Annotated in this window: 103 protein-coding genes and 2 pseudogenes (2 of these 105 running past the window's edge); 31 read left to right on the plus strand and 74 right to left on the minus strand. The window is 41.6% G+C overall.

What is annotated here, in order from left to right:
• Positions 1–250, minus strand: partial view of an MFS transporter gene (locus ACKTT2_RS50580; RefSeq protein ID WP_407900693.1) — the 5' end (the start) only. The gene continues 1,067 nt to the left of window position 1, outside the view; the window shows 250 of its 1,317 coding nt (coding positions 1–250); the start codon lies at positions 248–250; its stop codon lies beyond the left edge, outside the window.
• Between the two features lie 62 nt (positions 251–312).
• Positions 313–975, minus strand: coding sequence for an HAD family hydrolase (locus ACKTT2_RS50585; RefSeq protein ID WP_407900694.1), 663 nt, complete (start codon positions 973–975; stop codon positions 313–315).
• A 179-nt stretch (positions 976–1,154) separates the two neighbouring features.
• On the opposite strand from ACKTT2_RS50585, the gene ACKTT2_RS50590 reads away from it, so the two are divergent.
• The 5 genes from ACKTT2_RS50590 to ACKTT2_RS50610 all read left to right on the plus strand — a co-directional run bounded on the left by ACKTT2_RS50590 (position 1,155) and on the right by ACKTT2_RS50610 (position 7,503).
• Positions 1,155–1,646 (plus strand): GNAT family N-acetyltransferase, encoded by a 492-nt coding sequence (locus tag ACKTT2_RS50590; protein WP_407900695.1) that lies wholly within the window; start codon positions 1,155–1,157, stop codon positions 1,644–1,646.
• 23 nt (positions 1,647–1,669) lie between these two features.
• Positions 1,670–2,914, plus strand: a complete 1,245-nt coding sequence (locus ACKTT2_RS50595; protein ID WP_407900696.1) for an MFS transporter — start codon at positions 1,670–1,672, stop codon at positions 2,912–2,914.
• A gap of 278 nt (positions 2,915–3,192) precedes the next feature.
• Positions 3,193–4,674, plus strand: a complete 1,482-nt coding sequence (locus ACKTT2_RS50600; protein ID WP_407900697.1) for an amidohydrolase family protein — start codon at positions 3,193–3,195, stop codon at positions 4,672–4,674.
• Positions 4,675–4,772: 98 nt separating this feature from the next.
• Positions 4,773–6,251, plus strand: a complete 1,479-nt coding sequence (locus ACKTT2_RS50605) for an amidohydrolase family protein (RefSeq protein WP_407900698.1) — start codon at positions 4,773–4,775, stop codon at positions 6,249–6,251.
• A 154-nt stretch (positions 6,252–6,405) separates the two neighbouring features.
• Positions 6,406–7,503, plus strand: coding sequence for an aliphatic sulfonate ABC transporter substrate-binding protein (locus ACKTT2_RS50610; protein WP_407900699.1), 1,098 nt, complete (start codon positions 6,406–6,408; stop codon positions 7,501–7,503).
• Positions 7,504–7,658: 155 nt separating this feature from the next.
• Here the strand turns inward: ACKTT2_RS50610 and ACKTT2_RS50615 are convergent, their stop codons facing one another.
• From ACKTT2_RS50615 to ACKTT2_RS50630, 4 genes are all read right to left on the minus strand, one after another.
• Positions 7,659–7,820 carry a hypothetical protein gene (locus ACKTT2_RS50615; RefSeq protein WP_407900700.1) on the minus strand — a complete coding sequence of 54 codons (162 nt, stop codon included), beginning with the start codon at positions 7,818–7,820 and terminating at the stop codon, positions 7,659–7,661.
• 22 nt (positions 7,821–7,842) lie between these two features.
• Positions 7,843–8,790 (minus strand): zinc-binding dehydrogenase, encoded by a 948-nt coding sequence (locus tag ACKTT2_RS50620; protein ID WP_407900701.1) that lies wholly within the window; start codon positions 8,788–8,790, stop codon positions 7,843–7,845.
• A gap of 166 nt (positions 8,791–8,956) precedes the next feature.
• Positions 8,957–9,229, minus strand: a complete 273-nt coding sequence (locus tag ACKTT2_RS50625) for an MFS transporter (protein ID WP_407900702.1) — start codon at positions 9,227–9,229, stop codon at positions 8,957–8,959.
• Between the two features lie 256 nt (positions 9,230–9,485).
• Positions 9,486–10,169 (minus strand): glutathione S-transferase family protein, encoded by a 684-nt coding sequence (locus ACKTT2_RS50630; protein WP_407900703.1) that lies wholly within the window; start codon positions 10,167–10,169, stop codon positions 9,486–9,488.
• 280 nt (positions 10,170–10,449) lie between these two features.
• Between ACKTT2_RS50630 and ACKTT2_RS50635 the strand changes: the two are divergent.
• The 3 genes and pseudogenes from ACKTT2_RS50635 to ACKTT2_RS50645 form a co-directional block, all read left to right on the plus strand.
• Positions 10,450–10,725, plus strand: a pseudogene (locus ACKTT2_RS50635) (RNA-guided endonuclease IscB); the annotation flags it as partial.
• 88 nt (positions 10,726–10,813) lie between these two features.
• Entirely contained in the window at positions 10,814–12,076 is a 1,263-nt protein-coding gene (locus tag ACKTT2_RS50640) for an MFS transporter (protein ID WP_407900704.1), read from the plus strand.
• Positions 12,077–12,121: 45 nt separating this feature from the next.
• On the plus strand, positions 12,122–13,090 hold the full coding sequence (locus ACKTT2_RS50645) for a TauD/TfdA dioxygenase family protein (RefSeq protein ID WP_407900705.1): 969 nt from the start codon (positions 12,122–12,124) through the stop codon (positions 13,088–13,090).
• Between the two features lie 150 nt (positions 13,091–13,240).
• On the opposite strand, the gene ACKTT2_RS50650 is transcribed toward ACKTT2_RS50645, so the two are convergent.
• On the minus strand, positions 13,241–13,663 hold the full coding sequence (locus ACKTT2_RS50650; RefSeq protein WP_407900706.1) for a GNAT family acetyltransferase: 423 nt from the start codon (positions 13,661–13,663) through the stop codon (positions 13,241–13,243).
• Positions 13,664–14,159: 496 nt separating this feature from the next.
• Here ACKTT2_RS50650 and ACKTT2_RS50655 point away from each other — a divergent pair, with 496 nt between their 5' ends.
• The gene (locus ACKTT2_RS50655) at positions 14,160–14,522 is read left to right on the plus strand and encodes a hypothetical protein (RefSeq protein ID WP_407900707.1); all 363 of its coding nucleotides are present in this window, start codon (positions 14,160–14,162) and stop codon (positions 14,520–14,522) included.
• Positions 14,523–14,561: 39 nt separating this feature from the next.
• On the opposite strand, the gene ACKTT2_RS50660 is transcribed toward ACKTT2_RS50655, so the two are convergent.
• From ACKTT2_RS50660 to ACKTT2_RS50685, 6 genes are all read right to left on the minus strand, one after another.
• Entirely contained in the window at positions 14,562–15,251 is a 690-nt protein-coding gene (locus ACKTT2_RS50660) for an SAM-dependent methyltransferase (RefSeq protein WP_407900708.1), read from the minus strand.
• 17 nt (positions 15,252–15,268) lie between these two features.
• Entirely contained in the window at positions 15,269–15,940 is a 672-nt protein-coding gene (locus tag ACKTT2_RS50665) for a class I SAM-dependent methyltransferase (RefSeq protein WP_407900709.1), read from the minus strand.
• 486 nt (positions 15,941–16,426) lie between these two features.
• The gene (locus ACKTT2_RS50670; protein WP_407900710.1) at positions 16,427–17,341 is read right to left on the minus strand and encodes an aliphatic sulfonate ABC transporter substrate-binding protein; all 915 of its coding nucleotides are present in this window, start codon (positions 17,339–17,341) and stop codon (positions 16,427–16,429) included.
• Between the two features lie 13 nt (positions 17,342–17,354).
• Positions 17,355–18,392 carry an aliphatic sulfonate ABC transporter substrate-binding protein gene (locus ACKTT2_RS50675; protein ID WP_407900711.1) on the minus strand — a complete coding sequence of 346 codons (1,038 nt, stop codon included), beginning with the start codon at positions 18,390–18,392 and terminating at the stop codon, positions 17,355–17,357.
• 19 nt (positions 18,393–18,411) lie between these two features.
• Positions 18,412–19,581 (minus strand): LLM class flavin-dependent oxidoreductase, encoded by a 1,170-nt coding sequence (locus ACKTT2_RS50680; protein ID WP_407900712.1) that lies wholly within the window; start codon positions 19,579–19,581, stop codon positions 18,412–18,414.
• Between the two features lie 33 nt (positions 19,582–19,614).
• Positions 19,615–20,679, minus strand: coding sequence for an ABC transporter substrate-binding protein (locus ACKTT2_RS50685; RefSeq protein WP_407900713.1), 1,065 nt, complete (start codon positions 20,677–20,679; stop codon positions 19,615–19,617).
• A gap of 674 nt (positions 20,680–21,353) precedes the next feature.
• Here ACKTT2_RS50685 and ACKTT2_RS50690 point away from each other — a divergent pair.
• Positions 21,354–22,025, plus strand: coding sequence for a glutathione S-transferase family protein (locus ACKTT2_RS50690; protein ID WP_407900714.1), 672 nt, complete (start codon positions 21,354–21,356; stop codon positions 22,023–22,025).
• 357 nt (positions 22,026–22,382) lie between these two features.
• On the opposite strand, the gene ACKTT2_RS50695 is transcribed toward ACKTT2_RS50690, so the two are convergent.
• The 12 genes from ACKTT2_RS50695 to ACKTT2_RS50750 all read right to left on the minus strand — a co-directional run bounded on the left by ACKTT2_RS50695 (position 22,383) and on the right by ACKTT2_RS50750 (position 35,728).
• Positions 22,383–22,793 (minus strand): hypothetical protein, encoded by a 411-nt coding sequence (locus tag ACKTT2_RS50695; RefSeq protein WP_407900715.1) that lies wholly within the window; start codon positions 22,791–22,793, stop codon positions 22,383–22,385.
• A complete protein-coding gene (locus ACKTT2_RS50700; RefSeq protein WP_407900816.1) occupies positions 22,765–23,322 on the minus strand; it encodes an LLM class flavin-dependent oxidoreductase in 558 nt (185 codons plus the stop codon). The genes ACKTT2_RS50695 and ACKTT2_RS50700 overlap by 29 nt, the downstream gene beginning before the upstream one ends.
• A 487-nt stretch (positions 23,323–23,809) precedes the next feature.
• The gene (gene ssuD, locus ACKTT2_RS50705; RefSeq protein WP_407900716.1) at positions 23,810–24,979 is read right to left on the minus strand and encodes an FMNH2-dependent alkanesulfonate monooxygenase; all 1,170 of its coding nucleotides are present in this window, start codon (positions 24,977–24,979) and stop codon (positions 23,810–23,812) included.
• 31 nt (positions 24,980–25,010) lie between these two features.
• A complete protein-coding gene (gene ssuC / locus ACKTT2_RS50710; RefSeq protein WP_407900817.1) occupies positions 25,011–25,814 on the minus strand; it encodes an aliphatic sulfonate ABC transporter permease SsuC in 804 nt (267 codons plus the stop codon).
• 210 nt (positions 25,815–26,024) lie between these two features.
• Positions 26,025–27,074: a sulfonate ABC transporter substrate-binding protein gene (locus ACKTT2_RS50715; protein WP_407900717.1), complete on the minus strand. Its 1,050-nt coding sequence runs from the start codon at positions 27,072–27,074 to the stop codon at positions 26,025–26,027.
• Between the two features lie 48 nt (positions 27,075–27,122).
• Positions 27,123–27,938, minus strand: a complete 816-nt coding sequence (locus ACKTT2_RS50720) for a class I SAM-dependent methyltransferase (protein ID WP_407900718.1) — start codon at positions 27,936–27,938, stop codon at positions 27,123–27,125.
• Positions 27,939–27,962: 24 nt separating this feature from the next.
• On the minus strand, positions 27,963–29,006 hold the full coding sequence (locus ACKTT2_RS50725) for a sulfonate ABC transporter substrate-binding protein (RefSeq protein ID WP_407900719.1): 1,044 nt from the start codon (positions 29,004–29,006) through the stop codon (positions 27,963–27,965).
• Positions 29,007–29,076: 70 nt separating this feature from the next.
• Positions 29,077–30,156, minus strand: coding sequence for an aliphatic sulfonate ABC transporter substrate-binding protein (locus tag ACKTT2_RS50730; RefSeq protein ID WP_407900720.1), 1,080 nt, complete (start codon positions 30,154–30,156; stop codon positions 29,077–29,079).
• Between the two features lie 100 nt (positions 30,157–30,256).
• Entirely contained in the window at positions 30,257–31,441 is a 1,185-nt protein-coding gene (locus ACKTT2_RS50735; protein WP_407900721.1) for an acyl-CoA dehydrogenase family protein, read from the minus strand.
• 151 nt (positions 31,442–31,592) lie between these two features.
• A complete protein-coding gene (locus ACKTT2_RS50740) occupies positions 31,593–32,384 on the minus strand; it encodes an ATP-binding cassette domain-containing protein (RefSeq protein WP_407900722.1) in 792 nt (263 codons plus the stop codon).
• Between the two features lie 504 nt (positions 32,385–32,888).
• The gene (locus ACKTT2_RS50745) at positions 32,889–33,968 is read right to left on the minus strand and encodes a sulfonate ABC transporter substrate-binding protein (RefSeq protein WP_407900723.1); all 1,080 of its coding nucleotides are present in this window, start codon (positions 33,966–33,968) and stop codon (positions 32,889–32,891) included.
• A gap of 29 nt (positions 33,969–33,997) precedes the next feature.
• Positions 33,998–35,728: an iron uptake porin gene (locus tag ACKTT2_RS50750; protein WP_407900724.1), complete on the minus strand. Its 1,731-nt coding sequence runs from the start codon at positions 35,726–35,728 to the stop codon at positions 33,998–34,000.
• Positions 35,729–36,591: 863 nt separating this feature from the next.
• Between ACKTT2_RS50750 and ACKTT2_RS50755 the strand changes: the two genes are divergently transcribed.
• From ACKTT2_RS50755 to ACKTT2_RS50770, 4 genes are all read left to right on the plus strand, one after another.
• Positions 36,592–38,184 (plus strand): FAD-dependent oxidoreductase, encoded by a 1,593-nt coding sequence (locus ACKTT2_RS50755; protein ID WP_407900725.1) that lies wholly within the window; start codon positions 36,592–36,594, stop codon positions 38,182–38,184.
• 139 nt (positions 38,185–38,323) lie between these two features.
• Positions 38,324–38,656 (plus strand): 4Fe-4S binding protein, encoded by a 333-nt coding sequence (locus ACKTT2_RS50760; protein WP_407900726.1) that lies wholly within the window; start codon positions 38,324–38,326, stop codon positions 38,654–38,656.
• The gene (locus ACKTT2_RS50765; RefSeq protein ID WP_407900727.1) at positions 38,653–39,663 is read left to right on the plus strand and encodes an ABC transporter substrate-binding protein; all 1,011 of its coding nucleotides are present in this window, start codon (positions 38,653–38,655) and stop codon (positions 39,661–39,663) included. Before ACKTT2_RS50760 ends, ACKTT2_RS50765 begins: the two co-directional genes overlap by 4 nt.
• Positions 39,664–39,684: 21 nt before the next feature.
• Entirely contained in the window at positions 39,685–40,632 is a 948-nt protein-coding gene (locus ACKTT2_RS50770) for a D-2-hydroxyacid dehydrogenase (RefSeq protein ID WP_407900728.1), read from the plus strand.
• Positions 40,633–40,861: 229 nt separating this feature from the next.
• On the opposite strand, the gene ACKTT2_RS50775 is transcribed toward ACKTT2_RS50770, so the two are convergent.
• Entirely contained in the window at positions 40,862–41,224 is a 363-nt protein-coding gene (locus tag ACKTT2_RS50775; RefSeq protein ID WP_407900729.1) for a hypothetical protein, read from the minus strand.
• Between the two features lie 144 nt (positions 41,225–41,368).
• On the opposite strand from ACKTT2_RS50775, the gene ACKTT2_RS50780 reads away from it, so the two are divergent.
• Positions 41,369–41,992 carry a TetR/AcrR family transcriptional regulator gene (locus ACKTT2_RS50780; protein WP_407900730.1) on the plus strand — a complete coding sequence of 208 codons (624 nt, stop codon included), beginning with the start codon at positions 41,369–41,371 and terminating at the stop codon, positions 41,990–41,992.
• 31 nt (positions 41,993–42,023) lie between these two features.
• Here the strand turns inward: ACKTT2_RS50780 and ACKTT2_RS50785 are convergent, their stop codons facing one another.
• Positions 42,024–42,698, minus strand: coding sequence for a cadmium resistance transporter (locus ACKTT2_RS50785; protein ID WP_407900731.1), 675 nt, complete (start codon positions 42,696–42,698; stop codon positions 42,024–42,026).
• A 991-nt stretch (positions 42,699–43,689) separates the two neighbouring features.
• Between ACKTT2_RS50785 and ACKTT2_RS50790 the strand changes: the two genes are divergently transcribed.
• Entirely contained in the window at positions 43,690–45,456 is a 1,767-nt protein-coding gene (locus ACKTT2_RS50790; RefSeq protein WP_407900818.1) for a vanadium-dependent haloperoxidase, read from the plus strand.
• A 530-nt stretch (positions 45,457–45,986) separates the two neighbouring features.
• Complete coding sequence (locus ACKTT2_RS50795) at positions 45,987–47,009, plus strand: spore photoproduct lyase family protein (RefSeq protein WP_407900819.1); 1,023 nt, start codon at positions 45,987–45,989, stop codon at positions 47,007–47,009.
• A 59-nt stretch (positions 47,010–47,068) separates the two neighbouring features.
• On the opposite strand, the gene ACKTT2_RS50800 is transcribed toward ACKTT2_RS50795, so the two are convergent.
• From ACKTT2_RS50800 to ACKTT2_RS50830, 7 genes are all read right to left on the minus strand, one after another.
• Positions 47,069–49,246: a cation:proton antiporter gene (locus ACKTT2_RS50800; RefSeq protein WP_407900732.1), complete on the minus strand. Its 2,178-nt coding sequence runs from the start codon at positions 49,244–49,246 to the stop codon at positions 47,069–47,071.
• A gap of 275 nt (positions 49,247–49,521) precedes the next feature.
• Complete coding sequence (locus ACKTT2_RS50805) at positions 49,522–50,814, minus strand: cation:proton antiporter domain-containing protein (RefSeq protein WP_407900733.1); 1,293 nt, start codon at positions 50,812–50,814, stop codon at positions 49,522–49,524.
• A gap of 370 nt (positions 50,815–51,184) precedes the next feature.
• Positions 51,185–51,832 carry a Uma2 family endonuclease gene (locus tag ACKTT2_RS50810; protein WP_407900734.1) on the minus strand — a complete coding sequence of 216 codons (648 nt, stop codon included), beginning with the start codon at positions 51,830–51,832 and terminating at the stop codon, positions 51,185–51,187.
• An 88-nt stretch (positions 51,833–51,920) separates the two neighbouring features.
• The gene (locus tag ACKTT2_RS50815; RefSeq protein WP_407900735.1) at positions 51,921–52,346 is read right to left on the minus strand and encodes a hypothetical protein; all 426 of its coding nucleotides are present in this window, start codon (positions 52,344–52,346) and stop codon (positions 51,921–51,923) included.
• A gap of 338 nt (positions 52,347–52,684) precedes the next feature.
• Positions 52,685–53,407, minus strand: coding sequence for a GDSL-type esterase/lipase family protein (locus tag ACKTT2_RS50820; protein ID WP_407900736.1), 723 nt, complete (start codon positions 53,405–53,407; stop codon positions 52,685–52,687).
• A 184-nt stretch (positions 53,408–53,591) separates the two neighbouring features.
• Entirely contained in the window at positions 53,592–55,553 is a 1,962-nt protein-coding gene (locus tag ACKTT2_RS50825) for an FHA domain-containing protein (protein ID WP_407900737.1), read from the minus strand.
• A 68-nt stretch (positions 55,554–55,621) separates the two neighbouring features.
• Positions 55,622–56,257 (minus strand): FHA domain-containing protein, encoded by a 636-nt coding sequence (locus ACKTT2_RS50830; protein ID WP_407900738.1) that lies wholly within the window; start codon positions 56,255–56,257, stop codon positions 55,622–55,624.
• Positions 56,258–56,467: 210 nt separating this feature from the next.
• On the opposite strand from ACKTT2_RS50830, the gene ACKTT2_RS50835 reads away from it, so the two are divergent.
• Positions 56,468–60,706, plus strand: coding sequence for an ATP-binding protein (locus tag ACKTT2_RS50835; protein WP_407900739.1), 4,239 nt, complete (start codon positions 56,468–56,470; stop codon positions 60,704–60,706).
• Between the two features lie 259 nt (positions 60,707–60,965).
• Here ACKTT2_RS50835 and nfi read toward each other — a convergent pair whose 3' ends face one another.
• Complete coding sequence (gene nfi, locus ACKTT2_RS50840) at positions 60,966–61,628, minus strand: deoxyribonuclease V (protein ID WP_407900740.1); 663 nt, start codon at positions 61,626–61,628, stop codon at positions 60,966–60,968.
• Between the two features lie 166 nt (positions 61,629–61,794).
• Between nfi and ACKTT2_RS50845 the strand changes: the two genes are divergently transcribed.
• Positions 61,795–62,637, plus strand: coding sequence for a prohibitin family protein (locus tag ACKTT2_RS50845; protein ID WP_407900741.1), 843 nt, complete (start codon positions 61,795–61,797; stop codon positions 62,635–62,637).
• A gap of 15 nt (positions 62,638–62,652) precedes the next feature.
• Here the strand turns inward: ACKTT2_RS50845 and mnmH are convergent, their stop codons facing one another.
• Positions 62,653–63,735, minus strand: a complete 1,083-nt coding sequence (gene mnmH, locus ACKTT2_RS50850) for a tRNA 2-selenouridine(34) synthase MnmH (RefSeq protein WP_407900742.1) — start codon at positions 63,733–63,735, stop codon at positions 62,653–62,655.
• Positions 63,736–64,144: 409 nt separating this feature from the next.
• Here mnmH and ACKTT2_RS50855 point away from each other — a divergent pair, with 409 nt between their 5' ends.
• From ACKTT2_RS50855 to ACKTT2_RS50865, 3 genes are all read left to right on the plus strand, one after another.
• Complete coding sequence (locus ACKTT2_RS50855; RefSeq protein ID WP_407900743.1) at positions 64,145–65,302, plus strand: alpha-hydroxy acid oxidase; 1,158 nt, start codon at positions 64,145–64,147, stop codon at positions 65,300–65,302.
• Positions 65,303–65,417: 115 nt separating this feature from the next.
• Positions 65,418–66,449, plus strand: a complete 1,032-nt coding sequence (locus tag ACKTT2_RS50860; RefSeq protein WP_407900744.1) for a YihY/virulence factor BrkB family protein — start codon at positions 65,418–65,420, stop codon at positions 66,447–66,449.
• Between the two features lie 197 nt (positions 66,450–66,646).
• A complete protein-coding gene (locus tag ACKTT2_RS50865) occupies positions 66,647–69,388 on the plus strand; it encodes an ATP-binding protein (RefSeq protein WP_407900745.1) in 2,742 nt (913 codons plus the stop codon).
• On the opposite strand, the gene ACKTT2_RS50870 is transcribed toward ACKTT2_RS50865, so the two are convergent.
• Positions 69,370–70,563, minus strand: coding sequence for a DNA topoisomerase IB (locus tag ACKTT2_RS50870; RefSeq protein WP_407900746.1), 1,194 nt, complete (start codon positions 70,561–70,563; stop codon positions 69,370–69,372). The genes ACKTT2_RS50865 and ACKTT2_RS50870 overlap by 19 nt on opposite strands.
• A 45-nt stretch (positions 70,564–70,608) precedes the next feature.
• Between ACKTT2_RS50870 and ACKTT2_RS50875 the strand changes: the two genes are divergently transcribed.
• Both ACKTT2_RS50875 and ACKTT2_RS50880 read left to right on the plus strand, forming a co-directional pair.
• Positions 70,609–70,749, plus strand: coding sequence for a hypothetical protein (locus ACKTT2_RS50875; RefSeq protein WP_407900747.1), 141 nt, complete (start codon positions 70,609–70,611; stop codon positions 70,747–70,749).
• Between the two features lie 159 nt (positions 70,750–70,908).
• The gene (locus ACKTT2_RS50880) at positions 70,909–72,120 is read left to right on the plus strand and encodes a fasciclin domain-containing protein (RefSeq protein WP_407900748.1); all 1,212 of its coding nucleotides are present in this window, start codon (positions 70,909–70,911) and stop codon (positions 72,118–72,120) included.
• A 239-nt stretch (positions 72,121–72,359) separates the two neighbouring features.
• Here ACKTT2_RS50880 and ACKTT2_RS50885 read toward each other — a convergent pair whose 3' ends face one another.
• The 7 genes from ACKTT2_RS50885 to ACKTT2_RS50915 form a co-directional block, all read right to left on the minus strand.
• Complete coding sequence (locus tag ACKTT2_RS50885; RefSeq protein ID WP_407900749.1) at positions 72,360–72,602, minus strand: type II toxin-antitoxin system HicB family antitoxin; 243 nt, start codon at positions 72,600–72,602, stop codon at positions 72,360–72,362.
• Positions 72,603–72,705: 103 nt separating this feature from the next.
• On the minus strand, positions 72,706–73,488 hold the full coding sequence (locus ACKTT2_RS50890; protein ID WP_407900820.1) for an ABC transporter permease: 783 nt from the start codon (positions 73,486–73,488) through the stop codon (positions 72,706–72,708).
• A gap of 125 nt (positions 73,489–73,613) precedes the next feature.
• The gene (locus ACKTT2_RS50895) at positions 73,614–74,132 is read right to left on the minus strand and encodes a MarR family winged helix-turn-helix transcriptional regulator (protein ID WP_407900750.1); all 519 of its coding nucleotides are present in this window, start codon (positions 74,130–74,132) and stop codon (positions 73,614–73,616) included.
• 86 nt (positions 74,133–74,218) lie between these two features.
• Positions 74,219–75,481: a zinc ribbon domain-containing protein gene (locus ACKTT2_RS50900; RefSeq protein WP_407900751.1), complete on the minus strand. Its 1,263-nt coding sequence runs from the start codon at positions 75,479–75,481 to the stop codon at positions 74,219–74,221.
• On the minus strand, positions 75,474–76,115 hold the full coding sequence (locus ACKTT2_RS50905; RefSeq protein WP_407900752.1) for an IS607 family transposase: 642 nt from the start codon (positions 76,113–76,115) through the stop codon (positions 75,474–75,476). Before ACKTT2_RS50905 ends, ACKTT2_RS50900 begins: the two co-directional genes overlap by 8 nt.
• Positions 76,116–76,268: 153 nt before the next feature.
• Positions 76,269–77,123: an ABC transporter permease gene (locus ACKTT2_RS50910; protein WP_407900753.1), complete on the minus strand. Its 855-nt coding sequence runs from the start codon at positions 77,121–77,123 to the stop codon at positions 76,269–76,271.
• Positions 77,080–77,931, minus strand: coding sequence for an ATP-binding cassette domain-containing protein (locus ACKTT2_RS50915; protein ID WP_407900754.1), 852 nt, complete (start codon positions 77,929–77,931; stop codon positions 77,080–77,082). Before ACKTT2_RS50915 ends, ACKTT2_RS50910 begins: the two co-directional genes overlap by 44 nt.
• A gap of 339 nt (positions 77,932–78,270) precedes the next feature.
• Between ACKTT2_RS50915 and ACKTT2_RS50920 the strand changes: the two genes are divergently transcribed.
• Positions 78,271–78,774 carry a GNAT family N-acetyltransferase gene (locus ACKTT2_RS50920; protein ID WP_407900755.1) on the plus strand — a complete coding sequence of 168 codons (504 nt, stop codon included), beginning with the start codon at positions 78,271–78,273 and terminating at the stop codon, positions 78,772–78,774.
• 189 nt (positions 78,775–78,963) lie between these two features.
• Here the strand turns inward: ACKTT2_RS50920 and ACKTT2_RS50925 are convergent, their stop codons facing one another.
• The 14 genes from ACKTT2_RS50925 to ACKTT2_RS50990 all read right to left on the minus strand — a co-directional run bounded on the left by ACKTT2_RS50925 (position 78,964) and on the right by ACKTT2_RS50990 (position 94,539).
• On the minus strand, positions 78,964–79,617 hold the full coding sequence (locus tag ACKTT2_RS50925; protein ID WP_407900756.1) for a class I SAM-dependent methyltransferase: 654 nt from the start codon (positions 79,615–79,617) through the stop codon (positions 78,964–78,966).
• A 308-nt stretch (positions 79,618–79,925) separates the two neighbouring features.
• Positions 79,926–81,134: a glycosyltransferase gene (locus tag ACKTT2_RS50930; RefSeq protein ID WP_407900757.1), complete on the minus strand. Its 1,209-nt coding sequence runs from the start codon at positions 81,132–81,134 to the stop codon at positions 79,926–79,928.
• 87 nt (positions 81,135–81,221) lie between these two features.
• A complete protein-coding gene (locus ACKTT2_RS50935; protein ID WP_407900758.1) occupies positions 81,222–82,406 on the minus strand; it encodes a glycosyltransferase family 9 protein in 1,185 nt (394 codons plus the stop codon).
• Between the two features lie 3 nt (positions 82,407–82,409).
• Positions 82,410–83,393 carry a glycosyltransferase family 9 protein gene (locus ACKTT2_RS50940; RefSeq protein ID WP_407900759.1) on the minus strand — a complete coding sequence of 328 codons (984 nt, stop codon included), beginning with the start codon at positions 83,391–83,393 and terminating at the stop codon, positions 82,410–82,412.
• Positions 83,394–83,406: 13 nt separating this feature from the next.
• Positions 83,407–84,261 carry a glycosyltransferase family 2 protein gene (locus ACKTT2_RS50945; protein WP_407900760.1) on the minus strand — a complete coding sequence of 285 codons (855 nt, stop codon included), beginning with the start codon at positions 84,259–84,261 and terminating at the stop codon, positions 83,407–83,409.
• 189 nt (positions 84,262–84,450) lie between these two features.
• Positions 84,451–85,587, minus strand: a complete 1,137-nt coding sequence (gene waaF, locus ACKTT2_RS50950) for a lipopolysaccharide heptosyltransferase II (protein ID WP_407900761.1) — start codon at positions 85,585–85,587, stop codon at positions 84,451–84,453.
• Positions 85,588–85,778: 191 nt separating this feature from the next.
• On the minus strand, positions 85,779–87,293 hold the full coding sequence (rfaE2, locus tag ACKTT2_RS50955; protein WP_407900762.1) for a D-glycero-beta-D-manno-heptose 1-phosphate adenylyltransferase: 1,515 nt from the start codon (positions 87,291–87,293) through the stop codon (positions 85,779–85,781).
• On the minus strand, positions 87,283–87,918 hold the full coding sequence (locus ACKTT2_RS50960) for a D-glycero-alpha-D-manno-heptose-1,7-bisphosphate 7-phosphatase (protein WP_407900763.1): 636 nt from the start codon (positions 87,916–87,918) through the stop codon (positions 87,283–87,285). Before ACKTT2_RS50960 ends, rfaE2 begins: the two co-directional genes overlap by 11 nt.
• A gap of 30 nt (positions 87,919–87,948) precedes the next feature.
• The gene (locus tag ACKTT2_RS50965) at positions 87,949–88,674 is read right to left on the minus strand and encodes an SDR family oxidoreductase (protein ID WP_407900764.1); all 726 of its coding nucleotides are present in this window, start codon (positions 88,672–88,674) and stop codon (positions 87,949–87,951) included.
• Positions 88,675–88,686: 12 nt separating this feature from the next.
• The gene (locus ACKTT2_RS50970) at positions 88,687–90,621 is read right to left on the minus strand and encodes a glycosyltransferase (protein WP_407900765.1); all 1,935 of its coding nucleotides are present in this window, start codon (positions 90,619–90,621) and stop codon (positions 88,687–88,689) included.
• A gap of 96 nt (positions 90,622–90,717) precedes the next feature.
• Positions 90,718–91,677 (minus strand): glycosyltransferase, encoded by a 960-nt coding sequence (locus tag ACKTT2_RS50975; RefSeq protein ID WP_407900766.1) that lies wholly within the window; start codon positions 91,675–91,677, stop codon positions 90,718–90,720.
• A gap of 45 nt (positions 91,678–91,722) precedes the next feature.
• On the minus strand, positions 91,723–92,118 hold the full coding sequence (locus ACKTT2_RS50980) for a glycosyltransferase family 9 protein (RefSeq protein WP_407900767.1): 396 nt from the start codon (positions 92,116–92,118) through the stop codon (positions 91,723–91,725).
• Positions 92,105–93,181 carry a glycosyltransferase family 9 protein gene (locus ACKTT2_RS50985; protein WP_407900768.1) on the minus strand — a complete coding sequence of 359 codons (1,077 nt, stop codon included), beginning with the start codon at positions 93,179–93,181 and terminating at the stop codon, positions 92,105–92,107. Before ACKTT2_RS50985 ends, ACKTT2_RS50980 begins: the two co-directional genes overlap by 14 nt.
• 44 nt (positions 93,182–93,225) lie before the next feature.
• Positions 93,226–94,539: an RNA-guided endonuclease InsQ/TnpB family protein gene (locus ACKTT2_RS50990; RefSeq protein ID WP_407900769.1), complete on the minus strand. Its 1,314-nt coding sequence runs from the start codon at positions 94,537–94,539 to the stop codon at positions 93,226–93,228.
• Between the two features lie 34 nt (positions 94,540–94,573).
• Here ACKTT2_RS50990 and ACKTT2_RS50995 point away from each other — a divergent pair, with 34 nt between their 5' ends.
• On the plus strand, positions 94,574–94,759 hold the full coding sequence (locus tag ACKTT2_RS50995; RefSeq protein WP_407900770.1) for a hypothetical protein: 186 nt from the start codon (positions 94,574–94,576) through the stop codon (positions 94,757–94,759).
• Between the two features lie 181 nt (positions 94,760–94,940).
• Here ACKTT2_RS50995 and ACKTT2_RS51000 read toward each other — a convergent pair whose 3' ends face one another.
• From ACKTT2_RS51000 to ACKTT2_RS51010, 3 genes are all read right to left on the minus strand, one after another.
• On the minus strand, positions 94,941–95,450 hold the full coding sequence (locus tag ACKTT2_RS51000; protein WP_407900771.1) for a hypothetical protein: 510 nt from the start codon (positions 95,448–95,450) through the stop codon (positions 94,941–94,943).
• 104 nt (positions 95,451–95,554) lie between these two features.
• Entirely contained in the window at positions 95,555–96,058 is a 504-nt protein-coding gene (locus ACKTT2_RS51005; RefSeq protein ID WP_407900772.1) for a hypothetical protein, read from the minus strand.
• 94 nt (positions 96,059–96,152) lie between these two features.
• The gene (locus ACKTT2_RS51010) at positions 96,153–96,764 is read right to left on the minus strand and encodes a hypothetical protein (protein WP_407900773.1); all 612 of its coding nucleotides are present in this window, start codon (positions 96,762–96,764) and stop codon (positions 96,153–96,155) included.
• A gap of 238 nt (positions 96,765–97,002) precedes the next feature.
• Here ACKTT2_RS51010 and ACKTT2_RS51015 point away from each other — a divergent pair, with 238 nt between their 5' ends.
• From ACKTT2_RS51015 to ACKTT2_RS51025, 3 genes are all read left to right on the plus strand, one after another.
• Positions 97,003–100,206, plus strand: coding sequence for a DEAD/DEAH box helicase (locus ACKTT2_RS51015; RefSeq protein ID WP_407900821.1), 3,204 nt, complete (start codon positions 97,003–97,005; stop codon positions 100,204–100,206).
• 4 nt (positions 100,207–100,210) lie between these two features.
• Entirely contained in the window at positions 100,211–101,050 is an 840-nt protein-coding gene (locus ACKTT2_RS51020; protein ID WP_407900774.1) for an SWIM zinc finger family protein, read from the plus strand.
• Positions 101,051–101,420: 370 nt separating this feature from the next.
• The gene (locus ACKTT2_RS51025) at positions 101,421–102,386 is read left to right on the plus strand and encodes an orange carotenoid protein N-terminal domain-containing protein (RefSeq protein ID WP_407900775.1); all 966 of its coding nucleotides are present in this window, start codon (positions 101,421–101,423) and stop codon (positions 102,384–102,386) included.
• Positions 102,387–102,535: 149 nt separating this feature from the next.
• Here the strand turns inward: ACKTT2_RS51025 and ACKTT2_RS51030 are convergent, their stop codons facing one another.
• On the minus strand, positions 102,536–102,664 hold the full coding sequence (locus tag ACKTT2_RS51030; protein ID WP_407900824.1) for a hypothetical protein: 129 nt from the start codon (positions 102,662–102,664) through the stop codon (positions 102,536–102,538).
• On the opposite strand from ACKTT2_RS51030, the pseudogene ACKTT2_RS51035 reads away from it, so the two are divergent.
• A pseudogene (locus ACKTT2_RS51035) lies at positions 102,651–102,866 on the plus strand (element excision factor XisI family protein); the annotation flags it as partial. The gene ACKTT2_RS51030 and the pseudogene ACKTT2_RS51035 overlap by 14 nt on opposite strands.
• Positions 102,867–103,044: 178 nt before the next feature.
• Here ACKTT2_RS51035 and ACKTT2_RS51040 read toward each other — a convergent pair.
• The 6 genes from ACKTT2_RS51040 to ACKTT2_RS51065 all read right to left on the minus strand — a co-directional run bounded on the left by ACKTT2_RS51040 (position 103,045) and on the right by ACKTT2_RS51065 (position 109,778).
• Positions 103,045–103,698: a PEP-CTERM sorting domain-containing protein gene (locus ACKTT2_RS51040; RefSeq protein WP_407900776.1), complete on the minus strand. Its 654-nt coding sequence runs from the start codon at positions 103,696–103,698 to the stop codon at positions 103,045–103,047.
• A 123-nt stretch (positions 103,699–103,821) separates the two neighbouring features.
• Complete coding sequence (locus tag ACKTT2_RS51045; protein WP_407900777.1) at positions 103,822–105,276, minus strand: beta-barrel domain-containing protein; 1,455 nt, start codon at positions 105,274–105,276, stop codon at positions 103,822–103,824.
• 54 nt (positions 105,277–105,330) lie between these two features.
• Complete coding sequence (locus ACKTT2_RS51050; protein WP_407900778.1) at positions 105,331–108,282, minus strand: peptidase domain-containing ABC transporter; 2,952 nt, start codon at positions 108,280–108,282, stop codon at positions 105,331–105,333.
• Positions 108,283–108,311: 29 nt separating this feature from the next.
• Positions 108,312–109,091, minus strand: coding sequence for a peptidylprolyl isomerase (locus ACKTT2_RS51055; protein WP_407900779.1), 780 nt, complete (start codon positions 109,089–109,091; stop codon positions 108,312–108,314).
• 358 nt (positions 109,092–109,449) lie between these two features.
• Positions 109,450–109,638, minus strand: coding sequence for a hypothetical protein (locus ACKTT2_RS51060; protein WP_407900780.1), 189 nt, complete (start codon positions 109,636–109,638; stop codon positions 109,450–109,452).
• The gene (locus ACKTT2_RS51065) at positions 109,635–109,778 is read right to left on the minus strand and encodes a hypothetical protein (protein ID WP_407900781.1); all 144 of its coding nucleotides are present in this window, start codon (positions 109,776–109,778) and stop codon (positions 109,635–109,637) included. Before ACKTT2_RS51065 ends, ACKTT2_RS51060 begins: the two co-directional genes overlap by 4 nt.
• Before the next feature lie 370 nt (positions 109,779–110,148).
• On the opposite strand from ACKTT2_RS51065, the gene ACKTT2_RS51070 reads away from it, so the two are divergent.
• Positions 110,149–110,736, plus strand: coding sequence for a Uma2 family endonuclease (locus ACKTT2_RS51070; protein WP_407900782.1), 588 nt, complete (start codon positions 110,149–110,151; stop codon positions 110,734–110,736).
• A gap of 232 nt (positions 110,737–110,968) precedes the next feature.
• Here the strand turns inward: ACKTT2_RS51070 and ACKTT2_RS51075 are convergent, their stop codons facing one another.
• The 6 genes from ACKTT2_RS51075 to ACKTT2_RS51100 form a co-directional block, all read right to left on the minus strand.
• Complete coding sequence (locus ACKTT2_RS51075; protein WP_407900783.1) at positions 110,969–112,048, minus strand: ATP-dependent 6-phosphofructokinase; 1,080 nt, start codon at positions 112,046–112,048, stop codon at positions 110,969–110,971.
• A 128-nt stretch (positions 112,049–112,176) separates the two neighbouring features.
• On the minus strand, positions 112,177–112,824 hold the full coding sequence (locus ACKTT2_RS51080) for a class I SAM-dependent methyltransferase (RefSeq protein WP_407900784.1): 648 nt from the start codon (positions 112,822–112,824) through the stop codon (positions 112,177–112,179).
• Between the two features lie 82 nt (positions 112,825–112,906).
• The gene (locus ACKTT2_RS51085) at positions 112,907–113,458 is read right to left on the minus strand and encodes a Uma2 family endonuclease (RefSeq protein ID WP_407900785.1); all 552 of its coding nucleotides are present in this window, start codon (positions 113,456–113,458) and stop codon (positions 112,907–112,909) included.
• A 129-nt stretch (positions 113,459–113,587) separates the two neighbouring features.
• Positions 113,588–114,352, minus strand: a complete 765-nt coding sequence (locus ACKTT2_RS51090) for a hypothetical protein (protein ID WP_407900786.1) — start codon at positions 114,350–114,352, stop codon at positions 113,588–113,590.
• 19 nt (positions 114,353–114,371) lie between these two features.
• Positions 114,372–115,226, minus strand: a complete 855-nt coding sequence (locus ACKTT2_RS51095; protein WP_407900787.1) for a ParA family protein — start codon at positions 115,224–115,226, stop codon at positions 114,372–114,374.
• A 103-nt stretch (positions 115,227–115,329) separates the two neighbouring features.
• Positions 115,330–115,343: the end of a pentapeptide repeat-containing protein gene (locus ACKTT2_RS51100; RefSeq protein ID WP_407900788.1), read on the minus strand. It continues 1,366 nt past the right edge of the window; 14 of the gene's 1,380 nt are visible here — the last part of the coding sequence; its start codon lies off the right edge, out of view — the gene reads right to left on this strand; its stop codon occupies positions 115,330–115,332.

Consider the following 115,343-nt stretch of genomic DNA (forward strand, 5'->3'; position numbering starts at 1 on the left):
TGCGTCGAATCCCTAATTGCTCATATACCGTTGCTGCAAATGGTCCAATTAATCCATATAGGACTAAGTTCATCGAAATTGCGAACGAAATCGTTGCTCTAGACCAACCAAATTCTTTCTCTAACGGAACCATGAAAACACTAGGCGTTGCCCGAATTCCAGCAGCAATCAGCAGAGAAAGAAAAGTTAATCCTGCAACGATCCAACCATAGTGGAGCGATCGACGAGCTAAGTAGGAGGGTAGAGACATAATTAAGACTACAAGTTTTCAATGACTATTTATGATTGACATAACTGCTTCTTCTAGTATTTTTATTTTATTTCAAACAATCTTTGTAGTACTCGATAATTCAAATTTGAATAAGCAGTTATAATTAAATCAGCATTTGATAAATTTTGCTTGTTATGCCCTAAACCTGAAAAAGCTACACATTTCATCCCAGCTTTTTTAGCAGCTTTTACACCATTTTCCGAATCTTCGATAACAATACAACGGCTTGGATGAACATTGAGTTGTTCAGACACTAATAAAAAAATATCAGGTTCGGGTTTACCTCGTTCAACGTCCTCACCAGAAATTGTTACACGAAACTTGGTTTCCATCCTGAATCGTCCTACAATTGTATTGATACGTACTCTTGAAGCTGAAGATGCGATGGCTAGAGGAACTTCAAATTTTAAAAGTTCCTCAATCAAAGCTTCCACTCCTTCAATAAGAGCAAGAGTTGGATTATTTTTAAGTTCTTCTGAAAAAGCGTATTTTTCTTTGAATACATATTCCTCTACTGGCTGAGTTAAGTTAAATTCACGGACAAGATAAGTCCAGAATGCGAGACTAGTACAACCTCTAAACTGTTCTAAGATACTTTCCGTTAACTCAAAACCAAGAGAACGACAAGACTTTATCAAAAAAACATCCATTAGTGGCTCAGTGTCCAATAAAGTACCATCCATATCAAAAATTACAGCATCCATGCTTCTAAAATACCTACAAAACCGTATTTTTTAGTAATATTTTTAACTTTTTGCAAGTCAAAATTATCTATATTTTATCCGCGTTCATCCAAAATTACAGTATCTTTACCAAGATACCGCATTTTGTCTGTATTTAGTCATAATAATTTAAATAAATACTCCTTACTCATTTATCAGATATGGCAATTACCGTTCGCTCGATCGCACGTGACGAACTTCCACAACTTCTCTCCTTGTACAGGCACTTGAATCCTGTCGATGCGCCTTTGCCATCAGACGATGTGTTGCAGTCCCTGTGGGATACAATTCTGTCCGATCCGCGTCTTTGTTACATAGTTGCCGAGCTTTCCAACCAGTTAGTAGCAACGTGCAACTTAACTATTGTTCCCAACTTGACACGTGGCGCACGTCCATACGGCATTATCGAAAATGTTGTCACCCATTCCAATTATCGACAGCAGGGAATTGGTACGCAAATGCTGCATTATGCTTTAAATCTTGCATGGAAGCAACAATGTTACAAAGTTATGCTTCTGAGTGGCTCAAAACGTGAAGAGACATTACGCTTTTACGAGCAAGCAGGATTCCAACGAGGTGTGAAAACAGGATTTATTGCTTTCCCACCAGAAGAATTCAAATCTAGTTCGGTTGATATAAATCTCAATAACTAAACTACCACAAAAAATTACAAGTCATGCTTAATACTTTCCGTTTCAGGAATTTTTCGTTGTACTACATAGGTCAAGCAATTTCTTTGGTTGGAACCTCAATGACTCAAGTAGCAACTGCTTGGCTTGTGTATCACCTCACAAGTTCTGCTTGGTTGCTCGGTCTCGTGGGTTTTGCTACCCAAATTCCTACCTTTGTTTTGATTCCTCTAGGTGGAATTGTAGCCGATCGCTGGAATCGTCACCGCATCCTAACAGTTGCCCAGAGTCTAGGAATGCTTAAGTCTTTGACCCTTACATGGTTGGCTCTAACTGATACGATAAGCATTTGGCACATTATAGTTCTCTCTTCAGTGCAAGGGATAATCAATGCTTTTGAAACTCTAACCCGACAAGCATTTTTACCAGAAACAGTAGGAAGGGAAAATCTTGGTAATGCGATCGCCTTGTATTCGTCCTTGGTTAGTGTTACGACCATGGTTGGACCAGCAGTTGCAGGCGTGTTGAATGCAGCATTTGGAGCAGGGATTTGTTTTGCGATCGACAGTATCAGTTACATTGCTGTAATCATTGCCCTCCTCGCAATGCGGCTTGCTCCTAAAAAAGTCGTCATTTTTACACGAAAACCTCTTGAAGAATTGAGCGCAAGCTATATCTACGCCTTCAGTTTTTTGCCTATTCGATGGGTTGCGATCGGAGCGGCTTTAGTTTGTTGTGTCTGGGGATTTTACCTAGCACTTGGACCTATTTTTGCTGCTGAGGTTTTGCACGGGGGATCTAATACATTTGGTTTTCTCATGGCAGCTTCAGGTATAGGAACTTTAATTGGTGGAGTTTACTTGAGTATCCGCTCAAGTGTATTTGGGTTTGAGAAAGCCCTGGCATTTGGACCAGTTATTATGGGAGTGAGCTTAATTGTTTTCGCTGTATCTCACATATTATGGTTGTCACTGCTTTCGCTTGCGATCGCTGGTTTCGGCTTTATTTTACAAATTATTTCCGGTCGCACGGTACTCCAGTTATTAGTTACAGATGAGATGCGCGGTCAAATCACAGGTTTTTATGTGATGGCATCTACTGGAGCAGTTCCTGTAGGTAACTTAATTGCTGGCATTTTGGCAAGCTACATTGGTGCTACTAATACTGTCATTTTTGGTGCTGGTGCCTGTATTGTAGGTTCGCTCCTCTTTATGCAGCAGCTTTCGGTCTTTCGGGAGCTAGTTCATCAGAACCTCAATTATGCTAATAAATCCTATATTAAAGAGAGGTAGCTAAAAAATCATCAAAATTACAGAGTGACATATTGTTACTTGGGCTTGTATTTCAATTGATGTTGTGTAACTATACTATAAATTAACAACGGTAAATTGATCAAGTAACCGTATTATGTGTCGTAAATACCCTACAAATAAACTATTCAAAGTTGTGAAGGTCGAGAACAGGTATTTTGAGCCATCCGTGCTCGGTGTAAAACAGCTTGGTCTTGCTTGATGTTTATGAGGGATTGACGACAACTAAAAGTCAACGAGTGACACCAGGAGAAATCGCCATGACAATTGCACTTGAGCGTCCTAAAAAGAAGACTCGTTCAGCACAGATTCGGGAGCAGCTAGGCTATCCCATTATTGATACTGATGTACATACTCAAGAATTTGAACCAGCTTTCCTTGACTATCTAGCTCAAGTAGGTGGTTCTAAAATTGTCGATCGCTTTCAAGAACATTTACCTGGAGCAGGTCGCTACCGTTGGTTTCAGCAAACTTGGGAAGAACGCCATAACTACCGCACAGCTCGTCCTCCTTTCTGGGGGCGTCCTACAAAGGATACCTTAAACTTGGCGACTATCAGTTTGCCAAAGCTATTACACGAACGCTTGCAAGAAGCAGGAACAGACTTTGCTATTCTCTATCCAAATTTAGCAACTCTTGCACCTCAAATCAAAAACGACGAAATGCGACGAGCGGTTTGTCGGGCTGCAAACCTCTATCATGCAGATATATTCCGTCCCTACGCCGATCGCGTGACTCCTATTGCCACCATTCCAATGAATACCCCAGAAGAAGGGATTGAAGAATTGGAGTATGCTATAAAAGAACTGGGACTAAAAGCAATTCAAATTCCTGCTTACGTAACTCGTGTCATCCCGTCTTTTGAGAAGTATTCTGAAGAGGTACAAAAAGAAGCCATCTGGATTGATACCTTTGCATTGGATAGCGCCTACGATTACGACCCCTTCTGGGCAAAATGCGTAGAACTCAAAGTAGTCCCTACAACTCACGCTTCTGGTATGGGTTGGACGGCTCGCCGCTCCATTTCTAATTATCAATACAATCACATTGGACACTTTGCTTCAGCTGGTGAAGCTTTTTGTAAAGCACTTTTCTTTGGTGGTGTTACCCGTCGTTTCCCCAGTCTGAAATTTGCTTTTCTAGAAGGTGGTTCGGCTTGGGGTGCTAGCCTCTATACAGATATCATCTGGCACTGGGAAACTCGCAATCCGGAAATTTTGCAGAACAATAATCCGGCAAATTTAGACCATGAAGGATTGGTAGAGTACTTCCTGCGTTATGGTGGTTTAGAAATCCAAGGTCGTGCCGATCGACTTGGTAGCGGTTTGGGCTTCCACGGTCAATATATATCACCTGAAGACCCTGGCGATCTTAATGAGTTTGCTGAGGCTGGAATTACAAAAGCAGAAGATGTGCGCGATCGCTTTTTGAATCACTTCTACTTTGGTACAGAATCAGACGATACTCGTGTTGCTTACGCTTTCCATCAAAAGGCGAATCCATTTGGCGATCGCGTCAAGGCATTTTTAGGTTCTGATTCCGGTCATTGGGATGTGCCTGATATTACAGCTGTAACCTCCAACGCTTACAGCATGGTAGAACGGGAAATTCTCAGCGAAGAAGACTTGCGTTACTTCTTATCGATTCATCCCTTGGAGTTGTACACCAGTCTCAATCAAGACTTCTTCAAGGGTACGGCAATTGAGAAAGAAACCGAAGAATACCTGAGAACTAGGGGCTAGGGGTTAGGGGTTAGGGGTTAGGGGCTAGGGGTAAGAGACTAGCAATGAGGAGTTGCTCCAATGCCCAATGCCTATTTACAAAACAAGGAGACATTTTTATGACCATTGCACTGGAGCGTCCTAAAAAGAAGACTCGCTCAGCACAAATTCGGGAACAACTAGGCTACGCTGTTATCGATACAGATGTACATACCCAAGAATTTGAACCTGCTTTCCTTGACTATTTAGAACACGTTGGCGGTTCTAAGATTGTCGATCGCTTCCGGGAAAAGCTACCAGGAACGGGTTTATTTCGCGGACACCAGCAAACTTTAGAAGAACGCCGCCTTCACCGGACTATCCGCGCTCCTTTTTGGGGTCGTCCTACTAAAGATACCTTAAGTTTAGCGACTGTCAGCTTACCGAAACTGCTGCACGAACGCTTGCATGAATCGGGGACAGATTTTGCTGTGGTGTACCCCAACATAGCAACTTTAGGACCTCAAATCAAGAATGAAGAAATGCGTCGGGCGGTTTGCCGTGCAGCAAATCTTTACCATGCCGAAATTTTCCGTTCCTACTTCGATCGCCTCGCCCCTGTTGCAACTGTTCCCCTAAATACACCAGAGGAAGGCATTGAGGAGTTAGAGTATGCAGTGAAAGAACTGGGACTCAAAGCCCTTCAAATCCCCGCTTACGTAACTCGCGTCATTCCTGCTTTTGAAAACCATCCTGAAGAAGTGAAGCGGGAAGCCACTTGGATTGATACGTTTGCACTAGATAGTGCTTACGATTACGACCCCTTCTGGGCGAAGTGCGTAGAACTCAAAGTGGTTCCTACAACTCACGCTGTTAGCATGGGTTGGACGCAACGCCGTTCGATTTCTAATTACCAATACAATCATATTGGTCACTTTGCTTCAGCCGCCGCAGCATTTTGCAAAGCATTATTCTTTGGTGGTGTTACCCGCCGTTTCCCCACTCTGAGATTTGCTTTCTTAGAAGGAGGTTCGGCTTGGGGTGCTAGCCTCTATACCGATCTTATCTGGCACTGGGAAACTCGCAATCCTGATATTTTGCAGAACAATAATCCCAAAAACCTGAACCGTGAGGAATTGAGTGAACTGTTCGCTCGTTATGGAGGACCGGAAGTTAAAGGTCGCCTCGAGCAAGTTGGAGGTTTGGGTTTCCACGGGAAACACTTTGCACCTGAAGATCCAGGTGAACTCAATGAATTTGCTGCGGCTGGAATTACAAAAGCAGAAGATGTGCGCGATCGCTTTTTGAATCACTTTTACTTTGGCACGGAATCAGACGATACTCGTGTTGCTTACGCTTTCCATCAAAAGGCAAATCCATTTGGCGATCGCGTCAAGGCATTTTTGGGTTCCGATTCCGGTCACTGGGATGTACCTGATATTACAGCTGTGGTCTCTAACGCTTTTAGTATGGTAGAACGGGGCATTCTTAGTGAAGAAGATTTGCGTTACTTCTTATCAATCCATCCTTTGGAGTTGTACACCAGCCTCAATCGAGACTTCTTCAAAGGTACGGCAATTGAGAAAGAAGCAGAAGAATACCTGAGAACTAAGGGCTAGGGGTTAGGGGCTAGGGGTAAGAAACTAGCAATGAGGAGTTGCTCCAATGCCCAATGTTCTCACGGTCGAGCGGGTACAAGGGCTAATTGTGTTTCAGGTAAGTAGTGCCTACCTGAAACTTTCTTAAGACTTCATACAGAAACGGTATATATTTATGGTTGCTACAGTCAAAACTCGGTCTTTCAATATCTTTCACAGCTTTAAAGTGCTTATAATACCGGGACTATTAACCATTACAACTTCGTTAACTTTAATTGGTTGCAGTGGAGAAAACCTGAAAACAGAGACAGAAACGCAATCTTCTGCTCGTCAAGTATTAGATAATACTAAAACATCTGGTATTAAGACAAAAGTACTCCACATGGGGTATCAACAAGCAGGTGATTTAATTAGAGTTACAAAAGTCTTGGAAAAGCGTTTAGAACCTTTGGGAGTTAAGGTGGAATGGGCGCAATTTGCCCAAGGTCCTCAACTCATGGAAGCTATGAATGTGGGTAAAGTAGATCTAGGTTCTGTGGGAGAAACTCCCCCTATTTTTGCTCAAGCGGCTGGTGCTCAAATTGTTTATGTTGTAGGTCGGCGGCGAACTGAAAAGACTGGTCGAGGGAGTGCAATTGCTGTTCCACCAGATTCTCCTATCAAAACTCTGAAAGACATTAAGGGGCAAAAAGTTGTTTTCCAAAAAGCTTCTGCATCGCACTATTTTATTCTAAGAGCTTTAGAAGATGTGGGTTTGAAATACAGTGATATTCAAGTTCTAAGTATACCCAACGTGGAAGCCCGTGCAACATTTATAGAAGGAAAAATTCCTGTTTGGGTGACAGGAGATCCTCACCTAGCTATAGCTGAAAAAATGGGTAAAGTTCGCGTTCTTAGAAATTCTCAAGGACTTGATTCCCCTGGGGGTTACTATATAGCAGGAAAACAATTTGCTATAGATAATCCTGAATTATTGCGGATAGTCATTGAAGAAATAGACAAAATCGAGCGATGGGCTGAAGCACATCCTAAAGAGACAGCAAAGTTAATTGCACCAGAACAGAAACTACCCCCAGCCGTCATGGACTTAGTAATTAGCCGTCGTACCTATGGCTTGAGAGTAATCTCTCCAGACTTAGTGCAAGAACAACAGCGCGTAGCAGATTATTTTTATAAAAATGGCTTACTTCCTAAACCTCTTAATATTCAAGAAGCTTTACTAACACCCGAACAATATGCAGCAATTACTCCTCCAACAATTAGTCAGAAGTAGCTCTTCGGGATTAGGGATTGGCGATTGGCGATTATACCAAAAACGGTTTAGAATCTAATCCAAAAATTGTTAAAAACTCGTAGGGGCGCAAGGCATTGCGCCCCTACAAATGCTATCAAACCATTCCAAACAACTAAAAGTTTTGCTGTTAGTTACTATTTTCTTATACTACTAGTCTTCTCAGATATAATGATTACTTCAGTGACTTGTTCGGAAATACCAGGAGGTAGTCCTCGTGTTGAGTCATAAATATCAACGACGCGATCGAATGAGACACTGACCGATCGAACAGACGACTGAGGTGATGGCGGGGTCATATTTTCCTTTTTATGATTGACATTAATTTGAGAGATGTAATACCGCTTTACCAAGGTAGCTTCTATCCAACAACTTCTGTGCTACATCAGCTATTCGTGTCCACTCAGCTTCAATCTCAATCGGAGGATGCAATTTATCTGCTTCTACTAAACTTAACAACCGTCGCAGTCCCACTGCTGCTGATTCTTTTTTAAGTTCGTGGAACAAAATCAAACCATACAAACTGGCACCGCCAGTTCCATAAAAGCGTTGAGCGTTGAATGTTACCTCCTGACCTCCTGAAGTGCCAAACACAACGACTGTCCCATCTTCTGCCAATAAACCGAGGGCTGTTCCAAGGATGTTTCCACCTACTGACTCAACAATCAAGTGATAAGGATCATACTGGCTCGCTGATGAAAGTTCCTCTCCAACAACTACAAAGTGAGCGCCAGCATCTTTAACAAAAGTTTCGTGTTCTGCACGACGAATATGTGCCACTACCCGCGCACCACTCAGTCGTGCTAGTTGAATAGCGAAGTGACCTACACCACCAGATGCGCCTGTAATTAATACTGAGCGACCTAGAAGTGAACCTCCCTTAAGTAGAACATGATACGCGGTTAAGCCTGCTACGGGTAGTGTGGCAGCTTGAGCAAAGGAGACTGACGATGGCAACTCTGCTAGAGAGTGAGTTGGTACTGAAACTAATTCACCCCAAGCACCAGAACGAAGTAAACCGACAACTCGCGTTCCTGCGATAGGTCCCGAACCATCAGTAGCAGGGGTTTCTACAACACCAGCCAAGTCCCAACCAGGTCGCCAACCTGCTTCGGCTGTGGTAGAACGTCTGACTTCACCTCGGTTGAGAGAAATTGCAGCAACCCGAATCACTGCTTCGTTTGCAGCTGGGGTAGGTGCTTCTACATCACGCAGTGCCAAACGTCCTGGCACATTAGGGTCAACAATTACAGCACGCACTTTGCTCATAATCTAAAAATTTCTTCCTGTGAAAATAGGTTCGTTCAGGGTAGCAATAATCTTGAATCTATGTTGATGGAGTACAGCAGACATTACTTACCTTATATTATCTAAACTTAAAGTATCAATAGTATAAATGTATAACCAATTAAAATTGCATTAGAGCAAATCGCTCTTACTGTTTCCAATAAGTAATCGCTAAATAAGTAGTCAAAATTTGAACTCCTAGAATCAGAATTATGCAGGCAAACCATTGACCTAAACTCCAAAAAAAACCAGGCAACACCGCCCCAAAACTACCACCAATGTAGTAAACAGAAACATAAAGCCCAGTGGCTGAAGACCGAGCTTCAGTAGCTGTTGTGCCAACATAACTAGTTGCGATCGACTGGCAAAACGAAATTCCTGAAGTACTGATCGCCAATCCCACAACCACGATCCAGAGCATTGGAATTAGCGTCAGAAGCACACCAAGACAATCAGAAACGCACAAAAACCAACTAGAGCAGTAGCGATCGCAGTTCTAGGGGATTGCATCAAAACAATGCTGTTGGGTGAATTTTTCAGATTCATAAAGCTAATGAAGAAAAGATATGGGTGGCTCCATCTTTCACACTTTATCCTTGCTTGTTTAAACTCATTTGCATCCCCATCTGTGATTTTTCGGTGACTAATTAAACTGTAAAGAAACAACGAACATTTCCTTACTTTTGAGTACCACCCACAACAGCAGGTTCACCAAGAATCTTGGCAAATCTTTCTAGATAGAAGCTCTCTGGATTGGCAACTGCTCGAACTGACTCGCGATCGCGCACGACATTCCACCATTTCTGCAAGCGGGGTGTTTCTGTTGGCAATGTAAATTTGCGGAAGTGTTGTAACAGAGGTAAGCGCTCAAACCAGGGATAGAAACTAATATCGATGAGACTAAACTTGTCTCTCAACCAATAGGAACCATTGCCAGAGAGCTTACCTAATCCTTCTTGTTCAATGTACAATAGAGCCTCAGTAAACTCTCGTCGTCCTTGTTCCTGTTCGGCGGTCTCTTTACCGCGCAGGAATTTGTTAAATGCAGGTACGAGGCGAGTGTTAGCGTAGTCTATCCAAATGCGCGCGATCGCTTTTTCTCCAGGAGTGTGAGGCAACAAAGGTGGTTCTGGAAAGACTTCTTCTAAATATTCGTTGATGATAGCAGACTCATAAACTTCAATGTCCCCATGTTTGATAGTAGGAACCTTACCATAGCGTGAAATCCGTGTAAACCCCTCTGGTTTATTCTGTAAATCAATTTCAATTGGGGTAAAATTAATTCCTTTTTCCAACAACACAACACGGGTGCGTTGGGAGAAGGTAGAGGCTTTGGCAAAGTAGAGTTCGATGTTACTCATGAGATGACTTCCTTATGAAGATTGTAAGAGCAAGCTGTTTGGTATTCCACCCACAAGGGTTAATACAACTGAATAACCAACTACTACAGAAGCAAACCGAGTTGATTTATGGAACAACTAACTTGACTAGTAGCTATCTATACTAGTCAAATAAAATATTACTATTTGTCGGTCGATTTAACGTACAATGCCAAAAGTATCACATAGTCCTTTTTAAAATACAAGTCAAATATTTAGTAAAATTAATAGTGTGACACCAACTGGATTCGGGCAGTCGCTGAACGGTCACGGCACGAGACAGATGTGCGGTACAGATAAATACGGATTCCCAAATCGTCATCGCTCAAGAACAAAGTTCCACTTTGGGTTCCAGACTGGCGATATCGTCAAAGCAGTCGTCACCAATGGCAAAAAGGTTGGTGAATATGTTGGCAGAATTGCAACTCGTGCTACTGGTAGCTTCAACATCTCAACCAAAGATGGATTGATTCAAGGAATCTCGCACAAATATTGCAAACGAATTCATGCAAAGGATGGTTACAGCTATGCATTCTAGGATATTTAGACACCCGTTAAAACGGGCCGTGTCGCGGTTCCTCCGCGAACTAAAGTTACGAGGCTTCCCCGCTCCCGGAGGTTTTTAGGTGAAGAACATTTATTTGTATTTACCCGCATTCAAATCGCGTAACTTTCGACTCTTCTTTAGCGGGCAAACCCTGTCTCTATCAGGTACCTTCATGACCCAGGTGACAATTTCCTGGTTAATCTATGAACTAACAAATTCCGCTTGGTTATTGGGCTTAACCGGGTTTCTGCAATTTCTACCCACTTTAATTCTGGCTCCGTTTTCAGGAGTTTTATCCGATCGCTGGAGTCGGCGAGATTTGCTCATGCTGGTGCAGGTGCTGGGAATTATTGTATCCCTGAGTTTGACTGTACTCAGTTTTTTAGAGTTAGTCAATTTATGGTTACTGATGATTGTCAGTATCCTTGGTGGATTATTGAAAGGTTTGGATATGCCTGTCAGGTATGCGATCGTGATTGAAACAGTAGACGATCGCGCCGATTTGAGCAATGCGATCGCGCTTTATTCCGCCATACTCAGCAGTTCTTTATTGATTGGACCCGCACTTGGTGGTGTTTTGCTTGCTACGCTAGGAGCCAAATATTGCTTCCTTTACGACAGCCTTAGCTACATTGTAGCCTTATTAACCCTAGCGGCAATGAGATTACAACCAACTCCAAAACAAGTCACATCGTCAACCAATGACACTTGGCAGGAATTAAAAGAAGGATTCAGCTATGTTTATAATGCATTACCAATTCGCGTCATCTTGTTATTATTGGCGTTGTATGGTTTATTTGGTATCTCTTATACGACGTTACTTCCAATCTTTGCGGCTGACATTCTTAAAGGCGGTGGGGAGACATTGGGCTTTTTGAGTGGAGCAGGTTCAGTAGGTTCGCTCATAGGGTGTCTCTATCTCAGTTTGCGTCGAAAAGTGTTAGGTTTAGAACGGCTGATGGCATTGTGTCCTGTTGCGATCGGGATTGGGCTAATTGCCTTTGCACTATCTAGAGAGGTCTGGCTTTCGTTGTTGATGTTAGTGGTGGTCGGCGGCGGTGGAATGCTTCAGGTTTCTTGTAGTAACACGATTGTCCAAACCCTGGTAGAAGACGATAAGCGTGGCAGGGTGATGAGTCTTTATTCTTTGGCTATGATTGGTACGTTACCTTTAGGTAGCTTAATGGCAGGTAGTCTAGCACAGTACATTGGTACTCCCAATACAGTCATCGGGAGTGGTATTGTTTGCCTTTTAGAATCGGTTTGGTTGCAAGGGCACATACCTCTTCTAACAAGTTGGATTGTTCATCGAACTAGTCACAACACAAACATAGTACGGTAACTTGATAAATTTACAGTATAATTAAACAAACTCTGGAGAATTCATATGAGCAACAAGCACATTGAAGTCAAACAGGTAGCTGGTTTCATCGGTGCTGAAATTAGTGGTGTAGATCTTTCTCGTCCTCTGCACGATGAAGCCGTCAAAGAAATTCGTCAAGCACTATTGAAGTGGAAAGTCGTGTTCTTTCGCGGTCAAAACATCGATCATTCTGCCCAAATTGCGTTCACGGCTCGTTTTGGTGAAGTGACTTATGCACATCCACATGAGGATGAGCCGATCCAAGGGTTCTCAGAAATCTTACCAATTGACCGCAGCCGCTTTGAGCGGCGCAATGGTTTGCGTCGTTCTAGCTATGAAAGCCGATGGCACACCGATGTGACAGCAGTTGTTAACCCTCCTGCCTTATCAATTTTGCGTGCGGTTAACGTTCCTAGTTTCGGTGGTGACACACAGTGGACTAATCTAGTTGCAGCCTACGAGGGTTTGTCAGCACCTCTACGCGAGCTGGCAGATAAATTAAAAGCCGAACATCGTTTTAATGCGCGTTTGCGGATACCCAGCCACAGCAAGCTCGCCCAACGTATCGCTGCTAATCCTCTGGTTTCTATCCATCCACTGGTGCGCGTTCATCCTGAGACTGGCGAACGTGCGTTGTACGTGAACCCTGGCTTCACCTCGCATATTCTTGACGTGTCACCACAAGAAAGCGATCTATTACTTGAGTTGTTCTTCAACCAAATTACTAAACCTGCTTACACCACCCGCTTTCGCTGGAACAACGGTGATATCGCTTTCTGGGACAATCGCGCCACCGCACATTTAGCTCCTCAAGACCTGGATCATCTGGAAGTTGAGCGCGTGCTTTATCGCACCACTATCAAAGGTGATGTTCCAGTCGGAGTAGATGGTTTGCGATCGCAAGTGGTTGAAGGTGAACCGTTCGGTGTCGAAGTTCCAAATATCTTGCAGAAGAAAGCAGAGAAGGTGGAAGCAGAACCAGTACTTTCGTAAGCTACAGAGTTGTTGGCAGTGCAGACACTTATTTACAGCCATTTTCAGGTGAACAGACCACATATCTAGGGGCGCAAGGCATTGCGCCCCTACCAACGATATGGTTCATTTAGGTGAAAACTGCTGTAAGACTGCTAAGTAGGTAGGTAGTTATAGTCGTTTACCCATACTTATAACATTATCTACTTTGAAACCAAGGTGCTCGTAAAATTTAATCACACTTGTATTTGATGTACGTATTTGTAAGTTAATTTTTGGACAATTTATTGCCTTAAGTTTAGTGGTTGCTTGCTCAACCATGTACTGACCAATTCCCTGTCGTTGATACTCTATCGCTACAGCTAAGTAGTTGAGCCAACCGCGATGACCTTCATACCCTGCCATTATAGTAGCAACCACTTTATTTCCAATCAAACCAACTAGAAATAATTCTGGTTGCACCTGTAACTTGAGCCAAATATCTTTTTGGGGATCGTTCCAAGGCACTACTAAAGCACAACAATGCCACAAATCAATCACTTGCTCTTCATCTTGCTCCTGATAGGGTCTTACTACTAAATTAATATTTTTCATTCTTTATCTATAGTAAAAAAATGATTATATAACAATTTTAAATCATTTATAAAAAATCATAATTGTAGAGTGGAGAGCATCCTTACGAGTGCAAATCGACATCTTAAAATAGAATTCTGAGGCTATACAAACAAAGTCCACGTAGGTGGACTTTGTTTGTATAGACGCGATTTTAATCGCCCAATGTTTTTTCCAAATTGGGATGCTCCCGATTTTTTTAATCTAAATAGAGAAGATAACTTTTGGATTAGTTGCAATATCTTACTGGAGAAAGAAGAGTTTTTGTATACAAAATAACATTATAAATTTAAGTAAAGCTTACCTCTGACTTAATCTGCTCTAGCTAGAAAAAGATTCAAGCCAATAGCTTTTAATCTAACCCAGAAAAGGCAATTTAAGTCAGAGTCAATAAGCTGAATCTATACTGCTAATTCTAAACCCTACATACAATGTATTAGATAGGGCTTTTAACTCAATTCTCCACTTCAATTGTACTATGAAACGTTTAATTTTTGGTAGCTTATCTCTGTTATTAATTTCTACTACTCTGCCTGCTTTTGCCAACGAAAAGACATTGAGCCGTGTATCCAGTAATACTCAATCTAGTATTACTCAAATAGAACCTGTTGAGCTTGTTAATTTGGCTTATCAAGGTTACTTTAGTAAGCAAGGGATTCCTGGTTATAGTGATTTTCTTCTGGCTATTCGGCAAAAAGAAATTACTGCGGAAGATATTGTTCAAATCGCTGTTAATGCCAGAAAAGTGTCATCACAAGCTTTGAGTGATGAAGAATATTTAAATGTAGTTGAAGTCAAAGTGGATGCATTAGTTTACAACGGAGATGGAAGTTTTAATTAGTTACAAATGTCAAGCATTACCCTTCGGTGGTAGCCCATTCTAACGGTTTGAGAACACACGCAGGAGTTGGTTCCCATTCCGTTGGAATTCATAGGGTACTTGTTTAATTTCTACTCGGTATCCTTGGGCTATTAATTGGCTTGTTACTAGTAGGAGAAATGGTGACGTTTCTCCACTAAAATAAGTTAGTAGAGGAAAAACTCGTACCTCTGTTGCTACTCGGCACATCTCTACAATTGAAGCAAGATGAAAATCGACTGAGAGCTGCTCTGAGTAAGTGAACAACAGGTGCGAGCATAATGCTAAATCGAATTGATTTGTACTGAATGAGATAGTGGGTAACTCATCCTTTACGTAGCGTCCTTCTCTGACTCCTAATGGGAAATCCTTCAGAAACTCGTTCATAGCAGCTATCCTAATCTGTCCAAGATGCTCTGGAGATTGGATATCTTTCCAGACGAAGTTCTCTTTGTTGTCCCGCGTATTGTTTATGACTACTGGATAAGTTTCCTGGATGCGTCCAGCAATTTCGGTGACTGTAAACTGATAAATCGGGTCACAAGAGATGACTTTGTATCCAGAGCGATTCATTTCAGCATTGAAACTTGAAGGTCCACCCCCACAGTCAAGGATTGATAATTTAAGTTCATCAGAAGTTAGATCGAACATTCTGATGTACTCTTCTAATGGACGCCCCCAAGGCACAATGTGCTCGAGCTTTAAGCCCATTATTTTTCTCCTTGCGACTATTTATCGACTACTCGCTTACGTGCTAGGGTAAGTCCATCTGCGATCGCAATCAAGCTCAAGTCTATGCGATCGTCCTGAGAAAGTTTGCTATTAAAGTCCCTGATAGCTGTAGTGGCTGAGTCCTGTATATCTAACTGAGTAACGCGCCCAGACCAAAGCACATTGTCAATAGCAATCAACCCACCAGGTCGAATTAATTTTAGTGCAAGTTCATAATAGCGGTAATAATTGTCCTTGTCAGCATCAATAAAAGCAAAGTCAAAAGTTTCTGCCTGACCCTGTGCCAAAAGTTTCTCTAAGGTATCTGTTGCTGGAGCAATTCTCAAATCAATCTTATCTGCAACCCCTGCCTGTTGCCAGTAACGACGAGCAACAGATGTAAATTCTTCACTGATGTCACAGGCTATTATCTTACCATCTGGTGGTAATGTCAAAGCGATGCTTAGAGAACTATAACCTGTAAAGACTCCTAATTCCAAAATTTTCTTTGCGCCAATAAGTTGTACCAAAAATGCCAGAAATTGTCCTTGCTCTGGTGCAACTTGCATATTTGCTCTAGGGTGTCGAGTTGTTTCTTCCCGTAATTGAAAAAGAATCTCTGGTTCGCGTAGAGAGACGGAAAGAAGATACTCATAAAGGTTATTTGTGAGATTTAGAGTTTTAGCCATGTTGTTATTAAAAAGGTAAATTTGTGTTTATTGTACAGTAATAAAAATGTACAGTAACTTAATTTTCAGTCCAAAAAACTGTTATTGTTTCTTAGAGGATGTTTGAAAAGTAGTTTGCTGTCATTTTCATCACATTATTACCCCATTACCCCCCTTAGTCCCCCCTTGTAAAGGGGGGAAATAAGAGAAATCTAGTTCCCTCCCCTTTACAAAGAGAGAGAAATCTAGTTCCCTCCCTTTTACAAAGAGAGAGAAATCTAGTTCCCTCCCCTTTACAAAGAGAGAGAAATCTAGTTCCCTCCCCTTTACAAAGAGAGAGAAATCTAGTTCCCTCCCCTTTACAAAGAGAGAGAAATTTAGTTCCCTCCCCTTTACAAGGGGAGGGTTAGGGTGGGGTAAAAAATATTTAATACATCAATCATAACTTTTAAAACATTCTCTTAGCTAAATGACAATTTTTTACCCCTACTCCCTACTCCCCACTCCCTATTTTTCAGACACAGCAAGGTTTGTCTCAAACACGCTTAGCGGCTCGCTTAGTAGTGCTTCAGAGACATTAATTTTGTTGGGAATTAGACCGAAGCGCTCAAAGACATCGGTTGCATATTGTTGTTCGGCAATAAACTCTTGGGACGGCGGAACAAGTCCCCAAGGTCTTTTTCTTAAAGATAGTTCCCAACTAGAGGCATCAAAGTTGCCTATTTCAGTCGCTAGCAATTCTGCTGCATCAGAGAAGTGAGTTGCAATCCAACGATCCACTCTTTCCAGTGCTCGAATAAAAGCAGCCAAAGCTTCAGGATACTTGTCGGCAAAGGGGCGATGAGTAAAGTAGATAGAGCGATTACTAAATAGATCTGAACTGTAGAGTAATACGCGAAATTTATGATTCTTCTGAACTTCTGCCAGGGTCAAATCTGCTGCTACCCATACATCTACTTCATTCTTAAGAAAAGCTTGTACAATGTCTATTGTGCGGTAATCAACAGTCTTAACATCTTGATAAGTCAGTCCCGCCTTATCTAAAGCGATCGCAAGCAAATGTTGCTGGTAAGAACCTTCACTGAGAGCAATAGTCTTACCTTTTAAGTCAGCGACCTTATGAATAGTAGAATCTTCCGGAACAACGATCGCACCGTGTACCGGACGCGGTTGAGAAGTTGCCAAGTAAACAACTGGCACTCCCTCTGCCTGTGCCAAAATTGGTGGAGTCGTACCCGTTGCACCAATGTCAATTTCACCTGCCTTGAGTAGCTTCACTGTCTGCTTTCCACCCTTCTCTGCTATCCACTTTACTGAAATACCAGTAGGTTGAAGCAAGTCTTCCAGTAACTCTGGCTTTCTACTCAGGGTAAAAACGGACAGATTATGGGAATGAACTCCAATGCGAATAGAATTAGACATATAGTTGCTCCTTTTAAATCTTGGTGATATCAACTACAAAGTTTTGTATGACGGGTTTTTTGGGAATAATCCCCTTTTTGTAAAACCAGTCACTCACACGATTCATCTTTTCTATTTCCGCCGCACCAACAGGTTTTGGTAAACCTTCCATTCTCTCACTCATATACTGCTGCACAGCTTGAGCTAACTTAAACTCCTTGCCATAGATCCGCATTGCTTCTTTCGCATTTGTCAATGACCACTGGCTTTCACGCCGCACCACATCGTAAACTGCTTTTACCACCTTGGGATACTTCTTCAAAAAGTCATTGTGAACGATATAGATGACATCGTTTTCAGAACCAATATCTCCAGCAGTAGCCAAAACTCTTGCCTCATATTGCACGACAGCAGTGGCAAAAAAAGTACCCCAAACTGCCCAAGCATCTGCTTTACCCGATGCAAACACAGGTGCAGCATCAGCTGGACCTAGATAAACTCGTTGTACTTGCTCTAACGGGATTTTCTCCTTTTCCAACGCCTTTGCTAACAAATACTCGCCAGTACCACCTCGGTTCACAATAACTTTTTTGCCAACCAAGTCTTTCACCTTCTTAATGTCAGAGTTCTTTTGTACCAGAACACCCGAACCATCTCTACCACTCACTTGATAACCAAAAATTTTAAATGGCGAACCAGCTACCATAGCTGAGATAGCAGCCGTTGTACTACCACCTGTGAAGTCAATACTACCTGCATTTAAGGCTTCGGCAGCTGGTGAAAAAGCTGGAAAAGGGCCTAACCATTCCACAGAAGATCCTTTGCCCTGTAACTCTTGGCTCATTGTATTTTTGACCTTAGCTAAGAAGTAAGGACCAGGACCTCTGATAATGGCAATTCGTGCCTTAAGCTTGTCTGTGCTTGGCTTGGGCAATTGAGAAACTGAGACTGATTTGGCAGTAGCAGCGTTATGAGCAACCGCCATTGTAGAGGTCAGGAAAAATAATGCACTAGGTAAAGCACGACGCTTAATGTGGTAGTTGAACAACTCCGCCTCAAAGAGATTTTTCATGGCTCCTGTTGATGGCACTTCATCCTGCTTGCACTTGCTTGGTTTCGGTAGCTCCGACAATATCTTTGAAACCACTCCAGGTAGGAATATGAACGCTAGGAGAAGCTGGGATATTCGTATGGATATTATTTGTAGGTTGAGACACAGGCAATAATGGCAACAATAAGTCGGCTACCCGATATGCTTCTTCTATCAAAGGAATTCCAGAGATAATGAATGTCTCTATCCCAATATCGGCATATTCCTGAAGCCGAGAAGCTACTGTTTTGGGATCGCCTACTACTGCTGTACCAGGACCAGGACGTACCAAACCTAATCCAGCCCAGAGATTAGGATAGATTTCTAGTTCTCTAACGTTTTTAGGAATCTTGCCACCATGAAACTCTAACATCCTTTGCTGTCCTACTGAGTCGCCGCTCGTTAACATCTTTTGGATTGCAGCAACAGACTCCTCATCCATTCGCTTGAGTAACCAGTCTGCCGCATCCCAGGCTTCTTGCTCTGTTTCCCGCACAATTACGTAGAGGCGAATCCCAAACCGTAGAGTCCGATTATACTTGGCTGCTAGCGATCGCATTTTCACTATCCGTTCTGCCACTTGAGGTGGAGCCTCTCCCCAAGTTAAGTATGTATCGATATGCTTGGCAGCAACTTCCAAAGCAGGATCGGAAGAACCGCCAAACCATAATGGTGGATGCGGTGATTGTACTGGGGGTATTCCAAGTTTTGCTTTCTTAACGTGTACGTACTTGCCTTCAAAGTCCACTGTCTCCCCAACCATGAGTCGCCGCCAGACAGTAAGGTATTCATCACAGTGAGCATAGCGCTCATCATGAGACAGATGTAAACCATTGGCTGCCATCGTATTAGACGTGCCATTAACTATGTTAATTAACAACCGACCGCGAGAAAACTGTTCAAAAGTCGCTGCCATCTTAGCGAACAGAGTCGGTGAAAGCAATCCTGGGTGTACCGCAACCAAAAAACGCATCCGTTCTGTGAAGGGAATCAAAGCAGAACCCAGTACCCAAGTATCATGCACCCCAGTTGCTAACAGTGCGCCAGAGTAACCTAAATGGTCAATAGCCCGCGCTAACTGCTGCATATAGGCGTAATCAATCTTACGTGCGCCTTTCTTGTTCCAGGGAAACGGACCATCTGGTGCGGTCAAATACCAAAGAATTTCCATATTATATTATGAATTATTTCGGTCTATTGACAGTTAAATCAAAGCAGATTCTTCAAGCTTTGAAACCAGCTTTTGGGCTTCAGCCAAATATTTTGGAGCAATCCAAGCGTCTATATCAAAGTCTGCTGGAATAAAGCCCCATTTTAAAAGAAAATCCTTTTGAGAGTTTAAGGCTGCAATCCACTGCTTTGATAAATCCGGGCGTAAACGTAAATGCAGTTCCGAACCGTAAGCTTTCCGAACAGCCTCTTCACTTCCCCCTGTCTCAACGGATACAGTTCTAACTACATCTTCGGAGTGAGTTTCTGCCCATTTTGAGGTTTGGAGTAGGCAAGCTAAATACTCTACTATTAGGTCAGGACGTTGTTCTACCAAATCCGCATTCACGGTGATGGTTCTTGGAGTACCATTATTAACCCGTACAAGTGGATCGGGATACTTACCTAAGTCAAAAACAACTCTTAATTTATGTATTACACTCAAGTCTGCCCCTGGCGCACCTTTGACGTAGATTGCGTCCACTTCGCCTCGGAATAAACCTGCTAACTCTCTTTGGTAAAAATGACTTTGTTGTATACCCCCAGACAAAGGTTCCTGTAAGTCTGTTTCTCGAGCATGAAGATCGACGAATTGGACATCATTCTCATTCAAGCCTGCTAGTGACAATGCACTCAAAAAGCCCCGCAGTGCCATTGCTCTAGAAAAATCTATTTGACTTTGAGTTCGCAATGGTATAGCCAGTCTACGTCCGCGTAAATCTACAGGCTGAGTAATGTCGGCGGAATCTGGTAAGGTAAGAATTGCTTGGTACTCATCTACCCATGTTAAAGCGATCGCACGAGTATCCTTGCCAGTAGCACGCGCCCAAATTGCCGGAATATTACCTCCTTCGCGGAATAAACCTTTGAGTGTGTGGTCAAAATGGGATTCGCGAACCGATCGCTCTTGTTCTGCTCTTAAAGATTTAAAACTAATACCATCTTTTGCAAAGGTTTTATCTAACCAACCTAAATCAAGGGCGATACCTGAAATGGTAGGGACTGGACAGCGAGTGTACCAGAGTTCAGTAATTTTCTGTTCTTCTGTGTAGTTTGACATAGGCGAGCGATAGTTTACTATCCTAAACTTATTTGCTTAATCTCATTGCCTACGCGGACTTTGTTTATATAGCTCCAGAATTCTATTCTGAGAGCAATTTGCACTTGTAGGGATGCTCGCACTCTTGCGCCTATTCATTCCTCATCAGTAAGTACGTATAATAAGAGTAAACTAAAGTGCGACTTAATAAAATGCTCTACAGCTATGGTTAAAGAATTCTTGCCATAGCTGTACGAGCAGTAACGCGATCTATCCACAAGTTGATGGTGTAAGGTAATGTGTAGATGCAACAGCCATTGGAGAAGAGGTTGGTAGGTGACTAACTCCTCTCTAGTAAAAGCTATTAACTACGGTTAACTTACCGATTAACCGTATTTTATTATTACACGATTTTTCAAAAAATACAAATGTATATTATTTTAAGTTGTGTATTGTGGCAGATATCAATTGTACCCTTGCTTTTTACTAAAGTTTATGGCAAGGTTTTATTTAAAAGCTATTAACTACGGTAAATTGAGCGGTTAATGATAAAAAAATTTACCATCAAGTCACAACTCACTCATAATCAAGCATTTAACACCAAATTGAAAGAAGAATGCGACAAATAGTTGCTTGAGATTAAGTCTAAGCATGACTTACTCAATCCAAAATCTAAAATTTACGCATGGTACAATATGACAAAAATTACAATCTACAGTGCGGTTGTTTGTCCCTTTGCCCACCGCTCGCGTTTAGCTTTACTAGAAAAGGGCGTTGACTTCGATCTAGTTGAAATTGATTTGCAAAACAAACCCGCAGGATTTACAGAGATTTCTCCCTACGGTAAAGTTCCTGCGATCGCACATGGCGAACACCGAGTTTGGGAATCGGCAATTATTAACGAATACCTAGAAGAAGCATTCCCAGAACCATCTCTATTACCAAAAGAGCCTATCTCAAGAGCGCAAGCAAGAATTTGGATTGATTTTGCCAACACTCGATTTGTTAGTGCCTACTCTAGCTTGTTACGTTCTCCAGACTCCGAACAACAAAAAGCAGCAGCTGTTGAATTACACAATCATTTGCGATTTATTGAAAATGAAGCTTTAGCAAAATTGTCTGGAGATGGAGATTACTGGTTTGGTAACTCCATCAGTCTAGTCGATCTCACATATTATCCTTGGTTTGAGCGTTGGGCTGCCCTAGAAGAGTATCGTGGCTTTCAAATACCAGATGAGTTAACTCGCTTGCAACGTTGGCGTCAGGCAGTGAGTCAGCGGGAGTCGGTGAGAGCGATCGCGAATTCTAAAGAATTTTACTTACAGCGTTACGCTAGATTTGCAAAGGCTCCTGCTAGTGTAAATTAGTTGGAGAACTTAAATTTACCCCCCTTAGTCCCCCCTTGGAAAGGGGGGAAACTGAACATTAAGTGTAGCGGAGCGCAATCATAATTACTCCGACCCGCAATCAAGGTAATTTTGAAACCACATTAATTGCAACCAGAGCAGCGCTTGGGACCACATTAATTGCAACTAGCCGAGCTAAGATAATTTGACGTAACCGATGCTTTGATCGACTGTCCCAAAAACGTTCCTTAAATGGGGTTTGCATAGAAAATGGCTACTTCTAAAGCTTTTGCCAGGTAAAGGCTTCAGGAGTCGGTGGCACTAAATTACACTTATCCTGATTACACCCCTGATTGACCTGGCCATGCATCAGTCAGATTATACCGACCCGCCAGTGTACCCATTCGGTGTCGTCCCTTGCGCGGCTCGATCAATCCGGGGCAAGACCTCGTTCGCCATGAGATCCATGGAGCGCCGCGCGAGCGCTGGATCGGTCCAGTCATGGCCCGTATAGAGCAGGGTACCGAACGCGCCGACCTCTTCGCGGAATTCGAGAATCTGGTCTGCGACGCTCTCCGGAGTTCCCGCTATTACGAGACGCTCGATGCACCGCCGGGTTGTGAGCTCGGAATCCGGCTGGTTGGAAAAGTCGCGCATCACGTCCAGCGCGCCGGCCTTCGCAAGCTTCGTCCGCATGACGTGGAAGTAGAAGCCGTGGGCACCGTCCTCGCCATACGCATAGCGACGCGCCGTAATCTCGTCATCGGCCACGAAGACGCTGCGCGCCACGCGCCACCCAGAGGGATCGACGGAGAGGCCCGCCGAGCGTCGGCCTTCCAGGTAGCTCTGGATCTGCGCGCGGACGACGTATGCACCCACGTAGGTCGCCGAGATTCCGGTCCAGCCGCGAGATCCGGCAGCGTGCGGCCCTTGTCCATCCGGCCGGATCGTTGCGGTCCGATCCCAGGTCTCCGATGGCCTCCGCGTCGCCGCGAACGCCCGGTCCCACTCCCAGCACGAGCCGACCATGCACCAGGTGGTCAACCATCGCGACCTGGGCCGCCGCCATCACCGGGTGGTAGTTGGCAAGCGGTAGCACGCCGGTGCCGAAGGTGATCGACGGGCACGCATCGGCCAGATGCGCGATGAAAGCGAGGCTCGATGAGATCGTCTCGGCCGAGTCGACGAGATGCTCGCCGATGAACGCTTCTCGATAGCCGAGTCGATCCGCCAGCACAACCGCTTCGCGGTCCTCGCGGAGAACGTCCGCATAGGGGCGAAGATGGTGGGTCTCCTCGTTGGTATGGCCATGTTGAATGCAGGCGGTGACGTCGTTTCTCTATTCCCCGAGCGACATGAATTAGCACATGTTCGGGAATTATTGTCGCGGCATTATTGTGTGTGACTTAAAGGAAAAGTTTGCCGTTTATTAAAGTATAAGTTTGCCGGATTATGTGTAGCGGACCGCAATATTAATCGTTCCAGCCCGCAATCAAGACAATTTTGAGACCACATTAATTGCAACCAAGGCAGCGCTGCTCAAATCGGCAGTCCCGCAGCCAGCATTTGCTCCTGTAGTTCACGGGCACGCGCTGGTTCAAGCTGCCCACGAAACAGTGATTTGATTTCAGCAGGTTTGGCATCGAACTGTTCTGAACATTAAGTTCCCTCTTGGAAAGGGGAGAAACAGAACATTAAGTTCCCTCCCCTTTGCAAGGGGAGGGTTAGGGTGGGGTAAAAAATAAGCTCAAACCACTATTTTTCAACTATTTCAGACTTGTATGTACAGCGTAGCTTTCAAGAGGTTAATCTACAGTAGCTGTTGTTTTTTCTTGAGACTGCTGTTTTTGCTTTGGAAAATCCTGATTACCAACTATCTCTCCAAATGGGCTTAATATGTGTTGCTCTTCAACTGTTGGCAGATTCTCCAAGGGCAAATAGGGGAATAGCAGTTCTGCAACTCGATAAGCTTCTTCTAAATGAGGATAGCCAGAAAAGATGAAGGTATCGATACCTAAGTCGGCATATTCCAGCATCCTAGCAGCAACGGTACTGGGGTCTCCTACCAAGGCAGTTCCCGCACCACCTCTTACCAAACCGATCCCTGCCCACAAATTTGGGCTAATTTCTAGGGCTTCTCGGCTACTATTATGCAATTGACTCATCCGGCGTTGTCCAACGGAATCCATGCGCTCGTAAGCTTTTTGAGCTTTGGCTATAGCTTCATTATCCACATACCGAATTAAATCATTTGCTGCATCCCAAGCTTTAGTTTCAGTTTCTCGAACAATTACGTGCAGGCGAATCCCAAACCGCAATGTCCGCCCTTCTTGCTCTGCCAAGCAGCGCACTTCAGCAATTTTTTGAGCGACTTGTTCTGGTGTTTCGCCCCATGTTAAGTACACGTCCACGTGCTTAGCGGCAATACTTTGGGCTATGGGCGAGGAACCGCCAAACCATAAAGGCGGATGTGGTTTCTGTATAGGAGGAAAGAACAATTTACCTTCTTCGATATTGAGATAATCGCCTTGGAAGTTAGCAGTTTCACCAGCAATAATTTGTCGCCATACAGTCAAAAACTCATCAGTTAATCTGTAGCGATCGTCATGACTCAGATGCAAACCATCTCCCGCCAATTCTACCGGATCGCCTCCTGTAACAACATTAATCAGCAAACGCCCTTGAGAAATGCGGTCAAAAGTTGCTGCCATCCTTGCTGCTACACCCGGAGACATTAACCCTGGACGAATCGCCACCAAAAAACGCATTCTTTTTGTATGCGTAACTAGCGTTGATGCCAAAATCCACGCATCTTCACAAGAGCGACCTGTCGGTAGCAATGCTCCTGTAAAACCTAAGTGATCTACTGCTTGGGCAATTTGTCTCCAGTAATCAAAGTTCACTGCTCGTCCACCTATAGCAGTGCCTAGATAACGTCCTTCTCCATGTGTGGGAATAAACCAAAGTAGCTGCATAATTCCTATTTAGAGTAGATACAGAACTTTTTTATGATGCTTTCAAATAACTAGGATTCCACTGCAGCCAGTAATTCTCCAATGACCTAGCAATAATATCTGCTAGCTTACCAAATAATGCGTATATCAATATGCTCAAGACAACTATATCAGTTTGCATAAATTCTCTAGCATTCATCGCCATGTAACCGATTCCCGAATCAGCAGCAATTGTCTCTGCTACAATCAGTGTTAGCCACATAATACCAAGAGAAAAACGCACACCAACCAAAATTGAGGACATCGCTCCAGGTAAAATAATTCGCCAAAACAAACCCCAAGCATTTAGACCATAAATTTGTCCCATTTCAATCAATCCGGGATCGACGCTACGAATTCCGTGAAAAGTATTGAGGTAAATAGGGAACATAACTCCTAATGATACAAGAAATAATCTAGCTTCATCCCCAATACCGAACCACAAAATAACCAGTGGAATTAAAGCTAAGTTAGGTATATTACGAAGCATTTGGATAGAAGTATCCAACAATTTTTCAGCCACTGGAGAAATACCATTCAATAATCCTAGGGAAAATCCGATACTTCCTCCAACTAAAAAACCACTAATTGCCCTTGCCGCACTGATGCCAATATTACGAAATAACTCTCCAGTTTCAGCTAAGTGAATGGCAGCACCTATGACGCCTAAAGGAGCCGGTAAAATTCTGGCTGGAATTAAACCAATAGCAGAGAAGATTTGCCAGAAAACAAGGATTGATACTGGGAAAGCCCAAGGAATCAATGACTGAATGTGACGATTTCGTAAAAATTTAAACAGTAACTTATGTTTTTTCATCTTACTTTTTGATTGTAAATACTCGGACACAGAAATAAAGTATTTTTTAGGCTCGCGATCGCTGACAATATGATTAAATTTGTTTTTCATATGACCTTGTAAACTTCCAATACAGTTGAGTTTGTTTTGCTGCTACTTATAAGTAACTGGACAGAATTAATTCACAACGTCCACCGCGAAGGTTGCTTCAATTTATTTATGCCTATCTACTTATCTTTGACTAACTAATCTTGCAGGAGTAATCGCTGCATACTGTTGAGGAGTAAGTAGCGCTTGCTTGATATCAATTTTTTGAGGTATGACTTTTTCCTGAGAAAATGCATCAGCAATGCGCTGTTGTTCGTTAATAATACTTGGCGTCAGCTTCCTCAAACTATAAGTACGCCGACGCACTACCACTTCTAATAGAGATGGCTCAAGTTTCAACTCAGGAGCCAGAATTTTTACAATCTCAGTTGGATTAGCTTCAGCCCATCGTCCTAACTTGTCTATTTCTTCTAAAACGACTTTTACCACTCCAGGATTTTTTATGGCAAATTCACGTCTTGATAAATAAAATCCTCCCTGCGTAGCAATTCGTGCTGCATTTCTTATAGTACGAGCACCAGCATTTTTTTGCACAAAAGCATAGAAGGGGTCCCAAGTTACCCAAGCATCAATCTTCTTTTGTAGAAATGCGTCACGGGCTTCTGCTGGAGTCAAACTGACAGCTTGAATATCACTGAATTTTAACCCTGCTTCTTGCAAAGCTCTTAAAAGTAGATAGTGTGAAGCAGATCCCTTTTGAAAGATAACTTTTTGACCTTTAAGATCGGCAACTCGTCGAAAGGGGGAATCTTGCCTAACTATAAGAGCACTACCTTCACCCTTACTGGGTTTACGCCCAGCAATGTATACAAGCTGTGCTCCTGCGGCTTGAGCAAATATTGGAGGCGTTTCTCCCACACTTCCAATATCAACCCGACCGGCATTCATGGCTTCTAATAGTTGAGGACCTGCAGGAAAAGGTGCCCACTCTACAGAAACGCCCAATGCTTTAAGACGTGGTTCTAAAACTCCTTTAATTCTAACAATATCTCCACTCGTTTGATAACCCATTCGGACGACATTAGTATTAATTCCAGAGGGTTTTGTTTGTGCTTGAGCTTTCTCTACAAATTCTTCAATAATTGGAACTGAGAAACCAGATATTCCTAGCAGTGAATACTGCATAAATCTCTTTAAAAAGAGACGACGTTGCTGTAGATGTTTACTATTCATAATTAATTTTAAAAATTTACAGTAATTAGCTGTTATTCTGAATTCTTTTTATGCTTTCTTCCAAGCTGCAATGACAGTAATTGGTAGTTCTTCAGTAAACTTGCCTGATGGCTCGACAGCCAATAAAGAACTTCTTAGATCGGTTTCAAAATTTTCCCGATTGTTGCCTACAAAAGATGGTAAACAAAAAGCTGTAGAGTAGAGATAACCAAGGTAACTATCAACTGTCCAAGATTTTTCGTATTTAATTTCATACTTGGCTTGACGAGGAAAGGGAGATTTTTCCAGAATTTCTTCATGAGAGACCTCAATAGGTTTCCAAACACCTTTTCCACCTTGACCAGTTCGACGCTGTTCTCCTAACCAGCGCTTAACAACTGAAATTGCTGTTGTTTTCCATGGATGGTTACTGTTCCAAGGATCTTCATGAGTTTTGATAATAGCTATACCACCATCATCAGAAAGTAACTCATAAATCTTTCCAAGTACGAGTTCTCGTTCCATCCAATGAAAAGCTCTACCTATTGTGACTAAACGGAACTCACCCACTGAGGGAGAGAGGAATTCTGCTCGTTGTTGAACCCAACTGATATTTGTTGCTCCTTCTGCTTCCGCTTGTAGTTGGGCTTCTTTAAGCATCTCTGAGTCAGGATCTATGCCAATAACTTCTTGAAAGTTGTGACGAAAAGGAATAGCAATCAATCCAGCGCCACAACCAAGGTCAAGAAGTCGTCCCGTACCATCAAGGTGAAATTTTTCGACAAGTAGATCGAATAAAACAGGTGGGTACTTTGGTCTGTAGCGAGAATAGTACCAAGCAGCACCTTCAAATAATGTTGGGTCGTAAGCAGGTAGTGTTTTCATTTTACGAATTACAAATTATCTTCACTAAGGTTTCCACACAACTTCTTTCACTTGAACGGCTTTTGGAATTAATTTCAAATTGAAAAACAAATCTGCCATTTGCTGTTGTTCTTTTACAATCTGGTCATTCATGTATATCACCCCAAAATTGGGTCGTCTTTGAAATGTCCACTCCCAGTTTTCAGCTTTCACGCCCGTTGCTGTTTCTAATATTCTTGCCGTTTCCTTTTTGTTGCTTTTCGCCCACTGCTCATCTTTTTTTTGCTCGTCAACAATTGTTTTGACAAAATTTGGATATTTGTTAACAAAAGAGCGAGTAGCAATAAAATACGATCGCTGTTCTGCTACTTTTTCTCCAGTAGCAAGAAGACGTACCGTTCCTGTCCTTTCTGCTTCGGCATAACGGGGATCGGAAGTCACCCAAGCATCCACATTTCCTCCTTCAAAGGCACTCCGAGCTTCTGGAGGTAGTAGGTAAACTGGTTGAATATCTTTAAGCGTCAGTTTTGCAGCCTCCAAAACTTTAACTATTAAGTAATGCCCTGCTGTTCCTTTTCCAACAGCTACTTTTTTGCCTTTTAAATCGGCAACTGTCCGAATTGCAGAATTTTTCTTAACTAAAATAACCTGACTTTTCCCACTAGGAAAACTACTAGCGACATAGGTAATTGGCACACCTGCTGCTTGGGCAAAAATAGGTGGTGGTGCGCCCACAACTCCAATATCGACTGCACCAGCATTCATTGCCTCCATCATAGGAGGTCCTTGAGTAAATTCAATCCATCTTACACCAACTCCTTTCGGATTCAGTTGTTTTTCTAGGCTTCCCCTCGCTTTCAATATATTTAAGTAGGCTGTTCCTTTTTGATAGCCAACACGAATTTCAGTCTGTTTGGAATTCTGTTTAATGTTATTCGCAACTTTTTCAGCATTCTGTATGCTTTGAGTGCTGTCAGCTTTTGCTCCGTAACCTATTAAAGCGAATGCTACCATCAGTAAATAAGTTGTGAAAAATGGTAGCGATCGCTCGAGCCTAAATAATTGTAAACTTGTAAAACTCACCATCATCTCGTTCTCAAGTCATGTATGATTCATTTCCAATCCCAAATCCAAAATTTCAAATCTAAAATTAATCCAATTATTTTTTTGCCAGAACTTCTTGAGGAGTAATTTCGGCGTATTGTTTAGGTGTTAAAAATCCATCTCGCACATTTACTTTTCTAGGTATTAACCCCAAACTATACCATTTGTCTGCTACTTCTTGTTGCTTCTTAATAACTTTCTCTGTAATTGGTCTGAGATCCCAATCATACTTACCGTGCATTTTTTCCAATGTAGGCACATCTAATTGTGTGGCGGTCGTCAGCAGTTTTGCCGTCTCTTTTGGATATTTTTTACCCCAATTCTCTGCTTTTTGCAGTTCTTCTAGAAAAACCTTAATAACTTGAGGATTATTTTTGTAAAACTGTTTTGTTGTAGAGTAAAAGTTCCCAGTATCTCTGAGATTGCTACCATCGATCAACACGCGACCAACTTTTTGCTGTACATTTCTTGTTACAAACGGTTCCCAAATAAACCAAGCATCTACTTTTCCTTGATTAAAAGCTATGTTAGCATCAGGTGGAGGTAGGTAAACTGATTCAACATCGCTTAATTTAAAACCATTTTTTTCGAGCGCTTTTAGTAATAAGTAGTGACCGATAGATGCTTTTTGAAAAGCTACTTTTTTCCCCTTTAAATCTTTAACACTCTTAATAGGAGAATTAACGGGAACCACAAGAGAAACAGATCTAGCATTAGCCGAAGTTGTAGCTAGATAAACTAACGGTGTTCCAGCCGCTTGTGCAAAAACTGGTGGTGATTCGGCTGTAGATGCAATATCAAGTCCACCTGCATTCAAAGCTTCTAATTGCTGGGGACCTGCTGCAAATTCTGGCCACTCTAGCTTATATCCAAGAGATTCTAATCTTTTTTTAAGAGTGCCTTGTTTTTCTAAGATTGCCAGTGCAGTCAGTTGTTTAGAGCGTACTACTTTTATGACTTTTGCATCTCTAGCAGCAATTTTTGTAGGACTTGTATTGAATGTAGATGCTTGTTCTTGCTTTTGAGTACTCTTTACTGGTTGCTCGCTACCAAACAAGAAAGTAGAGAGTACGAGGCTATAACTTACTGTCAACAATAAGTGACGACGAGTGACGATCTGGTTTTTCGGCTTCATTTGGTTGTTTACAATTCAGTTGTTAAAATTTAAGAAATAAGATGGGTTGTTGCCCATCTTATAAACTCTGGGAGGTATGGCGTTGCTCAAATCTGTCAATCTAAGAGTATTGCGTTACTAGAGGTAACTCTTGATTGAGTACCCAGTTACCAATATCACGCAATTTGTAATCCACAGGATCGTGCAATGTAAAGGTACGGAAATCTCGCCAATAACGGTCAAAGCCGTGTTTAGTAGCTGTAGAACGAGTTCCCATCACTTCAAAAATAGAAGTCGTAATATCTAGTCCAACTCTTGTGACAAAGGCTTTAGCTGCAAAAACTGCGATCGCAATTTCTCCCCTTTCTTGCGAAGTTAAGTTAACATCTTTTTCCCAAGCTTGTTGGACTCGATCTGCGGTGCGATCGGCAATGGCAATAGCAGCTTGCAGTTGCGTCCACAATTCCCCGTACTGATGCAAAATATAAGGATCGGCTGTGGCGCGTTCTACCCCAGAGGTAATCCAAGGTTTTGTTTGGGCGATCGTATATTCCTTAGCAGCCGCTAGCGCCCCAGAAGCAATTCCCAAATACACATAGGTTTTCGTTAATTGAGCGATGATTCCCAAAAATGCAGCAAAAGCACTATCAGGAGGATTAGGATATCCCAAAATTTCATCTTGCTTTACTAAGACATTGTGGAAGGTAAAGGTACTGCTGTCCGTGCGTCGCTGTCCAAAATTGTCCCAATCTTGATGGGAAACCACACCTTCTCTCTCTTTAGGAATGACGAACAAAAAAGGAGCTTCTACACCATCTTGCACTGCAGAAAATACCCGCACATCGGCAATAGCAACACCTGTGCCAAAACTTTTGACTCCATTAACGCGGAAATGTTCGCCATCTGGGGCAATTTTTAGTCTAGAATCTCGCGTGTTAATGGCGTTTGCCCAGAAAAGATTCTTTTGAGCAGTTTCCCGGTAATATCTGTCTTTTTGTTCCCTTGTCCCAGAGACATGACCTAAAGCGGTCAGGTTGAGATGGTTACCATACAGTTGTCCTATAGAACCATCAATCTGAGAGAGTTCTTGGACAATTTTTAATCCTTCTACCCAGGTTGCTCCAATGCCACCATATTCTTTAGGTACTACCAAAGGTAGCAAACCCTCAGAGCGCAAGTGCTGAATTTCTTCTTCTGGTAGTCCGCCCTTGATGTCGCGTTCTACAGCATTAGCAGCAAGTTTACTGGATATGGAAGACGCAATTGCTATCCAGTTTTTTGATTCTTTAACTAAAAGTTGCACCATAGTTTGATTATTCCAATAGGAAAGACTAAGGACGGCAATTTATGGTAGAGGAGAAAGAAACACGACACAGGCAATTGCTATCTTTAGTCATGACTTAATTTCTTTTTGAAAACTTACGTTCAAACCAAGTTTTGTTGTAGAGACTGGGTTCCTATCCCACAATCAACCGTTGCTCGGTAACAATCTCCTGTTCTTGCTCTTGTTTACCCATCACGCGGCGTAAAATTTTGTCTACTATTTGGGTAAACACAGCATTTCCCCTAACTCTGGGACGTGGTAAAGAAATGTCAACATCCATTTCAATTCGACCGTTTTCAATTAGTATCACTCGGTCTGCCAAGACGACTGCTTCCTCAACATCATGAGTAATTAATAATGATGTAAATTTTTGCTCGATCCATAATCTTTCCAATAATTGCTGCATTTCTATCCGTGTCAGAGCATCTAAAGCCCCCAATGGTTCATCTAGCAGCATCAGTGAAGGCTTACTTGCTAATGCTCTCGCTAAAGCTACCCGTTGCCGTTGTCCGCCTGAGAGAATTGCGGGCCATTCGTGAGCGCGGTCGTGGAGTCCTACAGCCTGCAAAACTTGCAAAGCTGTTTGCTGTGCATACACTTTAGAATTAGAACCTAACAAGCCTAATTCCACATTTGCCAGCACCCGTTGCCAAGGTAACAGACGCGCATCCTGGAACATCATGCGTATATCTGGACTAATCCGATGGGATTGTTGACCGTTTAAAAAAATACCTCCTGCACTTGGTAAATCTAGTCCAGCAATCAGGCGTAGCATTGTACTTTTACCGCAGCCACTGCGACCAACGATCGCAACGAATTCACCTGGTAATATATCTAAATTAATACCCTGCAAAACGGTTTTTAGTCCAAAGGACTTTCTCAATCCTTCAAGTCTTAAATGCATTCCACGGCGTTCATCGAACATATCAAAACCTCCAGAATAAATAGTGGTCAATCATCACATCAATTTATTTGAGTAAAATTATAGATATCAATGATTTCCTATTTGAGTTAGGTTGGTTAGATTCCTATCTTTTTCAAGCAGTCGGGCATTCAACAGCCTTTCCACACTCCAGTAATGGAGTAATAGTTAAGTTGTCCTTGAAAATTAAATTTACGGTTAAACAGTAGAGTTACCGTAATTTGTTTTTAGTATATTCACATAGTTCTAGGAAAAAAGCAAGGATTTTTTGTAAAAAAAGATTACTTTAAATTAATTTCCCACTTAGAACCGTAGTTTATTTGAAGATAGAACTTATGCATAGCCCCCTTTTTTAAGCTACAGTGTATGTATTTTACCCCACCCTAACCCTCCCCTTGGAAAGGGGAGGGAACGTAGTTCCAGTTTCCCCCCTTTATAAGGGGGGATTAAGGGGGGTAAATACGATTAAGAAGCCAAAAATCTTACAGCCATCAAACTCACTATTCATTATTTTTTAGGTGATAAAGCAGCATATTGTGCTGGTGTAAGCATGGCACTTCGCACGTTGATTTGTTTAGGTATGAGTTTCAACTGGTAAAAGGTATCAGCGACTTTTTGTTGTGCTGCAATCAACTTTCCATCTATCGGTACAACCCCAAATGTTTTCCTCTGAGTTGCTTTTTTCATGACATCTAAATCTATTTTTAAGACGGGTGCAAGAGTGGCTGCTACCTCATCTTTATTCTTATTAGACCAGTCATCTAACTTTTTAATTTCTTCCAGTATTGCCTTAATCGTTGATACATTATTATCAGCGAATTTGCGACTTGCTAGATAATACCCACCCTGATTGGTAATGTTCTTTCCATCAATTAAAATTCGAGCATTGGTATCTTTTTCTGCTGCTGCATAGAAGGGGTCCCAAATCACCCACGCATTGATACTTCCTCGAACAAAAGCAGCACGTGCGTCTGCTGGTGGCAAATACACAGGTTGAATATCCCTGTATTTCAATCCTGCTTTGTCCAGAATTTTCAAAAGTAGATAATGAGCGCTAGAACCTTTTTGAAAAGCAATTTTTTTGCCTTTTAGTTCAGAGATTGATTTGATAGGAGAGTCTTTAGGTACTAGAAGGGCTGAACCTACTGGACTGGCTGCAATACCAGCTATATAAGTCAAACTTGCTCCTGCAGCTTGAGCAAAAATTGGTGGAGATTCTCCTGTATGACCAAAGTCAACACTTCCGACATTCATTGCTTCTAATAATTGGGGACCTGCTGGAAATTCTATCCATTCAACACTCACTCCCTCTGGCTTTAGTCGCTTCTCTAAAACACCTTTTGCTTTTAACAAAATTGCTGATTTTTGATAACCAAATCTGACTACGGAAGCTTTATCGTTAGCTTTATTACTAACAGAACTAGCAATGGCTAGATTAGAATTGGGTATATGAGTTGCTAATAACAAGCTGAGACACACACCCACTCCAAATGCTCCCGTAAATAGTTTTACGTGATGCTTCCTGTTAAAAAATTGAAATTTTAGTGATGATAACCATGTTTCTAACTGCTGCCAAATCCAATTCATGATAGAACTCCACTCCTCGCTCATTTTATTTAGAAAGCAAAACTTGTCCGAAGAACACCTACCAAGATCGGGTCATTGTTGTCATTATGTTCTGGTTTGGTAATCAGATAAACAATTGGAGTCACTCTGACGTTATTATTTATCCGAAAAGTATAGAAAGTTTCAAGGTGTAAAGATGTGTCAGGATCTTCTCTTTGTTGTCCAGCACTTATGAAGTCATTGCTAGTCACTTTTGGTGGAATACCAATAGTAATACCACCTAGATTTCCTTTGGAAAATAAATCTGGAAACGCAAATGTTAGCGCACCATTAATGATAGTTGCATCATTATCGCCCCTGTCTACTTGATGTGCTTGAGTGTAACCAAACCATCCACCAAAAGTAAAGCGTGGATTGACTTTCCAGCTAAATTCCAGTCCAAAATTATCGGATATGGTGGCATTTTGCCCAAAAGGATTGCGTGCAAAAGCACTACCTGTTCCGCCAGTGAGATTATTACCAGAATTTGTAGGATAGTATTTGCGGGTGTAAGTCAGCCCTAAATCCAGCTGTTTACTAGGAGTGATGCTCAGTTGAGCGATCGCTGCTTGGGAACTATTATTGAAAATCCCATTATTAGGTTGATTGGCAACCAAGCCATCTGCAATCCAACCTAGGTGTAGTTGCAGTTGATTATTGAACCTATAAGCTACAGCAGCGCCTGCACCATCAAACCCAGGTCTATATACTGTTGGATTAAATTGTCCAAATCGAGAGAAACCACCCTGTGAAGGGTTTCCATTTAACTGGTTGAACGTTGGAACAAAAACTGGGAAATTAATTGTCCGAGTTCCTACCCAAACATTCACTTTACTACCAATTGGAAAACGATAGTACAAGTTTTCCAAATACAGATCGTTCTCCGGGAAAAGACCAGATCTATCTATGGCAAAACGAGTCATGTTTGTTCCCGTAGAGGCTCCCAAGTTAGGGATACTATCTGCTCGTAATATGGCATTGAGTTGGTCTTCACCACTAAAACTGGTTTGAAACGATAGCTGAGCGCGGTACGCAAAAAAGGCATTCGCATCATCGTCTGTATCATCGGCTGGGGTATTGTTGACGCGATCTCCAAAAACATCAGCTGCTAAGAAAATTACATTACCTACTAGTTTTGTTGTTGTTGAAAACCGATTTGCTTCGACTTGTGCTGTCCTGGCTTCTAAGTTGTCTATTCTTCCTGCTAATTCAGCAAGTTCTGGACGAAATTCCTCACTGAGTCGTTGTAGAGTTGTTAAATCTTCTTGAGTGACTAGATTTGCTGTGGATGAAGCGATAAGTTGGTTAACTTGGTCTAAGCATGCATTCAAACCTGCTGCAAATTCATAGCGAGTCAAAGCGCGATCGCCGCGATACTGACCATCAGGGTATCCAACAATACAGCTATACCGCTCAACCAAGGATTGGAGTGCTTGAAATGCCCAGTCTGTGGGTTGCACATCAGAAAGCTGAGAAACAGATGTAACGGGTGGTTCTGACGATGGTTTTCTAGGTTCAATAGGAGTTATCTGAGGTGAATTTTGTGAGATGGAGCGATCGCTCTGTTCTGGTTTTAACTCCTGGTTCTTTGTCTCAACTGGTTCTAGTAATTCTGCAACACGAAGATCGGGATGAGATTCTGAAATAGGTTCTCCTCCAAAGGCTTTTGTATTAGCTACTACTAAAAGTAGTACCAATATTTTTGGTAGAGTGAGTAATATATGCCACAAAGTTTTTTTCATTTTGTTATAGTCACACCAGTCATACCACCACTATGGTTGGCAATGCTTACAACACTGCTCTTTTGCCAAAAACAACTCGTTCAAAATTAAAATACTATAAGTTAATCGTTTTACAGTATTTTAACTAACTAAATAGAAGAATTTCACAAAAATTGCCAATAGGAAAGTATTTTTGATTACATTTTTATATAACTTTTGTTAATTAAAGCTATAGGATTACTATTTTATTTTTGAACAAAGACCAAAATACAAGTTTCTATCTAGCAATGGCTTGTGTCTCAATACACGTAGTAATAATCAAACTGTAATCCTACTATATTTTCTATTCGATAGGTGTTTAACGTAAAAAAAATAATTATTAACTCCGGTAAAACGATTAGTTTATAGTATGATAGAATAATTTATGATTTTATAGATCGAGTGATATAGACTTCATATACTGACAAGTAGTATGCAAATTGCAAAATGGAAAACTCCTTTAGAGGCCTTATATGTAACATCTTTGTAGTTGAATTGTTTAGTAACGGGGCTTCATGCCTCGGAATTTTAATGATTTCTACTCAAGAAAGCTGTTCTTGATTTTTTTATTAAACCATGCTAGCTTTTTATGTATCTTATGAAATTACTATAAATCTACCAAATAACCGTAGATTATTTGTGGGAAAAGAATTTTGGCTGCAAGATTTCTGACTTCTTAGAGGATACAGAGTCGCGAATCTAAGGATGTTACTTATTCTGCTCGCTCTCCCTCGTTCGAGGTGAGGGGTCAACTCCATCATTCGCCAATAGCATCCGTAAAAGTTGTCGGGAATTTGACTGGGCTTCACTTGTACATAGGTTTTAAACTATTGAAGAGGCTTTGCATGAGCAAGAATTCACTATTGTCAGGGGAAGTATTTACTACCGAACTTGAACCTGATTTACAAGCGGATGTGTTAATTATAGGAGGTGGACCAGCTGGTACTTGGGCAGCTTGGAGTGCTGCATCTGTTGGTACAAGGGTTGTTTTAGTCGATAAAGGCTACTGTGGTACTAGTGGTTGTGCTGCTGCATCAGGTAACGGTGTATGGTATGTGCCTCCAGAGCCTGAAAGTCGCGAAGCTGCAATGGCGAGTCGAGAAGCTTTAGGGGGATTTTTGTCTGACCGTAACTGGATGCAGCGAGTCCTAGACCAAACTTATGCAAACGTTAACCTCTTAGCAGATTGGGGCTATCCATTTCCTGTTGATGATGAGGGTAGATCTTACAGGCGCAGTCTTCAAGGACCAGAATATATGCGCCTGATGCGAAAACAAATCAGACGGGTAGGGGTGGAAATTTTAGATCGCAGTCCAGCGTTACAACTCTTGGTAGACAGAGAGGGTAATGTCGCGGGTGCAACAGGAATCAACCGTCAGACCGGGAAAAAATGGATTGTGCGATCGCACGCGGTTGTCATTGCAACTGGAGGCTGTGCTTTTTTAAGTAAAGCTTTAGGGTGCAATGTATTGACAGGGGATGGATACCTGATGGCAGGTGAAGCAGGTGCTCAAATGTCAGGCATGGAATTTTCTAATGCTTATGGCATTGCACCTGCCTTTTCTTCCGTTACCAAAACCTTGTTTTATAACTGGGCAACATTTACTTACGAAGATGGAACCCCCATACCAGGTGCGGGATCGCAAAGAGGGCGTTCTGTTATTGCCAAAACTTTATTAACTCAACCTGTTTACGCCATTATAGATAAAGCTTCTGAAGAAATGCGAGCGCATATGCGTCTGGCGCAACCCAACTTCTTTTTACCTTTTGACCGTGCTGGTATCGATCCTTTTACACAACGCTTCCCTGTCACATTGCGCTTGGAAGGAACTGTACGCGGTACAGGTGGTATCAGGATTGTCGATAATACTTGTGCAACTTCTGTCCCTGGACTCTATGCTGCAGGAGATGCAGCAACACGAGAACTTATTTGTGGCGGCTTTACAGGTGGCGGTAGTCATAATGCTGCTTGGGCAATTTCTTCAGGATACTGGGCAGGAAAATCTGCTGCTGAATCTGCTCGCGATTTAGGTGAAAAAGCAAATCAACGACAAGTTGAGGCTGTGGGTCAAGCGGGATTCTCTAACGGTAGTCAACGCCGACTTAACACCGAAGAAATCATTCAAGCGACTCAAGCAGAAGTTTTCCCCTACGAGCGCAATTATTTCCGCAACACAACGGGATTAACCGAATCATTACAGAAGTTAAATCATCTTTGGCAAGAAATTCGCACAAGTGTTGCAGATGATGACAACATTCTCCGAGTTAGGGAATCTGCTGCAATGGTAGCCACCGCAAGATGGATGTATAGTAGTGCTTTGGAACGTAAAGAAACACGTGGGATGCACAAATATACAGATTATCCAGAACTAGATGAAAACCAGCAGCACTATTTAATTACTGGGGGTTTGGATCGTGTTTGGGTAAAAGCAGCATAATTTGATGAACTACAAGATTCCTTAACCATCTCTCGTTCCCAGGCTCCGCCTGGGAACGAGGTTAGGGGTCAGATCCATAATTTGGCAACAGTATCCGCAGAAGTTGTCGGGAATCTAAAATTTAAAATCCAAGATTAAGATGATTGAATTAGTAAGCGAATCTAGATGTATTAAGTGCAATATTTGTGTCAACGTCTGCCCGACAAATGTCTTTGACAAAGTAGCCGATGCACCACCTACAATTGCTAGACAAAGTGACTGTCAAACCTGTTTTATGTGTGAATTGTATTGTCCAGTAGATGCCCTGTACGTTGCACCGCAGGTTGAGCCTTTGACAGCAATAGACGAACAATCTCTTAAAGAAACTGAACTTTTGGGTAGTTACCGTCGAAACATTGGTTGGGGACGCGGAAACACAAACACGGCAAAACAAGATTCCACTTATCAATTGCTTAAAGCTATGAAGTCATGAAGAAGCAGCGAAATCAACTCTCTACACTACTAACTCTAACTGTCTCTCTTGTTTTACTAACTAGTGCAGGTCGTAGTTCTAGTCAAATTGTATCAACAACTTACAACAAACAAGGAGCAGCTAAGACAACTACTTTGCGTTTAGGTATTATCAGTATTAACAACGCTAAAATTCCAACAGGTCCAACAGGTTGGGCAATTCAACAAGGTAAACTTTTACCTGAATTGCGGAAACTGGGAATTACAGAAGTAAAGACATTCAGTTTTCCTAACGGTCCTAACTTGAATGAAGCCTTGGTAGCGGGACAATTGGATGTCGGTATCTACGGCGATACACCTGCACTCGTTGCCAAAGCCAACGGTATGCCTACCCGTTTAATCAGTCAGGAACAGGTAGGGATGAATGCTTGGTTGCTGGCTAAGAAAAATGGTGCCCGTTCTGTAGCAGAACTCAAAGGACAAAAGGTGGCGACATCAAAAGGGTCGTATATGCATCGCTATTTGATAGGGCTGTTACAAAAGACAGGTCTTCAAAATCAAGTTACAGTGGTTCATTTATTGCCTAATGAAGCCCAAGCTGCACTCTCAAGAGGTGATATTGCAGCGATCGCCGCCTCAACGGGAACAGGTCCATTGCTAAGTTCAAAAGGTTTTCCTGTGATTGATGAAGCAAGCAAGCATCCAGATTTACGGGGAACAAGTGTGACTGTGGTAACAGAAGCTTTTTTAGCTCAGTATCCTAAACTACCTCAAACGTGGAATCAAGTAAAACTTGCCTCAGTCAAAAGTATTAAAGCAAATCCACAAGCATACTACCAATTCCATTCCCAAGTATCAGGATACCCAGTCGATATAGTCAAAGCTTCTTTTCCTATCAAGCAATTTCCGGAAGAACCATTCCCAAAACAAGGGCTGGCACTTCTAGAAGGAACCAAACAGTTTTTAGTTTCCCAAAAATTAACCCGGTCAGACTTTAAAATAAATGATTGGGTTGCCTCACAATACTAAAACTGAAGGTAGGTCAAATTTATGAAACTTATCTTACCTGTAGAGGTTGCTGACGAACTGATGCCTCATTTACCATCTGAAGTAAATGTTGTTCGCGTGGATAATGAGGGCAATTTAGACAACGATGCTATCGATGCAGAGGTTTACTTTTCGTGGTTTTTTCTCAAACCCAATACTGTACATAAAGTCTTAGCAGCAGCACCTCAATTGCATTGGCATCATGCACCGAATGCGGGTGTCAATCATATACTGACACCCACGTATTTAGAGCGCGATCTTATCCTTACCAATGGTGCGGGGGTACACGCTATTCCTATCGCTGAATTCACGATCGCTTTTATGTTAGCTCATGCTAAGCAATTACGCCACTTGTATGCAATGCATGCAGAACAACGCTGGCAAAGAGGTTTTCAAACCCAGGATTTGTGGGATGCATCAGTGTTAATTATTGGTGCAGGTGGTATTGGGCAAGAAATTGCTGCCCGTGCCAAAGCTTTTGGGATGCGAATTTATGGCAGCCGTCGTCACCCCGAACCCTTACCTAATTTTGACAAAATTGTAGGTGTCAATGAGTGGCGATCGCTCCTTTCGGAAGTAGATTATGTTGTCATTGCCACACCTTTAACTAGTGAAACCAAGGGGATGATTGATGCAGAAGTGCTACGCCTTATGCAACCTAACGCCTATATTATCAATATTGCTCGTGGTGCAATTGTAGACGAACCTGCCCTGTTACAAGCGTTAAAGGAAAATTGGATTGCAGGTGCCGCTTTAGACACAGTATTTACAGAACCACTCCCACCAGAAAGTCCGTTGTGGTTCCTAGATAATGTCTTTGTAACACCTCATTGTTCCGGTCATTCTCCGAGAGTCAAAGAACGCTCTTTAGCTCTTTTTCTGGATAATTTGAACCGATATAGTCACAACAAGCTTTTACGTAACATTGTGGATAAAAATGCTGGCTACTAAGAGGATGCTTTCAAAGTTCTGGGCGAATAAAGTTCGCTACTATACAAACGCTCGTCCCTCCGGCTATCGCCTTACGGAGACACTACGCATTGCCGCAGTTTTAAACCCACGCAGGAGGGTTTTGCCTGTATAGCCGCGAATTCTATATTCGCCAAGGTAAATATGAATTGAGATTTAATTGCAATCAAACTCAGTCTCACCGTACAAATACACTCTGATGCTAGAAAAACTAGTAATTTTGAATATTTCGGTAATTACTAAGCTGAGTTGTAACAGCATTGAGATATTCTTTGTCAGAAAGAGCTTCTGGTGGCAGTTTCTTGGAATTGATGGCACCGCGAACAATATCTTCAGCACGGATTTGTTTTGCTGAATAAGCCAGAATCAGGTCTTGGTATCCAGGAATACCTTGGTTTTGAAACTGACCCTGATAAGCCATGTTCACGAGATCGAAAGGTGTAGTTCGAGAAATATAAGAGGGAGTTTTACCTACAGCAGAGGGGTTATACGCTGAATTATCGGCTCGAACTACAGATGTACCAACAGTAGAAGCAAGCAATAGGGACAAGCTACCTAAAATCAACCGTTTCATAATTTGGACTCCTATACTTTTGTATAGCTAATTTCAACAACTCTGTTATCTTTATATTAACGAACCGTATCGTCTTGTCAAGAGCTAACGAGACAAATCGTAGCGTCTAAGAAAAAAAAGATTGCACAACTGGAGTCTATGCCCATGTCACAACTACTAAAAAGCAAAAATACTCATACACCATCGACGGCTGTTACACCTGTGATGCGTAGGCGCAATCAGCATTCTCATCGAGCAATTCTTAAAGCAGCTATTGAGCTATTGGAGGAAAAAGGTTACGGCAATATTTGTATTGAGGCGATCGCAGCACGTGCAGGAGTAGGCAAACAGACTATTTACCGTTGGTGGTCTTCTAAAGCAGCAGTTATAATGGAAGCATACTCAGAAAAAGCTACGCAGAATATCCCTACACCCGATACGGGTTCAGTTAAACAAGATTTATATCAGGTTTTACAGCAGCTATTTGCAATACTGACAACAACAGCGACAGGTACTGCTGTTACAGGGCTAATTGCCGAAGCACAAATTGATACTTCTTTAGCCGAAGCATTTCGCGAGCAATTTATTCAAGGTCGCAGAGCAGTAACTCAAACTATTTTAGAGCGAGGCATTGAAAGAGGTGAAATACGTCCTGATGTGAATTTGGAACTGGCGCTTGATGCGATTTACGGTCCTATTTGGTATCGGTTATTGCTAAAGCATGCGACGTTGGATGATGCCTTCGCCAAAGAATTAGTCAACTTTTTGATATTAGGAATACAAGCTTAAGGCATTCCTAATATCATGCAGAATTTAAAATCTAGTTGAAAAGCATTGCTACGCCAGGGAAAAGTTGAAAAGTTCCACTTTTCATCATGATAGAGAACCCCAGCCAGATTAATACAAATGGGAATATTTTTCGACCATACCGAGCCAGAAGCGGAGCCATGAGAGGATTACGAGTCAAATTGTAGGAAAGGAAGCACCACAATCCAACAGTAAAATAGCAAACACACAAAATCACACTTAGACTGGGAAGATTGGTAGTAGCAAACAATGGTACATAAATACCAATATTGTTTCCTCCATTAGCAATCGTTACTGCTGAAACGCGATAAGTTTGAGGATCGCGTAGAGTCGCAAATAATGATTTCTTCTGCCGTTTATGCTTGACTGAATGACTGAGGTTAATTGACACATCTTGTATTGTGTCTGCATCGTCATTTCGACTCATGAAATTACCGATCCCAATAATAATTGGAAGGAGACCTAGCAACCCAATCCAAGCTTCTGGAAGAACTAAACCGCCGAAAAAACCAGGCAAACTAGCAACTACTAATACTGTAAATCCAACAAATTCACCAATGATAATATGTTTGGGACGAAAGAAATGATTGACTTTTCCAAAGAAAGCAGTCAAGTATATATTGTCATCAAAGGTAGTTGCAAACGCAGCAGAAACCCCAATAACTAAAGTGCCAATCATCCAACTCATTGTTTTTGCTCACAAAAATTACAAATTATCTATATAGTCTTTCTCTACTTCTAGAAGTGAGAGACTTTAAAAAGCTTATTCAATTGCTTTTCTTTCAAGGCAAGATGTATTAATCGCATTTAGGATTATTTCTTAACCAAGGTTGCTTGTTCTTAATATTAAAATCTCAACCAAATAAGAGCAAATATTCTTTCTTTTTAAAAGAATAAACAAAATTTATTGAAAATATTTTGATGGCGCTCGATATTCACGACTTCTTTAAGAGGATGTCTGAAAAATTTTGGCGAATATAATTCACGACTACACAAACGAAGCCTGCTGCGGCTTGCACTTACCAAAAACTAAGGTTTTAAAACCCATGTAGGTGGTGAGTAAGCACGCTGCAGGCGGTGATACCAGTGCTGAACCGTGTGCGTGGCACGCTCATTGCCATAGGAGGATTTCCCTCCGAATGTGACTAACTAGCACGCACAGATATAGCGCTTTTCACTTGAACCCAATACAGTTCTTGTGGTGCTTTGCATCTTGCCCGCCTAAAACGGGCATCCTGCCCGTTCCACAAGACTATTTTTAATGTATTGCAGCCAACTGAAAACCGCTATAAATGAGCGCTCGCCTTTTGGCACTTTCTCTCAGGTGACCATAGCGATCGCACGTAGGCTTAGTATTCTTTAAGTTACAACGTTTTACAAAAACAACTTGCTTTTGATATCTTTTTGTGGGATATTCTGATTTAACAAATAAAAGTACGGTTAACTCGTCAGTTTACAAGACTTTCAAGATAGACTTTTGAAAAATAGTGGCTTTTCTTGTGCCATTGTTTAGAGAAAGTAATGGTACCTATGCCATCTTTAAAAAAGATGAAGCAAATCTTAATCTGTGCGTAAAAACCACGATTGAAACTGATTTGCTCGAGGTATTGGCATGGGTTATGGAATTCAAACCCGATCTCGACAGAACTTCCCAAAACAATACACAAAGAAGCAAAAACATGAATTCTAACCAGAATACAGATAACAACAACAGCAAACGTTCGCTGTTTAGTCAAGTCAGTAGACGCTCATTTCTAGGTCGCGCTAGTCTGTTAACTGCCACCGGTGTTGCGGGTGGAGTCATGGCTCCTCTCTTCTCCTCTGTAAAAAAAGGAAATATTGTCTTTGCACAAGAAAAAGGTAGGCGTGTCAGAACCTTCAACTATGATAATTTTGTTCAGAAAGCCTATCAAGTACGTGTTGAAGCAGCAAAAAATCAGCTAGCGCTCGGTATTCCGCCGCATCCAACTAACGGTGATGAAGAACGCTATCCTAACAAAATTGCTACTGATACTAGGGGATTACCGCATGACCAACGCGGCGAAGTCCAGATTGAAGCCTATAACTCTTTTATAAAAGCAATAACAACGCTAAACCCTAACGACTTTGAAAATATTATCTTGGATGGCGGAAGGAAACTTGTGAACCCTCAAGGACCATTAGCAATTAGCCTTGAGGGGATCAATGCTGCCCAAGTAGCGACTCCACCACCAGCGACTTTAAATAGTGCAGAACAAGCTGCTGAGGCAGTTGAACTTTATTGGGCTGCTTTACTGCGAGAAGTTTCTCTTAGAGAGTTCCAAAACGACACTGACAATCCGAAAATCTTGGCAGCAATTGAAGATCTCAACAAACTGTCAGCATTTCGAGGACCGAAAGAAAATGGTGTTATTACCCCTCAAACTCTATTTCGTGCCAGTGTTAACTATGTTGACAAGAGCGACCCATCAGGCAAAACAACAAAATACGTTGTCCCACCTGGTGTAACAGAAGGTCCTTACGTTTCACAGTTTTTGTTGCTGGACATTCCTCTCAACACTCAATTTATTTCTCCCTTGATTCGTACTGCTCTTCCTGGCAACGATTTCCTTACTGACTACAACGAGTGGTTGACGGTACAGAATGGAGGCAGTTCTGGCAAATCTATTCAGTTCGATCCAACACGTCGTTATGTCTCTAATATACGTGATATTACTGAATACAGTCGTATTAATGGCGCTCTATTTTATGGAGTCTTAGCGACTCTTGGTGGTATTGGCGCACCCTTGAATTCAAGCAACCCCTATATCGACTCTAGAACTCAAGTGGGTTCAGCTGCTACATTTGCAGCAGCACATTTCCAAGCCTTGCTCCTCCTCGCTCCTTCGCGGGCAATCAGAGCCTCTTATTGGGGTAAGTTTTACTTACATCGTCGTTTGCGACCAGAAGCATATGCTGGGTTAGCATACAACAATCTTGTCAACAAAACTGATTATCCAATCCATTCTGAGTTCTTGAATTCCAAAGCCTTAGCTGAGACTTTTAAGACTTTTGGTACGTATTTATTACCACACGCATACCCAGAAGGAGCACCGCTCCATTCCGCCTACACTGCTGGTTCTGCTGCTATTGCTGGTGTCTCAGCCACATTGTTGAAAGCGTTTTTCGATGAAGACTTTGTTATTCCCAATCCTGTAGTACCCGATCCCAAAGATCCCACAAAAGTCATTCCTTATCGTGGAGCGCCATTGACAGTAGGTGGCGAGATCGACAAGTTTGCAGTTAACTATACTTTTGGTCGCTCTCTCGCTGGTATCCACTGGCGTTCTGATATTGCAGCTGGCTTAGCTTTGGGAGAAGAGGTTGCTATCAGCATCCTCAAAGATGAAAGGCTAGGGTTCAACGAAAGATTTGACGGCTTCACGTTTACCAAGTTTGACGGTACAAATTTTGATGAAATAGCGTAGTATTTGATACGCTCGACAGATACGTAACAGTGACCAGTCATAACATAAAACCACTACTTTTAATTGGGGTAACCCGTACCAAGGCTAGAAATAAGAAGAATTTTGCTTGCTTTACAATAGAGTTATGTTATAAAAAACTATTTAGCGCTCACGTAACCTCAACAGTATTTTAGGGATTTTGCACGTTGCAGATCCCCCGAACCCAATACTGCAAGAACTCTCGAATTTCTGTAGGTTGGGTAAACCCGTGGAGAAACCTAACAAATGTCTGTAAATGTTGGGTTTCGTTCCTCAACCCAACCTACGTGTTTTCGTATTTTTAGGCAAAACCCGACAAGTATTGCCCCCCAACCCTCCTTAAAAAGGGGCCTGTGCGTAGGTTCTACTATTATTTAAAACTCTTCATTAATTCCCTCGCAATAATATTCTATTTCTTCCCCCTATTTCCTACTCCCTACTCCCTTACTAAAATGATTGCAAATACTGTCACAATACCAAAAGCCTCTTCTGTGCGGGAACCGAAATTATGGATGCCAGAACGAGTGTTGTTTACACCAGCCGCTCTTGGTGAACCCTGGGGACAGCAAATTCTCCAACGGCTGCAGTCTTATAACTTACCTATTGAAGAGTTACCGCGAAATCGCCTCACAGGTTTACGCGGTGAATCCGAACGCGAGACTTACGATATTGCCAAGCGGACTCTTGCTGTTGTAACAGCTCCACCCAGTGCTTTTAAGCTCAGCCCCATCCCGCCATCAGCTGATTGGCAATTTCACATTGCAGAAGGTTGTCCGGCGCACTGTCAATACTGTTACCTAGCAGGAAGCTTGCAAGGTCCGCCAGTTATTCGCGTGTTTGCTAACCTACCTCAAATATTGGAAAACTTAGCAGCTTACGAGCAACCAGATAAAGCAACCTCTTATGAAGTAAGCTGTTATACAGATCCTTTGGGTATCGAACATCTCACAGGTAGTCTTGCTGAATGTATTCGTCATTTTGGTACTCGCGAACGCGCCTACTTACGCTGTGTGTCTAAGTTTGATGCGGTGGATAATCTTCTTGACATACCGCACAACGGTCATACTCGGTTTCGCATGAGTGTCAATGCTGCACCTGTTTCTGGTCGATTTGAGGGTGGAACAGCATCAGTACTATCACGACTTATGGCGTTGCGAAAGTTAGCTTTACCAAAAGAGCGAGGTGGTGGCGGTTATCCCGTTGGTTTGGTCATTGCGCCAATTATGCTTTTAGATGATTGGCAGTCTTCATACGATCGCTTGTTTGACCAGATAAGTGAAGCATTAAATTTTGATTGCGACCTCACTTTTGAACTGATCTCGCACCGCTTTACACCAGGGTCAAAAGAAGTTTTGCAAACTTGGTATCCCCAATCAAAGCTTGATATGGACGAAGAAAAGCGTAGTGTGAAACGAAATAAGTTTGGTGGAACCAAGTATGTTTATGAAGCCGATACAATGAAAGCTTTACGTCGCTACTTCGAGAATGAGATTCAACGACGTTTTCCAAAAGCCAAAATTCTTTATTGGACTTAGCTCGATTGGGGATTAGGGATTAGGGACTGGGGATTGGGGAACTCGGAGTCCCCTCTGAGTCACTGGTCACTGGTCACTGTTTCTGTCAGTATGGGAGTGAGGTGAGAAGTGACTTGGCTGTAACGACGGGCGATCAGCAGCGATGAACGACACTCAATGGCTAATTCATCTGTATATCTTCCCAATGTTTGACGTTCGATCCCCCAAGCACGGCTTGTTCCTGCAATAGTAAGGTCAACATTTTCTGATGCGGTGACTACAGCTTGAATTGGCTCTCTAGATTCAATAACTTTGATGTCTACACGATCGCGCACGTTACAAGGTAACTGTTCCATAATATTGTGAAGCTCATTACTTAATTCGTGCTTGACTTGCTGATTTTCTACGACTTGTAAAATCATTAAGCGTCGCGTATCGCTATTAACTAACAACCTGAGAGCAAGTACCAATGCAAGATCGTCATGAATATTTGCTGAGTATGGTACTAACAAACGTTCGAGACGTTTTCCTCCGCGATCGACAAATACCGCGACATCAACTGGTGCAGTTGAGAGAATTTGACCGACTCGTCCACCCAAACGATTTTTACTAAAAGCTGGGCGATGCCATCCTACTAAAATGAGATTTGCTTGTTCGAGTAAAGCAATTTGTGCTGTTTCTCTAGCTACATTATTTGATACGCGAACAATAGGATGTACGTAGGAGCGGGATGTTGAAGGTTCTAAACGTTCAATTAATTCTTCTATTTGATGACGACGCTGTGCAATTAACTTCTCTGCTTCTACAGGAGTACTTTCAAAAGCATAATCTTCTTGCAGGTGAATCAAACTCAAGGGATTAACAACAGCAGATTGCTGGGAATTCATAGCAATTGCCACAGCTAACTGTACCAAACCCTTTTGAGTGCTTGGATTTGCTACAGGTACTAAAATTCGGTAAGAGATCTGGTTGTTTTCCGGTATTGTATCGCCATCACTCGTTGCTTCCTCTGGTTCTGGCTCTAGTACATCTAACATCATTAGTTTCTTAGGATATGTTATCTCAAGTAGTGGCGATGTCATGAATGTTGTGACCAATGCCATAATGACGAGCATAGTAAACAACACAGGGGAAATCACTCCAAGGCTCAAACCAATATTAAGTACTATGAGTTCGGTTAAACCGCGAGTGTTCATTAACCAACCAAGTGCAGAGGCTTCTCGTTTGTTTATCTTGCAAACACGAGCAGCTACATAAGTTCCAATGTATTTACCCGCGATCGCAACTACCAACACTGACAAACAGAGCAACCACAATTTTGGACTATTGAGCAACCCAATTTGAGTTCTCAAACCACTGTAAGCAAAAAATACTGGTAGCAGGAAAATTAAAACAAAATCTTCTGTTTTTACCGCTAATTCTTTGACAAGTTCGGCATTTTTGGGCATAATTGCCCCTAGTAAAAATGCTCCAAAAATTAAGTGAATGCCAATGAGTTCTGTGATGAGAGCAGACGCAACAATTCCCATGTAAATTAAAGCAAGAACCAATTGACTGAGGCGTCCGGTACGACGGTAGTAGACGGCAAAACGGTTTAGAAAAGACCGCCCCAAGGTCACCATGAATCCAATATAGACGAGAGCAAAGAGGATTGTGGGGATCGCTTTACTGAAGCTACCAGTATTTGCCACGGCGATCGCAACTGCCAATATGCACCAAGCCGTAACATCATCAACGGCTGCACAAGTTAGTGCCAAAGTCCCTAAGCGAGTTCCTTGTAGATTGTTCTCAGTAATAATTCGGGCGAGTACGGGAAACGCGGTAATTGACATGGCAGCGCCTAAAAATAGGGCAAACGCGGTAAACGACACGCTACTACTAGAAACTAAAGGGTAGAGAACTACTGCAAGCAACGCTCCAAGAGAAAACGGCACTAAAATACTGACATGAGATGTCACGATTGCAACTTCCAAATTACCACTTAAGTATTTGGGATTTAGTTCCAATCCAATGAGAAACATAAAAAAGATTAGCCCCACCTGAGACAGTACGTTTAGGAAAGGAACTGTTTCTGGTGGAAATAAGGTAGCTGCTAACCCAGGAGCAACCAAACCAAAAAAAGATGGACCGAGAAGAATCCCGGCAACAATTTCGCCGATAACAAGTGGTTGGTTAATCCACCGGAAGGCAAGACCCACCAGTCTGGATAGCCCAATAACAATCAGCACCTCAACAAGAACTAAAACAACTGCGTGCATGATTTCCTCCCTGACTAGCGACAACTGATGTCCCTAAGATAATTCTTTATATCACTGAAAAATGTCAACTTTATTCAGCAATCTTGCGGTAATTTGTCACAGTCTTGAATATTAATTCTTTTTGGGATACAGTTGCCACCGTTAAAACTAAGGGGCTATAAATTTTATTTTCTTAGAGAATATACTGATATCTCAAGATTAACATAAAAAACCCAGCATCTCTCAGATACCAGGTTTCTCAGGCTCAGTATTTGTGTAGAACTAGAACAAAATTGCTATACTATTTGAGAGGTATCGTAACTCGTTCTCTGTAACAAAAAGTTAACTAACGGTGATGTCATGAGTGTAGTAACGATCGCCATAATCACCATAATTGTGAATAAAATTGGGGTAATTATACCTTGTTCTAATCCAATGTTAAGGATTATTAATTCCATCAAACCTCGTGCGTTCATTAAAGCACCAATAGTGGCTGATTCGCGCCAATTTTCTCCTGACAATTTTGCAGCTAACATACAAGCAATGCCTTTACCAAAAATGGCAATTGCTACAATCAAAGCCGTTATAGCCCAAAGAATTGGCGTGTTAACTAATCCAATTTGAGTGTTCAATCCAGAAAAGACAAAAAATATGGGTAGTAAAAGAGAGGTGGTTAGAAATTCCGTGCGATCGCGAAGTTGTTCTGCAAACTCACCTCTTGGCATTGCGGTTCCAATAATAAATGCACCAAAAACAGCATAAATACCAACTGCATCGGTAACCCAAGAACAAAACATCAAGAGTGTAAATACTAAAGTTAGGGTTTGAACGGTCAATTCACCATCTCGTTTTACCATCCTATTAAAGATCGAGAGTGCAGGTCTTGCCACGAAAGTTGTCAAAAGTACGTAAGCAATACCACCACCAATTGCAAACGCTGCAATACTTGTATTGGTGTGAATACTAGCTAATACAATAGCTAGCAAACACCATGCTGTGGCATCATCAATGGAACCCGCAGCGAGTGCTAAAGTTCCAAAATGAGTTTTTGCAATACCACGCTCGTACAGCATTCGGGCTAACATTGGGAATGCCGTAATTGACATGGAAGCACCTAAGTATAGTGCTGCAGCCCAAGGACTGACACCTTGTTTAAATAAGTCGCCCCGATTGACAAGAAAGAAAGCTGCTACACTACCTAAACAAAATGGTACGAGTATCCCCGCTACAGAAACGAAACTAGCACCCTTGAGCCTTTGCTTAATAATATCGGTATTAAATTCCAAACCAATTAAGAACATATAGACAATCAACCCAATTTGACTGATAGCAAAGAGAATTGACATGGATGGGTTGGGGATTTTTGCTCCGGTGGCAAGTATTATAGGAACTTTAGGAAACAACCATTGCTGTATGCTCGGTGCGATCGCACCAAAAAGCGATGGTCCCAACATAACACCTGCAATCATTTCGCAAACGACATCCGTTTGTCCGAGGTAGCGCCGTCCAATAATCGTGACAATACGACAAGTGGCTAAAATGACTGTTAACTGTAGTAATAGCCTTAAAACTAGCTCAAAATTTGACATTGTGTTCCTTTGTTGGAGAATTCATGTCATTCATCTACAAGTTAGCTTTGGACTGCTCTAAAGATGAACAAACACGGCACTCTGATTATTTATACTGATACAGATTTAGTTGTAAACTTAACAACAGCGTCATGTACAGTAGCTCATGATAATTTTTAACATATAACTAGGACTTACGCATTGACAAAAACCGTCAGATATGGATTAAGCATTTTTAGCGCCTCTGATTTTTTAACTAACGAGAACCAACATCACCTACCGTAGGGGCGCAAGGTCGCCGCGCCCCTACAAGTCTGAAATTCTATTCTGAAGGTATATTTGCCAAAACGGGATGCTCCCTGCGTCTTGGCGTGAGGCTATCATTAAAAATTTAATTAAACTTAGCTAGTAACCAACGAGTAATAGCTCCATCATCTTCAGTGAGAGAGCGCATAAGAGCTTCTTCAACTAAGGCAATTTCCAATCCAAGGAGTACTTGAGACTCACGAATAGGGGTAGTTTGTGTTGCTGACAATGAATTTGCAATTACCTTGCTTGCACTGACATCAACTACCCAATATTCTTGAACTCCCAGGCGTTGGTAAAGTTTTTGTTTACGCTCAGTATCGTCTTCTAGAGACGAAGCGGCAATTTCCACAACTAGCGTGGGTGGAGTTAACTCATTGAGATTTACTGGAGAATTATTTCGGGGAGGTAATCGCAAATTTGTGCCAATATAAAAAGCAATATCAGGCTGAGAACCACTAACTCTAGCTTTTCGGAAACTAGTATTTGTTAACTCCTTAATGGGAATATTTTTAATAGCTGCATACAAGACTATAAGAGTTGAAACAATTGAATTATCATAACCATGTGCAGGACCTAGTGGTGACATCTCAACCCTCATGTAGCCGTCATCATAGTAAAATCTAGCACGTTCCAAAGTGGGGTCATCTGCAAAGGTAAGAAAATCTTCCCAGGCTGCTTCTACCCAGGTATCGGTAGGAACAGTATCTATTACTAGCGCTTGATTAAGCATAATTGGGGAACCTGCATAGTTTCTTTGCTATTAAACTTAGTTTAACAATGCTTCACCATGGTGATAAAGCTAGTTTTTGGTTGAACGTTTACAACCACTGTCCACCTCGGAAGCGCCAACGCACAAAGATAATCCGCATTAAACTTTGTGAAACGATAAAAATTGCTAGCCATACAACACTGTAATGCTGAAGAAACACACCTACTGGTGGATAACTAGATATAGGTAAGATACGAAAGATACCTACTGCGAACCAAATAAATATCATTTCCCAGATACCTGCGAAGAGTTGATAGGCAGCAGGCCAATCTCGATCCCAACGGTATTTTTGAATTTGGTCGTATACAACATCCCATCCTAGACCAAAGATAGCAACATAAGTTAGTATCCAGAAATAAGCTGCGCTTGGATAAGAACCTATCAAGCCAATCGCAAAGGGTAGAGATACCACTGTACCTACAGTAGCAAGTAATAACAATCGAGTTTGCCAGCGACCAAATAAAGTAGGAGTCATAATATGCAATTGAATGTTTGGTAGGAAGGATTCTATAGCAGTTATACTTCTTCCATACAGTTGATGGCAAAGTTACAATAGCAGCAAGCTATCAAATGAATGCAATCTTTCCAGCCTATCTTAACTACTCTTTAACCACCTTTCATCAGCGTGCATCAGCGTGCATCAGCGGTTTATGATTCATTTTTTTGACTTTTGTAAGAAGTCTATTAAACATTTGAATTAAATAAAACATTTACCTAACAAATGTTTGTAAATGTTGGGTTTCGTTCCTCAACCCAACCTACACGGTTTGAAATTTGTGGCAAAACTTAAGCAGTCCTGAAATTATACCTTGATTAACGAGCACGTTGGTAATCAGCAACAGAATTGTACTCGCTCATTGCTGCCCAACTCGTAACATTTTCTAACAAGGTTTTATACCCTAAGGTATTGGGATGGAGACCATCAGCACTTACGCGCTTTACCCTCCAAGCTTCACCTTGTTCCATCCATTGCTCGAAAATATCGAGATAGGGAATACCCCGTTCAATACAAGCAACTTTTGTAGCTTCTTTGTATCGGTATTGATCGGCATGATTGAAGTAGAAGCAGTCAAGAAAAGGCATCTTAGCTTCATCGACTGGCATCATTCCGATAAATAAAACCGGGCATAATTGCTGTGCTCGATCCAGTAAAGCAGCAATTTCTGATTCAAAAACAGCAAAGTCTGTAAAATTCCGTCCATCAGGACGACCTAACCGTGCTGAATCATTAACTCCCACTGATAAAATAATTAAGTCGGGAACTTGGTTTCGCAGTTCACCGCGATGGCGGAACTCAGCTTCTAATCGGTGAGCGACTTGTTGGATGCGATCGCCTCGCACTCCCAAATTATAAAGAACGTGACCCGGACTATCGGGTGACATCCAACTCCGCCGCAATCGCTCAACCCAGCCACCTCCTTCTGGGTCGCCAAATCCATAAACTAAACTATCGCCTAACGCCACTATCTTCAAGGGCTGACAGAGTTTCGGTACAACTGACAGATGCATTGGGGAACGTGCTTTAAATATCTGCATCTTAAAATTTTATATTTTACATCACTATAGAATTCTATACAGTTCTATACCATTGATAGCTGTACTGACAATTTTTCCATATTTTTCCATAGTATTTTCATAACAACTTCTGATTTTTTGACTCAAAATTTATATACATTTGAAAATTGAGTGACATACTATGATACTATAGGGCCAAATTTTTCTACGGAGACTGGTTAAATACCCACTTTAACCAATTACTAAAAGAACTTATAACATTCAATCGCTTCACGTTAGGCGCACGAGCAGCAGCCAGACTATCAACAGCACACAAGCAAGCATATTGCAATCCCAAAAAGCTATCAACGGCAGCGTAAGGTCCACCTAAAGTAATTGCCCCTGCTGCATAAATTTGACCTTTCCCATTACGCATTTCAACAACTTCAAAATTATTTGCCACCGACAACCTTCCTAGATGGTTCAATGGCAAGTTGTAATGTTTCACCAAATCTGCTAAAAGGGGATTAACTTGCACTTTGGCATCTAAGCCAGTGGCATCAACAATAAAATCCGCTTCCAATGTAATTTGCCCAAAACCTTTTTCTTGAATGTAGGTGACAGGACGGTTCTGAGCATCCCGTTCTACTTTTTCTACTTTACCGAATTCAATTTTATACCAACCTTCTCTTAATCCTTCTTCAGTAATATGTTGCCAGTCGAGACGATCGGCTGTGGTCGTTCCACCCCAATCTGCTAGCAAGCGTTGACGTTCCTCGGGACTAGCTTTTTCTAATAGGGCGCGGAGTTCGCCACCCCAACAGGCTTTGGGCCAATTGAAGGGCTGGTATTCGTAATGGTTTTTGACGAGACGCTGTGCTTTTTCATATTTATTGCCCTTTGGTTTGGGCGATCGCATTAAGTGTAAAACTGTAATATTACGATTGTGCCGATGGGCTTCATAAATGCGCTGTACAATTCTAGAAGCCACAATTCCTCGTCCCCGCAACAAAACTTTCCCACCTTGTTTTTCGAGTTGCTCGTAAATGTGGCTGTGCTCTTCGTAAGCATTGACAACAGACTTGAAATCTTGATACTTCTCGCGATAAGCTTGTAAGTCTGGGAGAAACTGAATTGCTGGATAACCAGTTGCTAGGTGCAAAAAACGAGCTACGTGAAAAGCGTGACTTCCATGTCCTTGGGAATAAGCCACGCAATATCTACCATCATCCGTTTTCCGAATTGCCCGTATTCGTCCGTAACGGTAAATCTTATCCCAGCCTATGCGTTTCGCTTCCCTGTCTATAGAATTAAAGACATTTCCCGCACGGGGTGTATAAGTTTCGGCAAAAGTTGGCTCATTAAAAACCTGCCATAAATATCGAAAAGCTCGGTCTAATTTCCCTTGAGAAAAGTCATGCCATGCTTCTCGTAAGGCATAACTAGGCCAACCCCAAATATTATCGGGGCAAGAATCGGAATTCGAGCGCAAGCGTTCGTGCAAGGGAATTTGGGAATTCATGCAAAGGCGTTTGTACCGGGCATAGGGTTCTTTTTCTAAACCCAAAGCGGTAATATTTTCACTCCGAACACCAGACATTCTCAGTAAATCTATCCAAATATAGCTACCCAATCCAGCACCAACTGCAAGATAATCGCTCTCAGTTACTGGTAACCCCGTTGCGTGTAGTGCTTGTACTGGAACTAGTTCTTCCTGAAATACCGAAGGTGGAAAATTGCTTCCCAATGGTGTTACGGGTTGGGAAGCAGGTAGGGTAGGATCTGGTAGATTGGTATTGGGGTTAAACTGGATAGCAGAGTGAACGCTTGGAGGTGCTGTAGGCGTGCCAGCAACAGCAAGGGTCACAGTAATTATGTATGGACCGATTTGTACGGTATCTCCACTGACAAGAATGCCGCGTGTCTGACGTTGACCGTTGACAACCGTGCCATTAGTACTGTTTTGGTCAGTCACCACCAACTGGTTTTGTTCCCAATCGATCAGAACATGGAAACGAGAAACTTGACTGCTATTGAGCAGCATACGAGCAACACGCTGTTCGTGGAGTTCGGCAGGTAAAGCAGCAAAATCACGACCAAGAGCGATCGGAGCATTTAAACGAGGTTCTCGTCGTTCCCCTGTTGTCGGATCGTCCCAAGTTAATTGAATTTGTAAATTATTAGACATTAATTAAGAATCAATAGCAAATAATTATTTAGTTATAAACTATACTGTTCTGGTGTCTTCCTTTTCCTCTAAACACCAGGTGGAACTAAAACACTGATCGCCGCAGCCAAAGATGTACCGCACCAAGGACAACCAACTTGTAAGTGTTCTGAGGAAGAAACTTTATGACATTTGGGACACTCCAAACCGTAAACTCCCTGCTGTACGGGTGGAGTCGGCGCATGATGGTAATGTCCTTGTGCAACTGGTTGCTGCCTAACAGGAGGCGTAGGTTGGTGGTATCCTTGAACTGCCACTGGTGTAACAGGTCGAGAATTGACTGCCTTTGGTTGCGGTGGGTTTAAAAGTGTTTCAGGAACGCTGCTAGTTGAGGAGATAGAAACAGCAGTTACAAGGAGTTGTTGCTGTCCCAAATAAATAGTACTGCCTTGATGTAATCTGAGTGTACCTCGAACGAGTTGCTGTCCATCGACAAGTGGAGGATTCTGTTCTCGTAGATTTATAATTAAAAAACATTGCTGTTGTGAATGAAAGTAAATTTCAACGTGCAACCCCGATACAGTAGGATGACTCAGTACAATGTCACACCGGATTGGATCGCGACCAATACGAACAGTGCCTTGGTTTTTTGTTTGCTGTTGTTCATATATATTCTGAGTTTTATCTTTCCCTGCATCCTGCCACTGCAAAGTGAGTGAGTTCATCTTTCCAACACCGTGATATCAATTAACAACTTCAATTCTTAGCTGTGCAATTCCTAACACGATTACATAGAAGTCAGCAACTACTTTTAGTAGCTCCGTCATTACAGAGATTACAATGAATAAAGTATATTAAGTACGTAGTGCTGGAACACAGTGGCAACATCTCCATTCTCGCCCATCTGTGTGAATGTAATGGAGGTAAAGGAGCGGATGACGCAACAGCAAGTAAGTGAACAACTTTTTGCAGGTAAGGGCGAAATGGCAACGCGGATGAGATCGCACGATTGGTCGAAAACGTCCTTGGGTGCAGTCGAAACCTGGTCGCAGAGTCTGAAAACTGCTGTCCGCATCATGCTCACTTCTAGCCAACCAATGTGGGTATGGTGGGGCGAAGAATTGCTGAACCTTTACAACGACGCTTACAAACCGATTCTGGGTGGCAAGCATCCCGCAATGTTTGCCCGTCCCGCTTCTGAAGTATGGCGGGAAATTTGGGATGTCGTCGGACCGAGAGCAGAATCAACGATGCTTAACAATGAGGGGACTTACGACGAATCGCTGTTGTTGATTATGGAGCGCAACGGCTACCCCGAAGAAACTTACTACACATTTTCTTATAGCCCCATTCCTGACGAGCGAGGGAATCCAGGAGGCATTATCTGCGCCAATACGGACGACACTAAACGCATTATTGGAGAGCGCCAACTCATGCTTCTGCAAGAACTGGCATCTCAAACCGCAGACGCAAGGACATTCGACGAAGCTTGTAGACTGAGCGCAAGATGCTTGCAAACCAATCTTTATGACCTGCCCTTTGCGATGATTTATCTGGTCGAACCGGAGCAGCAGCGCATTGTTTTAGCTGGAACTAGTGGTATCGATCGCGACCACCCTGCCGTTCCCGCATTGGTCGATCTCAATTCTTATTCAGCTTGGTCTTTTGTAGAAGTTATCCAAACGCAGAAGCTAGTCTTGATAACCGATCTGGTCTCAGTGTTTGGCAATTTACCTGCAGGGGCTTGGGATCGATCGCCGCATCAAGCTGTAGTTGTCCCAATTGCACCTTCTGGTCAAACAGGGCGAGCGGGCTTATTAGTGGCTGGTTTGAATCCGCTACGACTCTTTGATGATACCTACCGCAGCTTTATTAATTTAGTAGCAGGGCAAATCTCAGCGAGTATCGCCAATGCCAATGCCTATGAAGAAGAAAGGAAACGTGCCGAAGCACTGGCAGAATTGGATCGCGTCAAAACCACATTTTTCAGTAACGTTAGCCATGAATTTCGCACGCCCTTAACATTAATGTTAAGTCCCTTGGAAGAACTTTCCAATACGCTCAACGATCGCCTGCAACCCGATGAGCGAGAACAGCTACAACTCATCCAGCGTAACGGCTTACGTTTGCAAAAGTTAGTCAATACGCTGCTAGATTTCTCCCGCATTGAAGCCGGACGCATTGAAGCCGTGTATGAACCCACGGATCTGGCGGCGTTTACCGCAGAATTAGCGAGTGTATTTCGCTCGTTGATTGAACGGGCTGGAATGACGTTGGCAATAGACTGTCCACCTTTGTCGGAACCCGTGTATGTCGATCGCCAAATGTGGGAAAAGATAGTATTTAATCTCATTTCCAATGCGTTTAAATTTACGTTTTCTGGAAGTATCACTGTTCGATTACAGCCTGTTGGTCATTCCGTTGAATTGAGCGTTACAGATACAGGTGTTGGTATTCCTGAAAATGAATTGCCTCGATTATTTGAACGATTTCATCGGGTGAGTGGAACGCGATCGCGCACTTATGAAGGATCTGGAATTGGACTTGCTTTAGTTCAACAACTCGTTAAACTTCATGGTGGAATGATTCGCGTTGCCAGTCAGGTTAATTCCGGTACAACGTTTACCATCGCTCTTCCCTTTGGCTCGGCTCATTTACCTAACGAACGAATTGAAGCAACTCGTGCCCTCGCATCAACGGCATTAGGAGCAGATCCCTATGTGCTCGAAGCGTCGCGCTGGCTACCAGAAGAAGAAATGGTGACACGGAGACAGGGAGACACTGAGAGAAGTATGGAGGAAATCACCGCGTCACCGCGTCACCCCCTCTCCCCGTCTTCCCCATCCTCTGCCCGAATTCTTCTAGCCGACGATAACGCTGATATGCGGGATTATGTGAAGCGATTATTGAGCCAGTACAGGGAGGTAGAAACTGTTAGTGATGGCTTAGAAGCATTAGAAGCCATTACTCAGCGTCTTCCCGACTTGGTACTAAGTGATGTGATGATGCCCAGACTTGATGGATTTGGGTTGCTTCGCGAACTCCGTACCAATCCACGCACTAAAGAAATCCCGATTATTCTCCTATCGGCTCGTGCAGGAGAAGAGTCACGCATTGAAGGGTTAGAAGCGGGAGCCGATGATTACTTAATCAAGCCCTTTTCTGCTCGTGAATTGTTGGCAAGAGTTGAGTCAAATTTGAAACTGGCACAATTACGACAAGCGGCAGCCCAAAAAGAACAGGCACTGCGGGTGGAAGTGCAAGCGGTAAAAGATAACTTGGAAAGCGTTTTAACTCGAATTGCCGACCAATTTTTGGCATTCGATCGCGAATGGCGTTACACCTATGTCAATGACAAAGTAACAAAGGTTACTGGAATACCTAAGCATATTCTTTTGGGTAGGAGCGTTTGGGAAGTGTTTCCAGAGATTATAGACACCCTGTTCTACACAGAGGTACATCGAGCTTTAGCAGAGCAAGTCCCCGTTCGGTTTGAGTATTTCTATACTAGATGGAATCGTTGGTTTGAGAACCGCGTTTATCCATCTGCCAACGGTGTGTCGATAATTGCCACAGAAATTACTGTTCGCAAACAAGCTGAAGCAGCTTTACGAAAAAGTGAGGAGCGCTTAAAGGTTGCTCAATTGGCTGCCAAAATTGGGACTTGGGATTGGGACGTGGCAACAGGCAGCGTATTTTGGTCAGAAGAATACTACTCTCTCTATGGACTCGACTGGGCAATTCCATCCACTTATGAGAACTGGTTAGCTACAGTCTTAGAAGAGGATCGAGCAACTGCCGCTCGCACCGTGCGCGACGCCTTGCAGCAGAAGCAAACTCACCTCAACTTTGAGTTTCGGATCTGTCATCCCACCTTGGGAATCCGATGGTTTGGTTCTCTCGGTCAAATCTTTTACGATTCCGATGGGGAACCTAAACGGGCGATCGGAATCTCGATTGACATTAGCGATCGCAAAGCAGCCGAAATGGAACGCGAGCAATTACTTGCCAGGGAAAAAAAAGCTCGCGAGCAAGCGGAAACAGCCAACAGGATTAAAGATGAGTTTCTAGCAGTATTGTCTCACGAGTTGCGATCGCCTCTCAACCCCATTCTCGGCTGGTCAAAGCTTCTACAAATCGGAAATCTGGACGCCGCCAAGACTGCTCAAGCATTAGCAACCATCGAACGTAACGCCAAACTGCAATCGGAATTAATCGAAGATTTGCTAGATGTTTCCCGAATTTTGCAAGGCAAACTTAGCCTCAATGTCAAATCCGTCAGCTTAATAACAATTATTGAAGCAGCTATGGAGACGTTGCAACTCGCAGCAGAAGCCAAGTTAATTGAGATAAAGACCTACATTAGCGATGGCGTAGGACAGATTTTGGGGGACGCAACGCGCCTGCAGCAAATCATTTGGAATTTGCTCTCGAACGCCATCAAGTTTACACCTGAAGGCGGTAAGGTAACGGTGCGGCTAGAACCAGTTGCCAACCTAGCACAAATTACCGTTATAGATACGGGTAAAGGCATTTCTAGTGATTTTTTACCCTATGTATTTGACTATTTTCGCCAAGCAGACAGTTCAACGACTCGCCAATTTGGCGGATTGGGATTGGGGTTGGCGATTGTGCGTCACCTTGTCGAACTTCATGGTGGTACGGTTTGGGCTGAGAGTCGAGGTGAAGGACTAGGAGCCACTTTCACAGTTAGACTTCCACTTATGCCGATTCAGTCAACAAGCGAACCAGACTTTAATTCACCAAAGCGATCCCTTAATTTGATTGGAGTACAAGTTTTGGTTGTGGACGATGAAGCCGACTCAAGGGACTTAATTGCTTTTGTATTGGAGCAAGCCGGAGCAAAAGTGATGACAGCCACAACTGCGTGCGAAGCGTTTGCTGCCTTCGTTCAATCCAAACCGGACGCGATTCTCAGTGATATCGGAATGCCCGATATGGATGGATATACGTTGATCCAACAGATTCGAGCGTTACCAATAGAACAAGGTGGGCAAATTCCTGCGATCGCTTTGACTGCCTACGCCGGAGATTTCGATCGGCAACAAGCTCTACAGTATGGATTTCAAGAGCATTTAGCAAAACCTGTGGAGCCGGAGGTATTGGTTATGACCCTGCGAAAAACCTTGCCAAACTTATCCATTAACGACTGAGTAGGCAGGTAAACCAAAGCACGCTATTTTTTAATTTAATATGACTAATGTTTAGGGACTTCCAAATAAAAAAATATACAACTTTCTCTTATGGTATATTTACCTGAAAATGGCTGTAATGCTGAAGCCGTATTTGAATGTGTGTCAAAATCAGAAACCCCAAAAAATGAATAGGTGACAAAATCAAAATTCGGGTATGGGGTGCGAGCGCTGGTTGTAGCGCTCGCTCCTTATGCCAAGGCAAACACCGCTAAAACTTCTAGTCTCTAGAAAGTTTATCAGCAAAGCGAGTCGTTTCTGGCAAACGATACTTTGTGGTACAACGCAACACATAATCAATTGCTGTAGGTAAACTCACTCTATGACCGCTAGAAACATACACGGGTTTAACTCCTGTACGAGTTCGTAAAACAGCTCCCACTGTATCTCCTTTATGTATTAATGGTTGCCAACTTCCTTGTGTTTCTGGTAAGTCTTCATGCTTTCCGATGAGTAATGATTTTGCGACACCAATAGTAGGTATATCTATAATTAAGCCCAAATGACAAGCTATCCCAAACCTACGAGGATGAGCGATTCCCTGTCCATCACACAGAATAATATCTGGTGTTGTTTGAATTTTTTCCAAAGCGTCTAAAACGGCGGGTATTTCGCGAAAAGAGAGGAAGCCGGGAATATAAGGAAACGTTGTAGGACGGCGTGCAATGCTTGTCTCCTGTAATTGCAAATCGGGAAAACTCAGTACCGCCACAGCCGCACGGCTAATTGCACCATCTTCTTCAAAACCCATATCAACACCAGCAACGTATTGCAAAGGTTGCTTCAGATTATCTTCTGTAATCACTTCTAACTGGAGTTGTTCTTGTATTTTTATCGCTTCATCTACTGTAGTAGGCCAAGGATGACGTTGAGAAATCTTCATAATTTAAAACTTCAGTTTATAAATTTAAATTTCATAAATGCGATGGTTCGGCGTGTATCTATATTAAAGAGTTTTACTCCTTGAGTAAACTCAGATAACAAAATCACCTTATGGGTCGGTTGTGTCTACTCTACAGGTGCTTGATTTATTAGAATCTTTTAACAGTATGCAGAACATTAGCAGACAAGTCTCCAGTAGCGATAATTTTAGATTAGGTTTTTCCTTAGCAGGAGGTGTATTTGTCTTACTGCTAGCGATAATTTTCCGTCCCTTCACAATTGTAAATGCAGGTGAGAGGGGCGTTGTTATGAACTTTGGTAAAGTTCAAGAGCAGGTGTTAGATGAAGGTATTCATCCTATAATGCCAATTGTGACAACAGTTAAAACGCTGAGTGTGAGAGTTCGGCAAAATACTTTTCATGCTGATGCTGCTTCCAAAGATCTACAGAAAGTCACAACGGAACTTGCGGTGAATTGGCATATCGATCCAACACGAGTTAATAAAGTCTATCAACAAGTTGGTGATGAAGAACAAATTATTACAGGGATAATCACTCCTGCGGTTTCTGAAGTGTTGAAAGCAGCAACATCAAAAAAGACAGCAGAAGAAATTATTATTATCAGAACTCAATTGAAAGAAGAAATTGATAATCATCTAAAAGAACGTCTTTCTGCTTACGGTTTGATAGTTGATGACATATCTTTAGTAAATTTTGCATTTTCTCCTGAGTTTAGTAAGGCTATTGAAGCAAAGCAAATAGCCGAACAAGAAGCTAAACAAGCAGAATTTATTGCTAAGAAAGCCACTCAAGAAGCCCAAGCAGATGTGAATCGTGCTAAGGGTCAAGCAGAAGCACAAAGATTACAAAGACAAACTTTGACTCCAGAATTGTTACAAAAGCAGGCAATAGAAAAATGGGATGGACGGTTTCCAACTGTGATAAGTGGTAATGGGACTTTACCTCTCATCAATATTAGTCCTGAAAGTTTAGCAGGTAAGAAAGAGTAGAGTTTTGTATCTGTTTCATTCCCAGGCATAACCTGGGAACGAGGGAAGATGAAGTGTCAAAGAATTTAGCAACTTCTCTATTTCACTATCAGATAAATCTGGTATTTTTAGAATTTTCTCTACTTTATTAAAGTTCCATTGCATCGACTTATAGTAAGTTGGATCGTAGTGGAACTTTAACATATCTTCTACAAATGACTCCCACTGTTGGGTATCAATCAAATGATACCATTCACGGATTTTTTCTTTGCTATAACGAGATTTTAGCTTTTCTAGTTTTTCTTTTAAAAAATCTGGGTGTGTTGTTAGATGTGGATATTCTTGCAAGAGATAGCTAATTCTTGTGGATAAAGGAACCTGAATTTCCGCACAACTCGCCTGTTTCATCTTGTTCCATAAGGATAGGGGTAAATAAATTTGTCCGATTTTGTTACTTTCTGATTCTACCCAAACTGTTTCCGCAGGGTTGAAGCTTTGTAGTTGTTGCAGTAGCAAAGATTCAAAATATTTTTGAGAGGGTTGAGGTGAGGGTTGATTATCCCATTCTTCTCCAAGTAAGGAACCTCGGTGATTTGCCAAAGCTTCCAAGTCTAAAACTTGAAACCCACTACAGCGCATTTTGCGTAAAATATGCGTTTTGCCACTACCCGTTAAACCACACAAGATGCGATAGGTAAATTTTTCTGGTAATTTTTCTAATTGGTCGCGAACATAAGCGCGGTATGTTTTGTAACCCCCCTCAATCAGGGTAACGCGCCAACCAATTTGTGTGAGTACTAAAGCCATACTGTTGGAACGCTGTCCGCCTCGCCAGCAGTAGATTAAGGGATGGTAATCTTTTCCTTTTGCTTGAAAATGCTGACTTAGATGCTGAGAAATATTTTTGGAAACTAAAGCCGCACCAATTTTTCGAGCAGTGAAGGGATTATCTTGTTTGTATACTGTTCCTACTCGAGCGCGTTCTGCATCATTTAGTACTGGCAAATTAATCGCATTAGGTATGCGGTCTTCCGTATATTCACTCGGCGAGCGGACATCAATGATTTCACTGTAAGTTTCTGTCCAAGGTTGTTTGGTGTATATAGGTAAAGGTGGCATTCAACAATTGTAAATTGAGATTCAAGTTTGGAGCTACTAGATACTCGCTTTTTTAGCTTAATCGGGCAGAAGCCCTATCCAAGGCGGTTTTAATCATCTCCCAGAGTACCAGATTGCCACTCTAGGTATTTTGCTTTTGAGGCTGAAGCCCTTGATGTCCCGTGGTTTCTGACTGTTTTTTTTCTCAGATTGTAACTACCTTTGTAATTGGTTAATAACTTCGCTATTACTAGACTCAAAACTATCAGAAACCCTACTAAAACTTGGTTTTCAATTATAGCGGTTTTTAATTGGGTACAATATATAAAAAAGTTATGGAACCGCAGATGAACGCAGACGAACGCAGATAAATCTTTACTTCATTTAAGTGAAAACCCGCCCGATACCGTGCATCGCGATAAAACAGGCTATGAATAAAAATAGTACCAAACCGCTTAATTTATTTGAGTATGAAAAGTTAGCTGTTGAGTGCTTATCTCAAATGGCTTTGGACTATTATGCTAGTGGTGCTTGGGATGAAGTGACTTTAAGAGATAACCGGACGGCTTTTGAACGATATAAGCTTCGTCCGCGAATCTTGGTAGATGTGAGTAAGCGCAATTTCGCAACTCAAATCTTGGGTCAACCCATACTCATGCCTCTCCTCATTGCTCCTATGGCTTTTCAATGTCTTGCTTGTCCTGAAGGAGAAATTGCCACAGCAAGAGCGGCTCGCTCCTCTGGTGTTGGCATGGTGTTAAGTACTCTTTCAACAAAAAGTATAGAGGAAGTTGCGGATAGTTGTCACTCTTTTGATACGGCTTCAGACGTTAAGCCAGAGGCTTATCGCCCTGCTCTCCAATGGTTCCAACTTTACATTCACAAAGACAGAGGACTGACTCGCGCTTTGGTAGAAAGAGCTTACACTGCTGGGTATAAAGCTCTTTGCTTGACTGTGGATGCGCCTGTCCTGGGGCGTCGAGAACGAGACAGACACAATGAGTTTGTTCTACCACAAGGTTTGCAATTGGCTAATTTGGTTAATATGTCTGGGCTGAATATTCCCTATCAAGCAGGAGAGTCTGGTTTATTTACTTATTTTGCTCAGCAATTAGACCCTGCTGTCACTTGGAAAGATTTAGATTGGTTGCAGTCTTTATCTCCTCTACCTTTGGCGATCAAAGGAATTTTACGGGGAGACGATGCTGCACGTGCAGTAGAATATGGAGCGAAGGCAATTGTTGTTTCCAACCACGGCGGGCGTCAATTAGATGGTGCGATCGCTTCTTTAGATGCTTTAGCAGAAGTCGTCAAAGCAGTGGATGGTCGTGCTGAAATATTAATTGATGGAGGAATTCGCAGAGGGACTGATATTTTAAAAGCTCTAGCATTAGGAGCCAAAGCTGTGCTTGTAGGTCGTCCTATCTTGTGGGGATTAGCGGTAGCTGGAGAAGCAGGTGTTGCTCGTGTTATCGATTTGTTAAAAGATGAATTAGATGTCGCTATGGCATTAAGTGGTTGTGCAAGTGTGGAGGATATAGATAATACTATTTTGACAGCGACTGGGAATAAATCGACAACTGAATGAACTCTACCTCAAGGAACTCATAGCAACTCCTTCAGAAAGATGCGATCGCCATACAACATCCGGTATCTATTAGTTTGGGAGGCAAGCACTTCATCACATCTCAGGAGATTAATAGATGAACTGGCGGGATATTTGGGCGCTGCTTAAAGAAACATACAAAGAATGGAGTGATGATAAGGCGTCTAGATTAGCAGCTGCCCTATCTTACTACACAATTTTTTCCATTGCTCCATTACTCATTATTGTAATTGCCATCGCCGGAGTAGTCCTTGGCGAAGAAGCAGCCAGAGGAGCGATTAGCAATCAACTTCAAGGTTTAATCGGTCAAGCTGGGGCAGAAGTTATTCAAACAGCCATAGAAAACGCTAGCCAGCCTCAAACTGGGACTATCGCTTCTCTTATCAGTATCGTTGTCCTTATATTTGGTGCTACTGGTTTATTTAGCGAATTACAAGATTCCCTCAACACTATTTGGGAAGTACAGCCAAAACCAGGACGTGCTATTAAAACCATGGTTCGCAAGCGCTTTGCATCGTTTGCAATGGTGATCGCCATCGGATTTTTATTGCTTGTTTCCTTAGTCTTGAGTGCCGTTCTAGCAGGTATAGTAAATTATTTCAGTAATTTACTTCCTGGGATCGATTTTATCTGGCAAATAGTTAATTTTGTTCTGGGTTTTGTTGTCACCACGATATTATTTGGACTTATTTTTAAAGTTCTGCCAGATGTTAAAATAACATGGAATGATGTTATAATCGGTGCTGCTCTCACCTCACTACTCTTTTCTATTGGTAGGTATCTTTTAGGTCAGTACTTAGGAAACGGTAGTTTTGGCTCGACTTATGGTGCTGCTGGTTCATTGGTTGTTATTTTAGCTTGGGTTAACTATGCAGCTCAAATTCTCTTTTTTGGTGCTGAATTTACCCAAGTTTATGCTAGAAAATATGGTTCCCGTATTGTTCCAGATAAGCACGCTATGCCTCTGACGGAAAGAGCGCGTCGCGAGCAAGGAATGAAACCGGAAGGGAACGATCGGGTACTCACTAGAAAACCAAATAGCGATCGCAAATCGCTACCCAAACTAGCCAATAAGTTATTGCGAAATCTCACGCCATCCAAGCGTATAAAAAGGAGAAAAGACCGCTAAAAATTTGAAACTTGATGGCAAATATTTAAACTATAGTAGACCTATGAGAAAAAGCAAAAAATTGATTCATAATTCAAATACCCCACTTTCAAGCCTAGACACTCCTTGGTCACTGGTCACTGGTGAGTCCAGCGCTGCAGGCGGGTCTCACGCCGTAGGCGACTGGCGAACCCGTAAGGGTCACTGGTAACTGCCAAATGGGTTTTCGGTTTAATACTTCTTTTTTATCCAGCCTCCGAACTCGCTCAATTCTCCTTGTGTTGCTAGCGGTGATTCCAGCATTGGGACTTATCCTTTACACGAGTTCCGTGCAGCGTCGAAGTGCAGCCACCGATGCAAAGGAAAATTTACTCCGCTTGGCTAAATTCACTGCAGCTAACCAGGAACAAGCAAGTGTTGGTATACGCCAACTCCTAATTGCTCTGTCTCAATTACCAGAAGTACGGAATGGTAACAAAGAGGAATGCGATCGCTTACTAGCTAACTTACTCAAGCAGTACCGTGCTTATGCAGGTTTTGGTGTGCTTGATATTAATGGTAATGTCATTTGTAGTGCTCCCATAGCAAAGGAATCTGTAAGCGCTGTAGATCGCTCTTACTTTCGTATCGCTCGTGACACTCGTAATTTTGCTGTTGGGGAATATCAAATCGGTCGAGCGACAAAGAAGGCATCCATCAACTTTAGTTATCCGGTTTTAGACAAAGCAGGAAAAGTTAAAGCTGTAGTCTTTGCAGCTGTAGATCTCCCTTGGATAAATAAATTGGCAGTGGAAGCAGAGTTACCAAAAGGATCGGTCTTAACTGTAAGCGATCGCAATGGTACTGTATTAGTACGCTATCCCAATCCGCAAAATTTCGTTGGGCTGCCTTCCGAGCATAAAACTATCGAACTTGTTTTAAAACAAAAAGAAGGCACAACAGAAGCGCGAGGACTTGATGGCATTGAGCGACTTTATGCCTTCACTTCTGTCAAGAGTACTTCTGCTAGCCCAGATATATTTATTAGGATTGGCATTCCCAAAGCTGTTGCCTTTGCGGAAGCAGATCGACTTTTAGCCCTTAACGTAGTTAGCTTGGCAGCTGTGACGATTCTTGCTCTAGTTGCTGCTTGGGTTGGAGGAGATGTCTTTCTCATCCGCAAAATTAAGTCACTTGTCCAGACAACCGAGCAACTTCGTCAAGGTAAAATGAGCGCACGAACTCATATTGCTCGCGATTTAGGAGAACTCGGTCAACTTGCTCGTGCTTTTGATGAAATGGCAGAAACGCTCGAAATACGAGAGCAAGCGATCGTCAAACTCAATCAAGATTTGCAGCATCGGATTTATGAATTGCAAACACTGTTTGAAGTTAATCTCAAAACAGAAGCAGCTTTAAAAGCAAGTGAAGTACGCTTGCGGCTTGCCATCGAAGGTGGTGAAATAGGAACTTGGGATTTTGACGTTACCTCTGGTAAAATTCTGTGGTCAGACAGATGCAAAATTATGGCAGGATTAGCATCGGATGCGGAAACAAATTATACAGACTTTATTAATGCCATTCATCCTGAAGATCGATCGCAAATTAATATAGCAGTAGAGCGCTCGCTTGCTGAAGATGAAGATTACGATGTTGAGACGCGAATCCAACGCAAAGACGGAGCTTTGCGTTGGATTCGCTCTATTGGTCGTGTTTATCGCGATCGAGAAGGTAAACCCGTTCACATGGCAGGTGTTGCCTTTGATACTACCGAGCGCAAGCTAGCAGAACAACAAAAAGAGCAACTGCTAGAAATGGAACGAGCAGCACGGGAGGAAGCAGAAAGAGCAAATCGTATCAAAGATGAGTTTTTGGCAGTTTTGTCTCATGAATTGCGCTCGCCCCTCAACCCAATTTTAGGATGGACAAAACTATTGCGATCGCGCAAGTTTGACGAACAAGCAACAAATCGGGCATTGGAAACTATTGAGCGGAATGCCAAATTACAAACTCAACTGATAGAAGACTTGTTAGATGTTTCGCGTATTTTACGAGGCAAACTGGTTTTAAATGCAAGTCCGGTTGATTTAGTCACAGTTATTCAAGGTGCATTAGAAACTGTCCGGTTATCAGCCGAAGCAAAAGGTATTGAGATTCAAACTACACTAAACTCTGAATTAGGGAAAGTCTCAGGCAATTCAAGTCGCTTGCAGCAAATAGTTTGGAACTTGCTATCTAATGCAATTAAATTTACTCCGTCTGGAGGAAAAGTAGAAGTTCGGTTAGAAAAAGTTGATACTTACGCTCAGATTCAAGTGAAAGACACGGGTAAAGGCATCAACCCGCAATTTCTCCCTCACGTATTTGAATACTTTTTACAGGAAGATAGTACAACAACACGGAAATTTGGTGGGCTGGGATTGGGATTAGCCATTGTTCGGCATCTAACAGAATTGCATGGTGGCACAGTTTTTGCAGAAAGTCCAGGAGAAGATCTTGGAGCAACTTTCACAGTCAGATTACCTCTTTTAGTAGGGAGTAGGGAGTGGGGAGTAGAGAGTGGGGAAAAATCAGTTCGCTCACAACTAACAACTTTATCTGGTTTGCACATTCTAGTAGTAGACGATGAAGCTGATATGCGAGAGTTGGTACGTGAAATTCTTACACAGGCTGGGGCAGAGGTGAAAGTTGTCGCATCAGCAGCAGAGGCATTGTTGGCACTTGACGATCTAATGGTAAATATTTTGGTAAGTGATATTGGGATGCCACAGGTTGATGGTTATATGCTTATACGTCAAGTGAGAAATCGACCCCCACAGCAGGGAGGGCAAATCCCGGCAATTGCCCTGACTGCTTATGCAGGCGAAATGAACCAACAGCAAGCTCTCGCGGCTGGATTTCAACAACACATTTCTAAACCTGTCGATCCAGAAGAACTTGTTCGAGCGATCGTAAAATTAACTTATTCAGATTCCTCTTGATTTTCCTGCAACAAATTATGTTCTAACAGTTTCAGGACTCCTACCTCTTCTGGTCGTAAAGAATGGGGTGAATCTGAGTTGTACTCTGTTGATGCATTTTCTAAAAATGGGAATAAGGAATTGTCCATATAAGCATCAATGACTACAGGATGAACGTAATATTTACGACAGGTTGCGGGACGATTGCCAAGATGTTCTGCTACATTTTTGATGCCTTGAGTCACATTCTTCTTAGCTTGTGTTTGTGATGTGACTTGCCCCATATTGTAAAACTCCTGAGCTGCTAAAACAGTACCAGCCCAAGTCCGAAAATCTTTGGCGGTAAACTCTAAACCAGTGACTTCACGGAGATAGTCGTTGATATCGCTAGAGTCAATGGGTTGGCGGTGTCCTTCTTCGTCTAAGTACTGAAACAATTCTTGTCCGGGAATATCTTGGCAGCTTTTAACGATTTTTGCTAAACGGCGATCGCTCAATTCAATATCATGTTCCACACCGCTTTTTCCTCGGAATTTAAATCGGATTGTCGAACCAGAAATATCGACATGGCGATCGCGCATTGTTGTTAAGCCAAAAGATTTATTCGTTTGAGCATACTCCTCATTCCCAACACGAATTCTTGTAACTTCTAAAAGTTTTACAACCGTTGCCAATACCTTTTGTCGTGGAATACCCTTAAGCCTCATATCCTCATCAACCCGCTTGCGGATCTTGGGCAAAGATTCTCCAAAAACAATCGTGCGATTAAACTTCGTTTGACTGCGCGTTTGTCGCCAATTTTTATGATATCGGTACTGCTTTCGTCCTTTTGCATCGCGTCCTGTCGCTTGTAAATGCCCGTTAGATAAGGGACAAATCCAAACTTCAGACCAAGCCGGGGGTATGACAAGAGATTTAAAGCGGCTTAACTCCTGTTTGTCACAAATTTCATTACCATTGGTGTCCATATAACAAAATTCGTCGCCTACTCGTTGACGCTGAATTCCTGGAACATCATCGCTAACGTAGCGCAACCCTACTATTTTTGCCGATTGAGTCGGGTCAATTTGAAGCGCTGCTTCAACAACATTTTCAATAACTTCCTTCTGAAGCACGGATTCCATACGTGAAAAAATACCTGTTTTAGGATGAGCGATCGTACAACAAACTAAATGTATATTTTTAAACTTAACCAATTCCTGTCTAATGAAAATCTATAGAAAAGTAGAGTTATGGTAATTATGTCTCTTTCCCAGTCCCTAGTCCGCGATCGCCAGTCCCCAATCGCCAGTCCCCAATCGCCAGTCCCTACTTCCAAGACAAAAAATTTAGAAATATATCCTGTTTGCTTGTTAATGCCATTGAAGACCGTTATATCTTAATTTCCTCATTGTCTTCACTTCAAGAGCCGTTATGAACTACGTACACTAGAGCGAATGAATTCTTTTTTATACTAAACCATGCATTTGTGTAACTCATTGCTCTGTTAGCTATAGAAGCCAATTTGAGGATTGCTCTACTTTTTTCTGAGGTTCTTTTACATGTGTAGTTTGTTTCGCTGCTCATCAGCTAGCAGTTTACTATTAGCCTTTGGAATGGCAGTTGTTACAGCATCTCCCGTTGTGATGTCGATCCCAATTTCAGCGCAAAATGCTGTTCCTACTCTACTGACTTCAACATCAAAAACTACTTTTTCTGACATTAAAGCCAATTATTGGGCGCGTCCATTTATTCAAGCCATAGTTGAGAGAAATATTATAGATGGCTTTGCGGATGGGACTTTTAGACCCGATCGACCTGTAAAACGTGCGGAATTTGCGGTTATGCTTCAAAAAGCTTTCGAGCAAAAGCGAGTTCGGCAGTTAAATGCAGGAGGTTTTAAAGATGTTCCTCCCAATTACTGGGCTGCTTCTGCAATTAAAGAAGCATACGAAACAGGATTTATGCCGGGATATCCAGCCAACTTGTTTCTTCCCAAACAGCAAGTTGGTAAGTTTGAAGCCATTGCTGCTTTGGCAAATGGTTTGGGTTTGACAGCAACTGCACCTGCTTCTAATATTCTCAATGGATCTTATACTGACGCTCCAATCATTCCTAACTATGCTGCTGATGCTGTAGCAGCAGCAACACAAGCGAACTTAGTTGTTAACTATCCCAATGTTAAGAAACTCGATCCGCTAGAACCTCTGACTCGTGCCTCAGCAGCAGCGCTTTTATACCAAGCCTTAGTTTGGCAAGAACGAGTAGAACCACTTCCTAGCAATCTTAAGACTGCCAATTATATAGTTGCTGATGTCAACCAAAATAATCAAACTCCTAATGATGTCGTGACTGTTACCGCATCTGATAGTTCGTTTTCAATTCTAAGCTCTTTGTTGAAGACAGCAGGTTTAGCAGTCATTCTGCAACATCCAAACAATTCTATGACAATTTTTGCTCCAACTGATGAGGCGTTTGCTAATTTGCCTAAAGGTACTTTAGAGTGGTTGCAGCAACCAGAGAATAGAGAAACTCTTATTCGAGTTTTGACATATCACGTGGTTCCTCGGAAACGTCAAGTCAGCGAACTTTCTGAAGGAAAATTAAAAACTTTTGCAGGCAAAGCTGTTAATATTCAAGTAAATTCTCTTACGCATCAAACGACAGTGAATAATGCAAAAATTCTTCAGTCTAATATTCAAGCAAGTAACGGAATTATTCATGCTATCAATCAAGTTTTGATTCCACCTAATATTAATTTGAGTAAAAAATAACCTCGACGAATGGAATTCGCGTATATACAGGTAAGACCTACATAGTTAGGTTTTATACCATTTTCCCAAAATTAGGCTACAGATGGAAAAAGATTCGTAGTTGCGCTTCAGCGTATGCGGCAACAATGTGTAGCATTAATTGAGAGAATTAGTATTACTCCTTTTTTGCCCTAAAATTAACGATTTTAGTAGGGTGGGTGCCCACCAAAGCACGAATGGTGGGCACCCACCCTACCTGTTTAGGTAAACTTCCGGTGGGAAGGGAATAGCTCAAAAGTTACCAGTAGAGAAGGTTTATCTACTAAGCCAAATTGAGTTGGATCTTCGTCTTCTAAATGCAAAGCGACTGCCTCACGAAGATTCTGAACAACTTCATCCAGAGTATCTCCCTGAGTTACAACGGAGACTTCTAGACATTCTGCTATGTATCCGTGCTGTTCACCTGGATGAATGATTGCTCTAATGTTCTGCTTCAACTCCATAAGTCATCTTAAAAAGACAAAAGGTTCATTAAATTATTGAAATTAGTCCCAATAAACGCAAGTATTATCAACGGGGTCAGAAAGTTATGAGTCTTATTTTATCTCAACTTGAAGCACTAGTGTAAAACCGTAGTGCGAACCGCCAGAACCTTGTGGAGATAAAAAACAGTACGAGTGCCAAGACTCCTGCTGCAAGCATGCCAGATATTTGGCTTCTTCCAAGCATAGCTTCTGCTGGTATGGTTGTTAAAAAAGCAACTGGAACTACAAAGGTAAAGAAAAAGCGAAAAGCTGTAGGATAGGCTACCATTGGATATCTACCAGCTTCTAGCAAACCTCTCAAGACCTCAGTAACGTTATAAATTTTGACAAACCAAATACTAGTTGCCCCTAGCATAAACCACAGACTATAAAGAATAACAAAACCAGAGAATAGGGGAATTGCGCTCTTAAGATAATCGTTTATTCCCAAACCGAGTTGTTGTCCGGCATAACCAATGATGATGCTGCCAAAAATAACATCTGGCAATCCCCAAGGGGATACGGTGTGAGTGGAAAGCCAGAATTGACTGCGAATCGGTTTTAGCAGTACAAAATCTAGCGTTCCTTCTTGTACGTGGCGGACAATTCTGTTCAAATTTGGAGCGAGAAAGGTTGCTGAAAAGCCTTGGAGTAAAGTAAAAATTCCTAAGACTAGTAAAGCGGCTTCCCAAGACCAACCAGCAAAGCGGTAGCCATTTCTATAAAATAGAAACAGTCCGAAGAGACTACCCACCATGTTACCTAAGCTACTCAGCGCTGCTAAGAGGAAGTTAATGCGGTACTCTAATTCAGCTGCTATAGCAGCACTCCAAAATAATGTTAGTACTCTTAGGTATTTGTTTATCATCTAGAAAATGGGGAACTCGGGGTCCCCTCTGGGGATAAGGGGTAATGGTGATTGGCGATTGGGGACTAGGAAAGAGATATTTTTGTATTTAGTTGTGGGATTTTCCGTGAATGACTAACATATTATAAAATATGAGGTAAGTTTGGATCGTCAGGCTCTCTTTCTTGGAAAGCTTCCTCAAAAACTTCTTTCAATAAAATCAGTCCTTCTTCTATTTGCAGAATTTGTTTTTCCGAAAGATGTTTGAGGAGATCGGCAATATGAGTGCGAGTTTGTTCGCGGGCTTGTTGAAGGTGATGGTTTCCTGCTTCAGTGAGCTTCAGCACAATCCGTCGTCGTTCTTGAGGATGGTCGTTACGATGTACGTAAGCACGTTGTACGAGCCGTTCTACGGTTGCTGATGCTGTAGCGCGAGTGACTCCTAAGTGTTCGGCTAAATCGGAAAGCGAAGCACCGGGGTTGCGATCGAGAAATGCTAGCGTCCGAAATTGAGGAACGGATAATGTTGTAGAGCCTTGAGCACGCATATCCGCTCGAATTGCTCTCATCACTAATGGAATTGTCTCCATTACCTTAGCAGCACATTCTTGAGAAGTTGTTTTTTGAGAAGTTGTTTTTTGAGCAGTTTTCTTTAAACCCATCTGAATTACTAATTTTCCCTAGCGCATCAATATATCATCATTTATATTTGTACCGATACTTTTTCGCTAACGATTCCCAACACACGTTAACAAATACTCAAGCTAAGATTTTCTCTTAGCCAGGGCGTATCAACCAATGCACGAAGGAAAATCCCTCGCGCACCATTTAAATCTCTGTCCATGATGTGACCTGTGGATGGGGATTTAATGATTTTAGATCTACCAATTTTTACTATTTCACCAGTCCAACTAACTGTTTTTGATGTGTACGCTTCATTTACATCTAACACTATCTTGTTCTGTTCAAATGCTTTATGCTTAATAAATTGTTTGAACTGGTAGTGAGATAGTGTTAACATTTGGCGTACAGACTTCGATCTGATTCTACGTTTTCCTTTCTTTGACATTTGAGATGTTTCAAAAGTTGGAAGTAAAATTACATCAAAGTTGTCAACCAAGAACTTAGCTGATTTTTTCTGGAGTTCAGACACTAAGTTTTTTATCTTGGCTCTCATACGGTTAGCCGCTTTTTTTAAGCTTCTTTTTAGTTGTCCGGTAGATTTAGAAATAGCGCTACACAATCCATCTAACTTAAAGCAAAGTTTTTGAATTTTGATATTAGCGTTTTTACCTAACCAACCAAATGAAGACTCGGAGTAAAATGTCAAAAATGTTCGGATACCTGGGTCTAAAGCTACAACACGTCCGCCAGTTTGCTCAACGGGGGGAACCCTCCGCAGTTGCTCCTCTTGGGCAAAGCCCAAGACCGCACTGCTCTCCGCACGCAACTCGCTCCCTTGGTTCTCGGTTTCTAGTTGTAGACTTTCTTCTGGTGAGTCCAGCCCTGTAGAAAGGTCTCCTTTCGTAGGGGACTGGCGTTCGCGTTCGCGGAGCATGCGCTTTGCGCTTAGCGTGTGCCTTGCACATACCCGAAAGGGAAGAGTCAGATAGTAGTCACCATCAGCGCATACTAAACGACAATCACCAAACTCTTTAGGAAGAGATTCGGTATACTTAATCCCCCCTAAAATTGTGTGATAAATTCCTTTCTCTGTGACAGCAGATTTTGGAATATAGCACGATTGTTTCTGAGCTTTTCTAGACTTAAACTTAAATGAGGAAACAATCCCCGTGTTTTTATATTTAAGCTTGGTATTGCTTACCGCTTTACAAGCATCCTTGATAGCTATTGATTTAATTTGATAAGGCGTATCTTTACACCAGTCAGGTAAATTATTTAAAATCCCTCCTTTTATTGCTTTCCAATTAGCTTTGATAACGCCATCTCTTAATAACTCAAGCGCTTGATTGTAAACGAAACGGCTAACACCAAACCATTGTTTAATCAATATCTTTTGTTCCGAGGTTAGTCTTAGATAAATCTTCCTTGATTTTTTTGGAATACTTTCTAAGTCCGTGCATTCTACAACTGAAGACGTGAAGGATTGAGAGTAAATCTTGGGTAAGCTCTGATTCGGGGCAGTGTAGAGTTTGGTCGAGAACCACGATTTGTCCACCGTTTTGCTCGACCATGAACTGAAAAAGCTCAAATCCAAACCTTGCAAGCCTGTCACTACAGGCAACGACAAGTGTGAACTTATCTCCACGCATAAGGCGTTCCAATAAGGACTGCAAACCTTTGCGCTTAAAGTTGATACCTGACCCAATGTCTCTGATAATTTCTGCTGTTGGGTAGAGGGATTGCATATACACGACTTGTCTTTCAAGATCGTCTCGTTGTTTTGAAGAAGAGACTCGGCAGTAGCAAATAGTGGAGCCACCTCCGTGCGCGGGTTCCCCGCGTTGAGGAGAGTGGCGTGTAGTTCGAGTTGAATCGCCACGGGTGTAGCTTTCAACGTCGTAGAGTCTTTGTCCTGCCGAGTTTTTGATGCTTTTGATTTTGCCTTCATCTGCGTACTTCCTCAAAGTATTAGGGTGCAATCCCAGAAATTCGACCGCTTTTCTGAGTGGTATGTATGGCATCCCTTCATGTTAGCATACTTTAAGGAAAGTGAGCAAATATTAGCAAAATCCTAACTAGTTAATTACCTCCACTCTAGCAATAACCTTTTCTTAACGGGAGACTTCCCACACCTCACCTAAAGTTATATGAAACTCCAGGACGAGGTGGTTCTTTCAAACTACTACCTGTGGATACAGTCGTCCGGCAATAACAGTCAAGACAACAGCCGCAAATAACAGAACACCAAAATCTAATGCGTATCCGTATGCGCTCGTACCGTTTAGCAGCATTGCACCTCTTAACGCATCAACTTGATAGGTTAACGGATTAAGGAATGATATGAGTTGTAACCATTTTGGCATAAGTGAAATCGGGTAAATGGCATTGCTAGCAAAAAATAATGGCATGGTTATTAACTGACCGATACCTGTAAAACGTTCTCGCGATTTTACTAGACAAGCAATTATTATGGACAAGTTTGAGAAACACATTGCCCCCAAAACGACAATGAGTATAACTTCTAATAGATAAAGGGGATGAAAATTCAATTGGACACCAAGTAGGGATGCTAGCCCGTAAATAATGATGGCTTGAGGGATGCTTCGCACTCCACAGGATAATGCTTTTCCCAGTACCAAGGCTACGCGGGGAGTTGGACTAGCGAGGAATTTGTGAACTACCCCTAAGTCTCTCTCCCAAATTATTGCCATTCCACCTGTAAAAATTGCCATGAATAATACGCTCTGTGCTAGTATCCCGGCAGTCATAAAGTCTAGGTATGGTAAACCACCAGTAGGAATGGCACGAAGACGGTTAAATACTTGCCCAAAAATTAAAAGCCACAAAGTTGGTTGTGCTGTTCGTAAAAATATGTCGGTAGGATCGTGTATTAGCTTGCGGACTTCTAGCTCAACAAGAATGATTGTTTTGTCGATGAGTTCTAAAGTTGCTGCCAGAAAATTTCCCGAATGAGTATATTTTCGATTAGCCCAATCGGCGGGCAGTCCGTCTAATTTTTGATGTCTCATGGTAGCTTCCTCCTGATGTTAGTCGATCGCCTGTGTGGTAAATAAACACGTCATCTAAAGTTGCATTGCTCTTGTTTAAAGCAGCTTTTAGGTCTGTTGGCGTACCCCTCACAACTATCTGCCCTTGATGCATTATGGCTACGCGATCGCACAAATTATCGGCTTCTTCTAAAAAATGGGTGGTTAAAAGTACAGTCGTACCGTAATTTTCTTGGAGTTCTTGAACGAGTTCCCAAACTTGACTCCGGGCTATGGGGTCTAATCCTACTGTTGGTTCGTCAAGAAATAAAACTTGAGGTTGATGCAGAATGGACTGAGCAATCTCTAGCTTGCGAATCATTCCTCCAGAATAATTTCTGACAAGTCTGTGGGCTACATCTTGCAAACCCATAAACGTCAGTACGTCTTTGATGAAATACTCCCTTTTGCTTCGGGGAATGTCATACAACTTGGCAAAAATCAATAAGTTTTCATAACCCGTTAAACTACCATCAGCAGAAAGGGCTTGAGGAACGTAACCAATGACACGCCTCACTAATGGTGCTTGTCGAGCTACATCAAATCCTGCGATCGCAGCTTGTCCCGATGTTGGGGGTAGTAAAGTTGTCAGCATCTTAATCACCGTACTCTTTCCCGCACCATTCGGTCCTAGCAGCCCAAACACCTCACCTGCTTCAACAGTAAAGCTCAAGCGATCGACTGCGATAAACTTCCCAAACTTGCGTGTCAAAGCACAGACTTCTAAAGCTATGTTTTGCTCGGTTAGAGACGGTTGCCATCGCTCTGTTCTCCCTATCAGTTCAGCCACAAATGAGATTTCCTATTTTAGTTAGTTTATCTAACAATTAGTATTACATATTTTTTGTTCAACAAAAAGTTGTGTTCGGTAAAATTATGCGTTGAATATTCAGAATAGGGCAGGCGAGGACGCCTACCCCACAAGAATTATTCCCTTTCCGCTCTAAAATTACCGATTGTAGGGTGGGCACTGCCCACCAATAGCGAACCCTAAGTAGCTAGGCGCAAATAAACCGAATTATGTTACAAAATGTGAATATATAAAATCCTTACCAAGAACGAATGACAAACGATTAATAACGCTCCTCACGAGTTAACTTTAATTGTGCTGACTTACTTATTTAGTCCAATGAAAATTAGAAAATTAACAAAACATGATGCAGAAGATTATAGGAATATCAGATTAGACGCTTTATATAACAATCCAGATTCCTTTGGCACAATGTATCATGAAGAAGTCATGATGACAATAGATAACTTTAAGGAGAGAATCCCAGTAGATGACAATAGCTTTATCTTAGGTTGCTCTGAGGATGAAGAATTAATTGGAATCGTTGGAATTTATCAAGAATCAAGAATAAAAGTTAGGCATAAAGCATATATTCGCTCTCTATATGTTCGACAAGAATATAGAGGAAAAGGTATAGGTAAATTACTCCTGAATGAATTGATTGAAAGAGCCAAGGCTATGAATGGGATAGAAATATTATTACTTGACGTGGTTACAAATAATATCTCAGCAAAACAACTTTATTTATCATTTGGCTTTCAAATATATGGAAGAGAGAAAATGGCTTATAAGTGTAACAATCAGTATTTTGATATGGAATCTATGTCTTTACAGATTAAATAAGGCGATAAAAATCATCATCATGCTCTTCATACTACCTTGGCAAAAAATCTTTTTGAGATAGAATTTTATAAACATGCCTGTATGTAAGACTCCTATTTGATTTGTGAAATACAACTAGGATGGGCATTCCCACCACCACTTCTAAAAAATAATCCACTCCAACGAGCAATGGTTTCAATTGCTACATCTTTAGCTATGGTGTACTTTCTTAAAAACTAAAGCTATAAATGTGTAATCATAATACCAATGAATCGGCTTATCTAAGCAGACTGGAATATTTGTATTTCCTTCTAAAACTAAATTATGTGCTTTAGCTAAAATAATTAATTCTTCTATTTCTTTTCTAGAAAAAATCTTCCAATCTAGACCGAACGGTTTGATAAACTTATCAATTTCAATATTTTCTTCCCAATAATCGGTTGTGATAAATAGTAAGCTATCTACTTTCAATAACCTCGAAACCTCGGCAAAAAATGCAGGTAAATTTACACCATGCTCGATTGTAGAAAGTGCAATTGTAATATCGCATGAATTACTATTAAATGGAGTTTTGATAATATCTCCTTCGTATAGAGTATAGGCTGTACTCTTTCTATCGGGAAGAATTTTTAAATCAATTCCGTAAAGATTTTGGAAACCTAGAGCCGAAAGAAAATTGAGCGTGCAGCATTCTCCACATCCTAAATCAATGATGAGAGACTGTCTATCTTTATTAGCAATAACTTCAGAAATAAGTAAATGATCCCAGTTTTTATAAACATCAAAATGCTGTGGTAAACCTTTTTGCTGAATCTCTTGGCTAGCTACCTGAATTTCTTGTTGGTTTTGAAGTACTTTAATCACTTGTTAATAGTTGTTGTAACAACACTGTTACTTTATTGTACTGGAATTTCTGTTTTACTCAAGCATTACTTACACTATAGCAATCCTACTTACTCCCTTCCCACGGGAGCATCCCTACGAGTGCAAAATTACCCTCAGAATAGAATTCTCTTGCTATACAAACCAAGTCCGCCTACGCGGACTTATTAGTCCACGTTCGCGAAGCGTGCACGAAGTGCATAGGTGGACTAAGTTTGTATAGCTGCGATTTCAATCGCTCTTGGTGTTTGTTCCTGTGCCTCATTCATGCAGTTTTGAAATATTGTCATTTAGGATTGTAGCAGTTTTTGGTAAATATTTAGATGCGATCGCGCAATATTAGACCACGTGAAGTTTTGAATAAAAGCACGACCAAGATGGCTTAGATGCTGGCGTTTTTCAGGAGAATTTAGCAATTGACAAAGAGCATTTGCCAAAGCATCAATATTGCGTGGAGGAATGAGGCATACTGGATGGTTGTCTGGGAGAGGGGTAGGATGTTGGGTGGCAATAACTGGCAAACCATGAGCTAATAAAGTCAGAAGCGAACCGCTTTTCATAGTCATGCCATGATTAAAGGGAAGTACTCCAATATCGCATCCAGAAAGATATTTAGAAGCACTTTCAGCGTCTAAATAGCCTGTAAGATAGACTTTAGTATTTAAATTGAGTTCTGCAATAAGAGCGTGGAGTTTATCCCAATAACGTTTTGCTTCATCTCCCCGCAAAGCTAAACTTTCTACACCACCTATTAGTAATAGTCGTGCTTGTGGATGAGTTTCAAGACTTTTTTGAAATGCTAGTAAAAGGGTCTCTATTCCTTTAACTGGGTGAAGAAAACCAAAGAAGGCAATAACAATATTATCAATTGTAAAATTATATTTTTTGCGTAATAGTTCCTGTGCTTTATTGCGAGCGATAGGAAAAACATCGACATTAGCAGCAATGGGAATATTTGATACGCGATTGTTTAATTGTGGTAGCCGTTTGTGGATAACTGCTTCTGCTTCAGCATTGGTGACAATCAGTGTATCGCTTAAAGTGAGTAAAAATCCATCTTCTCTATCCCAAAAACCATGTTGCTGTCCCCACATTTTGAACCATTCTAGAAATTGTGGCGGTATACCTTTGGGTTGCCACTCCCACCAGCCGTATTCGTGGATAGTTGTTACAATTGGTTTGCGATATCCAGTGGCTTTCAAAAGTAATGGCAAAAGAAAGATAGAACGTTCAAAACCGTATGTACCTGCGGCATGTTGAATGTGTAAAATGTCAGTAGGTATTATATGTAGCGATCGCACTAAAGGTAACAGATCGGTTAATTGCCAATCATTAACGACACCCTTAACTTCAGGTTCTCCGACTTCTTTTGCAGCTGCATGAGTCGTTAAGACAACAGACTGAACTTCTAACTTATTCAGGGCATTTCGCAAACAATCTGTATAGTGAGCTACACCGCATCGTTCGGGTTTATAAGTACCAGCAATAATAGCAATCATCTGTTTGTTGTTAGTAGTTAGTTAGTAGGGGTGCAAGGCATTGCGCCCGTATATAGTGGCCACTGGTCACTGGTCACTGGTCACTGGTCACTGGTCACTGGTCATTTCTATCAATTTCAGTCCTGTGGCGACGACTTCCTCTAATGGGATATCAAGACATTCGAGATTATAAGGACAGGTAAAGGCATAGCAAGGACTACACGGAGTGGGACGACGAAGCAACCAGGATGTGCCGTTACGGGGCTGCCACTGTGACTCAAGTTCAGTTCCTGCAAACATGACAACTGTTGGCGTGCGAGTCGCATCGGCTATATGCATTGTTGACGTGTTATTGGTCAGTACTAACTTTGCGTTGGCAATGAGTGCTGCTAGTTGAGGTAATGTGGTTTTGCCAATCAAGTTAACTGCGCGATCGCCTAATGTTTCAAGTAATGACTTACTTTTGGGGAGATCTTTTTCTACACCTGTTACTACCACAGGCATTTGCGTTACTTCTACAAGCTGACGTGCAGCAATAGCAAAGCGTTGAGAGTCATAATTTCGGGATTGACAACTTGTCCAAGGATTGAGGAGGAGGTAATTGGGGATTGGCGATTGGGGGTTGGCGATTGGGGATTGGGAATTTTCTTTCCCAGTCCCCAGTCCCCAGTCCCCAATCCCTAACAAAAGAGATAAAGCTTCTTGTCGTGCTATTTCTGAAATATCAATGCAAAGACTTCGGTTTTGTACTTCAAACCCTGCTTGTTCAATTAATCTTAAATTTCGTTCTACTTGATGAACTTCATCAGATATGGATGGAACTTCTAGTGTCAATACACCATTTCCGACTTCCTTGGATTCACCTATTCGTATTGGAATACCAGCTAAGTAACAGAGAAATCCTGCTGGATGTGGGCTTTGACTAAAACTCGTAAAAATAATAGCTGCATCAAATTTGCTATTTTGCAGCCTTTTGACTAATTCCCACTCTCTTGTGGGGTCAAAGTCCAATTTGCCTAAATCTTGCCATAGGACTCGCCAAGGTAAGACTTCATCTACCCATGGTAATAATTCTGCTGCTAGCGCCCCGCCGGGACTTGCCATAAGTGTGAGATGGCATTGTGGCAAATTTTCTTTGATAGCTTGCAATGCTGGGCTGGTCATGATGACATCGCCAATGTTGTCTAATCGCATGACTAGTATGTTCTGCCACTCTTGGAGTTTTGGTTTGTGAACCGCAGATGCACGCAGATGGACGCTGATATCAGATTGTAATTTGTCTGTACAGTTCATAGTTTAAATAATTTCTTCCACAACTGTTAAAACTTCGTCTACAGAGATACCTTCCATACAACTTCGCCAACCTTTATCTAAAGGGCATACGCCACTATACCAACATTCTTGTACTGTAAAATTACTGATATTACGTTCGGGACACTCTGGGTATCCTTGTAAGTTTATATGAGGTGATGGTTGCCCGTAACGACCGTGCCAAGAGGGACCAAATAAAGTGATGGTCAACACGTTTAATGCGGCTGCAATCCTCGCAGGGCCAGTGTCGGAAGCAATGACTAAATCTCCACAGGCTAAAGTAGCTGCAAAATCTCGTAATTTTCCTCTTGGAAAAATTTGTGCTTCTCCTCCAATGCCTTTAGCAATCGCTAATGCTTGTTGTTCATTGGAACCAACTGGAACGACTACAGTTGCATTCCAACGTTGCTGCAGAATTTGACCTAATGTTATAAAATTTACATCAGACCATTGTTTGATTGGCATTCCCGCATCCGGGCAGAAAAAGACTAAAGGACGACGGACATTAACGAATTGCTGTTGTGCTTTACTGATTTCTTCAGAAGTTAAATAAAGTTGTGTGGGTTTAACAGCATTTGCTTCGATCGCACCTTCTGCTTGTAGAATTTTAACAAAGCGATCGCCGACTCTTTCATCTGGTGGAGGTTGTCGCCACAAATTTGTCACTTTTTGCGATGCATTACTATTGAAAATAACTTTGTCTATATCTTCATAATTAGTGTCAGAAACAATCAAATCAAAAGTTTCATGAGTGAGTAATTCAATAACCAATTGTTTGGCTTTATGACGTTCTGCACAAAGAACCCGCTTAATGAGTGGATCGTTTTTTAGTAATTCATTGCCTGGAGGGAAAGTTAAAACTGTGAGTTCAGCTTCTGGGTAAGTTAGCGCTAAGCTATGAATTGCACTAAGCGCAATAACAACATCTCCAATACCACCTAGTAACTCGATAAATAGAATTTTTTGCATATAAGATTGGGGATTAGGGACTAGGGATTGGGGATTGGGAAGAATCTTGCTCAGTCCCCACTCCCCAATCCCCAGTCGCATATTTATTTGCAGGACAATTGCGATCGATAATAGTCGTAGGCAACTCTTGATGATAAACACCTGAAGGAATAATTCCACAACCACCGTAAAGTTCCATCAGCCGTAACTGGACTAAGACATCTTCACCACAGTGTTCTGATGGTAACTGTTTCCAGAAAGAGTAACCACCTATACTACGAAGTTTTTCTGTATCATACATAACGCAACCGCCTATCCAAGCGATACGGTATTTACGCTGTTGTTCTGGAGTTAAACCCAAATCTTTTTGTATATGATAAAGATTAGCAGCATTATGCAAACGCCACCGTTCCCATTGAGGAGTATCGGGTTTTACAACCTCTGGTTGAACCGAACCATTCCAAAACTCAATTTTTTGTTCGCGAGGACGGATATCATCAATAAAGCTCAGTCCAATAACAGCACTACCAACGAAACCACAATTCTCTTCTTGTAAGGCAACGAGCATATTTTCAACCACATATGGTTCTAAAATTAAATCGTCATCCAGAAAAAGAGCATAAGTTGCTTTCGCCTGTTCCAGTAAAAATTGCCTTTGCTGTGCGATACCGCGACGAGGTAAATTTTTATAGACTTCCACCACATGACCGTGAGATTGAAGCACTCGCAAGACTGCTTGGACTTCTCCACTTTCCACAGGATTACTATCCTCGGTTTGATCCGCAATAACAACCCGAAAGTCACGGTAAGTTTGAGCTATCAGGCTAGTTAAAGTCACAGCTAAAGCAGTAGGACGACAATAAGTAGGTATCAAAATATCAATAGTCATTTGTTATTTGTCATTTGTCATTTGTCATTGGTCTTTAGACATCTCCAGAAATTAATTATGCATTACCTGAAAGTCCTGGTAGGGGCGCAAGGCATTGCGCCCTTACATCTCGGAGATGTCTATTAAACCTCTTGTATTAATAAATCCGCGTGCATCTGCGTTAAGGGTGCGGTTCATTATTCATTATTATCAATCAATCGTTGTGAGTGCCTTTTCCATCAATAAATCCCGATCCCAAAGCCCCGTTGTACCTTCCCAAGTTTCCCTTAACAGTTCGCAAGCTGCACTCACAACAGACTCTGGAGCCACCAGACTTAAACAATTCTGATGTCCCTCCGGACAAATGCTTTTATAGCAATTTTTACAAGGAACATCATGAAAAAGAACGCGATTCGGAACACCCCAAGGAGTATGCTGGGGATTAGTTAAAGCATACAGATCGACAACAGGTGTACCAACAGCTGCTGCAATGTGAACCGGACCAGTATTATTGGAAATTAGTAAAGGAGTTAACGACAATAGCGCTGCTAGTTCAGTTAGGTCAAGACGACCCACCAAGGAAGCTATGTTGCTAACAGATGCCATTGCTATGATGTCATCAACGAGTTCTTGTTCTGGTTCTGTACCCGTAAAAATGACTGGGATGTTAAAGTCCCGAACTAGACTCTTGGCAACAAGAGCAAATTTATCGGGTGCATACCGTCTTGAAGCTGCTGTTGCACCAGGATGAATGACTACCCAAGGATATTCGCGATCGATACCTTGTTGTTGTAAAATACTCTCGACACTAGTTAGAGCCTTGTTTGGAATTCCTAGAGACATTCTCTCGTCATCTGTATGACAACCGATTGTGGCAACTAAGTCGAGTTGACGGCGAACCTCATGGCGCAAGAAACGTTCTGGTTCTGGATCTTTTACCCAATCTGTTAAAAGTTGGTATGGGTTCTCATGACTATGAGCCAATCGTAAGGGGATATCTGCTAGATAACATAAAAACGCAGAGGGCAGAGGATTCTGACTGTAAACTGTAAAAATTACAGCACCGTCAAATTGAAGGTTTCGCAAGTAGTCAGCCATTTCATATTCAGGACGGCTATTTTGTCGGGGTGCTGTTGCTTTTAGCCACGGTGCATCATAAACAATGACATCATCGATTTCTGGCACAAGTGAAGCAGTGGTTGCACCTGCAGAGGATGTTAACAGTGTAATCTGACGATTGGGATGTGATACTTTGAGAGCGCGAATGGCAGGTGTAGTCATTAATACATCGCCAATGGTATCGAGTCTGATGCAGAGAATATTTTTAGCAGAGTTCCAGGGAATCATGGGATTGGGGATTGGGGATTGGGGATTGGGGATCGAATTTCGCTTAACTCATATAGGTCTTTTATTTGATTTTTAATTTACCTGTAGGGTGGGCATTGCCTACCAACAAGATTATGTAGTGGGCATTGCCCACCCTACACCCAGATTTCTCACAAATCATTTATGCTTCGTATATGTCACCTTTTTTAAGGTTAATTGTTTTGAATAATTTTTTTTATGATTTGTGTTGTTGAACGATTTTCTAGGAATGGTAATAGTTTGACCACACCACCAAATTGTTGTACTACGGGTGCTTCTGGTAGTGTTTCTATTGTGTAATCACCTCCTTTAACGTAAATATCGGGTTGCACTAATCGAATTAGGTTGATGGGCGTGTCTTCATCAAAGGCAATCACACGATCGACACAACCTAGTCCACTTAAAACTTGGATACGATCTTCTAATGAGTTAATGGGACGGGTTTCTCCTTTGATACGACGGATGCTGTTGTCTGAATTGACTCCAATTATTAAAATGTCTCCTAATGCTTTGGCACGATTGAGGTAGGAAACGTGTCCGGCATGAAGAATGTCAAAACAACCATTTGTGAAAACTATTTTGTATCCAGCTTTGCGATAGTTAGTAACAAGGGTGATGAGTTCTTTTTGGGGATTGGGGATTGGGGATTGGCGATTGGCGATTGGGAGAGGGGGAGATGTGGGGGATGAGGAAGATAGAAACAGTCGGAGTTCTTCTACAGAACAGGTGGTGGTTCTTTCATTTTTCACAACTACTGCTGCTGCACTTGTGGCAAACTCTCCGGCTAATGGTGTTGCTGCACCAGCTGCTAGGGCTAGGGTTAAGGCACTCGTATAAGTATCTCCTGCACCTGTAGTGCGAGATTGCTTAGTCGGTTGAGTGTGTGTACGGTGTGGTGGGGAATCTTGCTGAAAGATTATTGCACCTTCTGCATCTAATGTCACGGCAACTATTTTCGCACCTGTTATATCAAGAAGTTTGTCGCCGTATGGTGCAATTTGTTCTGCACGCGAAATTTTCTCTCGATCTTGGTTGGGGGTGCAAGGAGGAATTTGCAGTAATTGTGTTGTCTGTTCGTAGTTTGGTTTGACTGCTGTTACGTTAAGATGTCGGTATGCAGTGAGGTTTTTGGAGTCTACAACTAGAATACGGGGATGTTGCTGTTGTAGTTGCGCGATCGCATCAATGACTTTTGCTGTTAAAATTCCATAACCGTAATCAGAGATAATGACTGCCTGACATTTTGGAAATATAAGTTGTAGTTTTGCAATTAGTGCTTGTTCTGTATCGCCATCGATAGCTTTTGTTGTTCCTGTATCTATTCTGACTAGTATTTGTAATGATGCTATAACTCGTTGCTTGGCAAGTGTTGCTCTACCTGAATGAACGATTAAATCTGTCGTAGAAACACCATGTTTTGAAAGTGCTTTATTTAACCGCAAACCTTCTGGGTCGTCACCAATGACTGATAAAAATGTCACGCGACCGCCAAGAGTGGTAATATTGACAGCAGTGTTAGCTGCACCACCTGGAAAGTACGCACGATTATTAACAGTCACAACTGGTGCAGGGGCTTCTGGGCAAAGACGATCGCTAAATCCTTCCAAATAGCCATCAAGCATGGCTTCACCAATAACGACGACGTGAAGGTTGGCGATTTTATCCAGCAATACCAACTCAGGCTTCACGAATCACCTCCACCAGTGCCGATTGTTCCCTACATTCAGAATGACTATCCACAGAGAAAATCACTTGTGCTGCTGTTGCAAGGTCACTGACAATGAAATCTGGAGTTCGCAAGGGAGACAACTCCCATTCTGTCTCATTTCCATTGTTAATTAATATCGTTTTACAACCCGCATGGTGTCCGGCTTCCACATCATTGAGGATGTCACCAATAAACCAGGATGAGTGTAAATCGATATTGCGATCGCTCGCAGCACGTAATAATAAACCAGGTGCGGGCTTGCGACAATCACAAGCTATGGCATATTCTGAAACCACTCCATCCGGGTGATGAGGACAATAGTAAAAGCCCGACAAATTAATACCAGCCTCACCAAGAAGGTTACGCAAATGTTCCTCCACACCCACAAGAGCAGATTCTTGAAAATACCCGCGTGCCACACCCGACTGATTGCTAATGACAATCAACTCATACCCTAACCTTTCGAGAAGCAGTAGCCCCTCAATTGCACCTGTCGTTAGTTTAATATGCTTCGGGTCAACATTATAAGGTACATCCTCAATAAGAGTTCCGTCCTTATCCAAAAACACTGTTTTCTTGGGCATAGAGGATTGGTCACTGGTCACTGGTCACTGGTCACTGGTCACTGGTCACTGTTACGGCCAAGAACTTTCAGCCATTGGCAGAACCATCATTTCTGGAATAACAGTCCCCTCTGGAGTGGACAGCAAGAACCGAATAGTAGCAGCAACATTCTTGGGATTTTGTAATTTACTGACATCTATATCGGGGAATCGATCTAGTAAAAATGGCGTTTCCATTCCACCTGCAACCAAAGCTGTTACCTTAACATTGTAAGGACGAGCCTCTACGTGCAAAGCATGACTGAAACCTAAAAGCCCCCATTTACTTGCATGGTATGCTGAGGCGTTAGGCCAAGCACGCTTTGCTGCAGTGGAGGAAATATTAATAATGTGACCGCTTCCTTGTTCTTTCATAACTGGTAACGCGAACTTTGACATAATGAAAGGAGCGCGTAAGTTAACTGCAAGAATCCTATCCCAATCCTTGATAGAAAGTTCTTCTATTGAAACGGTGACATCTGTGCCTGCATTGTTAATTAAAGCATCTAAACGTCCGTATTGAGAAACAATCTTGTGAATTGTAGTCTCTACTTGTTCCTCATTGGTGACATCTAGTATTAACGGTTGTGCTTGAAAGCCATTTGCTTGAATTTCCCCACTGACTTTATTTACTAGGTCATCTCGAATATCAGCAACGACAACACTCGCACCTGCTGAAGATAATGTCTGACAGGTGGCTTCTCCAAGTCCGCGTCCACCTCCTGTCACTAAAACAACTTTGCCTTGTAGTTCTTGCATAGTTCTGACTCCTTAAATTGTCAAAGCTTTGTGATTTACGAGATGTGATTCAGTATTGGAAATTCGGCATTGAGGATTCACGTTTTCTCCTGTTGCTAGTCCCCTACTTTCGACTAACTCACATAAAATATGGAGAATAATGTGTTGTACTTCTTGGATACGTTGAGTATCAGTTGCAGGTACAACAACTGCTGAATCTGCTAGCGCTAATAATTCCCCACCATCGCCGCCTAAAAGAGCAATTGTATTGATGGGAAGATGACGGGCAGTTTTGAATGCTTCAATGATATTACGCGATCGCCCACTCGTACTAATACCGAGTAATAAATCTCCTGGTTGAGCAAATGCTTCTACCTGTCTAGCAAAAACCTGCTCGTATCCAACATCATTAGCCCAAGCTGTTAAAAAAGCTGTATCTGCTGTCAGAGCCATGACTGGCAATCCCGACCGTTTAGAGCAACGTAATTTACCCACAAACTCTGCAGCAAAGTGCTGAGCATCTGCTGCACTTCCTCCATTACCGCACACTAGTACTTTACCACCTAACGAAAAGCAAGAAAAGAGAAGTTCTGCAGCTTCTTGAATAGCAGCTTTCAAAGTGTGCCTAGATTTCTCCATGACTGCAATTGCTGCTGTAAAAGTTTCATCAATGAGGGAAGCTGAGGAAGAAGGTTCAGGGGAAGAAAGAATTGTCCTTTGCTTGTGACGAAGAACTTTTTCGTATAAGGAGGCGATGGAGTTTGTCACCTTTGTCCAAGTGAAGTGGCGATTGACGCGCTCTATCCCTTGCTCGCCCAAACGGTCTCGTATTTCAGGATTTTTGAGCAAATAAGCGATTTTATCTGCAATTGTATCTGGATTATTTGGCGGTACGAGATACCCTGTTTCAGAGTCTTTAACTGTGAACTTAATTCCTCCAACGTTAGAGCCAATGACAGGAGTTCCGCAAGCCATGGCTTCTAAGGGTGTAATGCCAAATGGTTCATACCAAGGTGTTGTGACAAATACATCAGATGCACAATAATAATATTTGATGATTTCGCGACTCCGACGCCCAACAAATGTGACTTGCGACTCAACACCTTCTTCCAAAGCAACAGCTTGCAACCGATGAATTTCTGGTGTGCTAAGAGGATCTGGTTCTTCTGACTCACCTCCTACAATCAACAGTCTTGCGGGAATTTGATACTGCTGCAAAATACGTCCAAAAGCTCGAATGACTGTATCTACTCCTTTACGAGGAACTAAACGTCCTAACTGAAGAATGAGATTTTCATTGAGGGGTAAACCTAGCTTTTCGCGAGCCGTGATTTTATCGATTTGCCAAAACTCGGCGGCGTCAAAACCACAAGGAATAATAGTTATATTCTCTTTTTTGGCACAGTAAAGTTTTCTCAAGTCTTCTTCATCCTGGGGACACTCAGCAATGATATGGTCAGCTTCTCTAACAATACGGTCTTCAATGGTAAAGCGATCGTCAGGAAATTCGTCTGCATCACCTTGCCAAAAACGGCGGACTCGGCCTAGTGCATGGAAAGTGACAATAAAAGGAATCGCCAAAATTCGCTTAATTTCTGCCGCTACCAATGCTGACATCCAAAAGTTAGCGTGTATTAAATCGTACTTGTATTTGTTTGCGTAAGAGGTCTTCTGACAAAAATTTAAAACATATGTTGTAAATTCCTCCATATACGGCAACATATCTTCTTTTCGCACGTATACAGCAGGACCTGCAGGAACATTAATAATCCGAACACCATTCATCCATTCTATAATTTCTGGGAGTTCGTCACTGTCCCTTCTGGTAAAAACATCTACTTTATAACCTAATGTAGCTAAATGTTTAGCTATCTGTCCTACATACACATTTTGACCACCGCTATCTGCACCTCCAAAAGAACCAAGAGGTGAAGCATGTTCGCTAATTAAGGCAATGGATTTAGTCATTGGGGATTGGGGATTGGGGAACTCGGGGCCCCCTTTGGGGATAAGGGGCAATGGGGATTGGGCATTGAGCATTAGTAACTGGTCACTGGTCACTGGTCACTGATTACTGATTACTGGTAACTGGTCACTGACTAATTTAAAAACTTTGTCCCAATCCTGGGTAAATCGCTTGATATTAAAGCGTTTTTGTGCAGTTTCTCTTGCTCCTTGACTTAGTTTTTGTGCCTGTGTTCTATTATTTAAAAGTTGTTTCATTTGAAGAATTAGCTGGTCTATATCAGTATTGATATAACCAGAAACTCCGTTTTCTACAACTGTTGTCATTTCTGTTGTTGCTAACCCAATAATTGGCAATCCTACCATCATTGCTTCGCATACAGCAAGCCCTAAACTGGTGTAGCGAATGGGATTGAAGAAGAAGCGGTATTGTGAAGCAAATGCTGGTAGTTGATGGTGTGGTATTTCACCAAGTCCCCCTAGTTTTTCTGCACCCATACCAACTAAATCTAGAGGAATTTCTTGACGGACTCGTTCAAAAATATCGACACCCAAACGACGACCTCGCGATCGCAATCCGTTGACAACAACTAGTCCCCGTTCTAGTTCGCCCGTATAATAGATACCATCTGGTATGGTTACACCATGTTCAATAACATAAGTAGGTGTTTGACCGCTATCCCACATCAGTTGGTTAAAGTGAGTGACGTGAACGAGTAAAACATTTGGATCGTTCACAATATGACGAGTATCTGTTGGGTGTTCCCGTGGGGGATCGTGTTCCAAATAAATTTTTGGAAGTTGTCGTTGTGACTCGGAGAGAATTTCGTACTGGTCTTCTAGGTAGTTTTTGCGTGACTGAAATAAAATACAGTCTACTTGAAGATTTTTTACCTCTGAAGCGGGAATGTCACGAACATTATCTGACCAAGGTAAGCCACCCAAACGACCTCCATATCCTTCTGGTCGTTCGGGTTTAACAGGCAAATAAAATTCGTGCGGACTTTGAGTTAGGTAATACAGATAACTACCATGGATGTGCCAAGTTAAAATACGCATAATAAATTATGAATTATGAATTATGAGTTATGAATTATGAATTATTTATTGAGAAAGAAGGCTACCACCAAACTCTTGCGATCGCCCAATACGTATTGGAATTCCTGCTAAATAGCAAATATAAGCTAAAGAATATGGTGATTCTCCCGGCTCTGTACAAATGATAGCTGCATCAAAACCGCGCTGGCAAAGTTTATAAATCAGAGCTAATTCATGTTCGGGATTAACAAACTTTGTGCCAATTTCTTCATGAACAAATACCTCATCTACCCAAGATGAATATGAATTAATTTTGTGTGAAGACCCTATCAAAACGATAAATGCATTGGGCTGTAATTGACGCAATTTTTCTAGTGTCGGAAGAATTTGTGTCTGGCTGCAATCGCTCCCACTTTGTATAACAAGAATATTCTGCACGTTCTGCCAATTATCTAGTAGCATTTAAGACTTCCTTTGGCAAAAGTTCGTCTATGTGAGCCATGACCGTATCCAAAGTAGGATGTGGGGAGTGGAAAGTAGAAGACAAGGGGGACGCTATAACAACACGATGGCGATCGCGATTGAGTGGAGCCCAACGATTTGGATCTGAGTTAGAGAAAATGACAACGCTCTTAACTTGCAAAGCAGCTGCCAAATGAGAGACGCCTGTATCATTGCACACTAATAAAGCTGCTTGACTTAAAAGATCTGCCATTGCACCCAAGCTAGTTTGACCTGCCAAATCAATTGGTTTGGTCTGCATCATCTCTGCAATTGACTGTGTTAAACTCGCTTCTGGAGCCGTACCAGTTAATACAACCTGAAAACCACGAGCAGCAATAGCATCGGCAATAGCCGCAAACAACTCTTTTGACCAGCATTTTTCTGGTACGCTTGCACCGGGATGGATACAGACATAGTGACCTTTCTTCAGGGCTTGGGTAGCCTCTATTTGCTGTAAAGCTAAAAAATCTTCTTGCCATAGAGGAAACTCTAAGTTGTCTCCTTGCAATGGAATTCCCAAATATTCCATTAAGTGTAAATGACGCCATACCTCTGGTCGGTCTGTAGGGTAAGGCAAAAAATAATTTGGGTCTGGACAGTATTGTCCGGGTTGGTAAAAACCAGCATTAACGCGAGCACCCAGCAAGACTGTGAAGGAATTGCTAACAATACCGCTACCATGCATCTGCAATGCCAAGTCAAAACGTTGTTGCTGGACGTTAGCAAAAAACTGCGGTATTTTATGAATTGGTGGTGCAATTTCTGGAATTCCAGGATAACCGGGAAATTCCAGAAAATCATCTAAGTAATGACTGAACCGCTCTACGAAGCTTCGCGCCCATAGAAGACCAATTAAGGTAATTTTGGCTTGTGGGAAAGCAAATCTTATTGCTCTCATGGCTGGTACAGCACATAGTAGATCGCCTAAACCAGGAAGCGATCGCATGATGGCTATTCTAGCAATGGGTAAATGCTTGCTAAGTCGATTTTCTTGTAACACGCATATAGTATCTGTTCGCATAGTCAAATCTCTTCAAATATGATTAACTATCTACTAAGTTTGAGTTAGTATGATACCGGACAACAAATTCTACATATAGCAGGTTTTGGTGTAAATCCCGGTATGTTAACCAACCTTGGCTGAACTACACAGCCCTTAATCCCTTGGCTAAAAGCATGAGGGAATTCTTTTCGCAAGATGTTGTAACTTCCGTTCACATCTGCATTAATTAAACCGGATTTGGACTTATATAAACCCCGTTTAATTCTTTTTCCTGAAGGCTTCCAATTTTCCGGTTTATTTCCATAATCAGGAATTGTGTCGAGATCGATAAAGCTGGCTTTGGACGTGTAGGATTCTTCTCTAGTATAGACTTTGATTCCATTGATGGCACCTTTGTAAATCAGCATATCTACAAATTTACGATGTGGAATTTGGACAAATTTTTGGTTATTAACTCTGCCCATATGAAGAGCGCGCTTCCAATCTGGATTTAAGCCAATAACTAGAGTACCAATCCCTTCACGAACTAAAGTTTTGATGATTAGACTTGATGAGCGATGCAGGTAAGAATCAATTTTGTGATTCCGTCTGCGAGTCAGCAACTCCATCCTGACCGACCAATCAATACCATGTAGCTTTTTATTGATACTACGCAATTGAGAAATAGTTTTGTTGTAACGGTTGTTAATGGATTTAATTGGTCTGCCATTAATAAGAATTGGCTGAAAACCAAGCTTATTTGTAGTTACAGCACCTAATACATTCACTCCTAAATCTATAGCAGCAACAAAACTACTATCAAGAAATGGAGTATCTTCTACAGTGTAGACAACCTCTATGGTGTAGCATCCTGTTGCAGGAACGATACGCACACAGTCATAATTCAGTGCATGATTGGTTTTTATTTGGATATTGCTGGAATATAAATGAATAATCCCTTGTTTTTTGGCATTTTTAGATGCTCTAGTGTTGGGATATTCAACTTTGTATCGCCCTGTGCGCGGTTTATAATTTGGTGGCTTTGGTCTACCCGTAAATTGGGATAGATTAACAATACATTCCTTTAATGCATTGAAAAATCCCGTCCACTCCGCGTTTAATGACTTCACTACCTGTTGTGCTAAAAAAGCTGGTAGTGCATGGTAGCATGGGTAAGATTTCATCAATGCATCAATATTTCGATGCAATAAGGTCTTACCAAATTTAATTACCCCATGCCCATAAAACCAAGATTGACGTTGAACATAGAGTGTTTGGTTTCTAATTGTATTTGCGTGTTGGCAAATTTGGTCGCACTCTGCCCAATCAGGATGTGATTTATTGATAATATGTTTTTCTACTAGTTGCATTTCCTCCGTCACCAATGTACTATACATACCAGTTAACCAGTACTGATATATTTTGTCAACTATGGGTTTCAAAAAAAATCATGAACATAGAATGTTACCATCAGGTTCAGTCCCCTTAGACCGAGAAGCTATTGCGTTTAAGGGAAGGGTAGGACAAAAAGAAAAATTAAAGCTAATCCCTAATTGGCAGGAAAGAATGAGGGATTTTGTAGATGAGCTAATTCAAGAATTGACTATAAATGATTAAATTTGGCTATATCCTGAACGAAGTTTCGCAATACCTCCCAAGCGACTAATATAAACATACTCTGCGCCTCGTTAGAGTTCATTGGGCATATGACCAAAGAATTTTTTGCTTTGTACAATTGCAATTGTGCAAATGCACAAAAAGAAAGCACGAAGGAGAGCAAAGGTTATAAATGATTAACCTATGCTCCCATGAATAATGCGCCTAGAGAGAAAATGTTAAGGTAGGTAATGTCTGTTTGACTTATTTTCAGCCCTACATAAAACACTAAAAGCAAGAAAGAAGCGGCTGTTGTCCGAGGAATAACTTTTCTTTCTCTAAAACCAATAAAATAGTGTAATGGCATGACCAATACCGAGAAGCCCAAAAATGTCTCTAGAGAAATGACTGCTAAAAACGCGATCGCAACACTGTTGTAAGTGACTGCTACTGCCGTCCAAATACAGAAGAGAATGAGAGAATATAGAGAGAATCTATCGAGCTTGCTTTCTTCGTAAAACTGTTGAAGTGTCTGTCTGTGCAAATATTCACTAAAAGTTAATGCTCCAATTAAACCCAAACAACCCGGTAGAGCAAGAAATTCAGCGATTCCAGAAGCAACCCATCGACCCCCAACCATCGAAGCCAAACAGACAGCATAAATTACAATTTCATAGACTCCAGGAGGGATTGCAAAGAGAATGGGTAGCAAATAAAGTACGACAAGCCAGCCAATGTTTACCTCGTAAATACATTGTCAGCTTATGATAGATAAGGTACTTTTTGAAAAATAGCACAAAAATTGCGAGAAGAACCTTAGTTACCAGACGGCTCTGCTTTTTCTACGGAACCATCGTTTATCCCCAAAGTGAACTGTAAAGGAGTGCGTGATGGATATGCCTTGACCACTTCTCTATACACTTGATAATTAGTGGGTAATGTTCTTTGTTCTCCACCTACTGTATACGTCAATTGGTAGTCCACAGATTTCAATAATTCAATCGGACTTGCTTGTTGTCCCTGTTTTCTTTGTTCGACTTCATCCACTGAAGGTCTTGGCGGTAAAGCAGCCCACCACAATCCCTTATCATCGGGACCCGTGACTGCTCCTTCTGGCTTTATACCATTACGATTGAGTAAAGAGGTAGTCCCAAAGGTTTCAAAACGTGGTGATGTTTCGGTAGTTAGGTCGTTGGCATATTTAACTTGCCAAGTATACTTTGTTAGTGCTGTCGCTTCGTACTGAGTGGTGGTTAAGGTGGTGCAACTAGTCAGCGCGATCGCTGTTGGGATAAGTAATGTCAAAAGCAAAGCTTTCATTGGGGATTGAGGGTTGGGGATTAGGGCTAGAAGAATGGTTTGATACGTGAAGAATGATTAGCGTTCGCTCTGTACACAAGGGTGAATCGTTTTTCTAAGCTTCATCATTTGTACTAGTTACCATTGCCATCAAGATTCCTAAAATTTTATCTACAGGTGGAAACAAATATATGGTAGGGTCAATGGTTACTGCATTATTTCTTAGACTCAAAAAAGTCCACTGTGTTGCTGTAGTAACTACACCAAAAACTTGTTGTATATCTTTATTAAACTTATTGGCAGCCACCATTTCAGCAATACATTGAGGTAAGCCTAAAGCTAGATCTGACTTTTTGGCTTCAACTACGTTTATTACGGGTTTAACGATTGTAATACTTATCGGACTTTTTGATATTAAGAAGTCGCACACACCGTTTAAACCATTTGATTTGTCTACATTAAACGTTTCTCCTGAAAACACGTTAATAGGGGGACTGGAAATTTCTTGTAGTTCTGTTAAGATGGGACTGATGACTCGTTCGCTTTTTTCTTTTTCACTTCTCAATTCTAGAACAACTCTTGTCGTGTTTCTTCTGAGAATTTCATTAAGTAAATTACTGGGTTGTATTGGTGGAGCAGCTGAAAATAACTGTGGTGTTTCTTGAATTAACTCTAGTTGAAATTGATTGATTACACTGGGTAAATCGTTGAAGTCTGAGTAAGCCATAATTGTTGTTTTATTCTGAAGAGTAATACACAACCGATTTCAGTCCACAAGTGGGGATTCAGTAAATGGCGCTCGCGCTCTGATACCAGGGGTGCGCTTTTGTGTACATTATGCCTCATTCTCTGAGGATGGGGTAGATAAGCGCGAGCAAGGAATGCTACTCCATACCCCTACTCCCCAATTAGATGGTAAAGTAACACTAGTCCTCCAGAATGATGGCACGCTAGAGGGTTATGTTATGAAAGTTATTCATGGTACATGGATACCTCATGCACAGACTGGCTTTTTTCAGTCGGGTTCCTTTTACTTGTGGGTAGAAACCCCTTTCTTCAAAGAATACCGCACTCACCAGACATATCACCCAGGACATCTCAGAGGAGAGGAATTAGAAACATTCTTAATACAAGCGTTAGGCATCCAAGAGCCAGCAGTTAAACTGCAAGAACGCATATCTACAAAATACTTTGTTCTGCCAACGAGTAGCGATCGCCCCCTACCTTCTCCAGAATTAACGAAGTATTTAGAGGAAGAAATCCCAGTAGAATACGATGAATTTAAATACTGGCAGATAGATTGCTACGAAATCGTCACAACAAGCAAAATCGATAATTTTCAAACGCCTAAAGCCATTAATGCTATTAAACTTATCAATGATATCCACTTTTTAGCCCTCTACAATTCTCAAGAAATTCAACTAGGTTCAGACCTTTTATTTTGGTATCACTACACGCAAGCTTTTAAGCAAGTTATTCTTAAAGACCAATATATTCCATCATTAAAATACAGACAATTAGAGGTTAGCATTTCTAAGAAAAAGGGAAAACAGCCACAGACTAGTACATCCTCTTTTGAAATCTACCCTTCTTGGGAAATTATCTCCGAACAATACGAATCAAATCTCAAAAAATACGTTGAATATATGCCGCTTATATGCGTAGCAGGTTCAATGACACCCAATGATTCAGTTGAGTTTTTTGATAACGAAACACTATTGCGTCACTTTTCTGAGTTTCTACTCGACAACATAATCACTCACACACCGTTTCCAGCCTCTTTTGATAAACAAATTTCCGGCTCTTTGCTCCAAAGATGTCTCGATCCCAACAGACATAACCTAACTTCCACTAATACTTCTCTAGAAGAATACAAGCAATGGTTGGTATGGAAAACCAAAATTACTCGCACTCAAATTGATTCTCCATTTAACCTCTGTTTCCAATTACATTCCCCTACCCCAGATGCTCTAGACAATTGGTTTCTTCAGTTTCTAGTTACTAGTAAACAAGACCCCTCTCTAAAACTAGCGCTATTTGACTATTGGACAATGAGTCAAAAAACCAAAACACGAGTACACCAAGAATTCGGTCAAGACTTTGAAACAACTTTGCTACTCAATTTAGGGTATGCTGCACGGATGTATCTTCAGTTGTGGCAGGGAATGGAAACAGAACACCCTACAGGATTGCGGCTGACATTAGAAGAAGCGTTTGATTTTCTTAAGGAAACGGCTTGGGTACTAGAAGATACTGGTTTTAAGGTGATTGTACCAGCTTGGTATACTCCTGCTGGTCGTCGTCGCGCTAAGATTCGTCTCAAAGCATCTGCTTCTAAGCAAAGTGTAGGAAAAGGTAAAACAAAAAGCTATTTTAGTCTCGACTCACTCGTACAGTATCAATACGAACTAGCCATTGGCGACCAAGTTGTCACTTCACAAGAATGGGAACAACTGATTCATGCTAAAGCACCTCTCGTACATTTTCGAGGTCAGTGGATGGAACTCGACCGAGATAAAATGCAGCAGTTACTTGAATTCTGGGAGTCTCAAACAAAAGAACAACAAGAAATGACTGTACTGGAGTTCCTGCAACGCAGTGCGGAAGTTGGGGAAGAGTGGGAAGTCGAACACGATGAATTTTTATCAGAAATGATGGCTAAGTTGCAAGACAAAAGCCAGATCGAACCAATTAGCGCTCCTATTTCTTTACAGGGTAACTTGCGAGAATATCAAAAACGTGGCGTATCTTGGTTGAGTTACTTGGAACGTCTGGGGCTGAACGGCTGTCTGGCGGACGATATGGGTTTGGGTAAGTCTGTGCAAGTTATTGCCAGAATTGTTCAGGAAAGGGAAGCGGGAGAGGCTATTTCTGACTCTTTGTCACCTACTCTCATCGTCGCCCCTACCTCCGTGGTAGGAAACTGGCAAAAGGAAATTGCTAAGTTTGCACCTCATATAAAAACAATGGTGCATCATGGTAGCAGTCGCTTTCAGAATGCTGCTGACTTTCAAGCCGCAAGTCAAGAACATGATGTAGTCATTACTTCATTTACCTTGGCTCGAAAAGATGAGAAGCTTTTAGGGAGTGTGGAATGGCAACGAGTTGTGTTGGATGAGGCACAAAATATTAAGAATCCTAAAGCTGCTCAAACAAAAGCTATTTTGAAACTATCAGCAAAACACCGTCTTGCTTTAACGGGGACTCCTGTAGAAAATCGTTTGTTGGATTTGTGGTCAATTTTTAACTTTCTCAATCCGGGCTACTTGGGCAAAGAGGCGCAGTTCCGGAAATCATTTGAAATTCCCATTCAAAAGAATAACGACAAGGTAAAATCAACGACTCTCAAAAAGCTGGTTGAACCTTTAATTTTACGTCGTGTGAAGACAGACCGTTCTATCATTAACGATTTACCTGATAAAGTAGAACAAAAGTTATACACGAATTTGACAAAAGAACAGGCTTCACTTTACGAAGTGGTGATTAGAGATGTTGAGGAAAAACTGCAAGAGGCTGAGGGAATTCAACGGAAAGGGTTAATTCTCTCGACTCTTATGAAATTGAAGCAAGTATGCAATCATCCAGCCCAGTTTTTGCAGGATAGTAGCGAGTATTCTTTGGAGCGATCGCATAAATTCAGTCGCTTAGCAGAAATGGTAGAAGAAGCAGTTTCAGCAGGAGAAAGTTTACTAATTTTTAGCCAATTTACAGAAATTTGTGAAGCGATAGAAAAATATCTAAAACACTCTCTTCATTGTAATACTTATTATTTGCATGGCGGGACTAGTAGACAGAAGAGAGAGAATATGATTAGTGAATTTCAAGACCCAGAAACAGAACCATCTGCTTTTGTACTTTCCTTAAAAGCAGGAGGTGTTGGTATCACTCTCACCAAAGCAAACCACGTTTTCCACTTTGACCGATGGTGGAATCCAGCCGTTGAAGACCAAGCAACCGACCGGGCTTTTCGGATTGGTCAAAATAAAAATGTTTTTGTTCATAAGTTTTTGGCAATTGGAACTTTAGAAGAGAAAATTGACAAAATGATTGAAGATAAGAAAAAAGTTTCTGCTAGCGTTGTTGGTTCGGATGAGTCTTGGTTAACTGAATTGGATAACGAAGCATTTAAGCAACTTATTGCCTTGAATAAGAGTGCAGTTTTGGAGTGATATTATGACTAAATTTACACGAACTTGGTGGGGCGATCGCTTTATTAAAGCATTGGAATCTTTTACAGATGAACGTCGGCTTCAAAGAGGGCGTGCTTATGCCAGTGGAGGTAAAGTTTTAAGTTTTGATATTGACAAAAATCACATTACTGCCCAAGTGAGAGGGTCAGTCAATCCCTACTTTGGTGTTTACAAAGAACCTACTTATGATATATCTATTGAAATTACCCCTATTGCAAAAACACGTTGGAAAGAAGCAATTAACAAGCTTTCATCCAAAGCAAGTCTTATTTCTCGACTTTTGATAAACGAAGTTCCAGAAAACATAGAGGATACTTTCTCTGAGTTTGGATTGCACTTATTACCTCACAGCAGACAAGATTTTAAAACAAAATGTTCTTGTCCGGACTATGCCAATCCTTGCAAACATATTGCAGGAGCGTACTATCTAGTTGCTTCTCAACTAGACCACAATCCGTTTCTCTTATTTGAATTGCGAGGATTATCTAAGGCAGAACTTCAAACTCAATTAGCTCAAACGCCTCTAGGTAAAGCACTGTCTCAAGAAATTAACATTGAAGAAATTCCTATTGAAGTTTCTACTTCGTTCTATACAAAACTCCAAAAGAAATCAGTTGTTACACAGCCAAGTGCTAGAGAATTTTGGTTAGGGACAAAGCGATTACCCCAAACAATCGATGTTCCAACTTCAGGAGGTGTATCGGCAATCTTAATTAAAAAACAAGGAGATTTTCCTCCTTTCTGGCAAAAGGACAACTCTTTTATTACAACGATGGAGGAGATATATCAGAGGGTGAAGACAAAAAATCAAAATTTGATGTAGTGTATGCTTTCTACCCTCTGACTTCTACCTTTTATTTATACCAATTTACCTCTAATCCAGGATTTTTCACTGTTCTTGGTTCTTGTGGTACGGGCGAGGACGCCCGTACATTATCCCAACGCGGTTATACTCAACCTCATCAGTCACCATTTCTTGAAATATCTTTACAAAAATTCAAACAACTGTTACATTAATTTACAAAGCGGTATAAACCGTTATGCCTGCTACTTTCTACATGATGAGGCAGCCTCGATTGGGCGATCGCCCAACTCCCTGTCGATTCATTCCAGAGCTAGAGCAGCTTGGGTTTTGACATATTCTTCTGAATAATCAGTGCAATCAGTAAACAGATAAACGTGGAGATTTGAATATGACTTTATCTCTTGAGTCGGCGCAGAAGATTTTCTCTGGTACTCAGGTTCCTAGTCCAATTCCAGCTACCATAGCCTTGTTCGACCAACTTAGCGTTGATGATAAGTTGGCATTACTCTGGTTTGCATACACTGAGCTAGGTCGTACAATCACTCCCGCCGCCCCTGGAGCAGCGCGTTTGCAATTGGCAGAAGGACTACTCAACCAAATCAAGCAACTATCTAATGACGAGCAAACGCAAGTTATGAGAGAGCTTGCTGACCATGTTGATACTCCTATTAGCCGCTCCTATGCAAACTTCAGTGTTAACACTAAGCTAGCTTTCTGGTACGAGTTAGGAGAGTTAATGAAACAGGGAGTTGTTGCTCCCATTCCACCGGGCTATCGGATGAGTGCTGGTGTGAAAGTCGTGTTAGAAGCTATTCAAAAACTCGATCCAGGACAACAAATTACAGTCCTTCGCAATACTGTAGTGGATATGGGATATGACCCAGGAGCAAGTTCAACTAATTACTCAAAAGCTGCTGTAGAACCCATGTTCCAGCGCACTACCCCATCTCCTACTAAAGTGACTATTGAAGGCATTACAGACCCAACTGTAATAACCTACATTGAGGCTCTCAATGCAGACAATTTTGACGCTGCTGTTACGCTATTTACTCCAGAGGGTGCTTTACAACCTCCATTCCAAAAGCCGATTGTTGGTCCTCAAGCAATTGCAGCCTATTTGCGTGCAGAAGCGCAAGGACTCAATATCATGCCAGAGAAGGGAATTTCAGAAGTTTTACCAGATGGTTCTAAACAGTTCAAAGTCACAGGTAAAGTTCAAACTCCCTGGTTCGGCGTGCAGCTTGGCATGAATGTTTCATGGCGGTTCTTAATCAATTCTGAAGGCAAGATTTTCTTTGTGGCGATCGATATGCTGGCATCTCCTCAAGAACTGCTAAACCTTCGTCCTGTTTAGAATGCTATCTTGATAATTTTTGTAGAGACGTGCTATGGCGCGTCTTTACATTTTTGTTGAAAAAGGATTGGGAACTCGTGACTACAACCGAGATACGGAACTGTTAGCAATGAGATACGTCTGAGCCATCATACATATCAAACTTTTCTTCAAATATAATCAATGAAAACTTTGCTACCTGGTGTTATTTTCTTGGGAGTCACTAGCCTTTTCTTAGCTAGCGATAAGCTGGGTACAGCTTGCGCTTCGCGATCGCTAGCAGCAGTGCGATCGTACATTATCTATTTTGATGTTCTACATGACCACTATCAACTATTGCGAATGGGGTGGACGAACTCTCACAAGCGCGTCTTTAATCCAATTCTTCATCTCGATATTATTGAAGGTAAAGTCTGGATTCAAGAAAATCGAACAGATATAGATATTGGTGAAGAACTTTTTTCAAGAGGTGTTCCGAAATCCGACATTGTTTTAGGACTGCACCCGCCTGAGGGTGCGACCCTACAACTCAGAGTACTCAATTACTTAGTAGAGTTCTTGTGGGGCGGGCAATATGCCTGCCTAAAACGGGCGGAACGCCCGTTCCACAAGACTATTATTCATGTATTGCAGACAACTGAAAACCGCTATATTAGTAATTGGTCACGAGGGGTATCATCTACACAGTGGCGCGAAAGCGTCGTTTATGTAATACACAAGCAACTCCGATTGCGCCTAAGCCAATTAGAGCTATGTTGGTATTTGGTTCTGGAACTTTCTGGGGAATTTGAAAAGAGCCTTTCAAGAAAGCTTTACCTTTTAACGGACCAGCCGTTGGATCTTGGTCGAGTGACTCAGTTTCGGTAAAGTTGAGTATGCCGGTAGCACCAATGAATTTACCAGAGCCACCAGTTATAGTTATGATACCAGAACCATTTAACGAGTTAGTTGTGGGATCGATTGTAGCTGTAGCGTTACTACTTCCAAAGAGCCGATCTTCACCACTTCCAAAAAACGAGTCGGAGCCTATTTCACCCGCAAGACCAAATTGTGCTGGGTTAGGAACAAAAGTAAACATGCCTGTAGTTGGGTTAAACTGGCTGTAGTTGTTGATGCTTGTGAAGTTAGTTAAACCATATGGAGCATTGGGATTATAGCCTAAGATAGTTGCTTTTGAGATGAGAGGTGTTAGGGTTTCCAAGGTAACTTCTGTATCATAGAACGTGTCAAACTCAAATGTATTTTGAGCGAGCGCTGCAGGCTGTCTCGATACAACACCCAGTAATGTTAGCACTACTGAAAAAAGCCATGTGGTCTTTAAGCGAAATCTCATCTACTAGTTTCCATTTATAGTAACTATTTTATGTTGGGAAAAGACACAGTAATTTATGCATAAACCCGATTTCTTTTAGAGCGTCGCAATACTCCATATCAGCCAATGTCACTCTAGGTAAATCTAGCGAATTGACTTCAAACTTTCTGCTTTCTGTACTAAGAAATCAGTAAAAATACTCATAATAGTGCGCTGACGCAATTTGATATTGGCATTGATGGACATACCTGATTGTAGCGATAAAGAGCGATCGCTCACTAAGACAGATTGCTTATCCAAACGTACTTTTGCCGGAAAACGATAAAAATTGTGAATTTGATCTGGAGGTAAAGCATCAGAACCAATCCAAATTAGTTCCCCTTTAATATCACCAAACTCCTGAAAAGGAAAAGAATCAATTCTGACATCTACTTTCTGTCCTTGTCTAACAAAGCCGATATCGCGGTTAGTAATATAAACTTTAGCAACTAAATCTTCATTAGGAACTATTTTTACAATAGGCTCAGTCGTATTCACAACAGATCCAGAACTTGAGGGTTGCATTTCAAAAATAGTTCCATCTACGGGAGCGCTAATTCTTTGATATTGTAAAGTCTCCTGTGCTTGACTGATTTGACTGTCAATTTCGTTAATTTTCTTTTGATTCTCCAATATAATTTTAGTCAGTTGACTATCGATTTCAGCAATACTTTTTTCATTCACTGTTATGCGGGAGAGTAAATCTTCTTTAGAAAGAGCTTCAGTATTGCGAAGTTTTTCATTGGATTGAGCGATCGCTAGTTTTAATTGCTGCTGTTCTTTTATCAAACGAGCAACTTCTGCTTGAGACTTTACAACTTCCTGCTGTTGAGTTAAATACCTCGCTCGTGGAAAAGCGCCCTCCTTCATAACTGTTTCCATATCTTTGAAAATTCTTTGACCAATTGCCAACACATTTTTCGCACTACTTAGTTCAAGCTGATTTTGGCTCAATTTCTCAATTGTTTTCTCTTTTTCTAGCCGAATATCTGCTAGGCGAGAACTAAAATCTGATTCGCGACTTTGCAAGCGTAACTTTTGATCTGGAGTCAAGGTAACTCCTGCTATAGAACCACTTAATTGTGCGCGATAAACTTGATTTTCAGCTACAATTGCCACACGACTTTGAGTTAAAGAAGCAATTTCCGGACGAATGTTAAGTGTTGCTCCTAGTTTGAGGTTTGGTGAAACATTCCCTGCTAAATGACGGCGATAAAAATCATTTTCCTGTACTAGAGCAGCACGATTTTTTTGTAATGATACCAACTGTGCTTTCGCGGAGGTTTGTTCCAGAGTCACAAGAATGTCACCTTTTTTCACTCGCTGACCATCTTTCACATGAATGACTTTTACAACACCACCTACAGGCGCTTTCACATCAGTCACTGCACCTTGTGGTTCTAGCTTACCAGTTGCGGGAATTGCTTCATCAATTTTATAGATTGATGCCCAAATAACTGTAAAAGCGGTGACCCCAATAATTGCCCAAGCAATTGTTCGCGACCAGATTGAGGATTGTTCTAATATAACAGGTGTATCAAATTTATATTCTGTGTTCATAATATTGTTAGTGGTTAGTAGGGGCGCAATGCCTTGCGCCCGTACAGTGGTTAGCTAAATTTTTTCTTGTTGTTGATACAAACAGTAGTAATAGCCTTTAAGAGACATCAACTCTTCATGAGTTCCTTGTTCGACGAGCGCACCTTTATCCATCATCAAAATGACATCAGCGTTACGAATAGTCGTCAACCTATGAGTGATGAAAAATACTGTTTTGCCTTTGAATGCTTCTGCTAAGTTACGACAGACTTGTGCTTCTGCATTGTAATCTAAAGCACTTGTAGCCTCGTCTAAAATCAGTAATTGCGGATTTTGCAAGACAGTGCGGGCGATCGCAACTCGCTGTCTTTGTCCCCCAGATAACCCAGAGCCTCGTTCGCCAACTTGGGTATTGTAGCCATTGGGCAATGACATAATAAAGTCGTGGGCATAAGCAACTTTGGCAGCAGCAATAATCTCTTCATCGCTAGCATCAGGATATCCTAAAGCAATATTTTCTCGAATTGTTCCATCAAACAATAAAGTATCTTGTAATACCACGCCAATTTGACGGCGGAGAGAATAAAGCTCTACTTTGCTGATATCATAGCCATCAATTACAATCTTTCCAGAAGCTGGCTCGTAAAGTCTAGGTATTAATTTCAACAAAGTACTTTTCCCAGAACCACTTTGACCGACAACACCTACAAACGAACCCACAGGCAAATCGACATTGATGTTGCACAATTGCATGGGACTGTTGGGACGGAAGCTAAAGGAAACATTATGGTAACGAACATGACCTTCAATAGCAGGCATAAGGATATTTTGACGTTCTCCCTGTTCCTCTTCTTGGGGTGTATCGAGAATATCACTCAAACGTTGTAAGGATAAAGCTGTTTCTTGGAAATTCTGCCAGAGTTGAACTAAACGTAGTAGAGGACTTGTGACGTAGTTGGAAATGATGCGGAAAGCGATAAGTTGTCCCAAGGTAAGTTGTCCGTTGAGAACCAGGTAAGCTCCTACCCACAAAACCAATAAAGTAGAGAGTTTGTTGAGGAAGTTGCTGAGAGATCCAGCAGTGGTTTGAGTAGAAATCGTCTTAAACCCAGCACTAATGTAGCGGGCGTAGCGTTCTTGCCATTGCCAACGAGAATGTAATTCTAAATTTTGCGCTTTGACTGTTTGCATTCCCGCCATCACTTCGACTAAATAGGAGTGAGTTTCGGCGTTGCGTTCGGCTTTTTCATGCAATTGTCGCCGCATAATTGGCGATACTAATAGGTTCAAGAGGGCAAATAATGGTACTGTCGCTAAAGCCACTAATGTCAGCACCCAACTATAAATTGCCATGACAAAGATGTAAATGACAGAAAAAACCGCATCCATGACCACGGTTAAAGCCGTACCCGTAAGGAAGGAACGAATGTGTTCGAGTTCGTTAATCCGCGTTGCGAGTTCGCCCACGGGACGGCGATCGAAGTAAGATAGTGGCAAGCGTAGCAGGTGATTGATAACTTCTGAACCTAACGAGAGGTCTATGCGGTTTGTTGTGTCTACAAATAGATGAGTGCGGACGTTAGAAAGAATGGCTTCTACGATAGAGACGACTATTAAAAAGATACCGAAAACTTCTAAGGTACTAGGGCTATTGCCAACAATCACTTTATCAATGACGACTTGTGTTGCCAGAGGATTCACCAAGCCAAAAATCTGTACCACTATCGAAGCAATCAAGACTTCAATGAGAACTTTTCGATAGCGTTTCAGGGAAGGGACAAACCAAGAAAGACCAAATCGGGATTTAGGCGTGTATTTTGTGGGTTGCAGCAGTAAAACTTCCCCTTCATTACCCCAAGTTTCAGCAAAGTCTCGTGACTTACGACGCACGAGTCCCATTTCGGGAACGGCAATGAGTAATTCCTGGGGACTGGTTTTGTAAATAACCGCAAAAGTATCTTGCCAGGAAATCATAACGGGAGGTTGCAAGCGACTGACAGCAGATGCAGGAATTTTGACTATTTGGGTTGTCAACCCCATTAACTCTGCGACTGCACCGCAAAATTGCAGAGATAGACTACCCGCGTGTTCTTGTTGTTTAGTCAAAACTCGCCGTAGCATATCTCGCCGGAAGGGCATATGAAAATACTGGCTTAACATCTGGAAGCAAGCTAGGGTTGCGTCAATGGGACCTCTAGCTCGAATATAAGGATATTTTTCTCTTTGGGATTGTTTAGTTGTGGTTGGGTTGGTAACGATTTCTGCGGCGTAGGGAATATCAGATTGCCAAGAATCTGTTTTTGTGAGTGTTGTTGTAGGAATGATAGATGCTGGTAGCAAATACTGTGGCACGCCAATTAAACGCATACTTCTGTTGAGGAGTAGTTTTCTATTAGCGTCTAAGTCTATACGGCTGCCGACTGGAAATGCAGTATGAGAACTACCACTGACGAGCCACAAATAATCTTCTCCGTTTTTAGGAGTTAAGAAGGATTGTCCTGTGGGGAATGTTTGCACAACGGCTGTTTCCCAAGCAGTTCGTGTTAGTTTGAGTAAATCGGTGTTGCCATCAGCTCGTCGATTGAGTTCTTCTCCTAATAATTCATACAGTTCTATTAGGGAGACTCGATTGTGCAATGCTTCCGCAAAGGCTGATTCTTGCTTCATTAAAGAGAGAAAATCGGTAGCAGGCAAATTCAGACAAAGCACTTCTGTAGATGCGATCGCAGTTTCACAAGCCACATCCCTTACATGACTGACCCAACCTATAACTTCTCCCGATCGCAGCAACATCAGAGTGTCGGGTTTATCCGAACGAGGATCGTATCCTAAAAGACGAGCCTGTCCTTGACAGATAATGCTAATCTGTTCGGGCATAACTTCCCGTGTTGCGATAGTTTGACCCATACGGTAGCGCAACAATTGCACTTTTTTCTGGAGGTTTTCTAGGGACTTTTCTGATAAGTGTAAAAAAGGAAATGTAGCTGTTAAGAATTCTTGAATATCGATAGAAGTATTTGTCATCATATGCTGCACCAATCGTTTCTAATCTTTCTTTATGCGGCGTTACTAGATTTCTCTTGTGGCTGTTTGCGGGTTACCATCATCCAAGCTTTATCTCTATCTGATAACTGATGAATTTGTTCTTGTAACCAACTTTCAAATAACTCTTTCAACAGACGTTGTTGCATAAATTTATCGAGCTGTGCGGGAAGAAGTTTTTCTAAGCGTATAATGACGAAAAACTCACCAAAAGGAATGGGACGCCAGAGTTGTCCTGGTTGACTAACTTGAAGTTGCTTTGCTAAACCGGGGTGCAAAGACTCAAGGTCAACAGGTCCGACGATTCCATTTGTGTTTGCTTCTGGTCCTGTAGAATATTCCCGCGCAACTTCGGCAAAGGTTTGTTCTCCTGCTAGGATGCGAAAATACAGTTCATTGGCAATGCCTAATTCTTGCGTGCGAATCAAAGAGTATATGACTCGATCTAGGCGTGGCTTCCGATGGAGAAAGTAAGATTCTAGTTTGTTTCCCCATGTCTCTTGCTGGAATTTTTCTATTCTCAACTTGCGAGTTATAAGGGCTTGAAATTGCTTGTGGTTGAGATTGTAATGTTTCAGCCATGCTTCATGTTCGGTAGAATTACTAATTTGATGTTGTTTGAAAAAATGCTGGCTAGCTGTAGAGATCTCTTCCCTCGTGCAGGTTATTTGTGCGATCGCTCTATCTATAAGGATCTCTCTTAAAAATTGAGGCATCATGTTGTACTGAGTTAGCAAAGTCATCAGTTCTTCGCTAGCGAGCGTGCGATCGCCAATTTCTATCTCATAAGCCATACCCTGCAAAACTCCTTAACTGTTTGTGATGATTGCTAACAAGCAACTACGTATGATTCATTGAAAAAATGCACAAATTTAATCAAACTTTGTCAAAAAATTACAACTTAATGCCAAGAATACTCAGGTATCTAAATAAAGTCATGTGTTATATTCTTCTGTATATCAGCTCCTCTTGAAAAAGGTGTGAGTTGATGTGTACTAAGGTAAGTTCTGGTTCTGTCAGAGGTTTTCCTCTGATAGGAACCTTCCTGTAAGTGTAAAACTTGAACTAGACCTTCATATAATTAATCGGCACTGTTAGGTGACATTACGCAACATCCTGAAGAAGTTTACATTTGTTAATTTTCAACTTGTACTATTCCCTAAGTACTCGCGTCTGCACGTAAACCCAACCGAGTCCTTGTAAATCTTGTTCGTTTATAGCCAACCATCCAGAGAACCCCGTGTCCAGCATTACGTCAATTGGTAGTTCTAGACCATCCTCAGCAATCAGTTCAATTTCAAACAACAAAGCATAATCATCCCCAAAAGAGCCTTGAATCATACAGTTCCGGAAACCCCTGTCTCATTAATTTGAAAGAAAAACAATGGTACAGTACCAGGGTGCTTCTGACGAGCAGTTTGCATAACGACTTCTTCATCTCGGTCAATAAAGTAGTCACCACTATTCGGTTCAATAACCATATACCAACCGTAGTGGGTCTGGATATAATTAGGTTTCACACGATCGAAAATCACCTTACAACGACGGTGAAATTCCTCGTCTTGAGCTTTAATTTTGGCTTTCTCTTCAGCAGTCCACTGGATTTAGGGAAAAATTCTTCCTCGACGTACTGTCCGGATAGATTTAGCGGAAGTCATAATTATACTCCTTCAGAATCATAGCAATTAATGTATAACAATTCTAAATCATTCGTGAAAAGTTAGCTCCCCGATTCTTTAAAAAGTTGGGTATCTGAATACCGTAAATTTTCACCAATCAAATAGAATTGCTATGTAAGAGGTTATTGGCATAAAATCTAAAGTGGAAGTAATTCCACATTTAACGAATCCCATGGCTGTTGCGAAACCAAAGCGATTTACAATTGACGAATACCATCGGCTTATCGATCTCGGATTTCTGACTGAAGGAGATAGGATCGAGCTGATACAAGGAGAACTCATTTCAATGACTGCAAAAGGAAGACCTCATACAGTTTGTGCTTCCATTCTGTGTCGTCAACTAGACCGGCTTTTAGGTGACCGAGCAGTTATTCGCGGTCAAGATCCGATCGCTCTACCCAATCAGAGTGAGCCTGAACCAGATGTTGTCATTGCAAAAGGAACAGATGAAGATTATCTCGCGCATCATCCCTATCCTGAAGATATTTTCTTAGTTATTGAAATTTCTGACAAAACTTTAGATTACGACCAAACAACGAAGCTGTCATTGTATGCAAACGCAGGTGTTTCTAACTACTGGATCGTAAATTTGCAGGAGCGGCAACTTGAGTGTTACAGTCAACCCTATCAAAATAGTCAGGGGAAGTTTGGCTATCTCAACAAGCAGATTTTTTTATCTCATCAGGAAATTCCAATTCCTGGATTTGAAGACTCTATGTTGAACTTGAAGCGGATTTTTCCACAAGGCGCGATTGAATAAGTCTGAAAATAAAAAATCTCTCAAAATTGTTGCAGTGCGGTACTCACAGCCCTCTGCCAAAATTAGGACGGGCGAGGACGCCCGTTCCACAAGATGAATATAGCAGTTTTCACTTGAATGAAATACAGATTTATCTGCTACGGGCTGCTACAGGCTGCGGTTCCATAACTTTTTTATGTACTGCACCCAATTGAAAACCGCTATAACTTATTTCTTAACAATCCCTTATTGGTTAATCTCCCAAATAAATACCTAAACCACGAGCAGTTTTCACCAAGGTATCCCCTGGGTTTACAGCTCTGTACTGCGCGATCGCTTCAGCAATTGGCACAGCAACAACCTGGCGATTTTGCCATGTTACCATGTAGTCATATTTATTTTCAGCGATGAGATTGACTGCTTCTACGCCAAAAGCAGCTGCTACGAGTCGGTCAAGTGGTGAAGCCGTTCCACCCCGTTGGATATGTCCTAAAACTGTGACTCGGGTTTCTGCATTGATGCAATCGCTAATTCGATCGGCTAAGTACTGACCAATACCTCCATATCGCGATTGACCCAAACGATTTGTCATTGTAACGGTTTCCCCCTCAGCTGTACGAACTGCTTCGGAAACAATAATTAAACAGTAATTTTTGCCTTTTTCTTGGCGCTGTTTAATCTTATTGCAGATATGATCGATGGTGTAGGGAATTTCTGGAATTAAAATGACATCCGCTCCTCCAGCAATTCCTGCAGCGATAGCAATATGTCCCGCATCACGACCCATCACTTCTAAAATCATGACACGACTGTGAGAAGCAGCAGTAAAATGTAATCTATCGAGTGCTTCTGTCGCAATATTCACTGCCGTATCAAAACCGATCGCATGTTCGGTAATCCCAATATCATTATCAATCGTTTTGGGAATACCCACTAAATTAATACCGCCTTGTTGTGCTAAGCGACGGAGAATAGCCAAACTACCATCGCCGCCAATTCCAATCAAAGCATCTAAACCCAGTTGATGGTAGCCTGCAATGATTTCTTCTGAGCGATCGCACATACTACCATCAGGCATAGGAAAAGCAAAAGGATCGCCTTTGTTGGTGGTTCCTAACATTGTTCCACCAGAAGTTAACAGAGGGTCTACTTGGTCAATTTCCAATTTTGTAAATTGTTCGGGACGCGCCATTAATCCGAGAGTTGCTTGACGGATTCCCAGGACTTCCCAACCTTTACCGCAAGCACAATGGACTACAGCTCTTATGACCGCATTCAAACCCGAGCAATCGCCCCCACTTGTCAGAATGCCAATACGCCTGTATTCTCCCATATGTTTTTTACATTTTTACTGTAAAGTGTATTCACTAGTACAATAAGAGATTAGTGGCATTCAATAGCTGAAAATTCCAAAGTAATTTTAATAAATCGGATGGTGCAATCGCGCTTTTTGCATTACCTTCACTTTTTGAACAAGAATGATGCTATTCTTGGTGGTTTATCGCGATCTTGCTCGTGCCACCATTCTTTGAAGTCCTCAAGAATGAAACCATAGTCTTTCGCCGTGCTAATATAATCTGATATATGATGCACAAAAGCTGGGATTTCAATTATCTCCTGATTCCTTTGAAAATTAGCTTTTGTTCCTCTATATTGTCTGAAAGGATGTAGCTCAGATATAAAGAAATACCCTCCTTTGACTAATACGCGGGCTGCTTCTGAAAATATAAATGAGAGATTTGTAATATGTTCTAGAACGAGATTGCAAGTTATCAAATCAGCAGATTCATTCTCACAACCCCATGGTTTTGTAATATCTCCTAGAGAAAATGTTACGTTGGCTGAATTCACTTTCTCTCTAGCTTTTTCAAGCATAGATGCTGAAAAATCGATGGCATGGACTTTTTCGGCAATTTGCGAGAGCAAAAGAGTATTTTTACCTGTACCACAGCCAATTTCAACCACCGATCTACAACTCAAACCGAGCGAGGTTTCTTTGGCGATCGCTCGATCCAAATCCCGTGTTAGATTTTCGTCAGTATCGTATGTATCTGACCAATCATCATATGCTGCTCGAACACTCATAAAATTGGGCTGCTCCTCAGTCATATTATCTTAACCCAAGTCGCTAGTTACAGATTCCGGTGGTTCCTTTGAATCGCGATCTGAAGTTGGTTTGTAGAAGTATAATCTAAGCATTGATAATTTCCTCTACCGATACAGAAATGTCAGGAAAGGCGAGAGGTTGAATGGTTCCTGTAGTGAGGGTAAATTTTGTAGCGTACTCTCCATCACTAGGATCGCGGAACACTACTAGTTGTAGTTTTTTGAGGTTAACGACCCAATATTCTAATATACTGACTTCAGCATAAATCTTGCTTTTCTTGTCTAAATCTTTATCTAAGCTAGAGTCGGAATACTCAATCAGCCAAAAGATGTTCTCTGGATAGGGATGGTGAACTCGATACTCACGCCCTAAAGGTTGGACAATAGCAGTATCTGGTTCGGGTTCAGAATTGTTAGGCAAAGTAATAGGCTTGGCTTGACGTACTGTAGCACGGTTGCCTAGTAATTTTGTTAAATACTGACTGGCTTCATGGCTAGAATAAGCATGGGTTTCTCCTTCTGGCGACATTTCTACAATTTCTCCTTTGAGTAGCTCAACCTTGCGATCGTCCAGAATACCAGCCTCAATCATACGATGATACTCGTCAATCGTCCATTTTGCAGTCATGATGGTCATGGCGATTGATTCTCCTCAATTATTTGTTCTATTTTTATGATATTCACTAAAGAATTAATGTAGACTACATTTGGTAAGAATTGTGGCAGATGAAAAGTGAAGCAAGTTAACAAATACTATTAAATTGTATTAATCATTCCACCGATCTATAATCTGTATCATTTTCTCTTTAGATATTAAGCTAACCAATCTGCCTTTCTGTGATTCTTTTAAAAGCTCCAATATTTCCGAAAAATTTTGAAAATACGGATATTTTTTGCTTTTACTAGCTTCTTGTAATCGTGCTACAACTTTTTTAGCTTTGCTAGCATTAAGTAATAACTCAAGCTTGCGTTGGACTTTATATGCAATATCTGGCTCTAAAATACGGTTAAATGCATCTAAAGGAGAAATAGATTGAGGTAGTTTGGCATCGATTATCGCAATTAGTTCTGCTTTAAGTTCTGTTTTTAAGTTTTCCATTACAGTCAACAAATTTTTACTAATGTTCTTGATAGAAGACTCTATATTTTTAATTTGCAAATCAACTTCAGACTGATTTATAGGTTTCTGCTGAGATAAAGTTTGATTCTTATTTTCAAGGGTTTGTAAAATTTCTAATTGTTGACGAATTGCTGCTTGGTTTTTATTATTTGATATGAAAACTGTAATACGGTCTGGTAGACGAGGATTCAGTTCGCGTGCTTTGAGATAAGCATAATATTCTAGAAACCCTGAAATTAGTTGATAATCATCTATGTTAATCTTCTGTACTACTGGTATATTTACTAGACCACCTAAATCAACAATTGTATTTGCTAAAGCATCAATTTGAGTTACTCTCTCTACAGGGTTGAAGAGTGAGTTTTTTATCTGAATACTGTCGAGATCAATGATTGAGGTTAGGAGTTCCATTTTTATTGCCTTGGACTAACTAAATACGTATAAGCTGCATGACTTCTTGCGCTAATTTCTCAAATTCTACAGCGGCTAAAGATTTGGGTTCATAATCCATGATAGAAATTGGATCGGGAATTAGAATATCTCCAACTTCTTGTATTTTTTCAATTGCTTTGGATGTTTCGCGACGCTCAAAAATCTTTGAATCCAATACAGGAAAACCATATTGTTGTTCAACAATTTCTATCATCCTAGGGAGCGTATATTCTACAAACTTTGGTGAAGTTCCTACTTTAGACGCAATCACTCCAAGGATATCAATTGGTTCTTTCATAATTGATTCACGAAATTCATTCACTTCGTTTACAAAACGACGAACATTTTTCAATCCTTCATTTGCAAAAGGTCTAAGGTCTGATGGAATTAGTAGATAGTCTGCTGTAATCAGTGCAATTCGCGCATAAAGATTGAGAGATGGTGGTGTATCGATTAAAACTATATCATATTGATTACGAACATCATCTAGTTTTTTTAAAAGTCTAGTTAAAGCTTGTGGCTGCTGAATCAATTCTTGTTCATGTTCCATCAAATCAATATGACTAGGAACTACATAAAACGGTGGATTTGTAAAGTGTGATTTCCGAGCAACCTCTGCAATTAAATAATTATTTCGGTACGCAATTACTTGGTAAACATAGTTCTCTTTTAAATCGTCATGAATTTCATTATCAAATTTTACTAATCCTGTTGCAAAAGTTGTATTTGCTTGGCTATCTAAATCAATAACTAAAACTCTCTTATTTCTTTTACTTAATGCTGCGGCAAGATTAATGACTGTTGTCGTCTTTCCAACCCCACCTTTATTGTGGTAAACAGCAATCACTTTCATAAATTTACTCCCTAGTAAATATTTTTTGATAAATTGATTTTATGAAATTTAGCCTTTGGTTTATTTATTATGTACACCGTATATTTTAGTAACTAATTTTATGTCATTTTTCATGTG

Origin of the sequence: Scytonema hankhaensis NUACC26, assembly GCF_045865695.1 — a bacterium.
In the GTDB taxonomy this organism is placed as follows: Bacteria; Cyanobacteriota; Cyanobacteriia; order Cyanobacteriales; family Nostocaceae; genus Scytonema.

What these genes read in the sequence shown, in the direction of transcription:
- ACKTT2_RS50770 (WP_407900728.1), top strand. Translation starts at nt 39,685, where the DNA reads ATGAAACTTATCTTACCTGTAGAGGTTGCTGACGAACTGATGCCTCAT.
- ACKTT2_RS50755 (WP_407900725.1), top strand. Translation starts at nt 36,592, where the DNA reads ATGAGCAAGAATTCACTATTGTCAGGGGAAGTATTTACTACCGAACTT.
- ssuD (WP_407900716.1), bottom strand. Translation starts at nt 24,979, where the DNA reads ATGCAGCTACTTTGGTTTATTCCCACACATGGAGAAGGACGTTATCTA.
- ACKTT2_RS50630 (WP_407900703.1), bottom strand. Translation starts at nt 10,169, where the DNA reads ATGAGTAACATCGAACTCTACTTTGCCAAAGCCTCTACCTTCTCCCAA.
- ACKTT2_RS50985 (WP_407900768.1), bottom strand. Translation starts at nt 93,181, where the DNA reads ATGCGAACAGATACTATATGCGTGTTACAAGAAAATCGACTTAGCAAG.
- ACKTT2_RS51095 (WP_407900787.1), bottom strand. Translation starts at nt 115,226, where the DNA reads ATGAAAGTGATTGCTGTTTACCACAATAAAGGTGGGGTTGGAAAGACG.
- ACKTT2_RS50735 (WP_407900721.1), bottom strand. Translation starts at nt 31,441, where the DNA reads ATGGTGCAACTTTTAGTTAAAGAATCAAAAAACTGGATAGCAATTGCG.
- ACKTT2_RS50765 (WP_407900727.1), top strand. Translation starts at nt 38,653, where the DNA reads ATGAAGAAGCAGCGAAATCAACTCTCTACACTACTAACTCTAACTGTC.
- ACKTT2_RS51060 (WP_407900780.1), bottom strand. Translation starts at nt 109,638, where the DNA reads ATGATTCAAGGCTCTTTTGGGGATGATTATGCTTTGTTGTTTGAAATT.
- ACKTT2_RS50660 (WP_407900708.1), bottom strand. Translation starts at nt 15,251, where the DNA reads ATGGGCTTAAAGCTCGAGCACATTGTGCCTTGGGGGCGTCCATTAGAA.
- ACKTT2_RS50995 (WP_407900770.1), top strand. Translation starts at nt 94,574, where the DNA reads ATGGGTTTCAAAAAAAATCATGAACATAGAATGTTACCATCAGGTTCA.
- ACKTT2_RS50750 (WP_407900724.1), bottom strand. Translation starts at nt 35,728, where the DNA reads ATGAAAAAAACTTTGTGGCATATATTACTCACTCTACCAAAAATATTG.
- ACKTT2_RS50615 (WP_407900700.1), bottom strand. Translation starts at nt 7,820, where the DNA reads ATGACCCCGCCATCACCTCAGTCGTCTGTTCGATCGGTCAGTGTCTCA.
- ACKTT2_RS50895 (WP_407900750.1), bottom strand. Translation starts at nt 74,132, where the DNA reads ATGGGTTTAAAGAAAACTGCTCAAAAAACAACTTCTCAAAAAACAACT.
- ACKTT2_RS50845 (WP_407900741.1), top strand. Translation starts at nt 61,795, where the DNA reads ATGCAGAACATTAGCAGACAAGTCTCCAGTAGCGATAATTTTAGATTA.
- ACKTT2_RS51030 (WP_407900824.1), bottom strand. Translation starts at nt 102,664, where the DNA reads ATGTACGATCGCACTGCTGCTAGCGATCGCGAAGCGCAAGCTGTACCC.
- ACKTT2_RS50775 (WP_407900729.1), bottom strand. Translation starts at nt 41,224, where the DNA reads ATGAAACGGTTGATTTTAGGTAGCTTGTCCCTATTGCTTGCTTCTACT.
- ACKTT2_RS50595 (WP_407900696.1), top strand. Translation starts at nt 1,670, where the DNA reads ATGCTTAATACTTTCCGTTTCAGGAATTTTTCGTTGTACTACATAGGT.
- ACKTT2_RS50620 (WP_407900701.1), bottom strand. Translation starts at nt 8,790, where the DNA reads ATGAGCAAAGTGCGTGCTGTAATTGTTGACCCTAATGTGCCAGGACGT.
- ACKTT2_RS50610 (WP_407900699.1), top strand. Translation starts at nt 6,406, where the DNA reads ATGGTTGCTACAGTCAAAACTCGGTCTTTCAATATCTTTCACAGCTTT.
- ACKTT2_RS50835 (WP_407900739.1), top strand. Translation starts at nt 56,468, where the DNA reads ATGACGCAACAGCAAGTAAGTGAACAACTTTTTGCAGGTAAGGGCGAA.
- ACKTT2_RS50730 (WP_407900720.1), bottom strand. Translation starts at nt 30,156, where the DNA reads ATGAAGCCGAAAAACCAGATCGTCACTCGTCGTCACTTATTGTTGACA.
- ACKTT2_RS50805 (WP_407900733.1), bottom strand. Translation starts at nt 50,814, where the DNA reads ATGTCAAATTTTGAGCTAGTTTTAAGGCTATTACTACAGTTAACAGTC.
- ACKTT2_RS51065 (WP_407900781.1), bottom strand. Translation starts at nt 109,778, where the DNA reads ATGGTTATTGAACCGAATAGTGGTGACTACTTTATTGACCGAGATGAA.
- ACKTT2_RS51040 (WP_407900776.1), bottom strand. Translation starts at nt 103,698, where the DNA reads ATGAGATTTCGCTTAAAGACCACATGGCTTTTTTCAGTAGTGCTAACA.
- ACKTT2_RS50880 (WP_407900748.1), top strand. Translation starts at nt 70,909, where the DNA reads ATGTGTAGTTTGTTTCGCTGCTCATCAGCTAGCAGTTTACTATTAGCC.
- ACKTT2_RS50625 (WP_407900702.1), bottom strand. Translation starts at nt 9,229, where the DNA reads ATGCTCTGGATCGTGGTTGTGGGATTGGCGATCAGTACTTCAGGAATT.
- ACKTT2_RS50665 (WP_407900709.1), bottom strand. Translation starts at nt 15,940, where the DNA reads ATGGCTAAAACTCTAAATCTCACAAATAACCTTTATGAGTATCTTCTT.
- ACKTT2_RS50930 (WP_407900757.1), bottom strand. Translation starts at nt 81,134, where the DNA reads ATGATTGCTATTATTGCTGGTACTTATAAACCCGAACGATGCGGTGTA.
- ACKTT2_RS50760 (WP_407900726.1), top strand. Translation starts at nt 38,324, where the DNA reads ATGATTGAATTAGTAAGCGAATCTAGATGTATTAAGTGCAATATTTGT.
- ACKTT2_RS50720 (WP_407900718.1), bottom strand. Translation starts at nt 27,938, where the DNA reads ATGAAAACACTACCTGCTTACGACCCAACATTATTTGAAGGTGCTGCT.
- ACKTT2_RS51075 (WP_407900783.1), bottom strand. Translation starts at nt 112,048, where the DNA reads ATGGGAGAATACAGGCGTATTGGCATTCTGACAAGTGGGGGCGATTGC.
- ACKTT2_RS50650 (WP_407900706.1), bottom strand. Translation starts at nt 13,663, where the DNA reads ATGAAAAATATTAATTTAGTAGTAAGACCCTATCAGGAGCAAGATGAA.
- ACKTT2_RS50590 (WP_407900695.1), top strand. Translation starts at nt 1,155, where the DNA reads ATGGCAATTACCGTTCGCTCGATCGCACGTGACGAACTTCCACAACTT.
- ACKTT2_RS50865 (WP_407900745.1), top strand. Translation starts at nt 66,647, where the DNA reads ATGGGTTTTCGGTTTAATACTTCTTTTTTATCCAGCCTCCGAACTCGC.
- ACKTT2_RS50740 (WP_407900722.1), bottom strand. Translation starts at nt 32,384, where the DNA reads ATGTTCGATGAACGCCGTGGAATGCATTTAAGACTTGAAGGATTGAGA.
- ACKTT2_RS50935 (WP_407900758.1), bottom strand. Translation starts at nt 82,406, where the DNA reads ATGAACTGTACAGACAAATTACAATCTGATATCAGCGTCCATCTGCGT.
- ACKTT2_RS50675 (WP_407900711.1), bottom strand. Translation starts at nt 18,392, where the DNA reads ATGAAAAATCTCTTTGAGGCGGAGTTGTTCAACTACCACATTAAGCGT.
- ACKTT2_RS51080 (WP_407900784.1), bottom strand. Translation starts at nt 112,824, where the DNA reads ATGACTGAGGAGCAGCCCAATTTTATGAGTGTTCGAGCAGCATATGAT.
- ACKTT2_RS50680 (WP_407900712.1), bottom strand. Translation starts at nt 19,581, where the DNA reads ATGGAAATTCTTTGGTATTTGACCGCACCAGATGGTCCGTTTCCCTGG.
- nfi (WP_407900740.1), bottom strand. Translation starts at nt 61,628, where the DNA reads ATGAAGATTTCTCAACGTCATCCTTGGCCTACTACAGTAGATGAAGCG.
- mnmH (WP_407900742.1), bottom strand. Translation starts at nt 63,735, where the DNA reads ATGCCACCTTTACCTATATACACCAAACAACCTTGGACAGAAACTTAC.
- ACKTT2_RS50810 (WP_407900734.1), bottom strand. Translation starts at nt 51,832, where the DNA reads ATGCTTAATCAAGCGCTAGTAATAGATACTGTTCCTACCGATACCTGG.
- ACKTT2_RS50825 (WP_407900737.1), bottom strand. Translation starts at nt 55,553, where the DNA reads ATGTCTAATAATTTACAAATTCAATTAACTTGGGACGATCCGACAACA.
- ACKTT2_RS50905 (WP_407900752.1), bottom strand. Translation starts at nt 76,115, where the DNA reads ATGCCATACATACCACTCAGAAAAGCGGTCGAATTTCTGGGATTGCAC.
- ACKTT2_RS51010 (WP_407900773.1), bottom strand. Translation starts at nt 96,764, where the DNA reads ATGGCTTACTCAGACTTCAACGATTTACCCAGTGTAATCAATCAATTT.
- ACKTT2_RS50715 (WP_407900717.1), bottom strand. Translation starts at nt 27,074, where the DNA reads ATGAATAGTAAACATCTACAGCAACGTCGTCTCTTTTTAAAGAGATTT.
- ACKTT2_RS51045 (WP_407900777.1), bottom strand. Translation starts at nt 105,276, where the DNA reads ATGAACACAGAATATAAATTTGATACACCTGTTATATTAGAACAATCC.
- ACKTT2_RS50945 (WP_407900760.1), bottom strand. Translation starts at nt 84,261, where the DNA reads ATGACTATTGATATTTTGATACCTACTTATTGTCGTCCTACTGCTTTA.
- ACKTT2_RS50685 (WP_407900713.1), bottom strand. Translation starts at nt 20,679, where the DNA reads ATGTCAAACTACACAGAAGAACAGAAAATTACTGAACTCTGGTACACT.
- ACKTT2_RS50785 (WP_407900731.1), bottom strand. Translation starts at nt 42,698, where the DNA reads ATGAGTTGGATGATTGGCACTTTAGTTATTGGGGTTTCTGCTGCGTTT.
- ACKTT2_RS50790 (WP_407900818.1), top strand. Translation starts at nt 43,690, where the DNA reads ATGAATTCTAACCAGAATACAGATAACAACAACAGCAAACGTTCGCTG.
- ACKTT2_RS50855 (WP_407900743.1), top strand. Translation starts at nt 64,145, where the DNA reads ATGAATAAAAATAGTACCAAACCGCTTAATTTATTTGAGTATGAAAAG.
- ACKTT2_RS50970 (WP_407900765.1), bottom strand. Translation starts at nt 90,621, where the DNA reads ATGACTAAATCCATTGCCTTAATTAGCGAACATGCTTCACCTCTTGGT.
- ssuC (WP_407900817.1), bottom strand. Translation starts at nt 25,814, where the DNA reads ATGAAAAAACATAAGTTACTGTTTAAATTTTTACGAAATCGTCACATT.
- ACKTT2_RS51025 (WP_407900775.1), top strand. Translation starts at nt 101,421, where the DNA reads ATGACTTTATCTCTTGAGTCGGCGCAGAAGATTTTCTCTGGTACTCAG.
- ACKTT2_RS50820 (WP_407900736.1), bottom strand. Translation starts at nt 53,407, where the DNA reads ATGCAGATATTTAAAGCACGTTCCCCAATGCATCTGTCAGTTGTACCG.
- waaF (WP_407900761.1), bottom strand. Translation starts at nt 85,587, where the DNA reads ATGATTCCCTGGAACTCTGCTAAAAATATTCTCTGCATCAGACTCGAT.
- ACKTT2_RS50920 (WP_407900755.1), top strand. Translation starts at nt 78,271, where the DNA reads ATGAAAATTAGAAAATTAACAAAACATGATGCAGAAGATTATAGGAAT.
- ACKTT2_RS50990 (WP_407900769.1), bottom strand. Translation starts at nt 94,539, where the DNA reads ATGTATAGTACATTGGTGACGGAGGAAATGCAACTAGTAGAAAAACAT.
- ACKTT2_RS50670 (WP_407900710.1), bottom strand. Translation starts at nt 17,341, where the DNA reads ATGTCTAATTCTATTCGCATTGGAGTTCATTCCCATAATCTGTCCGTT.
- ACKTT2_RS50600 (WP_407900697.1), top strand. Translation starts at nt 3,193, where the DNA reads ATGACAATTGCACTTGAGCGTCCTAAAAAGAAGACTCGTTCAGCACAG.
- ACKTT2_RS50725 (WP_407900719.1), bottom strand. Translation starts at nt 29,006, where the DNA reads ATGATGGTGAGTTTTACAAGTTTACAATTATTTAGGCTCGAGCGATCG.
- ACKTT2_RS50940 (WP_407900759.1), bottom strand. Translation starts at nt 83,393, where the DNA reads ATGCAAAAAATTCTATTTATCGAGTTACTAGGTGGTATTGGAGATGTT.
- ACKTT2_RS50815 (WP_407900735.1), bottom strand. Translation starts at nt 52,346, where the DNA reads ATGACTCCTACTTTATTTGGTCGCTGGCAAACTCGATTGTTATTACTT.
- ACKTT2_RS50645 (WP_407900705.1), top strand. Translation starts at nt 12,122, where the DNA reads ATGAGCAACAAGCACATTGAAGTCAAACAGGTAGCTGGTTTCATCGGT.
- ACKTT2_RS50975 (WP_407900766.1), bottom strand. Translation starts at nt 91,677, where the DNA reads ATGCGTATTTTAACTTGGCACATCCATGGTAGTTATCTGTATTACCTA.
- ACKTT2_RS50885 (WP_407900749.1), bottom strand. Translation starts at nt 72,602, where the DNA reads ATGGAGTTGAAGCAGAACATTAGAGCAATCATTCATCCAGGTGAACAG.
- ACKTT2_RS51050 (WP_407900778.1), bottom strand. Translation starts at nt 108,282, where the DNA reads ATGATGACAAATACTTCTATCGATATTCAAGAATTCTTAACAGCTACA.
- ACKTT2_RS50655 (WP_407900707.1), top strand. Translation starts at nt 14,160, where the DNA reads ATGAAACGTTTAATTTTTGGTAGCTTATCTCTGTTATTAATTTCTACT.
- ACKTT2_RS51090 (WP_407900786.1), bottom strand. Translation starts at nt 114,352, where the DNA reads ATGGAACTCCTAACCTCAATCATTGATCTCGACAGTATTCAGATAAAA.
- ACKTT2_RS50980 (WP_407900767.1), bottom strand. Translation starts at nt 92,118, where the DNA reads ATGCTACTAGATAATTGGCAGAACGTGCAGAATATTCTTGTTATACAA.
- ACKTT2_RS51070 (WP_407900782.1), top strand. Translation starts at nt 110,149, where the DNA reads ATGGCTGTTGCGAAACCAAAGCGATTTACAATTGACGAATACCATCGG.
- ACKTT2_RS50745 (WP_407900723.1), bottom strand. Translation starts at nt 33,968, where the DNA reads ATGAATTGGATTTGGCAGCAGTTAGAAACATGGTTATCATCACTAAAA.
- ACKTT2_RS50690 (WP_407900714.1), top strand. Translation starts at nt 21,354, where the DNA reads ATGACAAAAATTACAATCTACAGTGCGGTTGTTTGTCCCTTTGCCCAC.
- ACKTT2_RS50965 (WP_407900764.1), bottom strand. Translation starts at nt 88,674, where the DNA reads ATGCAAGAACTACAAGGCAAAGTTGTTTTAGTGACAGGAGGTGGACGC.
- ACKTT2_RS50875 (WP_407900747.1), top strand. Translation starts at nt 70,609, where the DNA reads ATGTCTCTTTCCCAGTCCCTAGTCCGCGATCGCCAGTCCCCAATCGCC.
- ACKTT2_RS50605 (WP_407900698.1), top strand. Translation starts at nt 4,773, where the DNA reads ATGACCATTGCACTGGAGCGTCCTAAAAAGAAGACTCGCTCAGCACAA.
- ACKTT2_RS50800 (WP_407900732.1), bottom strand. Translation starts at nt 49,246, where the DNA reads ATGCACGCAGTTGTTTTAGTTCTTGTTGAGGTGCTGATTGTTATTGGG.
- ACKTT2_RS51020 (WP_407900774.1), top strand. Translation starts at nt 100,211, where the DNA reads ATGACTAAATTTACACGAACTTGGTGGGGCGATCGCTTTATTAAAGCA.
- ACKTT2_RS50830 (WP_407900738.1), bottom strand. Translation starts at nt 56,257, where the DNA reads ATGAACTCACTCACTTTGCAGTGGCAGGATGCAGGGAAAGATAAAACT.
- ACKTT2_RS51015 (WP_407900821.1), top strand. Translation starts at nt 97,003, where the DNA reads ATGAAAGTTATTCATGGTACATGGATACCTCATGCACAGACTGGCTTT.
- ACKTT2_RS51055 (WP_407900779.1), bottom strand. Translation starts at nt 109,091, where the DNA reads ATGGCTTATGAGATAGAAATTGGCGATCGCACGCTCGCTAGCGAAGAA.
- ACKTT2_RS51085 (WP_407900785.1), bottom strand. Translation starts at nt 113,458, where the DNA reads ATGACCATCATGACTGCAAAATGGACGATTGACGAGTATCATCGTATG.
- ACKTT2_RS50860 (WP_407900744.1), top strand. Translation starts at nt 65,418, where the DNA reads ATGAACTGGCGGGATATTTGGGCGCTGCTTAAAGAAACATACAAAGAA.
- ACKTT2_RS50910 (WP_407900753.1), bottom strand. Translation starts at nt 77,123, where the DNA reads ATGAGACATCAAAAATTAGACGGACTGCCCGCCGATTGGGCTAATCGA.
- ACKTT2_RS50795 (WP_407900819.1), top strand. Translation starts at nt 45,987, where the DNA reads ATGCCAGAACGAGTGTTGTTTACACCAGCCGCTCTTGGTGAACCCTGG.
- ACKTT2_RS51005 (WP_407900772.1), bottom strand. Translation starts at nt 96,058, where the DNA reads ATGAAAGCTTTGCTTTTGACATTACTTATCCCAACAGCGATCGCGCTG.
- ACKTT2_RS50585 (WP_407900694.1), bottom strand. Translation starts at nt 975, where the DNA reads ATGGATGCTGTAATTTTTGATATGGATGGTACTTTATTGGACACTGAG.
- ACKTT2_RS50780 (WP_407900730.1), top strand. Translation starts at nt 41,369, where the DNA reads ATGTCACAACTACTAAAAAGCAAAAATACTCATACACCATCGACGGCT.